The sequence below is a fragment of the Variovorax sp. SPNA7 genome (assembly GCF_033807855.1).
In the GTDB taxonomy this organism is placed as follows: Bacteria; Pseudomonadota; Gammaproteobacteria; order Burkholderiales; family Burkholderiaceae_C; genus Variovorax; species Variovorax beijingensis.
This window is the reverse complement of the sequence record NZ_CP138513.1, coordinates 109,740-221,494: the sequence shown is the minus strand read 5'-3', so window position 1 is coordinate 221,494 and position 111,755 is coordinate 109,740. Positions and strand designations below refer to the sequence as shown.

Genomic DNA, 111,755 nt, shown 5'->3' with positions numbered 1-111,755 from the left:
GCTGGAACAGCATGTCGCCGGCGTCGGTGGGCGAGAGGCGCGTGCCGAGCCAGCTGCCCCAGCCCAGGCGCTGGTCGCTGCCCAGCTGCATGCCGAGGGCTTCCTGCTTCTTGAGCACGAGCCGCAGCTCCCAGGCAAACTCGATGCCCACGTACTGGCGCACCCAGTCGACCACCTGCTGCAGGCGCCTGCTGCCCGGCAGGAAGTCGCGGAACTCGCTTTGCGAGAGCGGTCCGAGCTCGAGCCGGAACTTGCCCTGCGCATCGCGCACCGCCAGGCCGACGGTAGCGCCGGCGCCCAGCCTCTGGTTGCGCCCGGAAGGGCCGATGCGGCTGATCTCGCGCTCGTCGAGCATCACCCAGTCGCTCACGAACTCCTCGACGCGCACGGGCACATCGAAGTACAGCCGCAGGATCTGGATCAGTCCCTCGGGGTTGCGCGTCTGGCGCACGAGGTGCCCGGCCATGAAGGTGCGCGCATGGTCGGCGATGCGGTCGCGCTCCTTGAGGCCCGGCTGCCCCATGTTCATGAGGCTCGCCACGTAGTCGACGAAGCGGTGGCCGTCGGGCCGGTCCAGGCTGTTGACCGACTGCGCATCGGCCCAGGCCCGGTAGAACAGCAGGATGAGCCGGTGGTGGAACAGGTCGGCGAAGGCGCTGAGCGTGTTGTCGCTGTGGTGGCGCTTGCGCTCGCGCGCGTACTCGGTCAGGTGCAGCGGCAGCGGCCCGTTGGGGCCGAACAGGCCGAAGCCGTAGATCGAGATGCGCGGCGGGCCGTCGCCGTCGACATCGACGCCCGAGACGTTCGATGGCGCAAAGGCCATCGACGGTTCCTGGCCCAGCCGCAGCGGCTCATCGAGCGGGCGCGGCGCGCGGCCCAGCAGCGGATGGCTGCCGTGCGCATCGAGCCGGCGCAGCAGCATGAACAGGTCGTGCTCGAAAGGCTGGTCGACGAGGCCGGCCCACAGGACCGGATCGGCTTCGGCCGCGCCGCGGCGCGCGCGTGCCCCGGCATTCTCGGGCGCGGCATGTTCGATCGCAGCCAGCGGCACCTGCTGCGAATCGTCGGTGAGGTCGGCCGTGGTGCTCATGCTCATACGGCGGGACGGCGCCCGATGCGCGGCGTCCAGCGCGCAATCTCGCCGCGCTGCAGGCTGGAGAGCGCGAACTCGGTGAACGCGTTGAGCGACACGTGCCGGCTGAAGAACTGCTCCAGTACGGCACCGAAGAGATAGGGACTCGCGCCCGAGAAGGCGACCTCGTCGATCTTCAGCGCGATTTCCACCCCGCGCCCGAAGACGATCGGCCCCGGCTCGGGCAGGCGGCGGAACACCGGCGCCAGCGCCATCGAGCGCACGCCCTGGATCTGGCGGCGCACCGCCGGGTCGGCCAGGTTGCCGTAGAGGTCGAGCATCTCGCGCAACGCGGCCGCGCCCTGCGTGGCATCGATGTCGGTCAGGCTCAGGTAATTGAGGCCCAGATGGCTGATCAGGCGCCAGGTCAGAGCGCCTTCCGCCAACGCGGGATAGGGCCGCGACGGCCCTCGCAGGATGCGGATGCCGCGCACCGGCGCCGACACGCGCAGCGAGAAGTCCGACTCCAGCCCGGTGGGCAGCAGCAGCGGCAGGTCGCGGTTGGTGCACAGCGCGTCGATCGTGATGTGGCGCAGGCTGTGCGGAAAGGGCGCGTCGTGCTGGTCGACCAGCGACACGTACACCTCGCTGCCGGTGTAGCTGGTGCGCGTGCCTTGTGCGCGTGCGCGGTCGGACACCAGGCGCGGCTCGCGGCGCAGCGAGAAGTACGCGCCGAAGTCGCCGTCGTCGGCAGCGAACGAACCCAGGAAGGGCCTGAATTCGCGCTCTTCCGAGCCGCTCGCCATGTGGCCCGTGACGCGCTCCACCGTGAAGATCTCGAAGTCGCGCGGGCGCGTGCGGTCGATCACCGCATGGTGCTCGTGCTGCCCGGGGCCCACCGGAATGCGGTCGCTGCGGCGCGGCACCAGGTTGATGATGGGCGTGCAGAACAGCGAGAAGTGCTTGGCGTCGACCAGCCGCTCCAGGTCGGCGTCGGCGCGGTCGAGCAGGATCACGATTTCCATCGTGGTGCCGCCCATGGCCGAGGCCGCCGCGCGCAGGTTCTTCACGCTGAAGAACAGGTAGCGGTCGGGGAAGGCGAAGTATTCGTGCAGCAGCCGGTAGCCCTGGAACGAGCGCGCGTCATAAGGCAGCAGCGCCTGCTCGGGATCGAAGCCCTCGTGGCGAATGGCTTCGTCGCCGAGCGGAACGATGCGCGCCTTGCTGCCCGGGCCGCTGCGGCATACGGTGCCGATGCCGTGGTGCACCGCGAGTTCGAGCACGCGCAGCGCGTGCAACTCCGCGCCCGAAAGAAAGAACTCGAGCCGGTCGATCGGCAGCTCGGCGAAGGTGGTGCCACCCACGGCTTCGAGCTTGATGGTGATCGCGCTCTTGGCCCGCTGGGCCACCGCGGGCATCGCATGCGCGATTTCCGCAGGCACGGGGCCGATGCCCGCATCCGCGATCCTGATGGGCCACAGCGTGACCTCATGGCCGGTGCGGAATTCGCAGGCCGTCTGCTCGCCCTTGATCATGCGCCCGCGCATGATCGTGTGGCGCGGCAGTTCGTAGCCGGCCTTCAGCGAGCCTTCGTTGAGGTTGCCGTCGATCTGCACCACGGCCATGGCGGGCAGCGGCGCGAGGAAGTTGGGGTACACCACCTCGAGCAGCCGCTGCGAGAAGCGCGGAAACTCCGCATCCATCTTGAGCTGGATGCGCGCCGTGAGAAAGCTGAAGCCCTCGAGCAGGCGCTCCACGTAGGGGTCGCTGACCTCGATGCCGCGCATGCCCAGCCGGCCGGCGATCTTCGGGTAGCGCTGCGCGAACTCGGCACCGAGCTCGTGCATGTAGGTGAGCTCGCGGTTGTAGTAGTCGAGCAGCCTTGCGTCCATTCAGAGTCCTCCCGTCGGGCGCAGGACCATGTGGCCGCTCTCGAGGTCGAGTTCGGAGCGCAGGATGAATTCGATCGGGTAGGGCACCGACCACAGCGTGCCGCGGATCTCGAGCGCGAGCAGGTTGTGGTGCTCCAGGTCGGTGGCATCGGTGACGCAGCGCACGTCGATGCTGTCTTTCATGATGCGCGGCTCGAAGTCGATGATCGCGGCGCGGATGGCAGCCTCGACGTCCGCGAAGTTGACCTCCGACATGCGTCCGCCGGCCCAGCCGCGCACGCCGTAGTTCACCACCGAGCGCCGCGCGCGCGGCATCGCGTGGATGGTGTGGTCCGCGCCGAAATTGGTGGTGTTGAGCAGCCACTGCAGATCGCGCAGCACCGAGTCGCGCAGCAGCTTGCCGCTCATGAGGAACGCACCCGCGCGCTCCTGGCGGCTTTGCGGCTGCTTGTCGGTCAGGCGGTCGAGCAGCACCGGCTGCAGGCGGTCGCGTGCAACGCTTTCTTGCTGGTCGCCATCGGCCTCCATGGCCGACCGGCTGGCTGGCATGACGGAACTCACTGCGCAGCACTCTCGGCAGGCGCGAACTCGACGAGCCGGATATCGAGCAGCGAATGGTCGCCGGCTTCGCTGATCAGCGTGCGCTGGCCGACGCCGGCGTACTGGTCTTCGCCGGCCAGCGGCAGCCAGTCGGTGCGGCGGCCCAGGGTTGTTTCGTCGTCCAGCGCATCGAGCGCGCCGGGATAGCGCACCGGCACCAGGCCGTTGAGTCCGCGTCCGTCATGCAGCTCGATCTCGGCCGGCGCCCAGAGCAGGTCGACCAGGTGCTGCGGACGGGAGAACTTGAGTCGGCGCACCGCCGGCAGCGGCAGCCACGCATAGCCCGAAGGCGTGAGGAGTTCGAGCACGGCGCCAATGCGCGCGTCGCCATCGCAGAGCCAGGCGAACTCGCTGCTTTGCACCGGCTCGCCGTCGATGGCCTGCACGGCGCGGGAATCCGACCGGTCGACGCAGCTCAGCGTGCCCTGCAATGCGGGCGCGTCCTGCCGCGCGGCTTCGCGCAGGTCGGCCGCTTCGGCGGCGCGTTCGGCCGGCAGCCCGGCGGCGGCAATCAGCGCCGCGACCCAGTCGGCCTGGCCGGCAATGACGGCCGGCGCACGGCCGCCGTTCCAGAATTCGGTTCGATGCCGCTCGGCAGCCAGCGCCATTGCACAGGTGGCACTGGCGGGAGCGAAGGAGGGATCGATCTTCGCGGCCAGCTTGAGCTGGTCCTCAGCCCGCTGCCAGTCGCCCCGCAGCGCAAGAAAGTGGCACAGGGCAAGCCGCAGGCTGGCATTCTGTGGACTCGCGCGAATCTGCCGCTGTACCCATTCGGTGTGTTCGGCCACGGAGCGCTCGCCCAGCACTGCAAACCCATCGCCCATGAAACTTCCTCATTGACTCGCGCACGGCCCGGGGGCCGTCGACAACTATCTGCAGGCGACCGGCCCGCGGCATGCGCGGACCGGTCGGGAACAAGCAAAAGGGGAAATCAGGATTCCCGGTTTTCCTTGATGTTCCAGGCCAGCACGGTCTCGGCGCCCTTGCCGCCCTTGTCGGTCTGCTCCCAGTACTGCTGCTTCACCTTGGCCGCCTGGAACGCGAACTGCACCAGCACCGCATCCCCGCCCTGCTCGGCCGTGTACTGCACCGAGGTGACCAGCACTTCTTCCAGCGTCACGCGCGTGTATTCGATCTGCGAGCCCCCGGCCTTGCACACCGACACTTCCACCTTGCTCAGGTGCTTGCCGCTCGCGCAGTTCTTCATCACCGACGGCGCCGCCTTGTCGATGCGTGCGAGCACCTGCAGGTCGTTGAAGCTTGCCTTGCCCACACCGCCACCGCCGCCGCTGACCATGTTGCCCGGCTGCGTTGCTCCCCATGCGAACGACTTGATATCCGTCCAGTCCTTGTGGTTCGAGTCCTTGGATTCGCCGTTCGCGCCCTCGACGCGCATGAACATGTCTACTGCCATGATTAACCCCCAGAGTTATATATATGCCCGATTGCGGGACACCGTTGAACTAGCTGCTGTCCTTCTTGTTGGATGGCAGCTTCGAAACCAGCCGCAGTGACACCGTCAGCCCTTCGAGCTGATAGTGCGGCCGGAGAAAAAACTTGGCGGCGTAGTAGCCGGGGTTGTCCTCGATGGCTTCCACCTGGACTTCCGCCGCCGCCAGCGGCTTCATTGCCTTCGTGTCCTGGGACGACGTGCCCGGGCTGCCGTCCACGTAGTTCATGATCCAGTCGTTGAGCCAGCGCTCCATGTCCTCGCGCTCGCGGAACGAACCGATCTTGTCGCGCACGATGCACTTCAGGTAGTGCGCGAAGCGGCAGCATGCGAACAGGTAGGGCAGGCGCGCGGCCAGGTTGGCATTGGCCGTGGCGTCGGCGTCGTAGTACTCGGCCGGCTGCTGCAGCGACTGCGCGCCGATGAAGGCCGCGAAATCGGAGTTCTTGCGGTGCACCAGCGGCATGAAGCCGTTCTTGGCGAGTTCGGCCTCGCGCCGGTCGCTGATGGCGATCTCGGTGGGGCACTTCATGTCCACGCCGCCATCGTCCGTCGGGAAGGTGTGGGTGGGCAGGTTCTCGACCGCACCGCCCGACTCCACGCCGCGGATCGACGTGCACCAGCCGTACTGCTTGAACGAGCGGTTGATGTTCACGCCCATCGCGTAGGCCGAGTTGGCCCAGGTGTAGCGGTTGTGCAGGGCCGAGTCGGTTTCTTCCTCGAACTCGAACTCGTCGACCGGATTGGTGCGCGCGCCGTAGGGCAGGCGCGCCAGGAAGCGCGGCATGGCCAAGCCGATGTAGCGTGCGTCCTCCGACTCGCGCAGCGACCGCCAGGCGGTGTGCTCGGTGTTCTGGAAAATCTTGGTCAGGTCGCGCGGGTTCGACAGTTCCTGCCACGAGTCCATCTGCATCACGGTGGGCGATGCGCCGGCAATGAAGGGGCAGTGCGCGGCCGCGGCGATCTTGGCCATTTCGCCGAGCATCTCGACGTCGGGCGGGCTGTGGTCGAAGTGGAAGTCGCCGATCAGCGCGCCGAAGGGCTCGCCGCCGAACTGGCCGTACTCGTGTTCGTAGATCTTCTTGAACAGCGGGCTCTGGTCCCAGCCGATGCCCTTGTGGCGCTTGAGCGAGCGCGCCACTTCGCGCTTGGAGGCGCACATCACGCGGATCTTGAGCTGCTCGTCGGTCTCGGTGTTGTTGACCAGGTAGTGCAGGCCGCGCCATGCACCTTCGAGCTGCTGGAAGTCTTCGTGGTGCAGGATCTGGTTGATCTGCTCGGAGAGCTTGCGGTCGATCTCGGTGATGATCGCCTGCACGGTGCGGTAGGCGTCGTTCGAGATGGTGACGGTGCTTTCAAGCGCCTGCACCGCCAGCGTCTTGACGGCGCTTTGCACCGCCTCGCGCGCCTGGTCGGTCTTGGGCTTGAATTCGCGCTGCAGGAGGTCGGAGAACTCGTTCGGCTCGAGCGCTTCGATGGTGGCGGCCTGTCCGCGCGCTGTCTGTTTGGGTGCAGTGCTCATGATGGAGATCCTGTCGGCTTGCTCGGCTTACTCGGAAGGGGTGCCGGGGTTGCCCGACTTTTCGTTGGCGGCTTCCACCGCCTTGGCAACGGCGGGATTGGGCGCGGATGCGAGCGACTTGAGCAGCTCCGGGTTCTGCAGCGCCTGGGCGATCAGCTGCTCGGCGCCGTTCTTGCCGTCCATGTAGGACAGCAGGTTGGAAAGCTCGGTGCGCGCTTCGAGCAGGTGCTGCAGCGCGCCCACCTGGCGGGCGATGCGCGCGGGCGAGAAGTCGTCCATGCTGTCGAAGGTGATGTCGACGTTCATCTGTCCTTCGCCCGTGAGGGTGTTGGGCACCTGGAAGGCCACGCGCGGCTTGATCGACTTCATGCGGTCGTCGAAGTTGTCGATGTCCACCGCCATGAAGTCGCGGTCCGCGAGGTCGGGCATCGGGTCGACCTGCTTGCCCGCGAGATCGGCGATCACGCCCATCACGAAGGGCAGCTGGATCTTGCGCTCGCTGCCGTAGATCTCGACGTCGTACTCGATCTGCACGCGGGGTGCCCGGTTGCGCGCGATGAACTTCTGACCACTGTTTCTGACACGGTTGTCTGCCATAAAGCTTCCTCTTGAATCTCAATGCCTATCCGTATGGATTGACGTATGGGTCGAGCCCCGGCGGCCTGCTTCCGGGTTCTTGCGCCGGCCGTTCACTCCGCCGCGGCCCCGCCGCTCAGCGAACGGCCGGCCAGGCTTTCGATCTTCTGCAGGCCCTCGGGAACGAGTTCTTCGATGATCTGGAAAAAGTTGAGGTCCAGCAGCCTTTGCGCTCTGCGGATGAGCATGGGTGCCGGATGGCTGGGCTCGGTACGTTCCATGTACTGGCACGCCTTTTCCAACAGGACCTGCACATCATCACGAGTCGATATTTCAATATCTTTAATGCTTGCCGCCCGCGGTCCGGGGGCGCCGCTTGCCACGCCCTCGGCACCCTGCGCCGAGGGGACGGCCTGCGCCGATCCATGGCCTTGCAAGGCCGCCTGCGGTGCCTCGACCGGCTCAGGCTGGGCCTGCTCGGGCAGCAGCTGGACCACGGTGCGAAGCGAACGTTCGAGCCGGGAAAAATCGGGTGCCCAGCTCTGTCCCAGGGCCCGCTCCGAAGTCTCCCGGATGCGCCGCAGCAGTTCCAGCGCCGCATGCAATGCCATCACCGCAGGCGCCGCCTTCTCCTGCGCGCGGCGCGCCACCTCCCGCAGCCGGCCGATGCCGCCCGGGTAATCGATCTGGTCGGCCTTGCTCGAGTCGAGCAGGGCCTCGACCTGCCGCAGGCTCATCGACGCGCCGGCATCCTCGAGCAGGCGCGCATCGCGCACGCTGCGTCCGAGTCCCTCGGCTTCGGCCAATGCAGCCAGCGCATTCATGCGCGGCAGCGGGTCTTCGAAATCGCCATCGACGACGCGCGGATGCACGTCGTTCCAGAACTTTTGCAGGATGCCGTCCACCACGCGCAGGCCGTCGACGTAGCCCGGCAATCCGCGGCTCTCGGTCCACGCCAGCGTCAGCAGAACCAGCACGCGCACGTCGAGCGTGCGCTGGCACAGCTGCTTGGCAATGCGCTCGACACGGGCCCAGTCGGGCGGCTCGGCCGGAATGATGGTCGAGCCGAACTGCTGCTCCCGCTTTCCGGTTGCAGCTTGCTGCAACGCCATGAAGTCGGGGTCGTATTCGAGGTCTTCACCGCACGGAAGCGGGCCTTCAACAGGCGACTGCAGTAGTTCGATCTCGCTCGTCGGCAACCCCATCTCCCGTGTTAACCATTTTCAAGACCGGTTATCTTGAGGGGAACGCGAGACGCGGTCAACAGCAACAGATTGCTACGTGCCGACTATGAATCACAAAGGAGTACAACTCCTTTTAAAGCGTAGAAAGAACGTTTACAGCAGTCCGCGCGCAGACAAATTCCGCATCAGCGCACTTAACCCGAAAGTCCACCGCGGCGCCTGGTCCGAATGGACCACGCGGTTCACGAGGGCGCCGAGTTCCGGCGCGGCGATGCTCACGCGATCGCCGACGACATGGGTGAATCCTTGCCCAGGACCATGACGGTCTTGTGTCGGCGCGAACATAGTGCCCAGGAACAACATGAAGCCATCGGGATAGTCGTGGTGCGCGCCAACGGCCTGCGAGACGAGGTCGAGCGGATCGCGGCTGATCTTGGCGAGCGAGCTCGAGCCTTCGAGCGTGAAGCCTTCGGGCCCCTTCACTTCGAGCGCCACCGTGATGCGGCGCACATCGTCGATGCCGAAGTGCGCATCGAACAGCCGGATGAACGGGCCGATCGCGCAGGAGGCGTTGTTGTCCTTGGCCTTGCCGAGCAGCAGCGCGCTGCGGCCTTCGAAGTCGCGCAGGTTGACGTCGTTGCCGAGCGCGGCGCCCAGCGTTTCGCCGCGGCTGTTGACTGCGAGCACGACCTCGGGCTCGGGGTTGTTCCACACCGAGGCGGCATGGATGCCCACGTCGGCGCCCATGCCCACGGCCGAGAGAACCGGCGCCTTGGTGAAGATCTCGGCATCGGGCCCGATGCCGACCTCGAGGTACTGCGACCACGCGCCCTGCGAGATCAGCACCTCCTTGACCTTCGCGGCCTCGGCCGAGCCCGGCACGATGCCCGCGAGGTTGTCGCCGAGCACGCCGCTGAGCGCCGCGCGCGTGGCCTCGGCGCGCGAGGCATCGCCGCGCGCCTGCTCTTCGATCACGCGCTCCAGCAGGCTTTCGACGAAGGTCACGCCGCTCGCCTTGATGGCCTGCAGGTCGCAGGGTGCGAGCAGCCAGGGCTTCGCTTCGTCGCGCGCGGTGGCGTCGCTGTTGGCGATGGCCTCGGCCAGCGAGGCGACGCGCGGGGCCTGGCCGCTGCGCAGCGCGTGCTGCACCGCGTCGGCGGGCGGTTCCTTCGCCTCGAGCAGGTCGCTCATCGTTGGCGCGAGCCGCGAGAGATCGTGCAGCCCGCCCTCGTGCACCGCCACGAGCACGGGGCCCACGCCGGGCTGCCAGATGCGGCCGACGAGCGTGGCGCGCTCGGCATCACGGGGAAGGCTGGCGGCGGTGGAAAGATTCAGGGGCATGTTGTCTCCGGTGGCACTTCGGCACTTGGGTTGGTTCTTGGAGCGGACATTCTGAATGAATGTGCTCCCTGCCGCTGCGCAAGCGGAAAGCGGGACGGCTATTGAGCGCCGTGGCCACGCGCCGCGCGCACGCGCGCCACTTCGGCCGGCAGGTTCTTCCACGCCGGCTCCTGCGGTGCGAAGCGCGCGCGCATGTAGCCCGCGAGCTCGGCGATCTGCCGGTCGTCGAGCGCGTCGCGGAAGGCCGGCATGAAGCCGATGCCCTGGCTCGCGGGCTCGCGCACGCCGTCGAGGATGGTGCGCAGCAGGTTGTCGGGCCGCGCGCTCGTGAGGTTGCCGTTGAGCGCGAGCGGGGTGTTCACGCCGAGCAGCGTAGGGCCGTCGCCGTCGTGATGGCACGACGCGCAGGCGCTGTCGAACATGCGCTGCGCGGAGCCGAGCAGCCGGCCCTGCGTGCGTGCCGCGTTGTCGACCACCTGCTGCGCCACGGCCTGCGGATCGGCCACGGGCGCCGGATTGAACGAGGCGAGGTAGGTGGCCATGGCGCGCACGTCGGCATCGGGCACCTGCGCGAGTTCGCGCACCACCTCGGCCATCGGCCCGCCCGCGATGCCATGGCGCTGCGTGTGGCCCTGGCGCAGGTAGCGATAGAGCTCGTCGGCATCCCATGGCACGGCGGATTTGGAGCGCTGCGTGAGCGCGGGCGCCTCCCAGCCGTCGACCATCGCGCCCGAGAGGAACGCGCTGCCGCCCTGCTCCGCGCCGAGCGCGTTGCGCGGCGTGTGGCAGGCGCCGCAATGGCCCAGGCCGTTGACGAGGTAGGCGCCGCGGTTCCACTCGGCGCTTTGCGTGGCGACGGGCTGCAGGGGCGCGGGGTCGTGGAAGAGCGCGTTCCATCCAGCCATGAGCGGCCGAATGCTGAACGGAAACTTCAGCTCGGCCCTCGGCGTCTCGGCGCGCACCGCGGGCATCGACATGAAGTAGGCGTAGAGCGCCTGCAGGTCGTCGTCGCTGGTCTTCGCGAAGGCGGTGTACGGGAACGCCGGGTACAGGTGGTGGCCGTCGCGCGAGACGCCTTCGCGCATCGCGCGCTGGAAGGCGCTGAACGACCAACGGCCCAGGCCCGTGTCGGCATCGGGCGTGAGGTTGGTGGTGTAGAGCGTGCCGAAGGGCGTCTGCATCGCGCGGCCACCGGCGTTGGGCGTGCCGCCCGGCGCGGTGTGGCACACGGCGCAGTCGCCGAGCGCGGCGAGCACGCGGCCGCGTTCGATGGTGGCCTCGCTGTACACCGGGGCGCTGAGCGAGACGGGGGCGATGGCGGAACGCCAGCCGAGCAGGCCGGCGATGAGGCCGATGCCGCCGATGAAGAGCGCGGCACTGGTGGCCCAAAGGCCCTTGCGCTGCGGCCATGCGGTATTGCTCCTTCCCCTTCCGGGGGAAGGTTGGGATGGGGGCACGGCAGCGTCACCCTTCGAGCGCCGCTCGCCCCCACCCCCGCCCTCCCCCGGAAGGGGAGGGAGCAAACCCCGATTCAACGCCGCCAGCACCTTCTCCGGCGTGAACGGCGGCTCGCGGAAGCGCACGCCCGTCGCATCGAAGATCGCATTCGCAATTGCCGCCGTTCCCGGCACCGAGGACGACTCGCCCGCGCCGAGCGAGGGTTCGCCGGGCCGCGGCATGTGCATGACCTCGATCACGGGCACGTCGCGGAAGTTGATGATCGGGTAGCTGCCCCACTCGCGGCTCGCGACCACGCCCGAGGGCAGCACGCCGGGCAGCAGCTGCGCGCCACCGGCCGCCGTTGCCGCGTCCTGCTGCGGCGCGAACTGCACCTCTTCCATGAGCGCGCGGCTCGTGGTCTGGATCACGTTGCCGTGCACCTGGTGCTCGACGCCCGCGGGGTTGACCAGCAGCCCCGCGTCGTGCCCCACCACCACGCGGCGCACATGCACCTCGCCGGTCTTGCGGTTGACCTCGACGTCGGCCACCCATGCGGCCCATGCGGCACCGAAGCCGGGCCACTTGCTGTGGATGTAGCGCGCGTACGCAAAGCCCTGGCCGAAGAGGATGTCGCCACCTTCACCGAGCCCGCCGTCGGCGTTCTCCTCTGGCCCCGTGCGCATGCGCCAGCCGGCCTTCTGCGCGGTGGCCTGCACCAGTTCGACCGCGCGCGGATCGTCCAGGTGGCGCAGGCGGAACTGCACCGGATCGACGCCCGCCGCGGTGGCCAGTTCGTCGATGTACGACTCGTGCGCGAAGGAGCTTGGCAGCGCCGACACGCCGCGCAGCCACGAGGCGCGCACGATCGGCGCCATGTCGTTGACCTTCACGCGCAGGTTGTCGACGCTGTAGGGCGGACGCGCCGTGCGGTCGCCCATCTCGAAGGCCTGCGCCACCGGCTCGATGGTGCGCGTGAGCAGCAGCGCAAGCGTGGGCGCGCCGTTCGATGGATAGGAGGTTTCGAAGTCGTAGGCGGCGATGCGGCCATCGGCCATGAGGCCGCCATCCACTTCCATGAGCTGCGCGGCGCCCTTGGGCTCCCAGGCATGCTCCTGCTCGCGCGTGAGTTGCACGCGCACCGGTGCGCCCACGGCGCGCGCGAGCAGCGCCGCATCGGCCGCCACGTCGTCGGCACCGTTGCGGCCGTAGCAGCCCGCCGCTTCCATGCGGACGACGTCGACCTGTACGTCGTCCAGGCCCATGAGCTTTGCGAGGTCGGCGCGCAGCACGTGCGGGTTCTGCGAGCCGGCCCAGACACGGAGGGCAATGCCCCCGTCGGGGCGCCACTCCGCCAGCGCACACGAAGGCCCGATGGACGCGTGCATCTGGTAGGGCCACACATAGGTGCGATGCATCGGCTGCGCAGCCGCGGCGATCGCGCCGTCGACATCGCCCTCGTCGACCAGCAGGCGCTGCGTCGATGGGTTGTCGCGCAGGGCCTGCGCGAGGTTGGAAAGATCGGGCATGCCGGGCCACGGTTTCCACCTGACGCGCAGTTCGCGCAGCGCCTGTTCGGCGTGCTCCTCGCGTTCGGCCACGATGCCGACGAAGTCGCGGATCACGACCACCGCGCGAATGCCGGGGATGTGCGCAATCGACGACTCGTCCACCGACTCGAGCGTGTTGCCGATGAACTCGCCGTGGTCCGCGCCCGCGTACGGCGGGCGCACCACGCGGCCGTGCAGCATGCCGGGCACGCGCATGTCGTGCACGAAGACGAGGTCGCCCGCTAGCTTGGCCGGAATGTCGACGCGGGCCTGGCGCGTGCCGACGATGCGGTAGTCGCTCGGGTCCTTCAGTTGAGCGCCCGGGTCGAGCCGCAGCACGGTGCGCTGCCCCGCCACCAGGTCCGCGTAGTTGATGCGGTGGTCCGGCGCCTCGGCCACGCGCACCACGCCGTTGCGTACCTGCAGCGCGTCGGCCGCCACGCCGAGCCGCTCGGCCGCGCGCGCGAGCAGCCAGGCGCGCGCCTGCGCGGCGGCCAGGCGCAGCGGCTGCGCATGGATCTGGATCGAGGCGCTCGCGATCGTCGCGCCCTGGTTGGGCGCGCGCGCGGTGTCGCCGAGCATCATGCGCACGCAGGGCATGCCGAGCTCGAGCTCCTCGGCCACGATCTGCGCGAGCGCGGTCTGGATGCCGGTGCCCAGGTCGACGTGGCCGTTGAGCGCCGAGGCGCTGCCGTCGTCCCACACGGCGAGCAGGATCTCGTCGCCTTCGATCGGGTTGCCCGCCACGGCCGTGGGCTGGCCCTTGGCAGGCGCCGGTGCGGGCGGGGTCTCGCGCACGACCAGCAGCACGCCGTCGGCCGAGAGAAAGTCCGCGCGGGTCCGCGGCAGATCGGCGCGGCGCGTCATGGAATTTGCCCCCCGCTTTGCTCCCTCTCCCTCCGGGAGAGGGCGGGGGTGAGGGCCGGCGGCGGTGGCAAGGGCCGTGCTTGTGCACGGGCCGATGCCCTCACCCTGACCCTCTCCCGGAGGGAGAGGGAATAAGGCAGGTCGCTCATCGGTTTGCCTCCGCGCGCATGCGCACCGCAGCCCGCTGCACCGCGTCCAGAATTTCGATGTGCGTCCCACACCGGCACAGATTGCCCGAAAGCTCGCTGCGGATGCGCGCCTCGCTCGCCTGCGGATCGCGCGCGAGCAGTGCCGCGGCCTGCATCACCATGCCATTCAGGCAATAGCCGCACTGCGCGGCCTGCGCGTCTTCGAAGGCGGCCTGCACCGGATGCCAGCGGCCACGGGTGCCAAGGCCTTCGAGCGTGGTGATGGCGCGGCCCGCCACGCCATGCGCGGGAATCACGCAGGCTCGCGCCGCCACGCCGTCGACATGCACCGTGCAGGCGCCGCACTGCCCCAGCCCGCAGCCGTACTTGGGGCCGTTCAGGCCGAGGTCGTTGCGCAGCAGGTGCAGCAGCGTGGCCGCGCGCGGCACGTCCGCGATCGAACAGGCCTCGCCGTTGACCTGCAGGTGCAGCGGCGGCTCAGCGCCGCAACTGGCCGTCACGGGTGTACATCTCCAGGTCCACGAAGCTCGAGCCGTTGTGATTCTTCGCGCTGTACTCGACCGGGAAATCGCCGAAGCGCGCATTGCCGATGCTCTCGAGTCCCGCAATGAAGCTGTCGCGCGTGAGCGCCTTGCCCCCGCGGCGCAGGCCTTCGACCATCACGCGCGAGGCAATGTAGCCCTCGAGCGTGGTGTAGCCATCGATCTTCTCGCCGAACTCGGCGCGGTCGCGCTGGTAGTCGGCCACGATGGGCACGCGCAGGGCCTGCGGCGGCGGCACGATGCTGGCCGTGACCAGGCCCGCGAGCTTGCCTTCGAGCCGCTTGGCGGAACCTGCCGCATCGGTGATGCCGACCGACAGCGTGTAGAGCGGCGCCGCCCCGCCGTTCGCACGGTAGTCGCGCATGAACACTTCGACCATGCGCCCCGCCATGATCATCAGGACCGCACCGGGCTTGGCCTCGGCCAGGCTGGCGACCACCTGCTTCGCGTCTTCGGCGGCGATGGCGAGCGGCAGCACCTTCACGACCTGCACCTTGTAGTCGGCGGCCAGTTGCTCGCAGGTGGCGAGGTTCGACTTGCCGAACGCGCTGTCCTGGTAGACCACCGCGATCGACGAGAGGCTGATGGTCGAGAGATGGCTGATGATCTTGCGCAGCTCGAGGTCGTAGCCGGCGCGCACGTGGAACAGCAGGCGGTTGACCCTGGCGCGGAACGAGCTGGTGCCCACCAGCGGTGCGAACATGGGAACGCCGGCCTTCTCGGCCAGCGGCATCGCGGCCGCGAGGTTGCCGGTGGCGACGAAGCCCGCGAGCGCGAAGACCTTGTCCTCATCGATCAGCTTCGCGGTGTTGGCGGCTGTCTTGGCAGGGTCGTAGGCGTCGTCGTAGCTGACGAGCTCGAGCTTGCGGCCGTGGATGCCGCCCGACTTGTTGACGCGGTCGAAGTACAGCTTGATGCCCGCGCGGTAGTCGATGCCGAAGTCCTTGGCCGGGCCGCTGAACACGGCCGACTGGCCGATGCGGATGAGGCCGTCGGTCACGCCGTTGTCGGCGCGTGCCGAACGAAGAAGGCCGGGGCCCAGTGCCAGGGCTGCGCCGCCCGCCACCAAGGCGCGCCTTGAAATCGGAATCGTCATGCGTTGTCGAGCTCGTTGTTGTCGTTGTGGCCGGGCGGGGTGCGATGGATGCGGTGCGGATCTGGTTGGCTTGCTCAGGCCGCCTGGATGTCGGCGGACTGGATGCGCTTGACGCCCTTGGCCGCCATCTGCTTCCATGCCGCGGCGAGCGAGCCGTTGAGGTCGATGGCGCGCGTGGCGTCCTCGATCACGTAGACCTTGAAGCCGGCCTTGCGCGCATCGAGCGCGGTCCAGGCCACGCAGAAGTCGGTGGCCAGGCCGGCCACGTAGACCGTTCTGATGCCGCGCTGCTTGAGGTAGCCGCCCAGGCCGGTGGCGGTCTTGCGGTCGGCCTCCTCGAAGGCCGAGTAGCTGTCGACGCCCTTGTGGAAGCCCTTGCGGATAATGACCTGTGCGGTGGGCAGCTTCAGGTCCTTGTGCAGGGCCGCATCGTCGGTACCCTGCACGCAGTGGTCGGGCCAGAGCACCTGGTTGCCGTACGAGAGCTTGATGCTGCTGAACGGCTTCTGTCCCGCATGCGTGCTCGCGAACGATGCATGGCCCTGCGTGTGCCAGTCCTGCGTGACCACGATGTTCTCGAACGAATCGGCCAGCTTGTTGATCACCGGCACCACCTCGGCGCCGCCCTTGACGGGCAGCGTGCCGCCATCGACGAAGCAGTTCTGCACGTCGATCACGATCAGCGCGGACTTGCCGTCCGGCTTGAGCTTCGGAGCCGCGAACAAGGTTCCGGCCGCGCCCAGCAGGCCCAGCGCGGCCGTGGACTTCAGAAGGGATCTGCGGTGCGTGTCGTGCATGGCGTGTGCTCCGGTGGTTGACGAGAAATGGAGAAGAGGGCCGCGCGGTGCGGCTAGACGCTCAAGTAGGCGCGGCGCACCTCTTCGTTGGCCGCGAGCTCTGCCATGGTGGCGTGGTAGCGGATCTGGCCCTTCTCGAGCACATAGGCGCGGTCGGACACCAGTTCGGCGAAGTGCATGTTCTGCTCCGACAGCAGGATGCTCACGCCCTGCGCCTTGAGCTCCAGGATCATGTTGGCCATCTGCTCGACGATCACCGGGGCCACGCCTTCGGAGGGCTCGTCGAGCAGCACCAGGTAGGGGTTGCCCATGAGCGTGCGCGCCACGGTGAGCATCTGCTGCTCGCCGCCGCTCATGCGGCCGCCCGGGCGGTCGGGCATCTCGCCCAGGTTGGGAAAGAGCTTGAACAGGCGCTCGGGCGTCCACAGCGGTGCCTCGCTGCCGTCGGCCCAGCGGCGCGGCGGCTGCTTGCCGACCTCGAGGTTTTCCATCACGGTGAGATCGGTGAACACGCGGCGGTCCTCGGGCACGAAACCGAGGCCGAGCTTCGCCGCGTGATGAGGCTCGCTCTTCGAGATGTCGTGGCCGAGGAAGCTGACGTTGCCCTTGCGCTTGGCGAGCATGCCGATCAGCGTCTTGAGCGTGGTCGACTTGCCCGCGCCATTGCGGCCCATGAGCGCCACCACTTCGCCGCGCCGCACTTCAAGATCGACGTCGTACAGGATCTGCGCGGCGCCGTACCAGGCGCACAGCGAGTTCGCCTTCAACAGTGTTTCGTGCGTGCTCATGCTGTTGCTGCTCCCACTGCCGCGTTCACTTCGGCGGCTTTCTCTGCAATCTTTTCGAAGGTCTTGCCGCTGCCGAAGTACACCTCCTGCACCTTCGGATGGTCGCGGATCTCGAGCGGCTTGCCCTGCGCGATCAGGCGGCCGCGGGCCAGCACGATCATGCGGTCGGCGTAGGCGAACACCACGTCCATGCTGTGCTCGGTGAACAGCACGGCCAGGCCGCGCTGGACCACGAGCTTCTTGGTCAGCGCCATCAGCGAGTTGCGTTCCTTCGGTGCCATGCCGGCGGTGGGCTCGTCCATCAGCAGCAGCTTGGGCGCATTGGCCATCGCGATCGCGAGCTCGACGCGCTTGACGTCGCCGTAGGCGAGCTCGCTGCAGGGCCGGTCGGCCTGCGCCTTCATGCCGACCTGGTCGAGCAGCGCCAGCGCCTCGTCGCGCTTGTGGTCGGCCGCGCGGCGCCACATCGAGAACAGCTTGCCGTCGTGCGAGAGCATGGCCATCTGCACGTTCTCGGCGACGGTGAGCGAGGCAAAGGTTTCGGCGATCTGGAAAGTGCGGCCCACACCCTTGCGCCAGATCTCGCGCGGCTTCTGGCCCACGAGCTCGTGGCCGTCGAACACGATCGAACCCTGGTCGGCCTTGAGCTGGCCGTTGACCATGTTGAAGGTGGTGGACTTGCCGGCGCCATTCGGGCCGATGAGGGCCAGCAGCTCGCCGGCCTTGAGCTCGAAGCTGATGCCGTCGACGGCTTTGACGCCACCGAAGGATTTGCCTAGGTTGTCTACTTTGAGGAGGGTCATTTGGCTTTACTCCCTCTCCCTCCGGGAGAGGGTTGGGGTGAGGGCTCGCGGCTTTCGATTCGTGCTGGGAGGTTGCTTCCCGAGGCCGGGTCTCGCCCCGGCGGGCGACTTACTTTCTTTTGCTTCGCCAAAAGAACGTAAGCAAAGAAAAGGCGACCCCACTGTCTGCGACCCCTGCGCTTCGCTCCGGGGCAACCTGCGGTGCTCGCGTTTCGCGGGGTCCGCAGAACTCGCTTCGCTCAAACAGCTGCGGCCCTGATCCGCGAAACGCTCCGCTCCTCGGCGCATACAGAGGGGCTTGGATACCGAACGGGCCTTTGCTTCGCTCGGCCACCAAGCCACCGCGGCGCTGCGCGCCGCGGTGGTTGGGATTGGCTGTTGGTATTGGCTGCTGGATATTGGGGCCGAGCGAAGCGAAGGCTGCCCGCTCCCACCCCTTCTGTATGCGCCGAGGAGCGCAGATGGAGGCGGGATCAGGGCCGCAGCTGTTTGAGCGAAGCGAGTTCTGCGGACCCCCGCCGGAATCGAGCACCGCAGGTTGCCCGCAGCGAAGCGGAGGGACGCAGACAGTAGGGTCGCCTTTCTTTTGCCTACTTTTCTTTGGCGAAGCAAAGAAAAGTAGGTCGCCCGCCGGGGCGAGACCCGGCCCCCGGCAAAAAAAGAACCGCGAAAGAACGAAAGACAACCGCCCTTCACGTCCGCCTCTCCTTCAAAGCAACATCCACTTCCGGACGCCGACGACGCCCCCGCAGCAAACGTTCACTGAGCTGCTTCGCAAACCCAGCAATTCCCTGCGGAAACAGCAGCACCAGCAGCAGGATGATCGCCCCCAGCGTCGCCCGCCAATAGTCCGTATTGCGCGCCACCGTGTCATGCAGCCAACTGAAAGTCACAGCCCCCACCACCGGTCCCGCCAGCGTCTGGATACCGCCCAGCAGCACCATCACCAGCCCATCGACCGACTTGTCCACGCTCAGGCTTTCAGGCGAGATGCTGCCCTTCGAAAAAGCATAGAGCGCCCCGGCCAATCCAGCCGCAGCACCCGCAATGACAAAGGCCGTCCATTGCATCCGCTTGACGTCGATGCCGATCGCATCGGCGCGCAGCACCGAATCGCGCCCAGCGCGCAGCGCATAACCGAACGGCGAGAACAGCACGCGGCGCAGCATCAAAATGCCCGCGGCCACCAGCACCAGCGTGAGCCAGTAGTAAGTGCGCTTGTCCGACAGCCACTCCGAAGGCCAGACGCCGGTGAGCCCGTTGCTGCCGCCGGTGAACGAATCCCATTGGTAGACCACGGCCCAGGTGATCTGCGCAAAGGCCAGCGTGAGCATCGCCAGGTACACGCCCGAAAGCCGCACCGCGAACCAGCCGTAGACAAAAGCGCCGATGGCCGCGACCAGCGGCGCGACGATGAGCGCGAGCTCCATCGGCATGCCACTCGCGCGCACCAGCAGGGCGGCGCCATAGGCACCGAGCCCGAAGTAGGCCGCATGGCCGAACGAATGCATGCCGGCCGGGCCCATGATGAAGTGCAGGCTGGCCGCGAACAGCGCCGCGATCAGCAGGTCGATCATCAGCACCGTGGTGTAGGGCGAATCGGCGGTGAGCAGCGGCATCGCCATGAGCGCCATGCCGAGCGCGGCGACGAGCCACAGGTAGCCCTTGCTCGCGCGCCGCAGCGGTTCTTCCTGCATGCCCACGTAGCGGCTGGGCGCCTGCGGGCGGCCGAGCAGGCCCCAGGGGCGCCACACCAGCACGATGGCCATCACGATGAAGTCGACCACCAGCGTGAGCTTGGAGAACGACACGCTGTAGCCGAAGATATCGACCACGCCAAGCCAGATGCAGACCGCCTTGATCTCGGAGAGCAGCAGCGCCGCCACGTATGCGCCGGGAATCGAGCCCATGCCGCCCACCACCACCACCACGAAGGCCGCGCCGATGGTGTTGAGGTCCATCGCAAGCGTGGCCGGCTCGCGTGGCAGCTGCAGCGCACCGCCCAGTGCCGCGAGCGTGGCGCCCAGTGCGAACACGGCGGTGAACAGCCAGGCCTGGTTCACGCCCAGCGCGCTGACCATCTCGCGGTCCTGCGTGGCGGCGCGCACCAGCGTGCCCCAGCGGGTACGCGTGAGCAGCAGCCACATGAGGCCGAGCACCACCGGGCCGACCACGATCAGGAACAGGTCATAGGTCGGAAACTGCCGGCCCAGGATATCGACCGAGCCCGACAGGCCCGGCGCGCGCGGGCCGAGCAACTCGTCCGGCCCCCAGACATAGAGCACCGCGTCCTTGATGACGAGCACCAGCGCAAAGGTGGCCAGCAGCTGGAACAGCTCGGGCGACTTGTAGATGCGGCGCAGCAGCACCATCTCGATCAGCGCGCCGATCACGCCCACCGCCAGCGCGGCAATCAGCACGGCCGGCCAGAAGCCCAGCGTGCCGAGCTTGTCGGCCAGCGTGTAGGCGAGGTAGATGCCCACCATGAAGAAGGAGCCATGCGCAAAGTTGACGATGCGCGTGACGCCGAAGATCAACGAAAGGCCGGCCCCCACGAGGAACAGCGACGAAGCCGACGACAGCCCGGTGAGGAACTGAAGCAGCAGGGACGAGAGGCTCATGGGTGCAAGCGTTCCGGAAAAAGGTCAGTCGGCAGCGCGGGACTTCTTGACGTCGGCAGCGCTCGGCTGGAACTTGGCGCCGTCGAAGTACGTGTAGTCGACCATCACGCCCTTGCCGTTTTCGTTCTTGGTCTTGCCGACGAAGGCGCCCATGGTCGACTGGTGGTCTTCGGCGCGATAGCTGATCTTGCCGAAGGGCGAGTCGACCTGCAGGCCCTTGAAGGCGGCAATGAGCTTGGGCGTCTCGGTGCTCTTGGCTTTTTCGATGCCGGCCGCCACCGACTTGATCATGGTGTAGCCCACCACCGAACCGAGGCGCGGGTAGTCCTTGTACTTGCCGTGGTAGGCGAGGAAGAAGGCCTTGTGCTCGGGCGTCTGGATGCCGTACCAGGGGTAGCCGGTCACGATCCAGCCGTTGGGCGTTTCGTCCTTGAGCGGGTCGAGGTACTCGGGCTCGCCGGTCAACACGCTCACCACCGTGCGGTCCTTGAACAGGCCGCGGGTGTTGCCTTCGCGCACGAACTTGGAAAGGTCAGCGCCGAACAGCACGTTGAAGACCGCATCGGGCTTGGCATCGGCCAGCGCCTGCACCACGGCACCGGCATCGACCTTGCCTAGCGGCGGCGCCTGCTCGGCGACGAACTCGACGTCGGGCTGCGCGGCCTTCAGCAGCGTCTTGAACGCGGCCACGGCCGACTGGCCGTATTCGTAGTTGGGGTAGACGACGGCCCAGCGCTTCTTCTTGAGCTTGGCCGCCTCGGGCACCAGCATCGCTGCCTGCATGTAGGTGCCGGGGCGCAGGCGGAAGGTGTATTCGTTGCCGCCCTGCCAGGTCATCTTGTCGGTCAGCGGCTCGCCGGCCAGGAAGAAGATTTTTTTCTGCTTGGCGAAGTCGGCCACGGCCAGGCCGGTGTTCGAGAGGAAGGTGCCGGTGAGCACGTCGATCTTCTCGCGCGCCACCAGCTCCTCGGCCACGCGCACCGCATCGCCGGGGTTGGCGTTGTCGTCGCGCGTGATGAGCTCGACCTTGCGGCCGTTGACCCCGCCCTTGGCGTTGATCTCTTCCACGGCCAGCTCCATGCCCTTCTTGTAGGGCTCGAGGAAGGCGGGCTGGGCCTTGTAGCTGTTGACCTCGCCGATCTTGATCACGCCCTGGGCATGGGCAGGAACGAGGGCGGTGGCCAGCGTGGCGACGGCCGCGGCGCTGAAGACGTGACGCAATGGGTTCATGGGGAAACTCCTTGGGATCGAGAAAGAGAGAACAAAAAAAGAATCGACGTGGAAGCGGAGGCCCTGGATTCAGCGCAATCCGTCCTCGCCCTTGATTTCGCTGGCTTGCAGCCCGCCGATGCGCGGCAGCGGACGGCCGCTGTCGGTGACGGCCACCGCCACCACGATCTCGTTGGCGCGCGGCGCATCGGACACGCGCGCCTCGACGGCATCGAAGTGGCTGCGCACGAAGGCCGCATCCTTGTGGCCGAGCGGCACGTCGATGGCCGTGCCCAGCGTGCCGCGCTTCTTGGCCGAGGGCACCAGCGCCGCGCCCTTTTCAACGGCCACGCGCAGCGGCGCGCCGAGCTTGGGATGCAGGATGGCGGCGGCATGCTCGAGTTCGCCGTTCTCGCCGACGATCGCGGCCTTGCCGTAGCTCTGCGCCTGGCCGGGCTCGATGCCGAGCGCCTTCACGGCCTTCTGGCCCAAGAGCGCACCAAGCTCTTCGCCGATGGCGATCAGCTCGTCGAGGTTCTCGCTGAAGCGGCCCGCATAAGGGTTCTCGATCACCGCGATGGCCACGGCGCGGCGCGTGGGGGGCGCGATGTCCCGGCCCATTTCCTTGCGGGTTTCGTCGACCTGGATGACGAGCTTGCGGATGTTGGCGGTCATGTCTTGTGTTCCTTCTTCGTGTCTCTTGTTCATCAGGTCAGCGCAGGCCGTCCCATTTGCTGATGTCCTTGGCGAGCAGCCCGCCGACGCGTGCATGCACGCGGTAGCCTGTGCTCATTGCCAGGATGAAGACGATCTCGTCGGCCGCCGGCGCGCCGGGCACGCGCACCTCGATGGCGTCGAACTGGCCGCGCACGTAGCTGGCGTTGATGTTGGTGAGCGGCACATCGAGCGCGGCGCCGGGCGGGCCGACCTTCTTGGTCGAGGGCACGATGGACAGCGCATTGCCGGGCTGGCCGGTTTTCTTTTCTTCCGCCTTGCCCGCGGTGTAGGCCGCGCGGTCGCCCTTCCAGCCGAGCAGCTCGCGCATCGCATAGCCGCCGGGCACATGCCAGAGCGCGCCGTGTTCGAGCTCGCCGGCGGCGCCGACGATGGCGCCCTTGCCGTAGGTGGCGATCTGCTCGAGCGGCACGTCCATGGCGGCGTGCAGCCTGTGCGCCATGTCGACGCCCACCGGGTCGAGCAGCGCCATCATCGGCAGGATGTCGGGCTCGTAGCGGCCCGCGAAAGGGTTGGTCAGCACCGCGCCGATGGCACCGCGCACCAGCGGCGTTGCGGCGCGCGGTCCGAACTCGTGGTGGATGTGCTCGACATGGGTGAAGACGCGGCGTATATCGATCATGGAAAGGAACCTTGCTTTTCGTTAAGCAAATACTGAACCAACTGCATCGGACGGCGCTCTGGGCAGCGCCTTCGAGCATAAGGGCTCGACAAGTCGCCACTGCCCCTGGCAAACGAGCAGAGCGGCCCAGACGAGCCCCTCTTCCTGCAGCACTTTCGCGCACACGGCGCCGGTGTCGAGCGCGCTTTTCACCAGCGCGGGCGAAAGCGGCGGCACGTCGACCGTGACGAGCATCTCGCCCAGGTCGCTATCGTCCTTGCATTCGCTGGCGGGGCGGCGCCCGATGGCCGCATCGTCCACGTCGACGGTATTGGCAATGACGGTGGCGGCGGCATCGGCTTCAGCCGCCGTGGCGGCGAGAACCGTCACGCTGTCGGCAATGCCCAGGGAAAAGCTGCGCCCGCGCCAGCCACTGGTGGCCACGCCGCGCACCGGCTGTGCGGCGCCGACCTCGAACTGGCCGTCGGTGGTGAGGATGCCGCTGTCCTGCCAGTCGAAACGTGCGAGATCGGCGTAGACGCCCACGCGCGCCGACTGGCCCGGCGCGAGGTGCAGCGCGATGTCGCCGCCGTTGTTGATCCAGGCGCGCTCAATGCCGGGGCGGTCGTAGAACGCGATCAGCTCCTGCGCCACCGAGCCGGCCACCGCCGCCATCGGCGTGATGAACATCGGCGAGAACGCCGCGCAGGCATCCCACATGCGCGCACCGACCACGCCGCGCGGCCGCACGCCGTCGGCCACCGGCAGGCGCAGCAGCGGCAGCTCGCGCACCAGCTCGCCCAGCACATGGCCGAAGCGCGCCCATGCCGCGTCGTGCGCGGCGGCCACGGCGTAGGGGTCGCCGTGCGCCTCGGCCACGATGTCGATCGGGCCGTGGTTGAAGTGCCAGCGGTTCTTGTCGAGCGCGGCGCGTTGGGCGGCCATGGTTCAGCCCAGCATGGGTGGGTGGCCGAGCGGCCACGGATTGGCATCGTCGATGACGACCCACTGCCGCGCCAGCGGCGCGCCGTCTTCCTGCCATGCGCCGCGCGCAAGCGCCTGCTCGAGCGGAAAGATGTGTTCCATGTGGCCGCCGAGCGCCTCGTAGTCGTCGCGCCGCATGCTGAACTCGATGGGCGCCACGATGGCCGGCGTGGGCACGGTGCCAAAGCTGTTGTCGGGCATGCGCATGACGTCCGCCATCACGGTGATGCCGCCGCCGGGCCACACATAGGCCGGCGCGCCGCCGCAGGTCACGTTGACCAGCGCACGCTTGATGGCGCGCGTGAGCAGCACCGGGTTTTCGGTGACGCCGGCGCGCAAGGACCCGCCCGCACCACCGAGGAACAGCACGGTGCACAGCGATGGTTCGCAGTTCTCGCCGATGCGCTCGACGATGCGGCGCACCTCGGTCGGCATGGGCTGCTCGACCGGCTTGAGCGCCTCGTCGAGCACGTACCACTGGGCATGCTCGCCGGTGGTCGAGGTCATCAGCAAGCGCAGGCCCGGCCGCGCCACGCCCTCTTCCCAGCCCTCGATGATCGAGAGCGGATCGGCGATGTCGGTGCCGCCCCAGCCGTTGCCCGGGTTCGCCACCTGAAAGTAGCGCCCCGGCGTCGACTTGCGCCCCAGCATCTGGATGCCCGACGGCGCCATGTCGAGGCAGCGCCCGGCCTGGTGCTCCGTGAGCACGCCGGTGATGTGGTCATCGACCACCACCACCTCATCGGCAACGCCCGCGAACTGGCGCGCGAAGATGCCCACGGCCGCCGAGCCGCAGCCCACGCGCATGCGCTGCTCTTCGACGCCATTGACGATGGGCGCCCTGCCCGCCTGGATGACGAGCGTGGAGCCGCCGTCGATGGTGCATTCGACGGCCTTCTTGTTGCCCAGGAGCTGCATCAGCTCGGCCGTCATGCGGCCTTCCTTCTTGCTGCCGCCGGTGAGGTGGTGCACGCCGCCGAGCGACAGCATCTGCGAGCCGTATTCGGCCGTGGTGACGTGGCCGACCACCTCGCCGCGGTAGCGCACGTTGGCCTGCTCGGAGCCGAGGAAGCGGTCGGTGTCGATCTTCACCTTGAAGCTGCAGTAGCTGAAGATTCCTTCGGTGACCACGGTGACCATGTCGACGCCCTGGGCCTTGGAGGCGACGATGAATGGGGCCGGCTTGTAGTCGGGGTAGGTGGTGGACGAGCCCACGCCGGTCACGAAGACTTCGTCGGCGTGCAGCAGGTCGCCGCTCCAGTCGGGCGCGCTGCCCTCGGCCTTCTCGGCGGCGGGCCGGTCGAAGGGCACCAGCACGGGAGCCTCGCTCGCGATCTCGCGGCGCAGCAGCAGCACCGGGTCGACGCGCACCAGCACGCCCTCCTTGTTCGCATAGCGGTCGCAGGCGCCGGTGCGGCCGTCGGAGATCTGGCACAGCACCGGGCAGGCGTTGCATTCGACCTTGGCGCTGCTCATCTTCTCGTTGCGCGGCGGTGCCTTGCCGAAGGCGCCGGCGCCGGCCACCGGCATGTCCATGCCGGGCAGTCCGTCTGTCTTGGTGTGTTCTGTCATCGGGGCGATCTCGTGGGGCGTGATGCGGGTCGGGCGCGGGAAAACTCGGTCAGCGGAGGGTTGCAACAAACGTGCCGCCTGCCCGCTTGTGCGCCGCCTTCCGTTTGTGTAGCATTCCCTACACTTTCATGTTGCGTTCACTACATTAGAGGTCAATGTAGCAAACAGGCCCGATGCTTGCAATGGTGTTTTCTCGCGGTGTTTATCGGGGTTTTTCCGACCAACGACAATGGAGGGTTCGCAGCCGGCCGGCGGCTGCATGCCCCATGGGCGTGCACTCCGGCTCAGCCACCCTCCACTGTTCCAACCAACTCTTGAGTTCCGTATGAGTGCTTTCAGCGAAGAACGCGTCCTGAGCGTCCACCACTGGACCGACCGCCTGTTCACCTTCACCACCACGCGCGACCCGGCGCTGCGCTTCTCCAACGGCCATTTCACGATGATCGGCCTGAAGGTCAACAACAAGCCGCTGCTGCGCGCCTACAGCATCGTGAGCCCGAACTACGAGGAGCATCTCGAGTTCCTGAGCATCAAGGTGGAAGAAGGCCCGCTCACCTCGAAGCTGCAGCACATCCAGGTGGGCGACACCATCATCGTGGGCCGCAAGCCCACCGGCACGCTGCTGATCGACTACACGCTGCCCGGCAAGCGCCTGTACCTGTTCGGCACGGGCACGGGCCTCGCACCGTTCATGAGCATCATCCGCGACCCGGACACCTACGAGAAGTTCGAGCAGGTCATCCTGGTGCACGGCGTGCGCCAGGTCGACGAGCTGGCCTACCACGACCTCGTGACCGACCACCTGCCCAAGCACGAGTTCCTGGGCGAGATGGTCGAGAAGCAGCTGCTCTACTACCCGACGGTCACGCGCGAGGAATTCCGCAACCAGGGCCGCATCACCGACCTGATCGAGACCAACAAGCTCACCGAGGACCTCGGCCTGCCGCCGATCAACCCGGTGGAAGACCGCGTGATGCTGTGCGGCAGCCCGGGCCTCCTGGTGGACCTGAAGCACATCCTGGAGAAGCGCGGCTTCAAGGAAGGCAACACGAGCACGCCCGGCGACTTCGTGGTCGAACGCGCCTTCGCGGAAAAGTAATGTTGGCCCCCCGGCTTTTCACTCGCTTCGCTCGTGTAACTCCACCCCCCGAGGGGGAGGCGCGGTCCGCCTTGGGGCGGCCCGGCGGCGACCGCCGGTAATGGAACGCAAGCCCGCTGCCACCAAGCCCCAGCGCCGCACCGGCGTGCGCGAGGCCGCGGCGCAGGCCACGCGCGACAGCATCCTGAAGTCGGCGACCAAGGTGTTCGCCAAGTACGGCTACGACGGCGGCAGCGTGGAGAAGATCTCCAAGGCCGCCAAGTCGTACGACCGCATGATCTACTACTACTTCGGCAGCAAGGAAGGCCTCTTCATCGCGGTGCTCGAAGGCATCTACAAGCGCATGGACGACGCCGAGGCCGCCATCGCGCTGGACGCCTCGCGGCCCGTGGAGGCACTCACCGAAGTGATCCGCTTCGTGCTCGGCTACTACCGCAGGAACCCCGAGTTCGTGACGCTCCTGAACACCGAGAACCTGCACAAGGGCCGGCACATCTCGAAGTCGCTGCGGGCGCGCGAATATTCGTCGCGGGCGGTGGCGATCATTGCCGAGATCCTGGCCAGCGGCGCGGCCCAGGGCCTGTTCCGCCGCGACCTGATCGCGCGCGACATCTACCTGCTGATCGCGTCCACCGGCTACTTCTACACCTCGAACCGGCACACGCTCACGGCCTTCCTCGGCGAGCCGCTGGAGTCGCCCGAGGCGATCACGCACTGGGAAGACTTCGTGATCGAGACCGTGCTGCGCACCGTGCGCGCAGACGAGGCGCAGGACAACAACATCCCACCCCACGACGAGGACACCACGAAATGGCAGAAATCGCAGCCGGCGCAAAGTCGGGCAAGGTCGTCATCAAGAACATAGGGCTGCTGCTCTCGGGCGACATCGACAAGCCCATCCTGGACGCCGACACCATCGTGGTGAACGACGGCCTGATCGTGGCGGTCGGCAAGGAAAAGGACTGCGACCTCGAAGGCGCGCAGACCGTCATCGACGCGAAGAAGACCTGCGTGGCACCCGGCCTGATCGACAGCCACGTGCACCCGGTGTTCGGCGACTGGACGCCGCGCCAGGGCCAGATCGGCTGGATCGACTCCACCATGCACGGCGGCGTCACCACCATGATCTCGGCCGGCGAGGTGCACCTGCCCGGACGGCCCAAGGACATCGTGGGCCTGAAGGCGCTGGCCATCACCGCGCAGCGCGCCTTCGACAACTTCCGCCCCGGCGGCGTGAAGGTGCTGGCCGGCGCGCCGGTGATCGAGAAGGGCATGGTCGAGAGCGACTTCAAGGAACTCGCCGAAGCCGGCGTGGGCCTGCTCGGCGAAGTGGGCCTGGGCTCGGTGAAGGCCGGCTACGAGGCCAAGGAAATGGTGGCCTGGGCGCGTAAGTACGGCATCCAGAGCACGATCCACACGGGCGGCCCGTCGATCCCGGGCTCGGGCCTGATCGACAAGGACGTGGTGCTCGAGGCCGACGCCGACATCATCGGCCACATCAACGGCGGCCACACCTCGCTGCCCGAGGCGCATGTGTGCGAGCTGTGCGAGAAGAGCTCGCGCGCGATCGAGATCGTGCACAACGGCAACGAGCGCGTCGCCATCGCGGCGGCCAAGGCCGCGCTCGAACTCAAGTGCCCGCACCGCGTGATCCTCGGCACCGATGGGCCCGCGGGCTCGGGCGTGCAGCCGCTGGGCATCCTGCGCATGGTGGCCATGCTGTCGTCGATTGCGAACATTCCGGCCGAGCTGGTGTTCTGCTTTGCCACAGGCAACACGGCGAAGATCCGCAAGCTCAACTGCGGGCTGGTCGAAGTGGGCCGCGACGCCGACTTCGTCTTCATGGACCGCGCGCAGCACTCGCCCGCGCCGGGCCTGCTCGAGAGCGTGCAGCTCGGCGACATCCCGGGCGTGGGCATGGTGATGATCGACGGCATCGTGCGCTGCGGCCGCAGCCGCAACACGCCGCCCGCGACCGAGATTCCGGTGGTGGTGTCGGCGGCGCACTGAGGCGCCTCGGTTCAGGGGCTGCGCCGCGACTTGAAGACGAGGTGCCGCGCGGCCAGGAAGTTGACCGCCAGCCCCGCGCAGCTGCCGGCCGCAACGCCGAGCGCCGGCACCCAGGGGCCTTCGAGCCAGTGCAGCACCAGCACATACGCACCGTAGTTGACGACCGCGCCGCCCAGCATGGTGACCAGATAGCCGAGGTACTCGCGCACGATCGGCGTCGCCGCGCCCGAGGCGCGCCGCGCCGCGAAGGTGTAGCGCCGGTTCAGTGCCCAGGTGGCCGTTGCCGCAGCAAGAAAAGACAGCACCCGCGCGCCGTACCAGCCCAGCAGCGGCGCCGCAAGGTACAGCACGGCCACGTCGACCACGAATCCCGCCGCCCCGACGATGGCAAACGCGAGGAACTCGCGGCCCGCCTTCATGGCTTGCGGCGGAACTGCCCGACGCCGGGTATCGCGAGGTAGCGCAGCCGCTTGGCCTCGCGGCGGGCGAGCCGGATGGCGTGCATCACGACGCCGCACACCATCGACAGCATGGCGGCCAGCATGGCGCCGGTCGCGAGCACCGCCGTGGGGAGCCGGGGCACCAGGCCGGTGTGCAGGTAGGTGAGCAGCAGCGGAATGACCAGCGCGATCGCGCCCGCCGCGAGCACTGCCGCAAGGATCGAGAAGAACTGCAGCGGCCGCTCGCTGATGAACAGCTTGCAGATGGTCTTCAGGATGCGCCAGCCGTCGCGGTAGGTCGAGAGCTTGCTGTGCGAGCCTTCGGGCCGCGTGCTGTAGGCGGTGTCGAATTCGGCATGGGGCATGCGCAGCTCGAGCGCGTGCACCGTGAGCTCGGTCTCGATCTCGAAGCCCTGCGAAAGCGCCGGGAACGACTTGGCATAGCGGCGCGAGAACACGCGGTAGCCCGAGAGCATGTCGGTCAGCCCGCCGCCGAAGAGCTGCGCCACGGCGCCCGTGAGCAGCCGGTTGCCGAAGCGGTGGCCGGCGCGGTAGGTGAGCGCGTTCTGCCCGTCGTCGACGCGGCAGCCCACCACCATGTCGAGGTTGCGCTCCACCAGCGCATCCACCAGCCGCGGTGCGCTGGCCACGTCGTAGGTGGCGTCGCCGTCGACCGTCACGTACACGTCGGCCTCGACGTCGGCGAACATGCGCCGCACGACGTTGCCCTTGCCCGGCGCGGCCACGTGCGTCACCAGGGCACCGCTCGCACGTGCGATGACGGCCGTGTCGTCGGTCGAGTTGTTGTCGAAGACGTGGATCTCGGCCTCCGGCAGCGCCGCGCGGAACTGCGCGACCACCTGCGCGATCGACAGCGCCTCGTTGTAGCAGGGGATCACCGCCGCGATGCGGATCGGGGCGCGGGCGGCGGCGGATGGGTTGTCGTCGGTCATGGTGCGGTCGAGAGAATGCGGTAGACCCGGCCACCGTCTTTTTCGTACAGCAGGGCGAAATGTTCGTCGAAGCCGGGCCGGGTGGCCAGCGTGGGCACCATCGAGGTCGGCATGACGATGGCCGTGAATCCCAGGTCGGCGAGCTTGCGCGCCATGTCGCCGGGAAGCAGCAGCAGGAAGTCGCGGTAGCGCCACGGGCCGAGCGTATCGCCCCAGATCGGATTGGGCCCGTAGTAGATCGCCTCGTTCAGCGCGATCTGGTAGACGCGCCCGTTGGCATGCTGGCGCAGGTAGTCCATGGCGGCATAGCCCGGCACGTGCTGGCGCAAGAAGGCTTCGCGCGTTTCGGGCGTGGGCGAGATCATCGCCACCTTGCCCGCGGTCTGGCCCAGCGACACCGCGGCCAGCGCGGCCAGCAGCAACACGACGATCCAGTCGCCGGCAAGGCCCAGGCGTCCCGCAGGTGCGGATGCGGCAGCGGCAGGCGTGGCCTCCACCGGCCCGCCCCGGGCCCCGAACGCGCGGCGCACGCCCGCGGCCATCCAGCCGAACAGCACCTGCCAGCCGATGGCCGCCATCAGCGCGAGCAGCGGAAACGAGGCCGTGAGATAGCGCGGATAGCGCGAGGTCAGGAGCCACACGGCCACCGAATAGAAGCAGAACCAGCCCGCGGCGCGTAGCGCGGCCGAGCGCTTCCACAGCAGGCTGAACGGCGCCAGGAACACGGCCCAGATCAGCGCGTTGGGCCGCGCTGCATGGTCGCGCACGTCGGCCACCTGCTGCACGTAGTCGGCCGGAATCCAGTCGGTGAAGCCGAACACGCGCGCGCCGATGGGGTTGAACGGATCGCCGGTCATGATGGCGTTGCGCGCGTACCAGTAGATGCACGGGACCAGGAAGCAGAGCAGCGCCAGCGCCCAGGCCTTGGGCCGGCGCTCGTGCCACACCACGAACAGCGCCACCAGCGGCAGGAAGGTGAGCGCCTGGTACTTGGAGCCCGCCGCCACGCCCAGGCAGAACGCCGTCAGCCCGAGCCAGCGCGTGCCGCCCTGCAGCGGCTGCGATTCGCGCCACCACCACAGCGCCACGCAGGCGCTGAGCACGAAGAGCGCCACGCCCATGTCGATCAGCGCGTTGGAATAGTCGCCGATGCCGATCCAGATGGCCGCGCCGATGCAGGCCGTGAGCCGGTTCGCATGCTGGATGCCGAGGCGGTAGACCATCACCGCCGAGATCGCGCCGGCCAGCGCATTGAGAAAGTGCGGCAGCACGTCGTCGCCCAGCTGCAGCGCGGCCGCATACAGCAGGTTGTAGTTGTAGGGGAACCAGGGGTAGCGCAGCCACTCGTGGATGCCCAGCGAGCCCTGCTGCGCCACCTGCCGCGCATAGGGCAGGTGGTACATCAGCTCGTCGAAGGCGGCGGGCGGCGCGAGCGGCGCGACCAGCGCGGGCAGCGCCACCAGCGCCAGCGCGATGGCGGCGATCCTTTCGGCGCGGGTCCACGGCGCGGCGGGAGCACCAGCGACGTGCAGCGCCCGCACTTCGCGCCACCAGGGCCGCAGCTGCAGCGTGGCCGCCAGCACGCCGGCGGCAATCAGCGCCACGGTGGCGCCCGGCTTGAACGCGCCGAAGATCGCGAGCAGCTGGAAGGCGCAGATGAACAGGCCCACGCCCAGGGCCGCCGCCATGGCGGCCTCGAGCCAGGCGTCCCGGCGCGGCGGCGGCGCAAGGCGCGCCAGCAGCGCGCGCCCGAAACCCCAGCAGCCGAGGACAAAGACCGCCAATGCCGCGTAGTGCGCGGCAGCAAACATCAGCTTCTGAATAACAACTCCCGGCGCCGGGCGGCCACGCCGGCCGGCAGGTTCAAAGGTTCGGCGCCAGCAGGCGCTCGAGTTCGGATTCGCTGGTCCGGCGGCGCGCCGCCTGGTCCTGCAACTGGTCGTGCCCGATCTTGCCGACGTTGAAGTAGGTCGACTCGGGATGGCTCAGGTAGAAGCCGCTCACGCTGGCGGCGGGCATCATAGCGAGGCTTTCGGTCAGCGTCATGCCAATGTCCGCGCAACCCAGAAGGTCGAACATCGGGCGCTTCACGCTGTGGTCAGGGCAGGCCGGGTAGCCGGGCGCGGGGCGGATGCCGCGGTATTTCTCGGCGATCATGTCCTCGTTGCTCAGGCCCTCGTCGGGCGCATAGCCCCAGAGGTCGGTGCGCGCGCGGTGGTGCAGCGATTCGGCAAAGGCCTCGGCCAGCCGGTCGGCCAGCGCCTTGAGCATGATGGCGGAGTAGTCGTCGAGGTCGTCGATGAAGTACTTCTCCTTCTTCTCGACGCCCAGGCCCGCGGTGACCGCGAACACGCCCACGTAGTCTTTCAGCCCGCTGTCCTTCGGCGCGACGAAGTCGGCCAGGCAGCGGCTCGGGCGCATCACGCCCTCGATCACCTGCTTCTCGGTCTGCTGTCGCATGCCGTACCAGGTGAGCGCGACTTCGCTGCGCGTCTCGTCGGTGTAGAGCTCGATGTCGTCGTCGTTCACCGTGTTGGCGGGCCAGAAGCCGACCACGCCGCTCGCGCTGAGCCAGCGGCCCTCGATCAGGCGCTTGAGCATGCGCTGGCCGTCGGCATACACGCGCACGGCCTCGGTGCCGACGATCTCGTCCTTCAGGATGGCCGGGAACGGGCCCGCGAGGTCCCAGGTCTGGAAGAACGGGCCCCAGTCGATGTACTTGGCGAGCTCGGTCAGGTCGAAGTTCTTGAACAGGCGCCGGCCGATGAACTTGGGCACCGGCGGCGTGTAGCCGGACCAGTCGACCGACGTCTTGTTGGCGCGCGCCTTGGCCAGCGGCCACATCGGCACCTGCTTCTTGTTGGCGTGCTGCGTGCGCACCTTGTCATAGTCGGCGTTGATCTCGTCGATGTACGCGCTCGCCTGGTCACTGAGCAGCGACTGCGCCACGCTCACGCTGCGCGAGGCATCGGGCACGTAGACCACCGGGCCTTCGTAGTGCGGCGCGATCTTGACTGCGGTGTGCACGCGGCTGGTGGTGGCGCCGCCGATCAGGAGCGGGATCTTCCGGATGCGGAAGTGGTCGTCCTTCTGCATCTCGCCGGCCACGTACTGCATTTCTTCCAGGCTCGGCGTGATGAGGCCGGAGAGGCCCACGATGTCCGCGCCCTCGACCTTCGCCTTGGCAAGAATCTCGTGGCACGGGACCATCACGCCCATGTTCACCACCTCGAAGTTGTTGCACTGGAGCACGACGGTGACGATGTTCTTGCCGATGTCGTGCACGTCGCCCTTCACGGTGGCGATGATGATCTTGCCCTTGGTGCGCACGTCGCGGCCCGCGGCCTCGTCCTGGCGCTTTTCTTCCTCGATGTAGGGAATGAGGTGGGCCACGGCCGACTTCATCACACGCGCCGACTTCACCACCTGCGGCAGGAACATCTTGCCCTGGCCGAACAGGTCGCCCACGATGTTCATGCCGTCCATCAGCGGCCCCTCGATCACGTGCAGCGGACGCCCGCCCTTGGCAAGGATCTGCTGGTAGGCCTCTTCGGTGTCCTCGACGATGAAGTCGGTGATGCCGTGCACCATCGCGTGCGAGAGGCGCTGGTTGACGTGCACCGGATGCTCCGGCGTGCCGCGCCATTCGAGCTTCTTGCTGTCGTCCTTGGCGCCGCTCTTGGCGGTCTCGGCCACTTCGACGAGACGCTCGCCAGCGTCGGGGCGGCGGTTCAGCACCACGTCTTCCACGCGCTCGCGCAGGGTCGGCTCGAGATCGTCGTACACGCCCACCATGCCGGCATTGACGATGCCCATGTCCATGCCCGCCTGGATCGCGTGGTACAGGAACACGGTGTGGATCGCTTCGCGCACCGGGTCGTTGCCGCGGAAGCTGAAGCTCACGTTGCTCACGCCGCCCGACACCTTGGCGCCCGGCAGGTTCTGCTTGATCCAGCGCACCGCGTTGATGAAGTCGACCGCGTAGTTGTCGTGCTCCTCGATGCCGGTGGCAATCGCGAAGATGTTGGGGTCGAAGATGATGTCCTCGGGCGGAAAGCCGACCTCGTCCACCAGGATGCGGTAGGCGCGCTCGCAGATCTCGATCTTGCGCTCGTAGGTGTCGGCCTGGCCCTTCTCGTCGAAGGCCATCACCACCGCGGCGGCGCCGTAGCGCCTCACGAGCTTGGCCTCGTGCTTGAACTTGTCGACGCCCTCCTTCATGGAGATGGAGTTGACGATGCCCTTGCCCTGGATGCAGCGCAGGCCCGCCTCGATCACTTCCCACTTGGAGCTGTCGACCATCACCGGCACGCGCGCGATGTCGGGCTCGCTGGCGATCAGGTTCAAAAAGCGCACCATCGCGGCCTTGCTGTCGAGCATGGCCTCGTCCATGTTGATGTCGATCACCTGCGCGCCGTTCTCCACCTGCTGGCGCGCCACGGCCAGGGCGTCCTCGAACTGGCCGTTCAGGATCATCCGCGCGAAGGCCTTGGAGCCGGTGACGTTGGTGCGCTCGCCGATGTTGACGAACAGCGACCCGGCGTCGATGGCCACCGGCTCGAGGCCGGACAGCTTCATCGGGGGGACGCGGGGCGTGGAAACTTCGCTCATGGGGGCTCACCTGGGCAGGAAAAAACGTCAGGTGAGCGTCGTTTGTTGCGGCTTGCGCCCCGGCCGGCGGGGCGCCTTCCAAGCCTGACGGCGGGCCTCTTGACGTAGGCCGCCGCTGCAACGCTCCTTGGAAGGGAGCGCAATTTTACCGGCTGCGGCAAGGGCCGCGGCCGCCAGGGGCGTTCAGGCCCCCTGCCCGGCCGCCGCTGCCGAGCCGGCCTTGGCGGGCGCGGCCGAGGCCGGCAGCCCGAACACCCGGTCGAAGCCCCAGTTGAAGACGAAGGTGTAGACCAGGAAGAACACCACCAGCCCCAGGTCCATCACCAGCGCCTGCCACAGCGTCACGCCCAGGCCCCAGGCGAACAGTGGCACCAGCACCGCGATCAGCCCGCCCTCGAAGCCGATGGCATGCGCCACGCGCCGGCGCACACTGCGCCCGCGCACCGCCTGGCGCGACTCCCAGCGCTCGAACAGGGCGTTGAAAACCAGGTTCCAGATCACGGCAATGACCGAGGCGGCCACCGCCAACACGCCCGAATGCCCGAGCCCGGCGTCCGTCATCAGCGCCAGCCCGGCACTGGCGGCCACGATGGCGATCCCTTCGTAAAGGCTGATGTAGACGACGCGGCGCTGGAACCCCTGCATGACTGTTTCCTCTGGCAAATGAAGACGATGGCTGGACTTTATTTGCCGTTCGCTGATATAAAAAGTCAACTTATTTCAGTTTTATTGATAGATCGGCGCAGCAGATGGCTTTCTCCAGCGACAACGTCGAGGTCTTCCTGGCCGTGATCGACCACGGCTCCTTCTCGGCCGCGGCGCGCGCGCTGCGCAAGGTGCCCTCGGCCGTCAGCATGGCCATTGCCAACCTCGAGGCCGAACTGGCCCTGCCCCTGTTCGACCGCAGCGGCCGCGAGCCGCAGCCGACCGCCGCGGCCCGTTCGCTGGAGCCGCAGGCGCGCCTCCTGGCGGCCCAGCTGAAGCAGTTGCAGGTGCAGGCCCTGGCGCTCACGCAGGGCCTGGAAAACCGCCTCACGCTGGCCATTGCGCCGGAACTGCTGGCGGCGCCCTGGAGCGGGCCGCTGGCCGCGCTGGCCGAGGAATATCCGCTGCTGCAGGTCGAGGTGCTGGCGGCGCCGCAGGCCGATGCGCTGGCGCTGCTGCACAGCGGCCGCGCACAGCTGGCGCTGGTGTTCGAGCGCCCGAGCCTCGACGGCCGCGAGGGGTTCCAGGAAGTCGGCAGCGACACCATGGTGGCCGTGATGGCGCCCGGCCATCCCGTGCTGCTGGCGGCCGCCGGCGAGCGGCTGCGCGAGGAGCACCTCACGAACACCCGGCAGATCGTGGTGGCGGGGCGCGACCTCGCCACCAGCGATCCGCGCTTCGTGTTCGCACGCCACGTCTGGCGCACCGACAACGCGCTGGCCGCGCTGAGCCTGATCACGGCCGGACTCGGCTGGGGCTGGCTGCCGCGCAATTTCGCCAGGCCGCACGTGGCCGCCGGCGCGCTGGTCGAGATTCCGTTCGAGAACCTCAGCAACGGGCTCGACCTGTGGGTCGACGTGGTGTGGTCGCGCGAGCGGCCGCTGGGGCTGGGGGCGCAGCGCTTCGTGGCGCTGATTGCGCGCGACCGGCAGGCCGCGGCGGGCATTCCTCCAGTCGACGAGCCACGGGGCTGATCAGTCGCGGTGGCCGCCGCCCTTGCCTCCGCCGCCGCCGTGGCCGCCGCCCCTGCCGCCGCCTTCACCGCCGCCGTGCGGGCGCCCGCCCCCACCGCCGCCTCCACCCGCGCCGGGCCGTCCGCCACCCGGATGCATCTGCGGCTGGCCGGGTGGCGGCCCGGGCCGGAAAGCCGGCTGGGGCCGCGGCGGCTTGAAGCCGGGGTCTGCAGGCGGGCGGAAGCCCGGGCCCGGCTGCGGTGGGCGGTAGCCCGGCCCCGGCTGTGGACGGTAGCCCGGCCCGGGATGCGGGCGCACGCCGGGCCCCGGCGCGGGCTTGAACCCCGGGCCCGGCCATGGCTTGGGCTGCCAGGCCGGCCGTACCGGCGGCGGCGGACGCCAGCCGGGCACCGGCGGGGGCGGCGGCCGGCTGCCCCACCAGCGGCGCTCGCCGTACCAGGGCCGGTCGCGGTAGTAGTCGGCCCAGTAGCTGCCGATCACGAACGTGACGATGGGCACGCCGATCACCGCGGCATAGGTGGTCAGCGGCACGCGCTGCTCCTGGTAGGCGTAGTCCAGGCTCCTCGCCCAGACCCAGCCGCGCCCGCCGTCGGGCAGCACCACGTCGCACCAGCTGTAGCCGCCGGTGCAGCCGATCACGTCGAGCGGCTGGCCCGGGCCGAGGCGCGCCACCAGCGGATAGTCGCTGGAAGGCCCGGCCCGCAGGTTGACCGCGCCGCGCGTGAAGGCCTGCTGCGCCGCGGCGGCCAGCGGCAAGGCCAGCGCAACAGCGCCGATGCCGATCCAGCGCATGGAGAGTTGGTTGTTGTTCATGACGAGGCTTCCTTTGCGCCGCCAGCCTAGGCGGCGGCCCGGATGCCGTCAATCAGCCGGGGGCGCGACAGCCCCGGGCGCCGGTCAGGCCGCTTCGCGGTAGAAGCCGTTGTTGTTCAACAGCCGGCCGGTCATCGGGGCCACCGCCCGGCCGATGGCCGCGATGTGGTCCGGCGTGGTGCCGCAGCAGCCGCCCACGATGTTGACCAGCCCCTCGGCCGCGAACTCGTGCAGCAGCCGCGAGGTGACGTCGGGCGTCTCGTCGAAGCCGGTCTCGCTCATCGGATTGGGCAGGCCCGCGTTCGGGTAGCAGCTGATGAAGGTGTCGCCCGCCACCTTTGCCAGTTCCTGGATATAGGGCCGCATCAGCGCCGCGCCCAGTGCGCAGTTGAGGCCGACGGCCAGCGGCTGCGCATGGCGCACGCTGTGCCAGAAGGCGGTGACGGTCTGGCCGCTCAGGATGCGGCCCGAGGCGTCGGTCACGGTGCCGCTGATGATCAGCGGCAGGCGCTGGCCGCTGTTGTCGAAATACTCGTCCACCGCGAACAGCGCGGCCTTGGCGTTGAGCGTGTCGAAGATGGTCTCGACCAGGATCAGGTCCGAACCGCCCTCGACCAGGGCCTCCGTCTGTTCGTAGTAGGCCGCGCGCAATTGCTCGAAGTCGACGTTGCGTGCGCCGGGGTCGTTCACGTCGGGGCTGATGCTCGCGGTCTTGGGCGTCGGGCCGAGGGCGCCGGCCACGAAGCGCGGCTTGTCGGGCGTGCTGAACTTGTCGCAGGCCGCGCGCGCGAGCTTGGCCGATTCGAGGTTCATCTCGCGCGCGAGGTGCGCCATCTTGTAGTCTTCCTGCGCGATGGTGGTCGCGCCGAAGGTGTTGGTCTCGATCAGGTCGGCGCCGGCCGCGAGGTAGCCCTCGTGGATGTCGCGGATCACGTCGGGCCGCGTCAGCGAGAGCAGCTCGTTGTTGCCCTTGACGTCGCGCTCGAAGTCCTTGAAGCGCTCGCCGCGGTACTGTTCCTCGGTGAGCTTGAAGCGCTGGATCATCGTGCCCATCGCGCCGTCGAGGATGGCGATGCGCTTTTCGAGGATGCCGGCAAGTGCCTGGCCGCGGGTGTAAGTGACGGGCTTCATAGTCCCATATTCTCGCTCGCCCCCAGGCTCCGCGCACTTCGTGTCGCTTCTCCTACCCCCTACCGGGGGCAACGCCGATCGACCGGCAAAGCCGGATCGATGGCGTTCCACCTGAACACGCCACAGCGCAACGTCAGCGGCTTTCCACGAATTCCAGCACCGCCTCGATCATGCGCCGCACATGCGGCTGCACGCCGGCCGCGACCTCGGGCAGGTAGTCGAAGGGCAGCTTCTCCTGCATGTAGCTCGACTGCGTCATCTCCAGCTGCACCGCGTGCACGCCGCCAGCGGGGTTGCCGTACTGGCGCGTGATGTAGCCGCCGGTGAAGCGGCCGTTGAGCACGCCGGTGTAGCCGGTGGCCGATTCGGCAATGCCGAGCAGCGTGGCGGCCAGCGCGGGGTCGCAGCTGCTGCCCTTGCCGGTGCCCAGGTTCAGGTCGGGCAGCTTGCCCTCGAAGAAGCGCGGCAGCACCGAGCGGATCGAGTGCGCGTCCCACAGCGCGATGGTGCCGTGCGCGGCCTTCAGGCGGTCGAGCTCGGCCTGCAGTTGCCGGTGGTAGGGCCGCCAGATGGCATCGCGGCGCGCGGCAATTTCCGCGTCGTCCGGCAGGTTGGCGCCGGACGCGTAGACCGGCGTGTCGTCGAAGGTGTCGACCGGGCACAGGCCGGTGACGCTCTGGCCCGGGTAGAGGCTCGCGCCATCCGGCGGACGGTTCAGGTCGACCACATAGCGCGAATGCGTGGCAACGAGCACCGAGGCGCCGAGCGCATCGGCAAAGTCGTAGAGCCGTTCGAGGTGCCAGTCGGTGTCGGGCACCTGGCGCGCCTCGTCGGTCAGGCGGGCGGCGAGCGCGGGCGGCACGTAGGTGCCGACGTGCGGCATCGAGATCAGCAGGGGACGCGTGCCCTGGCGAAAGCGGAAGGCGGGTTCGGTGGTGGTGAAGCTCATGGGACTCTAATTTTCGAGGAGAAGCTGGCTGCGCGCCGCGACGAAGCCGGCGGCGGCCTCGGTGTGCAGGGCATGGCGGCCGGCCGCGACGCGCGGCTGGCCGGACACCCAGACGGTGTCGATGGCCGAGGTGCGGTGGCTCGCAAAGACGTGGGCCGACAGCATGTCGGGCGCTGTCAGGCCCTGCAGCGCAAGCTGTGCGGCATCGAGCACCACGAAGTCGGCCTGCTGCCCCGCGGCCAGGCCGCCGATGGCCCGGCCCGAGGCCTGCGCGCCGCCGCGCACCGCTTCGAGCGTGAGCGCGGTGGCCACGTGCGGCTGCGCCGCGCTGGCGCCGACGTTGCGCTGCCGCCAGGCCAGGCGCTGGCTGTATTCGAGCATCAGCAGCTCTTCCGCGGCGTTGACCGTGGCATGGCTGTCGGAGCCCAGGCCCCAGGCCCCGCCATGGTGGCGCCAGGCGGAAAAATCGAAGATGCCATCGCCCAGGTTGGCCTCGGTGGTCGGGCACAGGCCGGCGACCGCGCCGCTCTTCGCGGCGCGCTCGTATTCGGCCGCGTCCATGTGCGTGGCATGCACCAGGCACCAGCGCGCGTCGACCGGTGCATGGTCGAGCAGCCAGGCCACGGGGCGCTGGCCGCTCCAGGCCACGCAGTCGTCGACTTCCTTGGTCTGCTCGGCGATGTGGATGTGGATCGGTGCGCCCGGGTCGATGGCCTCGAGCCCCGCCACGGCTTCGCGCAGTGCATCGGGCGGCACGGCGCGCAGCGAGTGCGGCGCCAGGCCCAGGCGGGCCGAAGGACCGCCTTGCGGTCCGGGCGCGCCCTGCGCATCGCATGCGGGCTTCAGCGTGTCGAGCAGGCGCAGCATCGAATCGGTCGAGCGGATGAAGCGGCGCTGTCCTTCATTGGGCGGCAGGCCGCCGAAGCCGCTGGCCTGGTAGAGCACGGGCAGCAGCGTGAAGCCGATGCCGGTCTTCTTCGCGGCGCGCAGCAGCGCGAGGCTCAGCGTCGCATCGTCGGCATAGGGGCGGCCGTCGGCATCGTGGTGCACGTACTGGAATTCGCACACGCTGGTGTAGCCCGCTTCGAGCATCTCGGCATAGAGCCAGGTCGCGATGGCCTCCATCTGCTGCGGGCCGAGGCGCGCGGCAAAGCGGTACATCAGCGTGCGCCAGCTCCAGAAGCTGTCCTGCTGCTGGGCACGGTATTCGGTGAGCCCCGCGAAGGCGCGCTGGAAGGCGTGCGAATGCAGGTTGGGCATGCCGGGGATCACGGGGCCCTTCGCCACCTGCGCGCCCGCTGCCGGCTGGGCCGCGGACTGCACCTGCGTGAGCTGGCCGGCGTCGTTCCACGACAGCAGCACGTTCTTTGCCCAGCCGCCGGGCAGCAGCGCATCGGCTGCGAACAGCGTGTTCATCGGGTCGCTCCCACGGCGATGCGGCCTTGCCGCACGACGCTGCGCACCGGGCGCTGGCCGAACCAGTAGGCGAGTTCGGCCGCATCGCGCACGTTCCACAGCACGAAGTTGGCGGGCATGCCTTCGGCAATCGCGCCGTGCGTGTCTTGCAGGCCCAGCGCGCGCGCCGCATGCACGGTGACGCCGGCCAGCGCCTCTGGCACCGTGAGGCGGAACAGCGTGCAGGCCATGTTCATCATCAACAGCAGGCTCAGCGCCGGCGAGGTGCCGGGGTTGTGGTCGGTCGACACGGCCATCGGCACGCCGGCGGCGCGCAGCGCCTCGATGGGCGGCAAGTGCGTGTCGCGCAGCGTGTAGTAGGCGCCGGGCAGCAGCACGGCCACGGTGCCCGACTGGCGCATGGCCTCGATGCCTTCGGCCGACAGGTGCTCGATGTGGTCGCACGAGAGCGCGCCGTAGCGCGCGGCGAGCGCGGCGCCACCCATGTCGGAAAGCTGCTCGGCATGCAGCTTGACCGGCAGGCCCAGCGCCTTCGCGGCCTGGAACACCTGCTCGGTTTCCGCGAGCGTGAAGGCGATGCGTTCGCAGAACACGTCGACCGCATCGACCAGCCCCTCGGCCGCGAGCGCGGGCAACATCTCGCTGCAGACGAGGTCGATGTAGTCGCCGCTGCGGCCCGCGTACTCGGGCGGCAGCGCATGCGCGCCGAGGAAGGTGGTGCGCACTGTGACGCCGTAGGCCTCGCCCAGGCGCCGCGCCACGCGCAGCTGCTTGCGCTCGTGCTCGAGCGCCAGGCCGTAGCCCGACTTGATCTCGATCGCGCACACGCCGTCGGCCAGCAGCTGTTCGAGCCGGGGCGCGGCCTGCGCAAAGAGTGCGTCTTCATCGGCCTCGCGCGTGGCGCGCACCGACGAGACGATGCCGCCGCCGGCCTTCGCCACTTCTTCGTAGCTGGCGCCCGCGAGCCGCATCGCGAACTCGTTGGCGCGCTGGCCGCCGTAGACCAGGTGCGTGTGGCAATCGACCAGGCCTGGCGTGGCGAGCGCGCCGCCGCCATCGTGCAACGGCAGGCCCGCGAATTCGGCCGGCAGGGCGCTGCGTGCGCCGACCCAGCGGATCTTGCCTTCGGCCACCGCGATGGCGGCTTCGGTGTCGGCGTCCAGGGCGGCGGCGGGCGCGGCACCGGGTGCCAGGCGCAGGCCGGTCCAGAGGCCGTCGGCCGATGGGGATGAAGTTGCGGATGTCATGCTTTGTCTGGTGTTTGCACAGCTTACGCCGGCACGATGCGAACCGCAGCCAGCCGCGCGCCTTCCTGTTGCGCGGGCACGGCCTGCCACGCCTGCGCGCTGTCGGTCCAGTACAGGCCTTCGCCCTCGCAGCAGGGCTCGCCGTTCAGGCGCCATGCGCCGCAGAGCGCGAGCAGCACGCCGTGCGGCGCGGCCTCGACGGCCGTTGCGTGGTCCAGCACCCGCACATCGGCGCGCCACTGTCCCTGCCGCGTCATGATGTTGAAGTCGTTCGATGCGCCGCCGAGCAGCGCGCAGTCGATCGCGTCGTCGCCGCTGAACGCGAACGGCCGGTGCGGCACGTCGAGCCGGTGCTCGATGCGCCCGTCATGCGTGAACAGCCGCACGCCGTCGCCTTCGAGCAGCATGATGCTGCGGTCCACGCCCGCGAAAGTCGAGAACGGCCCGGCCGCCGCGATGGTCGCGATGCTCGCGCGCCAGCCAAAGCTGTCGAGGCCCGCGCCCTGCGGCCAGCTCACGATCTCCTGCGTGGTGCCGCCGCCGTTCTTCCAGGGCATGGCCGGGAGAGCGGCGCGTGAAAATCGAAGCACGCTCATCGCATCAACCCGCCCTGCCGCAGCTTCTGCTCGAAGTGCCGCAGGACCAGCGTCATCGTGCCCGTGAGCACGAAGTACACGAGCGCAATCGCCAGGTAGACCTCGAGCGAGCGGTACGACACGCTGATGATCTTCTGCCCTTCGTGCATCACGTCGTGGATCGTCAACAGCGACACCAGCGCCGAGTTCTTGATGAGCGCGATGAACTCGTTGCCCAGCGGCGGAATCATGCGCACCACCGCCTGCGGCAGCACGATCTCGCGCATCGCCGTGCCTGGCGTCATGCCCAGCGACTGCGCCGCCATGGTCTGGCCCTTGTCGATCGACTGGATCGCGCCGCGCACGATCTCCGACACGTACGCACCCGAATACACGCCCAGCCCCAGCACGCCGCACAGGAAGGCCGGCAGCAGGATGCCGAAGTGCGGCAGGCCGAAGAACAAAATGAACAGCTGCACCAGCAGCGGCGTGCCGCGAATCGCCGCCACGTAGGCCGTGCACGCGCCATAGAGCCAGCGCCGCTTCGGATTGAGCCGGCCGATGCCCACCAGCAGGCCCAGCACGCAGCCGAGCGCGAGCGCGCAGGCGGTGATCTCCACGGTGACCAGCGCGCCGCGCAGCAGGTCGGGCCAGCCCTGCCAGACCGGCGAGAAGTCGAAATCCATAGTCCGCTTACTTGGCGCTCGCGCTGAACCACTTCTTCACGATCTGGTCGTAGGTGCCGTCGGCCTTGAGCTTCTCGATGGCGCCGTTCACGGCCTTGGTGAGTTCGGGCGTGTCCTTGCGGATGGCCATGCCGTATTCCTCGGTGGTGATCTGCTCGGGCAGCACCTTGAGGCCGCCGCGCGTGCGCACGTACTGGTAGGCGGCGGGCTTGCCGGTCACCGCGGCATCGGCGCGGCCGATGTCGACGAGGTTGAACATCTCCTGGTTCTTCTCGACTTCCATCAACTGCACCTGCGGGAATTTCTCCTTGGTGTAGGCCACCGACTTGGTGCCCACCTGCACGCTGACCTTCTTGCCGTTGATGTCGGCCGGCGCCTTGATGGCCGTGTTGCCGTCCTTCACCATCACCACCAGGCCGCCCGCGTAGTAGGGCACGGTGAAGTCGACGACCTTCCTGCGCTCGTCGGTGATGTAGATGGCCGACACGGCCATGTCGAAGCGCTTGGAGATAAGCCCCGGCACGAGGCCCTTGAAGTCGATGTCGATCCATTCGATCTTGCGGCCCAGCGTCTTGCCGATGGCCTCGACCAGCTCCACGTCGAAGCCCGTGCGCTTGCCGTTCTCCACGAATTCCATCGGCGGAAAGGTGGCGTCGGTGGCCACGCGCAGCGGCTCGCCCTGCGCTTGCGCGGTGGCGGCAAAGCCGAAGAAGGCGAGGCTGGAGAGTGCGGCGGCAACGAGGGTGCGGCGGGTATTCATGTGAAGGCTTCCGTGGGTTTGAAAAGGAAAGAGGGAAAGAAAGGCAGCGATCGGCTATTGCAGCGCGCGCGAGATGCGCGCCGCCGTGACGGCGGTCAGGGCGGCCCATGCAGCTTCCATGCCCCCGGCGCGCGTGAGCGGCGCCATGAGCGTGATCGCGCCGCGCAGGCGCCGGCCCGGGCCGAGCACCGGTGCGCTCGCGCCCCAGACGCCGGCGTCGACCTCGCCGTGGGTCACGGCATGGCCGGCTTCGCGGATCGCGTCGAGCTCGGCGGCACGCTCGGCGCGCCGCCCCGGGTTGTCGCCAAGGCCGTCGAGCAAGGCGTCGCGCTGATCGGGCGGCAGATGGGCCAGCAGGCACTTGGCGCTGGCGCCGTCGCGCGCCGGCACGCTGCGGCCCCGGTCGAACGAGCAGCGCAGCGACTGCTCGCTGTCGATCATCTCCAGGCACACCACGCGGTCGTTGACCAGCGTGACCAGCGCCACGCTTTCATGGCTTTGCTGCGCGAGCGCGCGCATGTCGGCGCGCGCGGCCATGACGAGGTCGGAGTTGCCGTCGAAGCCGCTCGCGAGCTGCACGCTCACGGGGCCGGGCGAATAGCGTCCGTCGGTCTCCATCACGAAGCCCCAGCGCCGCAGCACCGCGATCTGCCGGTATAGCGTGCTCTTGACGAGGCCCGTGGCTTCGGCGAGTTCGGCCGCGCTCATCGCCGACTTGCTCTGCGCCAGCACCGCCAGCACGCGCAGCGCGCGGTCGTTGTGGGCCGGAGCATCAAGGGGGAGCGTCATGGCAGGGAGCGGGTGCGTGAGTCCGGGGCGGAGACGGCGTGCAGTATCTTGCGCGCCGTCCCAGGCTCCAAGCCCTCATTCCCACCCAGTGGGAATGAGGGCGCCTTTTTGATGCCGGCGCTGCGCGCACCGGCGGGCAGCGCGCTCACTCCGGCTTGATGTTCCTCTTGCGGATCACGGCAGCCCAGCGGGCGCTTTCGCTCTGGATGTTCGCGGCGATGTCCTGCGGCTTGCCGGTGCCGGGCTCGAGGCCCAGGCCCGCGAACTTCTCCTTCATCTCGGGCTTGGCCAGCACGCGCGCCGTTTCTGCGTTGAGACGGTCGACGACGGCCTTCGGCGTGCCGGCCGGCGCCATCAGCGCATACCAGGAGATGGCTTCGAAACCGGGCAGGCCCTGTTCGGCCACGGTGGGCAGCTCCGGCATCGCGGCCGAGCGCTTGAGGCTCGCGAGGCCGATCGCCCGCAGCTTGCCACTCTTGACGAAAGGCAGCACGGCCGAGAGCGAGCCGAACATCATCGTGACCTGTCCGCCCACCACGTCGTTGAGCGCCGGGCCGATGCCCTTGTAGGGCACGTGGATCAGCTGCACGTCGCCGTCGAGCGCCATCAGTTCGCCGGCCAGGTGCGCCTGGCTGCCGGCGCCGGGCGATGCGAAGCTCAGCGTGCCGGGCTTCTGCCGGGCGAGCGCAAGCAGCTCCTTCACCGACCTGGCCGGCACGGACGCATTGACGACCAGCACGTTCTCGACCACGGCGAGCATTGCGACCGGCTGCAGCTCCGACACCTTGTAGGGCAGCGACGGAAAGAGGCTCGGGTTCACCGCGACATTGCCGACCGGCACGATGCCGAGCGTGTAGCCGTCGGGCGCGGCCTTGGCGATCTGCGCCACGCCGATGTTGCCCGCGGCGCCGACCTTGTTGTCGACGATGAAGGGCTGGCCCAGCGTGTCGACCAGCTCCTGGCCGAGGATGCGGGCCACCGCATCGGCCGGACCGCCGGGCGCGAACGGCACGACGACGTGGATGGGTTTCTCGGGATAGGCCTGCGCATGCGCGGGCCATGGCGCGGCGCAAAGCAACAGGGACAACAGGACGGCCGCACGGCGGTTGATCGACATCAGAGTTCCTCGAAAGGGGGAATGGCACGAAGAGAGATCGCCGCAAGAACGTCGTAGTCCGCAGGATCGGGCGAGACGAAACCTGCAAGCAACAACCGTTCCGTCACGGCCGCGAGCTCGGGCGTGCGGGTGGCTTCCTGCAATGCGCTGCGAATGCGCGCGAGTTCGCCGGGCGTGAGCGATGCGGTTGCGACGAGCGGCGGGATCGGCATGGCCCCGGTGCTGTCGACGATGCGCACCTTCTGCGCGAGCGCCGGCTCGTTGCGCCGCAGCAGGTCGTGGTAGTAGCTGTCGAGCGGGCCCACGTCGATGCGGCCCTCGACGAGAGCCTCGATCACCCCGCGCGCATGGATGAGGCCGCCGACGGCGCCGCGGTAAAGACGCGCGCCGCGCGCCGCGCGATATGGCGCGAGATGGTTGCGCAACGCCACGCCGCCCGACATCGAATCGGCCAGCGTGTAGCCCACGATGCCGCCGAAGGTGTCCGCCAGCGTTTCGAAGGCCGAGCCGGTGCGCACCACGATGTCGGTGAAGTACACCGGCCGGCCGCCATAGCGCGCGGGCGAAGGCAGCGGCGCAGCCACCAGCGTGGGGCGCGGCGCGCGCTGCGAGAACGGCAGGCCGCACATCATCGCGAGCCCGAGGTCGCCGCGCGCCCACAGCGCCGAGAGCGGCGCGGGCGCGTCGTAGTCGATCACGTCCCACGCGAGGCCTGCGTGCGCCAGCGCCCACGCGAGAAGCTGCTTCCAGTCGGCGCGCACCGAGGCGGTGGCCGAGTACATGCGCGCGTTGGCGACGGGCGTCATCGCAGGGGTTCCGATGCGCCGGTCAGCGGAAGCGCAGTTGCTGGCCGAGCCCCATCTTCTTCGCCTTCGCGAGCATCGCCGCACCAAGCGCGATGTCCGACAGCGAGAGGCCGCGATGCCAGAACAGGTTGGTCTCTTCGTCGCTCTCGCGCCCGGGCTTCAGGCCCGCGACGATCTGTCCGAGCTCGGCATGCAGCGTCTTTTCCGACAGGCGGCCGCTGTCGACGTGCGCGCGCAGTGCACCGAAGGGGCCGGCCTTGGCCTGGCCCCAGTCGTCCATCACCATCTTGTCCATGATGTCGGTCAGCGACAGCTCGACCGCGCTCATGGTGCCGTATGGAATGATGCAGGCGCCCTTCTTGATCCACTCGGTCTTGAGCACCGGCTCCGGCTTCTCCAGGCGCGAGGCCTCGACCACGATGTCGGCGCCGCGCACGCACGATTCCCAGTCCTCGGTCACGACGATCTTCTTGCCGAGGTCGCGCTCCAGCGTGGCGGCAAAGGCGTTGCGGCTCTCGGGCCGGCGCGAGTGCACGCGGATCTCGTCGAAGTCGAAGATCGAGTCGAGCAGGCGCACGTTCCAGTACGAGGTGCCGCGCGCGCCGATGTGGCCCAGGATCTTCGAATTCTTGCGCGCGAGGTGCTTGGCACCGATGGCCGTGATTGCGCCGGTGCGCATGTCGGTGATGTCGGAGGCATCGACGATGGCCACCGGCACACCGGTCTTCGGGTCGAACAGGTTCAGCAGCGCGAGTTCGGACGGCAGGCCGACCTGGTAGTTGCGATAGAAGTCGCCCACCACCTTCACGCCCGCCACGCCGAGCGGCCGGATGTAGCCGCGCAGCACGTTGAAGTGGCCCGGGTAGTCCTTCTCGGGCACCAGGTGCATGCGCGGCTCGATGGTGGTCTCGCCGCGGCCCTGGGCCACCAGGCCCTCTTCGACGGCCGCGACGATCTCGGCATCGGTCATCGCGAGCGCCTGCACGTCGAGGTGGTTCAGGTAGTGCAGGTAGATGGGTTCGGAATTCGTTTCGGCAGACATCGCATCATCCTTTCTTGATCATCGGCAGATTGAGCCCCTGCTTCTTCGCCGTGGCCACGGCAATGTCGTAGCCCGCATCCGCATGGCGCATCACGCCGGTGGCCGGGTCGTTCCAGAGCACGCGTTCGATGCGCTTGGCGGCGGCATCGGTGCCGTCGCACACGATCACCACGCCCGAGTGCTGCGAATAGCCCATGCCCACGCCGCCGCCGTGGTGCAGGCTGACCCAGGTGGCGCCGCCCGCGGTGTTGAGCAGCGCGTTGAGCAATGGCCAGTCGCTCACCGCATCGGTGCCGTCCTTCATGGCTTCGGTCTCGCGGTTGGGGCTCGCGACCGAGCCGGTGTCGAGGTGGTCGCGGCCGATCACGATGGGCGCCTTGAGCTCGCCGTTCTTCACCATCTCGTTGAAGGCCAGGCCCGCGATGTGGCGCTCGCCCAGGCCCAGCCAGCAGATGCGCGCCGGCAGGCCCTGGAAGGCGATGCGCTCGCGCGCCATGTCGAGCCAGCGGTGCGTGTGGGTGTTCTCGGGGAACAGCTCCTTGATCTTGGCGTCGGTCTTGTAGATGTCTTCGGGGTCGCCCGAGAGCGCCACCCAGCGGAACGGGCCCTTGCCTTCGCAGAACAGCGGGCGGATGTAGGCCGGCACGAAGCCCGGGAAGTCGAAGGCGTTCTGCACGCCTTCGTCGAAGGCGACCTGGCGGATGTTGTTGCCGTAGTCGACCGTGGGGATGCCCATGGCCTGGAAGTCGAGCATGGCCTGCACGTGCACGGCGCACGACTTCGCGGCAGCCTTCTTGAGCGCGTCGTGCTGCGAGTCGTCCTTCATCGCGGCCTGCCATTGCGCAACGGTCCAGCCCGAGGGCAGGTAGCCGTTGATCAGGTCGTGCGCGGAGGTCTGGTCGGTCACGAGGTCGGGCTTGATGCCGCCGGCCTTCGCGCGCTTCACGAGCTCGGGCAGGATGTCGGCCGCATTGCCGAGCAGCGCGATCGACACGGCTTCCTTCGCGTCGCAGTGCTGCTGGATGAGTTCGAGCGCATGGTCGATGTCGCGCGCCTGCTTGTCGACATAGCGCGTGCGCAGGCGGAAGTCGATGCTGGTCTGCTGGCACTCGATGTTGAGCGACACCGCGCCCGCGAGCGTGGCCGCGAGCGGCTGCGCGCCGCCCATGCCGCCGAGGCCGGCCGTGAGGATCCACTTGCCCGCGAGGCTGTTGTTGTAGTGCTGGCGGCCGGCTTCGACGAAAGTCTCGAAGGTGCCCTGCACGATGCCCTGGCTGCCGATGTAGATCCAGCTGCCGGCCGTCATCTGGCCGTACATGAAGAGGCCCTGGCGGTCGAGCTCGTTGAAGTGCTCCCAGTTGGCCCACTTGGGCACGAGGTTGGAGTTGGCGAGCAGCACGCGCGGCGCGTTCTCGTGCGTCTTGAAAACGCCGACCGGCTTGCCCGATTGAATAAGCAAGGTCTCGTCGTCGTTCAGTTCCTTCAGCGAGGCGAGGATCTGGTCGTAGCAGGCCCAGTTGCGCGCGGCGCGGCCGATGCCGCCGTACACCACGAGGTCCTGCGGACGCTCGGCCACCTCGGCGTCGAGGTTGTTCTGCAGCATGCGGAACGGTGCCTCGGTGAGCCAGCTCTTGCAGTTGAGCGTGCTGCCGCGCGGGGCGCGGATCACGCGCGTGGGGTCGTGGCGCGGGTCGGTGTTTTGCAGCGGGAGCTTTTCGGGTGCGTTCATGGCGAGGTTCTCCTTGATCGGTGTTCAGGCGTGGCTGGGCAGGATGTTCAAGAGCGCGGCCGGCAATTCGGCCTTCAGCGCCCACTGGCGCATGGCTTCGATGTCGGGCGCGAGGTAGCGGTCGCGTTCAAGGAAGGCGACCTTCTTGCGGATGGCGGCGAATTCGGCTTCGACCAGCGGGGAGCTCTTGAGCCCGCGTTTCAATTCGATGCCTTGCGCCGCGGCCATCGCCTCGATGCCGACGACCACCGCCGTGTTGTTGACCATGTCGCCGAGCCGGCGCGCCGCGAAGGTGGCCATCGACACATGGTCTTCCTGGTTGGCCGAGGTGGGCAGGCTGTCGACGCTCGCGGGATGCGCGAGCGACTTGTTCTCCGACGCAAGGGCCGCGGCCGTGACCTGCGCGATCATGAAGCCCGAATTCAGGCCGCCATCGCGCACCAGGAACGGCGGCAGGCCCGAGAGGCCGGTGTCGAGCAGCAGCGCGATGCGGCGCTCGGCAATCGCGCCCACTTCGCTCACGGCCAGCGCAATGATGTCGGCCGCAAAGGCCACCGGCTCGGCGTGGAAGTTGCCGCCCGAGATCACTTCGCCGGTGTCGCAGAACACCAGCGGGTTGTCCGAGGCGGCATTGGCCTCGATCACCAGCACGCGCGCGGCATGCGCGAGGTTGTCGAGGCAGGCGCCCATCACCTGGGGAATGCAGCGCACCGAATACGGGTCCTGCACGCGGCCGCAGTCGGCGTGCGACGGCACGATCTCGCTGCCTTCGAGCAGCGTGCGCACCGCGCCCGCCACCGCAATCTGCCCCGGCTGGCCGCGCGCGGCGTGGATGCGCGCGTCGAAAGGCTTGATCGAACCCTGGATGGCTTCGAGCGAGAGCGCGCCCGACATCAGCGCCGAAGCGAACACGTCCTCGGCGCCGAACAGGCCGGCGAGCGCGAGCGCGGTCGACACCTGCGTGCCGTTGAGCAGCGCCAGGCCTTCCTTGGGGCCGAGCACGAAAGGTTCGAGCCCGACGAGGCGCATGGCCTCGGCACCGCTGACCACGGCGCCCTCGGCCGTGGTGGCCTCGCCCTCGCCGATCAGCACGCAGGCCATGTGCGCGAGCGGCGCGAGGTCGCCGGATGCACCGACCGAGCCCTTGCACGGAATGCGCGGCATGACGCCCGCATTGAACAAGGCCAGCAGCGCATCGGCCAGCGCGGGCCGCACGCCCGAATGGCCGCGCGCCAGGCTCACGGCCTTGGTCGCGAGCACCATGCGCACCACCGGCGCGGCCAGCGGCTCGCCCGTGCCCACGCTGTGCGAGAGCACGAGGTTGCGCTGCAGATCGGCCAGGTGGTCGTTGCCGATGCGCGTGCTCGCGAGCTTGCCGAAGCCGGTGTTGATGCCGTAGACCACCTGGTCGTTCTCGACGATGTGGCGCACCGCCGCTTCGGCGCGCGCCATGCCCTCCTGCACCGAAGGATCGAGCGCCAGCCGCACGCCGCCGGCCTGGATGCGGCGCAGCATGGCGAGGTCCACCTTGCCGGGCGTGAGGGTCAGGGTGGTGGCGGTGTGTTTGCTTGTTGGCATGTGAACCTGTCTATACAAGTGGTTGCGAGAGAAAACCTAGTCCTTCGGACATTTAAAAAAGACTCACGGTCCCTTCGTGGAACACCGCGGAACCGGCTTTGCCGGGCCGCTGGTGTTGCCCCCGGTGAGGGGGTTGGCGAAGCGACACGAAGTGCGCGAAGACTGGGGGAGAGCCATAGGTCTAGCCGAAGGACGGGTTGCCGTCCGCTCGGAAGCGGCTGCCCAGGCTGTAGCGCGACGCCGGATGCAGGCAGCGCACCCAGGTGACCGGCGTGTTGCGCGTCCAGGTGCGGCGCGTGAGCAGCAGGCAGGGGTCGGTGGGCTCCATCGCGAGCCGGCCCGCCTGCTCGGCGGTGGGCAGCACGGCATCGACCACGTGCTCGATCTGATCGAAGGGCACGTGGCGCACCAGATATTCGCTGGGCGGCACGGCGGCGAAGTCCTGCTCGAGGAAATCGGGCACGACCAGCGGATTGACGTAGCGCTCCTCCAGCTGCACCGGCGTGTCGTTCTCCAGGTGCAGGCAGACGCTGTGGAACACCGAGGTGCCCGCGCGCATGTCGAGCCAGGCAGCCACGTCGGGCGAGGCGGCGACCCGTTCGACGGCGAGCATCTGGCAGCGGTAGTCGTGCCCGCGCTGGCGGATCTCGCTCGCGATGTTGGCGATCTGCAGCAGCGTGGACTGTGGCTTGTTCTCGGCCACGAAACTGCCGACGCCGGCCACGCGCACGATGCGCCCCTGCTCCATGAGCTCGCGCAGCGCGCGGTTCACCGTCATGCGCGAGATGCCGAACTGCGCGACCAGCTCGCTCTCGGACGGCAGGCGGTGGCCGGCCGGCCAGGTGCCGTCCTGGATCCTGCGGGAGATGTGATCCTTGACTTGCGCATAGAGCGCGAGGGACGGCAGGTCGCGTTTCATGTCAGGTTTCCAACGCGATGTTGCTTTTGTTCGGAGGCTTTTGTTTTTGCCCTTGTTTCGGGGCGCGTGCACAGGCCACCGGGTACTCCCCTCCGCGAATGTCCCCCGCCTTCGGCTCCTCCTTTATTTCGCTGCGGGGAGCACCCGATGCCCTGTGCACCAGGGCACGCCGCTGGTGTACCGCTGATCAACCAGTGCCCTGTCCAACGCTCCCGCTGATGGGGTGCCTTGCGCAGCGAAATAAAGGAGGAGGCCGCAGGCCGGGGGACATTCGCGGAGAAAGGTACCCCGTCGGCGGGAGCGCGCCCCGAATGACCCGCAGCGCGACGAACAAAAGAGCAAGGTTTCATCCTAGTGCTCCGCAGCCGCCATCGACTCCGCACGAATCTCTTCGGTCAGCCGCGCCTTGATTTCCATGAACTCCGGCGAGGTCTTGATGGTGTAGCTGCGCGGATGCGGAAAGTCGACCGCGATCTCGGTCTTGATGCGGCCCGGCCGCGCGCTGAACACCGCCACGCGGTTGGCCATGAAGATCGCCTCGTCGATGTCGTGCGTGACGAACAGCACCGTCTTGCGCGCCGACTCCCAGATGCCGAGCAGCAGTTCCTGCATCAGCACGCGGGTCTGGTTGTCGAGCGCGCCGAAGGGCTCGTCGAGCAGCAGCATCTTGGGGTCGTTGGCGAGCGCGCGCGCAATCGCGGTGCGCTGCTGCATGCCGCCCGAGAGCTGCTTCGGAAAATGGTGCTCGAAGCCGCGCAGCCCCACCTTGGCGATGAAGAACTCGCTGCGCTCCTTCTGGTCGGCCTCGCTCATGCCGCGCTCGCGCAGGCCGAAGCGGATGTTCTGCGCCACCGTGAGCCACGGAAAGAGCGTGTAGCTCTGGAACACCACGCCGCGGTCCGCACCCGGGCCTTCGATGCGCTCGCCGTCGAGCAGCACCTGGCCGGTGGTCGGGAAGTCGAGCCCCGCGACGATGCGCAGCAGCGTCGACTTGCCGCAGCCCGAGGGGCCGAGGATGGTGACGAAGTCGTTCTCCTTCACCTCGAAGTCGATGGGCAGCAGCGCCTGCGTGCGCTGCCCCTTGGTGCCGGTGAAGACGCGCGAGACGCCCTGGATGGAAAGTTGGTCGTTCATCAGAGTGCAGCCCAGGCGAACATGCGGCGGTTGAGCGCCTTGAAAGCGAAGTCGGACACCAGCCCGATGACGCCGATCACGATGATCCCGAAGATGATCTGCCCGGTGTTGAGCAAGGCCTGGCTGTCGGTGATCATGTGGCCGATGCCCGACGAGGAGCCGATGAGTTCCGCCACGATCACGTAGGTCCAGGCCCAGCCGAGCACCAGGCGCAGCGTCTCGGCAATGCCGGGCGCGGCGCCCGGGATGAGCACGCGCGCCACGATGCCGCGGCTCTTGGCGCCCAGCGTGTAGGCCGCCTCGACGAGGTCGCGCCGCGCGCCGCCCACCGTCACGGCCACCATCAGCACGATCTGGAAGAACGAACCGATGAAGATCACCAGCAGCTTCTGCATCTCGCCCAGGCCCGCCCACAGGATGAGCAGCGGAATGAAGGCCGACGCCGGCAGGTAGCGGCAGAACGAGACGAAGGGCTCGAAGAAGGCCTCCACGGCCTTCCAGGTGCCCATGGCAATGCCCAGCGGCACCGCCAGCACGGCCGCCAGCAGGAAGCCGCCGAACACGCGCCACACGGTCATGCCCACGTCGCCGAGGAAGCCGAACTCGGCGAACAGCATCCAGCCTTCCTTCAGCATGGTCACGGGGCTGGCCAGGAAGGTCGGCGGCACGAAGCCGCCGAGCGTGGCAATGGACCACACGAGCACGAAGGCCACGAAGAAGCCGAGCCCGAGCAGCACGCGGGCGCGCCCGCTGATGGGCTCGAGCGGCGCGAGCGAACGGCGCCGCGCGGGCGCGGCGGCCTGGGGGGTTGCGGCCGATGCAGGCGGCGCCGCGCGCGGCGCCACCTGCGGCAGGGCCTTACTTGACGAAGCTTGCATCGAACATGGCCGTGTAGTCTTCAGGCGCCTTGCGGATCACGCCGGCTTCCAGCAGGATGGCCGTGGCTTCCTTCATGAAGCTGGTGAGCTCGCCCGCGAAGAATTTCTGGTTGGCCGCCTTGTCCTGCCAGCGCAGGTAGGCCGACGACTTGGCGAACTGCTCGCCGGTCTGCTTGACGGCCGAGCCCATGAGCTCGTTGGCCTTGGCGGGGTCGGCCTTGATCATGTCGAGCGCCTCGAAGTACGACTTGGTGAGCGCGGCCGCGGCCTTGGCGTTGGCCTTGAGCCAGGTGGGCGCGCAGCCCACGGTGTCCATCACCATCGGGTAGTCGAGCGTGGTGGCCAGGATCTTGCCGGCGGTGGGATTGGCGCGCACGGTCGAAAGATACGGCTCGTAGGTCATGGCGGCGTCGTTCTGGCCGGCCACGAAGGCCTGGGCCGCGGGCTGCGGCTCGAGCGAGACCAGCTTCACATCCTTCAGCGTCATGCCGTTCTTGTTGAGCATCCAGGCCAGGCCGAAGTAGGGCGCGGTGCCCGGCGCGCTCACGCCGATGGTCTTGCCCTTGAGGTCGGCAAAGCCCTTCACGTCGTTGCGCACCGCGAGGCCGTCGGCGCCGTAGGACTTGTCCATCTGGAAGATCTGCACGATGGGCACGCCGTTGGCGTTCCAGGCCACATGCGTTTCCACCGTGGTGGCCGCGCACTGGATCGCGCCGGAGGCCAGCGCAAGGTGCCGGTCCTTCTGCGGAATCATCTTGAGCTCGACGTCCAGGCCGTTCTTCTTGAAGATGCCGGCCTTGTCGGCCAGCGAGAGCGGCGCAAAGCCGGTCCAGCCCGACATGCCGAGCGCGATCTTGGTTTCCTGCGCGGCGGCCGTCTGGGCCATGCCTGCTGCACACGCACCTGCTGCCAGCAGCGAAGCGACTTTCACAACTACCGTCTTGACGACCATGGGTACTCCTGGTTCTGATCTTTAAAAAAACGCAGCGATGCGCTCCCGACCACGGGCTGCGCGCGCCTCGCATTGTTGCCAAGCGCCCCAACTTGTATATACAGGATAACCCGGAAGGACCGTTTCGGTGCATTCCTTCAGCAAAATGCACCAGATTGCTGTCTATACAGGAAGGCGGCAAGGCGGGGTTCACCATTGCAAACCTCGTGCCACGTTCCTGCCGGTGCCGCTGGGGGACAATCGGCGTTTCCCGCTTTTCGCCCACCCCACCCTTCGCATCCGCTGCCTGTGTCCTCGCTCGCTCCCCTTCCCCTCGACGCCCCCGGCAGCAGCAGCGCACCCGCCGACATCCTTCACGAAGTCTTCGGCTATTCGCAGTTCCGCGGACCGCAGCAGGACATCGTCGAGCACGTGGTGGCCGGCGGCGACGCGCTGGTGCTGATGCCCACGGGCGGCGGCAAGTCGCTGTGCTACCAGATCCCGGCCATTGCGCGGCAGCGCGCGGGGCGCGGCGTCTCGGTGGTGGTGTCGCCGCTGATCGCGCTGATGCACGACCAGGTCGGCGCACTGCACGAGGCCGGGGTGAATGCGGCCTTCCTGAACTCCACGCTCGACTGGGAACAGACGCAGGACGTCGAGCGCCGCATGCTGCGCGGCGAGATCACGCTGCTGTATGCCGCGCCCGAGCGCGTGAACACGCCGCGCTTTCTCTCGCAGCTCGATTCGCTGAAGGAGCGCGGCAAGCTCTCGCTGTTCGCGATCGACGAGGCGCATTGCGTGAGCCAGTGGGGCCACGACTTCCGCCCCGAATACCGCGCGCTCACGGTGCTGCACGAGCGCTATCCGGGCGTGCCGCGCATCGCGCTCACCGCCACGGCCGATGCGCTCACGCGCGCCGACATCGTCGAGCGGCTGCAGCTGGAGGAAGCGCGCCAGTTCGTCTCCAGCTTCGACCGGCCGAACATCCGCTACACCATCGTCGAGAAGAAGGACGCCACCACGCAGTTGCTGCGCTTCATCGAGCGCGAGCACGAAGGCGATGCGGGCGTGGTCTATTGCCAGTCGCGCAAGCGCGTGGAAGACGTGGCCGTGATGCTGCAGGGCGCGGGCATCAACGCGCTGCCCTATCACGCGGGCCTGGACGCGGCGATGCGCCAGAAGCACCAGGACCGGTTCCTGCGCGAAGAGGGCGTGGTGATGGTCGCGACCATCGCCTTCGGCATGGGCATCGACAAGCCCGACGTGCGCTTTGTCGGCCACCTCGACATGCCCAAGAACATCGAGGGCTACTACCAGGAAACCGGCCGCGCGGGCCGCGACGGCGCACCGGCCGATGCCTGGATGACCTACGGCCTGCAGGACGTGGTGAACCAGCGCCGCATGATCGACGAGAGCCCCGCGGGCGAGGAGTTCAAGCAGGTGATGCGCGGCAAGCTCGACGCGCTGCTCTCGCTGGCCGAGGCGAGCGACTGCCGGCGCGTGCGCCTGCTCGGCTACTTCGGCGAGAAGAGCACGCCCTGCGGCAACTGCGACAACTGCCTGAACCCGCCGCAGGTGTGGGACGGCACCGATGCCGCGCGCAAGCTGCTCTCCACCATCTACCGCGTGCAGCAGCTCAGCGGCATCAGCTTTGGCGCGGGCCACATCATGGACATCCTGCGCGGCAAGGAAACCGAGAAGGTCAAGCAGTTCGGGCACGAGCGCATCAGCACCTTCGGCATCGGCGCGGAGTTCAGCGAAGTGCAGCTGCGCGGCGTGCTGCGCCAGCTCATCGCCACGGGCGCGCTGGCCGTCGATGCGGAAGCCTTCAACACGCTGAAGCTCACGGAAGGCTCGCGCGCGGTGCTCAAGGGCGAAGCGAACGTGACGCTGCGCGAGTCGGTTTCGTCGCCGGCCGCGCGCGGCGGCAAGCCCCGGCGCGAGAAGGCGGCGCGCGGCGCCCCGTCTCCGGCGGCCGCGGCGCTCGATGCCGACGGCCAGAAGCGCTTCGATGCGCTCAAGGCCTGGCGCGCGGAAGTGGCGCGCGAACACAACCTGCCGGCCTACGTGATCTTCCACGACGCCACGCTGGCGGCCATTTCCGAACGCGCGCCCGCGACGCTCGAAGACCTGCAGGGCATCAGCGGCATAGGCACCAAGAAGCTCGAGGCTTATGGCTCCGAAGTGCTGCGCGTCTGCAGCGCGTTCTAGCCGGGCTCGCCCCCAGCTTCAGGGCCGCAGCGCGACCGGCACGGGCCGCGTGAGCAGGTCGACGTACAGCTCGAAGAAGCGCGCGTTGTCGAACTTCTTCACCACCGTCATCTTCTGCAGCGCCGGGCCCGCGGGTTGCGAGGCGTAGCCGACGGAGCGGCCGTTGTCGGCGGCGCCGGGCTTGGCGACCACGTCGACATAGCGCTCGACGGTTTCGGTGGCATAGGCCGGATCGATCAGGTAGGCGAGCGTGAGCGTGTCCCAGATGTTCTGCGTGTAGGCCGGGTTGTTCTCGAAGCCGTTGGTGCCGCTGAAACCGTAGCCGTTGAGCTGGCGGAATACCTCGGTCACGGCGGTGGGCGTGGCCGTGTGCGCGATGCGGTCGTAGATCGGCTTGGTCAGGAACACGGTGTCGGTCACGTCCAACGGCACCACCACCTGCGGAATCGGCAGCCGCACCACGAACTGCGCGGCCTCGGGGTCGAACCACCAGTTGAACTCGGCATATTTGGTGGTGTTGCCCGGCACGTCGACCGCGCCGCCCATGTAGATGATCTTCTTGATCAGCGGCACGATCTCGGGGTTCTGCTTGACCGCCAGCGCGATGTTGGTGAGCGGGCCGATGGCCAGAATGGTGATCTCGTTCGGGTTGGCCTTCACGGTGTCGACGATGAAGTCGACCGCGCTGCTGCGCTGGAGCACCGTGTGGGTGGCAAAGCCGTCGGGCGAGGGCTTCAGGTCGGCATCGCTCCTGGGTTCGGGCGAACTCCAGGCGCCCAGGTAGCCGTCGCCGCCGGAGCCGGCCGCCATCTCGGCCTCGATGGTCGCGTAGTCGTGGTTGAAGGCGTAGTTCGCGCCCGCATAGATGCCGATGCGGTTGCCCACGCCCAGCCGCTCGACCGACTTCAGCGCGTCGGCCACGCCCTGCCTGAGCCACTGGTTGCCCGACACCACGCTGATGCCCATGACCTGCACCTTGCCCTGGGCCTGCAGCTGCGCAGCCATCACGCCGAGCTGGCCGTCGTCGCTCATGGTGTTGTAGTCGCTGTCGATGATGATCTTCTGCGCCGGAGGCGGCGCGGCGCCGAAGCCCGGTGCGAGCCCGATGCCGTCATTGCCGCTGCTGCCGCCGCCGCAGGCCGAGAGCGCCGTGGCGAGCAAGGCCGCCGCCATCCACCTGCGTCGCTGAATCCGAATCGTCATCCCGGGCTCCTTTTCGAGTGGTTTTGCCATGTAGAACTAAATGCCAAACGTTTGCGCAAACGTTTGCTTGAACTCTAAAGCGCATGCCACGGGCGTGGCAAAGCGCAAGGTTTCAAGGGGTAACCGAGGCCGGCGCCGACGCGGTTCAGCCCGGCGATGGCGCGGCTTCGATCAGGCGCATTTCGCGCAGCGGCGAGCGATGGAGCAGATAGGGCTGCTCGTCGGCCGTCCCGGATTTCTCGAGTTCCGGCTCGGACTTGGCGGAGGCCGAAACGGGGCAGGCGCCGCCGTTGCGCATCGCCAGCGCAGCCGCCAGCCGCGCCTCGGCCGGGTCGCCGAGCTGGTGGCCGAAGTCGTCGGCAACGGCGCAGTCGGGCGCGAATCCGTCGCCGTAGTCGCCGAAGTTCTTGTGGTTGACGCCCTGGAACTGGATCGCGAAATAGCTGGTGCCGCAGTTGTCCTGCGGAGAGAAGCCATAGGGCTTGCCGCAGGTGGTGCCGCCCACGAGATTGACCTTGACGTCGATGCCGCGCAGGCCGTTGACGACCGCTTCGCTGGCCGAGCAGGTGTCGCGGCTGACCAGCACCGTGACCTGCGAAAGGCCGAGCGTCGGCAGCGGGGCGCCGGCGCGGCTGGTGCCGAGGAACGGGTAGATGGTCTGCGCCGGCGTCAGGTGGAACGGGTTCTTGTCGTTGAACGCCAGGCGCTCGAAAACCTTGCCCGAGGTGGTGGCCGGCGAAGACACCATGGCGGCGAGGCGGTTGGCGATATCGAGCTGGCCGCCGCCGTTGTAGCGCATGTCGAGCACGAGGTCCTGCACGCCGTCCTGCTTGAACTGGTTGAAGGCATTGATGAGCTGCGGCTCGGACGTCCTGATGTGATCGTTGAAGAGCAGGTAGCCCACGCGGCCGCTGCCGGTGTCGATGGTCTTCACGTTCTGCACCGGCGTGCGCGTGATCTTTGCGGCCGCCAGCGTGATGGGCGCCTGCCGGACGCCGCCCACCTCGAACACGAAGGTGTGCGATTCGCCCACGGTCTGCGGCGAGATCGCGCGGTTGATCGCGTCGACGTTCTCGGTGCCGGTGCTGCTGACGGCATTGATGCCATCGACTTCGACGATCTTCGCGCCCCGCTGGAGGTTTGCGTTCGCGGCGGGCGAGTTCGGCTCGACGTAGGCGATGCGCATGTTGCGCGGCGGAGAACTGCGCACGATGGCGATCTCCATGCCGTAGCCCGGCGCCACGCCGTTCACCGAGAGCTGCCGGTAGCGCTCGGTGTCGTACACGTAGTGGAAGCGGTCCTTGGCCCGGCCCGAGGCCGTGAGGGCCGGGGTCTTGAGCACGCTGAAGTAGGCCACCGGCGTCGCGTAGTCGGCCGCCTTGAGGGTGGTCGGCACCTCGCCGTACCAGAGGTAGGTTTCGTCGATCCAGCCGCGCACCCAGCGCTTCTCGTCGGTCAGCGTGCCGGGCTTGTCGGGATACGGTGCCCCCGTTGCGGGATTGACGCCGGCGCGCGGCGCGGCGCACAGGCCGGCCACGGTGGCCGAGGCAAGGATGGCATCGTCGTCGCCGCCATCGCCGCCGCTGGTGGGAGGCGGCGTGCTGCCGGGCGGCGCGATGATCGGAAACCCGCCGCCTCCGCCCCCTCCTCCGCCGCCGCCGCCGCCACAGCCCGCCAGCACGCAGACGATGCCGGCCAATGCGAATGCGGCCGCAGCCGATGCGGTGAAGCGCGGCGTCGCCCGCGCGTGTCCATTGCCCAAGCTCATCGAGCCCTCCTGGTGCCCGCCGCGGCGGACGGTTTTTTTCTTTCTTGTCTGCCGCGCTCCCGCGGCCCTCTTGCTTGCTATTGCATGAAGCCGATGCCGCGCGACTCGCGCACTTCGGGCTTGATGCGGTGCTCGGCCTCGAGCTGGTCCAGGAATTCGGCGGCCGAGAACTCGACCGCAAGAATATCCGTCTGCCGCTTCACGGCCGCGAAATCCCCCGGGCACAGCTGGTGCAATGGCGCCAGCCGCGCCTTGATGTCTGCGGTGAGCAGCGCGGCGTCGCCCGCCAGCGCCTCGGTCACGAACATGCGCTCGCGCTGCGGCGCGGTGAGCGGCATGAACTTGATCTTGAAGGTGAAGCGCCGGAGCGCCGCCTGGTCGAGCCGGTCGAGCAGGTTGGTGGTGCAGATGAAGACGCCGTTGAAGCGCTCCATGCCCTGCAGCATCTCGTTGACCTCGGTCACTTCGTAGGTGCGCTGCGCGCCGCGCCGGTCCTGCAGGAAGCTGTCGGCCTCGTCGAGCAGCAGCACGGCCTTCTCGGCTTCGGCTTCCTTGAACATGGCCGCCATGTTCTGCTCGGTCTCGCCGACGTACTTGCTCATGAGGTCGCTGGCCTGCTTGATGATCAGCGGCCGCCCGATGGCCTTGGCGATGTGCTCGGCCAGCGCGGTCTTTCCGGTGCCGGGCGCGCCGTAGAAGCACAGCGTGCCGTGGCCGCGTGCCTTGATCGCCGCCACGATGCGCGGGATCTCGAAGCGGGTCTCGACGTTGAGCATGTCGAGGTCGTAGGTGGTGACGCTGCGCCGTTCGCCCGGGCCGGTGTCGAGCGTGCCGAGCGCGAGGTCGGCGTTCTTGAGCTGGCGCTCGATCAGCGCCTCCATCGAGGCGCCGTCCTCTGTCTGTGCCAGCCCCGCAAAGCGCACCGCGGTGCGGATCTGCGCGGGCGTGAGGCCCTTGCGCTCGGCCAGCTTGGCGGTGAAGGCCTCGGACACGACGATGCCTTCGAGCGTCTTCTTCACGAGCTGCTCGCGCGCACCGGGCGGCGGCGACTTGAGTTCCAGGTGGTAGGCGAATCGGCGCCGGAACGCGGGGTCGATCTGCTCGATGCGGTTGGTGACCCACAGCGTGGGCACCGGGTTGGCCTCGAGGATCTGGTTGACCCAGGCCTTGCCGCTCACGCTGCCGCTGGTGGGCGCGGGAATCTGCTCGGCGCGCGCCATGAACTGCGCGGCCTCGGTGCTGATGGGCGGGAACACGTCCTCGACCTCGTCGAACAGCAGCGCGGCCTGCGCGCTGCCCTTGAGGAACACCTGCGCGATCTGCAGCGAGCGGTAGCGGTCGCGGCCGCTCAGCGAGTTGCCGTCGCGGTCGGCATATTCGACCTCGAACAGCTCCAGCCCCGCCGCCTGCGCCACCACCTTGGCGAGCTCGGTCTTGCCGGTGCCGGGCGGCCCGTAGAGCAGCACGTTGACGCCGGGCTCCTTGCGCGCCACCGCCGCGCGCAGCAGCGTGACGAGCATCTGCGCGTCTTCCTCGACGAAGGAGAAGTCGTGCGTGGTGAGCGCGCTCTTGGCCGAGGGCCGCGTGAACACGGCCATCAGTTCGTTGTGGTCGCGGTACTCGCGCATCAGCACCGGCGGCAGCTTCTCGCTGACCTTCATGAGGTCGGCCAGGTCGGTGATGTTGTGCTCGGAGATCAGGTTCTCGACCAGGCCGATGCGCTCCAGCCGCGAGCCCGCGCGCAGGGCCTCGCCCACTTCGGTGGCGTTGACGCCCGCGATGTCGGCAATGGCGGCATAGGCCTCGGGCGCGTTGTTGACCTTGAACTCGACCAGCAGCGAGCGCAGGTCGCGCTGGTAGCGCGCGAGCGTGCCGTAGAGCAGCAGCGCGCGCTCGGCCTTGTTGAGCTGCAGGAGGCCCGCGAGCGCATCGATGTTCTTCTCGACCAGCGTCGACTGCTTGCGCAGCGCATGCGTGAGCCAGTCGCGCGTGACGGCCAGCACCGAGAGCAGGTCCTTGGGGTAGTCCTTGGCGTATTCGTCGAGGTAGAAGAACAGCGTGCCTTCCTCGTAGGGCCCGCGCCACACGCCATGCCGCTCGAGCAGCGTGCGGCCGTCGAAATTCTCCACGCCCTTCCAGGCCTCGTTGCCGGCGCAGCGCCGGCCCAGGAATTCGCGCAGCCGCTGCAGCACCGGCGCCGGCCACACCAGGTGGCGGCCGGTGAGCGAGAGCAGGCCGTTGATGTCGCGGCGCACATTGAAGCGCGGGCCCTGCTTGGCGGCCAGCGTGAGCACGAAGTGCGAGCACATGAGCTCGAGCACCGGCGCACCCTTGAGCCCAGGCGACGGCAATGCCTGCCCGCGTACCGCAGCAGCCACTACATCGACACCCGCACGCTTGACCATCGGACAACCTCCAGACGAGGAACTTCTTGGGGCGACCATAACGCAGACTTTTGGCTTCGGGAAGACGCGGAAGCGGTAAAAACCCTGATGACGCGATTCCAGCCACAATGCCCGCCATGGTCGGAATCGAAGAAATCCGGCGCGCCGCGGCGCGTCTCGAGGGTCAGGTGCTCAATACGCCCTGCGTCGAATCGCGCACGCTCTCCGAGATCGTGGGCGCGCAGGTCTACCTGAAATTCGAGAATCTGCAGTTCACATCCTCGTTCAAGGAGCGGGGGGCGTGCAACAAGCTGGTCGATCTCCTGGAAGCCGATACGCGCGGCGGCAGCGGCAAGGAAGCAACGCGGGGCGTGGTGGCCATGTCGGCCGGCAACCACGCCCAGGGCGTGGCCTACCACGCGCAACGGCTCGGCCTGCGTGCGCTCATCGTGATGCCGCGCTTCACGCCCGGCGTGAAGATCGAGCGCACGCGCGGCTTCGGCGCCGAGGTGGTGCTGCACGGCGACACGCTCGACGCGGCGCGCGCGCACGCGCTGGAGCTGGCCGAACGCGAAAGGCTGACCTTCGTCCACCCCTATGACGACGAGGCCATCATCGCGGGCCAGGGCACCGTGGCGCTCGAAATGCTCGATGCGGTGCCGGACCTCGACACGCTGGTGGTGTCGGTCGGCGGCGGCGGGCTGATCGCGGGCATGGCGATCGCGGCGCGCGAGCGCAAGCCCGGCATCGAGATCGTCGGCGTGCAGACCACGCGCTTTCCGGGCATGGTGAATGCCGTCAAGGGCACCCAGCACCTGCAGGGCAAGAGCACCATCGCCGAAGGCATCGCGGTCGGAACGCCCGGCGTGCTGACGCGGGAAATCATCGCCCAGCATGTCGACGACCTGCTGCTGGTCGACGAAGGCGACATCGAGCAGGGCGTGCTGATGCTGCTCGAAATCGAGAAAACCCTGGTCGAGGGCGCGGGCGCGGCCGGCCTGGCGGCGCTGATCCGCCATCCGGGGCGCTTCAAGGGCAAGCGCGTGGGCCTGGTGCTGTCGGGCGGCAACATCGACCCGCTGCTGCTGGCGGCCATCATCGAGCGCGGCATGGTGCGGGCCGGCCGGCTGGCGCGCGTGCGCGTGAGTGCGCGCGATGTGCCGGGCTCGCTGGCCCAGATCACGGCCACTGTGGCGGAAGCGGGCGCTAACGTCGATGAGGTTCATCACCAAAGAGCGTTTACCATGCTGGCAGCCCAGAACGTCGACATCGAGCTGGTGCTGCAGACCCGCGGGCGGGCGCACCTGGCCAGCGTGCTGGGCGCGCTGCACGACGCCGGTTTCGAGGCCGAGGAGCAGCACTGAAGGGGGCTCGCAACCCCCTAGACCGTGCTGCCGGGGGCCGCCGGTAAAATGGCCGCAGTTTTTGTATTTGCGTATTCGAGGTAATTCAATGTCCAACCCCACTCCCGTCGAGCCCGGCCACGCCGCCGCCGTTGAAGAAGACGCCGTCGAATCGATCGTGCACCTGATGCCGATCGTGCTCCCGTTGGCTGGCGGCGTGCTGATGCTGCTGCTGGCATCCATCGCTGTCTACTTGGCCTGACAGCCGTTTGCGTCTTCGTCCGCGGGCCGTGCGGCCCGCGTTGACGCAGTCTCCCGAAGCGAAAACGTTTTCTCAAACGGACCTCCGCGCCATCGCAGACGCGGCGTCCCGTTCGGAAAGACGATTTTTTCAACTTAGGAGATTTCCGATGAACGCACCCACGATGCAGGGCCTCGCCATCCAGGCACCCTCATACGTCAAGAACGCAAAACTGATTGCCTGGGTGGCCGACATGGCCGCGCTTTGCAAACCCGAGGCCATTCACTGGTGCGACGGGAGCAAGGAAGAGTACGACCGCCTCTGCCAGCAACTGGTCGACGCGGGCACCTTCAAGAAGCTCAATCCGGCCAAGCGCCCCAACTCCTTCCTCGCGGCGTCCGACCCGAGCGACGTGGCGCGCGTCGAGGACCGCACCTTCATCTGCTCCGAAAAGAAGGAACACGCCGGCCCCACCAACAACTGGATGGCCCCGGCCGAAATGCGCGCCACGCTGCAGCCGCTGTTCGACGGCTGCATGAAGGGCCGCACGATGTACGTGGTGCCGTTCAGCATGGGCCCGCTGGGCTCGCCCATTGCCCACATCGGCATCGAGCTTTCCGACAGCCCTTACGTGGCGGTGAACATGCGCATCATGACGCGCATGGGCAAGGCCGTGTACGAAGTGCTCGGCGCCGACGGCGAGTTCGTGCCCTGCGTGCACACCGTGGGCGCCCCGCTCGAGGCCGGCCAGAAGGACGTGACCTGGCCCTGCAACAAGACCAAGTACATCGTCCACTACCCGGAAACGCGCGAGATCTGGAGCTACGGTTCGGGCTACGGCGGCAATGCGCTGCTGGGCAAGAAGTGCTTCGCGCTGCGCATCGCCTCCACCATGGGCCGCGACGAGGGCTGGCTGGCCGAGCACATGCTGATCCTGGGTGTGACCTCGCCCGAGGGCAAGAAGTACCACGTGGCCGCCGCGTTCCCCTCGGCCTGCGGCAAGACCAACTTCTCGATGCTGGTGCCCCCGGCCGGCTTCGACGGCTGGGAAGTAACGACCATCGGCGACGACATCGCCTGGATCAAGCCCGGCAAGGATGGCCGCATGTACGCCATCAACCCCGAGGCGGGCTACTTCGGCGTGGCCCCCGGCACCAACCTCAAGACCAACCCCAACTGCCTCAAGAGCCTGGACCGCGACGTGATCTTCACCAACGTGGCGCTCACCGACGATGGCGACGTCTGGTGGGAAGGCCTCGAAGACGACGTGCCCGGCAAGAAGCTGCCCGAGCACCTGATCGACTGGCAGGGCAAGGACTGGACGCCTCAGATCGCCAAGGAAACCGGCGCCAAGGCCGCGCACCCCAACTCGCGCTTCACCGTGGCCGCCACCAACAACCCGGCGCTGGATCCGGCCTGGGACGACCCCGCCGGCGTGCCGATCGACGCCTTCATCTTCGGCGGCCGCCGCTCGACCACGGTGCCGCTGGTCACCGAAGGCCGCAACTGGACAGAAGGCGTCTACATGGCCGCCACCATGGGTTCGGAAACCACCGCCGCCATCGTCGGCCAGGTGGGCGTGGTGCGCCGCGACCCGTTCGCCATGCTCGCTTTCATGGGCTACAACATGAGCGACTACTTCCAGCACTGGCTCGACCTGGGCAAGAAAGTCGAGGCTTCGGGCGCCCGGCAGCCGCGCATCTACACGACCAACTGGTTCCGCAAGGGGCCGGATGGCAAGTTCGTCTGGCCCGGCTACGGCGAGAACATGCGCGTGCTGAAGTGGATCATCGATCGCATCGAAGGCAAGGCCCAGGGCGTGGACCATGTCTTCGGCGTGAGCCCGCGCTACGAAGACCTGAACTGGACCGGCCTGGAATTCAGCGCCGAGCAGTTCGCCACCGTCACCAGCATCGACAAGGCCGCTTGGGAAGCCGAACTGAAGCTGCATGCCGAGCTGTTCCAGCAGCTGGCGCACCACCTGCCGAAGGAGCTGCCGGAAACCAAGGCGGCCATCGAGCAGCGCTTGGCGGCCTGACGCCGGTCCTCGGCTCTTGTGCGGCCTGTCCGCACACGCAAAAAAAGCCGCCCGGGTGGGCGGCTTTTTCATTGAACGGCCGGCGGCTCGCGCCGATCGATCAGTAGTAGCGCGAGCTGTTCATGCGGCGCATGGCTTCGTAGAGCGTCGGCATGCGCGCTTCGCTGGAGCGTGCGGCCACGCGGGCCACGGCGTCCACCTTGGCGGCAGTAGCGACGGAAACCTTGCCTTCGGACTGCTGGCGCCACGTGGCGGCCTGCAGTTCCTGCATCACGCGCGGGTCGTTCTGGGCGGTTTCCAGGAAGCGGGCGTCGGCGCGGGCCGAGGCACGGCGCGCGGCGGCTGCGTTCCAGGCACCGGCCACGCGGGCCAGGGGAGCGCGCAGCGAGCCGGCAAACAGCGCGGCAATACCGAAAGCGGCGCCGCAAAGCACGGTCCAGGCGGCGAGCAGCGCGCCTTCGTCCCAGTTGGAAACGAGCTTGTCGGCCACCACCATCACCGCCGCGACGACGGCGACGATCAGCAGGGCGATCAACGGACGCGAACCGTTCGCGCCGGCGCGTGCGGCCTTGATCTGGCCGAACAGGATCTCGGCGCGCTGGACGCCGGGATGGACAGTGGGTTGGTCTACGTGGACAAAGCTGGTCATGATGAATCCCTCCGTGGGACGAATGGCTGGTGCCGATGGGGAGATATTAGGGTTTGCCCTGATGTTTTGCCACTTTATCTTTCTGATGTTTATCATTCACATCACTGATGGACGTCAACTTTCGCACACTCGACCTCAACCTGCTTCGCGTCTTCGACGAGGTGATGGCGGAGCGCAACCTCACGCGCGCCGCGCGCAACCTGTCGATCACCCAGCCCGCCGTGAGCAATGCGCTGCGCCGCCTGCGCGAAGTGCTCGGCGACGAACTGGTGCGCCGCTCCGGCGCGGGCGTCGAGCCCACGCCGCGCGCGCTGGCGCTCTGGCCCACGGTGCGCGACGCGCTGCGCCAGCTGCAGCACACGCTGGCGCCGGGCGAGTTCGACGCAGCGACCGCGGACACCACCTTCCTCCTGGCCATGGCCGACGCCACCGCCGCCGAGCTCATTCCCGGGCTGGTCCGGATCGTGGAGAAGGAAGCGCCCGCTATCTCGCTGCGCGTGCTGCCGCTGACCACCCGCGATCCGCGGCGGATGCTGGAGCAGGAAGAAGTCGACATGGCGATCGGCTACTTTCCGGCCGTGATCGCGAGCCTGGCGGCGCGCGGGCAGTCGGGCGTGGGGGTGGCGTTCGAGACCCAGCGGCTCTACCTGGGGCAGTACGTCTGCGTGATGCGGCGCGGCCATCCGCTGGCGAATGCGCCGCTCACGCTGGACGACTATTGCGCCGCGCGGCACCTGCTCGTGAGCTTTTCGGGGCGTCCCTACGGCTTCATCGACCAGACGCTGGGCGCGCTGGGGCGCGAGCGGCGCATCGTGGTGACCGTGAACCAGTTCTTCACGGCCGGCCGGGTGGTCGCCAATTCGGACCTGCTGACGGTGCTGCCGCGCCATTTCGTGACCGTGACCGGCATTGACGAGCAGCTGGTGCTGCGCGACCTGCCGTTCGACCAGCCGATGGTGCACGTCGACGCCATCTGGCATCGGCGCGCCCAGCACGGGCATGCGCACGAGTGGCTGCGCACCGCGCTGCTGCGCTCCGCCGCGGCGGCCTTTGCGGATTCGGTCCTCGGGCAGAAGGTGCCCGGATGACCGGAGGTTTTCAGCGGATGACCGAGAGCCAGGCGCTGGCGGCCGCGCGCAGTTCCTGCGCGTGATGCGCGCCGCGGCCGGCGCGGACATCGGCGCTTTCCATCAGCGCGGCGGCGTGGCTGGCCGGGACGTTGGCGGTGGAAGAACGGAAGAAACGGGCCACTTGGGCAATGAGGCTGAACATGACAGTGCGCTGCTTTTGGCTGCGCTGGAGTGGTTGATGTCCCAAGAATAGGGGTTATCCCTAATATTGAAAGCCCGACTTCATGCGCTTTGTGCATGGGCTGATTCCCCTAGACTGGCTGCACGATGAGCAAGATGAAGCTGCAACTGCTGTCCGACCTGCACCTGGAGTCCCACCCCCGCTTCCAGGCCGAGCCCGCGCCCGGCGCGGACATGCTGGTGCTGGCGGGCGACATCGGCTCCTACCAGGAAGGCTCGCGCCTGACGGACACCGACTTCGGCCTGGGGCGCTTTTCGCCCCGCAACGGCTGGCCCGTGCCCGTGATGTACGTGCCGGGCAATCACGAATACGACAACGCCGATTTCGACCAGACCCACGAGCGCCTGCGCGCGCTGTGCCAGGAGCTCGACATCCTTTGGCTGGAGCGGGAGACCCTGGTGATCGACGGCATCCGCTTCATCGGCACGACGCTCTGGGCCGACTTCGATGCGCTGGTGGAGCCCACCGACGGCCTGGCCGACGCGCTCAAGAAGCGCGGCAAGGCGATGCGCGCGGCCGACTTCTACCTGGAGAAAGCCGCCACGGTGCGCCACGGCCAGCCCTTCATGGCCGGCGCCATGCGGGAACAGGCACTGGCCTGCCAGGCCTGGCTCGAACAGGCGCTGGCCGAGCCTTTCGACGGCACCACGGTCGCCATCACGCATTTCGCGCCCAGCCTTGCGAGCGCCGATCCGCGCTACGGCCTCACGCCCGGCACGGCCGGCTTCTGCAATTCGCTCGATGCGCTGCTGCCGCGCGCCCGGCTGTGGCTGCACGGCCACCTGCACTGCCCCTTCGACTACGTGAAGGACGGCTGCCGCGTGGTGGCCAACCCGCTCGGCTACAAGGGCAAGGGCGAACAGGAAGGCTTTCGCCCGGACCTGCTGATCGAAGTGCCCTGAGCGCGCGCTACAGCAGCCCTACAGCAGCTCTTCGCCCACGATCGGCAGCAGCAGCCAGTTCTTGAAGCGCAGCCAGAGAAACTCGCCGGGCTCGTCCTCGTGGACGATGTCGCCGCCGTCGTCGTCGTATTCCAGCCATTGCACCCGGCGGCCGTTGGGTGCCAGCCGCAGCCGGTAGCCCAGGCTCACGCGCCCTGCGCTCAAGAGCTTTTCGTAGTCGGCCACCAATTCCGGGCTGTCGATCACCAGGCCCATCTCGGTGTTGACCGCGGCGGAGCGGCGATCGAGGTTCATCGAGCCGATGAAGAAACGGTCGTCGTCGATCACCGCGAGCTTGGCGTGCAGGCGGCTGATCGACTGGCCGAAGTCGCCGAAGTGCCCCGAGCGCCTGGTGAGCATCGGCGCGATCTCGTAGATGGTGACGCCGATCTTCAGCATGTCGGCGCGGTAGCGTTCGTAGCCCGCGTAGGCCAGCGGCTCGTCGGTGGCGCCGAGCGAATTGGTCACCACCGTGATGCGGCCGCCGCGCTCGATCGCGGCCTTCATCATGGCCATGCCGGGCGGACCAGGAATGAAGTACGGCGAGGCGATCTTGACCTCGCGCTTGCCCGAATTGATGACGCCCAGCGCACCCTCGTTCACGCTGCCCGCATAGGCGGCCCCGGGCGTGCGCGTGATCTTTGCGGGATCGTCCACGAACAGCGTGAACGGCGCCCAGCGCAGCTCGACCTTGCCGGTGGTCAGCTGCTCGCCCACGGGCGACCTGTCCATCACGTCGCGCTGGCGAATCCGCACGTCGGGCTGCGCGGTGCTGGCGATGGCGTCGAAGCGGTTCTGCGCCTCGTCCACCGCCATGCGCAGCGGCGCGATGCGCTCGATCGGCCACGCATGCTCGCTGTTCCAGTAGCGGTCGAAGCCTTCAGACATCTGGCGCACCACCGGCCCGCCGGAAAGCACGTCCATGTCGATGAAGTTCGCCGCCGTGCTGCGCATGAAGTATTCGTTGGCGATGTTGCGGCCGCCCGAGATGGCAAAGCTGTTGTCGGCCACCAGCAGCTTGTTGTGCATGCGGTGGTTGATGCGGCCGAAATCGGCCAGCGAGAACAGGATCCGCAGCGCGAGCGAGTCGGCCCGCGAAGGCAGCGGATTGAACAGCCGCACCTCGACGTTCGGAAAGGCCGAGAGCGTGCTGAACACCTCGTCCTCCCCGGCCGTGTAGAGGTCGTCCACCAAGAGGCGCACCCGAACGCCGCGTGCCGCCGCGTCGCGCAGTTCGCGCAGCAGCAGCAGGCCGACGTCGTCGTTCTGGATCAGGTAGTACTGCACGTCGAGCGACTTCTCGGCATGCCGCGCAAGCGAGATACGGGCGTCGAAGGCAAAGGCCGCCTCCGGCAGCAACCGAAAGCCCGACAGCGATGCGGCCCCCTGCGGCGCGTCCTGCCGTGCCATCTGGCCGAGCGCCGTGTCGGCGACGTCGGTGATGGCCGCCGCGGGCGCGCGCGGCGAGGGCGGCGGCAGGCCCGCGCAGCCCGCCAGCCACGCCAGGGCCACGGCGGCCCACACCAGGGCCGCGAGCCTGCGGATCGAGGAAGAGGCTGCCATGGCCCGCACTGTAGCCCGCGGCGGGCGCGGGCGCAGCCCTATGATCGCCCTCACAAAAAAGGAAAAGGACACGCGTGCTCAACGGCTTGTGGCTGGGTTTCTTCGGGGTGGCGATGCTGGCGGCGCTCGGGCGCTGGCTCGTGGGCGGCGATCCGGCGGTCTTCGCGGCCATCGTCGAAAGCCTGTTCGCGATGGCGCGGCTCGCGGTCGAGGTGATGGTTCTGCTGTTCGGCACGCTCACGCTGTGGCTCGGCTTCCTGCGCATCGCGGAGGCCGCGGGGCTGGTGGGCTGGCTTGCGCGCCTGCTCGGTCCGCTCTTCAGGCGGCTCATGCCGGGCGTGCCCGCGGGGCATCCGGCGCTCGGCCTCATCACGATGAACTTCGCGGCCAATGCGCTCGGGCTGGACAACGCGGCCACGCCCATCGGCCTCAAGGCCATGCGCGAACTGCAGCGGCTCAACCCCGACCCGGTCACGGCCACCAACGCGCAGATCCTGTTCCTGGTGCTCAACGCGTCTTCGCTCACGCTGCTGCCCGTGACGATCTTCATGTACCGCGCGCAGCAGGGCGCGAGCGATCCGACGATGGTGTTCCTGCCGATCCTGCTGGCCACCAGCGCATCGACGCTCGTGGGCCTGCTCGCGGTGGCGGTGGCGCAGCGCCTGCGGCTGTGGGACCCGGTGGTGCTGGCCTACCTGGTGCCGGGCGCGCTGCTGCTGGGCGGCTTCATGGCGCTTTTGGGCACGCTCTCGGCGGCGGCCATTGCGTCGCTCTCGTCTCTCATGGGCAATCTCGTGCTGTTCGGCGTGATCATCGTGTTCCTGCTGGCCGGCGCGATCCGCCGCATCAAGGTCTACGAATGCTTTGTCGAGGGCGCGAAGGAAGGCTTCGACATTGCGAAGAACCTGCTGCCTTACCTGGTGGCAATGCTGTGCGCGGTCGGCGTGCTGCGCGCCTCAGGCGCGCTGGACTTCGTGCTCGGCGGGCTGCGCTGGCTGGTGAGCGCGGGCGGCTGGGATGCGCGTTTTGTCGACGCCATGCCCACCGCACTGGTCAAGCCCTTCTCGGGCAGCGCGGCGCGCGCGATGCTGATCGAGACCATGAAGACCCAGGGGGTGGACAGTTTTCCCGCGCTGGTGGCGGCCACCATCCAGGGCAGCACCGAAACCACCTTCTACGTGCTGGCGGTGTACTTCGGCGCGGTCGGCATCCAGCGCGCGCGGCATGCGGTGGCCTGCGCGCTCACGGCCGAGCTGGCGGGCGTGGTCGCGGCCGTCGCGGTGTGCTACTGGTTCTTCGGCTGAGCGCCGCGAAACCGGCCCTCGCGAGCGGGGCGATGCGGCCCGGCCGAGCAGCCCGCCGTGCGCTGAGCCAAAATGGTCCTCCGCCGCCCAACGCACAGCCTCTTCCGTGACCACCTCCCGCCGAGCCAAGCCGCCCACCTTTTCGCCCAGCGAGTTCCGCGAAGCGCTCGGCATGTTCGCCACCGGCGTGACCATCGTCACCGCGCGCTCGGCCGAGGGTGCGCTGGTCGGCCTCACGGCCAACTCGTTCAATTCGGTGTCGCTCGCGCCGCCGCTGGTGCTGTGGAGCCTGGCGCGCGCGGCCGGCTCGATGCCGGCGCTCAGCGCCGGCTCGCACTACGCCATCAACATCCTGGCAGCCAACCAGAAGGGGCTGGCCGAGCGCTTCGCCACCAAGAACATCGACCGCTGGGCCGACGTGGCGTTTACCGAAGGCCTGGGCGGCGCACCGGTGCTGGCCGGCGCGGCCGCGAGCTTCGAATGCTTCAACCGCAGCCGCTACGACGAAGGCGACCACGTGATCTTCGTGGGCGAGGTGGAGCGCTGCACCCACAACGCCGGCGCCTCGCCGCTGCTGTTCCACGGCGGGCGCTTCTACACGGAACATCCCTTGTGAGCCGCGGCGCCGCGTTCATGTGCATGTCGCTGCTGCTGCTGGCTGCGCAGAACGTGGCGGCGCAGGAGCCGGCAGCACCGCTCAAGCAGAACTGGTTCGACGATCCGTTCTTCCAGGTTTCCGCCGGCCTGCCCGCCTGCGCCATGCCCGAAGGCCCGTTCTACACCGCCGAGGAGCGCCGCGCCCAGACCCATTCGCGGCTGGAGCGCGGCACCAGCTGCTGGCTCGCGGGCCAATGCACCGACAGCAACGCATACCGCTACGACAAGCCGCTCGCACCCAAGGTGCGCGCCGCGCTCTCGGCCGTGCCGGGCGTGCAGAAGGCGAGCGTGTGGGTGATGATCCAGCGCCGCTGGGTCTACCTGCAGGGCTGCGTGCCCTCGGCCGCGGTGGCCAGGAAGCTCGAACGCGCCGCGCGCGCGGTGCCCGATGTCGAGACCGTGGTGGCCGACCTGATGGTCGGCACGCGGGGCAAGCCGCCGTATCCGGTGGCCGGCCGGTGAGATCCGCCCCTGAAACGCGGCGCATTCGCCCGCGCAGCCGCGTCGCGTTCGGCATGCATCAGGACGGGTGCGTTTCGAGGTTGAGCACAACAACGCCGATGACGATCATGGCCACTCCGGCAAGCCGCGGGAGCGTCGTCGATTCGCCGAACCAGAGAATGCCGAGTGCCGCCGTCAATGCGGTGCCGCTGCCCGCCCACACCGCGTAGGCCAACCCGACTTCCAGGTGCCTGACGGCGATCGACATGAGCCAGATTGCCGCCGCATAGCAGACCCCGACCACCAGCGACGGCGTGAGGCGCGTGAATCCATCTGCATGGCGAAGCGCGATCGTTCCTGCAACCTCCGCCGCGATGCTGGCTGCAAGCAGCAGCCAGGAGAAGGCCTGTGGGGCCATGGGATACCTCTCGGACTCCGCACCTGTACCGGGTGCGGAGCAACGAGACGAAGGAGCGGTACCCGAAACGAAAGCCGAATGCTAACGGAGGCTCACACGCTACGATCATCGGTCCTGGGCTTTGTTGCCGCATGCAAGACCGAAGCCCATCGACGAGACACGAATGATCCAGCGCAAGACCCATCTCGACTCCCTCGCCATCGGCCTTCTGATCGCATGCTGCGCGTTCTGGGGCCTGCAGCAGATCCTCATCAAGACCACTGTCGCCGAAGTGCCGCCGCTCTGGCAGGCCTCGGTGCGCATGGCGGGCGCCGTGGTGCTGCTGTGGCTCTGGTGCCTGTGGCGCCGCGTGCCGCTGTTCGAGCGCGACGGCACGCTGCCGGGCGGGCTGCTGGTGGGCCTCTTGTTCGCGGGCGAGTTCGCCTGCATCTACCTGGGGCTGCAGCACACCTCGGCCTCCAGGCTCACGGTGTTTCTCTACACCGCGCCGTTCTGGGTCTCGCTGCTGCTGCCGCGCTGGGTGCCCGCCGAGCGCCTGCGCGGCCTGCAGTGGCTGGGCCTGGGCATCGCCTTTGCGGCGGTGTTGTTCGCGTTCAGCGAAGGCTTCGGGCATTCGAGCTCGGGCCAGCTGCTCGGCGATGCGATGGCGATCGTCGGCGGCATGCTCTGGGGCCTGACCACGCTGGCGCTGCGCACCACGCGGCTCGCCACCGCGAGCGCCGAAAAGGCCCTGTTCTACCAGGTGGCGGTGACCGCGGCCGTGTGCCCGCTGCTGTCGCTGGCGCTCGGCGAAAGCTGGGGCTTCTCGTATTCGGCCTGGGCATGGACCTCGATCGGCCTGCAGACCGTGATCGGCGCCTTCGCGAGCTATCTCACCTGGATGTGGCTGCTGCGGCACTACCCCGCCACGCAGATGTCGTCGTTCAGCTTTCTCACGCCGCTGTTCGCGCTGGTGTTCGGCGTGGTGCTGCTCGGCGAGCCGCTCACGCTGCAATTGATGCTGGCACTGGCGGGCGTGGGCCTGGGCATCGTGATGGTCAACCGGCGAAAGGCGCGGACATGAAAGACTCAGGCTTCCAGCCGGTGCTCGACGACATCGTCGCCGCCCTGAGGCCGCTGCTGGGCACGGCCGGCACGGTGGCCAGCTACATTCCGGCGCTGGCCTGCATCGATGCGCGCCAACTCGGCATTGCGCTGCGCACCTGCGACGGCAACGAGGCCTTCGCGGGCGATGCCGAAACGCCGTTCTCGATCCAGAGCGTGTCCAAGCTCTTCACGCTGACGCTGGCCATGCAGCGCATGGGCGACGCGCTGTGGGAGCGCATCGGCCGCGAGCCTTCGGGCAACCCGTTCAACTCGCTGGTGCAGCTGGAGAACGAGCACGGCAAGCCGCGCAATCCGTTCATCAATGCAGGCGCCATCGCCGTGGCCGACCGGCTCGTGAGCCAGGCGCTGCAAGCCGGCGGCAGCGCCAAGGCCGACATCCTTGCGCTGATGGGCAGCCTGTGCGGCGAGCCGATCTCTTTCGACGACGAAGTGGCACGCTCCGAGGCCGCGACCGGCTTTCGCAACATCGCGCTCGCCAACTTCATGAAGAGCTTCGGCAAGATCGACAACGACGTGGCTGTGGTGCTCGACACCTACTTCCACCAGTGCGCGCTGCGCATGAGCTGCCGCCAGCTGGCGCGCGCGGCGGCCTTCCTGTGCCGCGACGGAGCGCATCCGATCGACGGCCGGGCCGAGGTGACCGGCGAGCGCCAGACGCGGCGCATCAACGCGCTGATGCTCACCTGCGGAACCTACGACGCCGCGGGCGACGTGGCGTTCTCGATCGGCCTGCCCTGCAAGAGCGGCGTGGGCGGCGGCATCGTGGCCGTGGTGCCCGACCGGCTCACGCTGTGCGTGTGGTCGCCGGCGCTGGACGCCACCGGCAACTCGCTGCTCGGGATGAAGGCGCTGGAACTGTTCGTGGCGCGGACCGGGCTGTCGGTCTTCTGAGCGGCGCGTGCGGCTCGGGGCGCAGGCCCGGGCGAAAATGGGCCACACACGAACCCGAGCATCCGAATGACCGAAGCCACAGACTCCACCGACTCCGACTCCCTCGCCCTGCACGAACCCCGCCTCTGGCGCGACGGCCAATGGACCGCCCGCGTCATCAAGAACGAGGAAGACGACGGCTGGGCCGTCGAGATGACGCGCCACGGCGACCCCGAGCCGGCGCTGGTCGGCCCCTGGACCATGGGCCGCGACAAGAAGAATCCGAAGCCGCTCGACGGACCCGCCTTCTCCACGCTGGTGAAGACCGCCGCCGAGGTGATCCGCCGCCACGAGCAGCAGCTGCACGCCACGCTCAACAAGAGCGTGACGGTCACGGCGCAGGGCGGCCGGCGCATTCGCGTGTCGCTCGCCATCGTGCCCGACGAGGACAACCCCTCGGCCACGCTGAGCGCACATGACGACGAAGACGACAGCGAACTCGCGAGCGTCAACGTCTCGCCTGCCTTCAAGCTCTCGTCCGGCAGCGCCGCCGGCTGGATCGAAGCCGACTTCGCCCGCCCGCGTTAATCGGCAGCGTTAACCGGCCGCGCTCACGGCAGCGCCGCGCCGGTGTGCGCGCGAGTACCACACGTCCTGCGTATCCGCCAATAAGCGAAAGAACGTATGTTCACGCAGGGGTGAGTTGAGAAGAATCCGCCCCAACGAGCAATCGTTTTCAGTCCTTCATTCATACGACCCCCGCTGCCAGTGCTGCCGGCGAGGGGTCGGGCAACAAAGCCCGAACCGGTTTCAACACCGGTTCGGGCTTTTTTGTTTTTCGGTCGCAACGAAGCCTTTTCAGAACGGATGCGCGCCATCCGGTGGCGCAGCTTTGGCCGCCCGAGTGAGGAAGTTTCCTTCTTTCCCTTCAACCACCCCTACCAGGAGCAGCGTCATGAGACATGGTGATATTTCGAGCAGCAACGATTGCGTCGGCGTCGCGGTCGTCAACTACAAGATGCCCCGCCTGCACACCAAGGCCGAGGTGCTCGACAACGCACGCAAGATCGGCGAGATGCTGGTCGGCATGAAGAAGGGCCTGCCGGGCATGGACCTGGTGATCTTTCCCGAGTACTCGACGCACGGGATCATGTACGACGCCAAGGAGATGTACGACACCGCGTCCGCGATCCCCGGCGAGGAGACCGCGATCTTCGCGGACGCCTGCCGCCGCGCCAACGTGTGGGGCGTGTTCTCTCTGACCGGCGAGCGCCACGAGGAGCACCCAAACAAGGCGCCCTACAACACGCTGATCCTCATGAACAACCAGGGCGAGATCGTCCAGAAGTACCGCAAGATCATGCCGTGGGTGCCCATCGAGGGCTGGTACCCGGGCGACTGCACCTACGTGAGCGACGGCCCCAAGGGCATGAAGATGAGCCTGATCATCTGCGACGACGGCAACTATCCCGAGATCTGGCGCGACTGCGCGATGCGCGGCGCCGAACTCATCATCCGCTGCCAGGGCTACATGTACCCGGCCAAGGAACAGCAGATCCTGGTGTCCAAGGCCATGGCCTTCATGAACAACACCTACGTGGCGGTGGCCAACGCGGCGGGCTTCGACGGCGTGTACTCGTACTTCGGCCACTCGGCGCTCATCGGCTTCGACGGCCGCACGCTCGGCGAATGCGGCGAGGAAGAGATGGGCATCAACTACGCCGAACTCTCGATGGGCCTGATCCGCGACGCGCGCAAGAACGGCCAGTCGCAGAACCATCTGTTCAAGCTGGTGCACCGCGGCTACACCGGCACCATCAACTCGGGCGACGGCGACAAGGGCGTAGCGGCCTGCCCCTACAACTTCTACACGCAGTGGATCAACGACCCCGAGGGCACCAGAGAGATGGTGGAGTCGTTCACGCGCAGCACGGTCGGCACGCCCGAATGCCCGATCGATGGCATTCCGAACGAGCCGGCCAAGCATCGCTGACCGGGCGACCGGCCCTTCCACTTCAAACCACAAAAGGTACGCCATGACACAGACGCATGTCGACGACAAGGTACTCGGCGAAGAGTACGAGCACGACCCGGTTCCGCTCTCGAAGCGGCGCAGCACCTTCTCGGTCTCGATGGTGTGGCTCGGGTTTCCGATGATCATCACCGGCGCAATGACCGGCTCCATCCTGGTGGCGGGCATGGGCTTCCAGTCCGCGCTGCTCGCGATGATCGTGGGCAACCTGCTGATGTTCGCGTACGTGGGGTCGCTGGGCGTGCTGGGCACGGCACGCGGCCACAACTTCGCGCTGCTCGCCAGCGCGAGCTTCGGCAGGAAGGGCTACGTTTTCGCCTCGGGCCTGCTGTCGACCTTGCTGCTGGGCTGGTACGCGGTGCAGACCGGCATCACGGGCAACCTGATGCACACCGCGTTCAAGTTCGACTACCTGACGATGACGATCGCCGCGGGCGTGCTGTACGTCGGCATCACATTCGTCGGCATCCGCGGCCTGCATTGGATCGGCATGGTGTCGGTGCCGCTGTTCGTGGTGCTGGGCGGCTGGGTGGCGCTGCATTCGGCCGGCGCGGCGGGATGGGGCAAGGTGCTGTCGTATGCCGGCACGCAGCCCGCATTGCCGATGTCCTTCGGTGTCGGGTTGACCATCGTGGTGGCGCTGTTCATCGACGCGGGCACGGTCACCGCCGACTTCAACCGCTGGGCCGTCGACCGAAAAAGTTCGCTGATCGCCACGGCCTGCGCCTTTCCCGTGGCCAACCTGGTCGCCATGCTGGTCGGCGGCGTCATGACGGCCGCCCTGGCGTTGCCGCAACCGCAGCCCTTCGGACTGGACAACATGTTCGGCTACCTGCTCGCGCAGAACGCGCCCTGGCTGGCCGTGGTTGCCTTCGTGTTTTTGCTGTGCAACCTGGGCTCGGTGTGCGCGCACTGCCTCTACAACTCGGCCGTGGGCTGGTCGCGCATCGGCAACGGCCGCATGCGCGTGTTCGCAGTGGTGCTCGCGGCCGCGGGCATAGCGATTGCGGCGGCCAATGTGTGGGCGCTGTTCATTCCGTGGTTGTCGCTGCTGGGCATCCTGGTGCCGCCGATCGGCGCCATCCTGATCGCCGACCTGTACTTCGTGCGGCCCGGTGCCGCCATCGGCGCCGACTGGCGCCCGCGCGCCTTCATCGCCTGGGGCGTGGGCTCGCTGGTGGCCTATGCCACCGAGACGATGGCACCGCAGCTGTCGACCGCCGTGGCAGCCTTCATTGCGGCGGGCATCTGCTACGTCGCGCTCCACCTCGGCAGCGCCGCGCCGGTGGCGGCAGCCGCACCTTCCATCAAGAACTGATCACTCCCTTCGAAAGCGACAACGACCATGGACTACGAAATCTTCGACCTCGGCGACGTGCCCCTGCAACGCGGCGCGACGCTGCGCAATGCCAGGCTCGCCTACAAGACCTACGGCAAGCTCGACGCCGACAAAGGCAACGTGATCGTCTACCCGACCTGGTACTCGGGCCAACACTACGACAACGAATGGCTGATCGGCCCGGGCATGGCGCTCGACCCCGAGAAGTACTTCATCATCGTGCCGAACATGCTGGGCAACGGCCTCTCTTCGTCGCCCAGCAACACGCCCGAACCGTACAACCTGTCGCGCTTTCCGGACATCACGCTCTATGACAACGTCCGGCTGCAGCACCGCCTGGTCACGGAGAAGTTCGGCATCGAGCGCATCGCGCTGGTCACAGGCTGGTCGATGGGCGCGCAGCAGACCAACCAGTGGGGCTGCCTGTACCCGGACATGGTGCAGCGCATCGCGCCCTTCTGCGGCTCGGCGAAGACGGCGCCGCACAACATCGTGTTTCTCGAGGGCGTGAAGGCCGCGCTCACGGCCGACACGGCGTGGAACGGCGGCTGGTACGCCACGCCGCCGAGCAAGGGCTTGCGGGCGGTGGGCCGCGTGTACGCAGGCTGGGGCCTGTCGCAGCCCTTCTACATGCAGGAGCTGTGGCGCGAGCTGGGCTTCAGTTCGCTCGAAGACTTCCTGGTCGGCTTCTGGGAAGGCTTCTTCTTGCAGAAGGACGCGAACAACCTGCTCGCGATGCTGTGGTCGTGGCAGCACGGCGACATCAGCGACAACCCGGTGTTCAAGGGCGACTTCAAGAAGGCGCTGGGCGCCATCAAGGCGCGCGCCATCGTGATGCCGGCCGAGCGGGACCTGTACTTTCCCGTGGCCGACAACGAGTGGGAGGTGTCGCACATGCCGAACGCCGAGTGCCGTCCGATCCCGGGCGTGTGGGGCCATTTCGCAGGCGGCGGCAGCAGCCCCGCAGACACCCGTTTCATCGACACCGCCCTCAAGGAACTGCTCGCCACGCCATGAATGCCGCCGTCCCCGATCCGCTCGCCGGCTACCGCATCGAGACCGAGCCCTTCTACCGGCCCGCGGGCAACGAAGTGGCGCTCTACAGGCAAGCCTACCGCCACCGCATGCCGCTGATCCTCAAGGGACCGACCGGCTGCGGAAAGACGCGCTTCGTGGAGCACATGGCGTGGTCGCTCGGGCGGCCGCTGGTCACGCTGGCGTGCAACGAGGACATGACGGCGTCGGACCTCGTGGGGCGCTACCTGCTCGACGCCAACGGCACAGCCTGGCACGACGGACCGCTGACGCTCGCGGTGCGCCACGGCGGCATCTGCTACCTCGACGAAGTGGTGGAGGCGCGGCAGGACACCACGGTGGTGATCCACCCGCTGACGGACGCGCGCCGCATCCTGCCGCTCGACAAGAAGGGCGAGCTGGTGCACGCGCACCCTGATTTCCAGCTGGTGGTCTCGTACAACCCCGGCTACCAGAGCAGCGCAAAGGACATGAAGCCTTCGACCCGGCAACGCTTCGCGGCGCTGGAGTTCGACTACCCCGGCAGCGGCCTCGAAGCGGAAATCGTCGAGCACGAGGCGGCGGTCGGGCTCGACCTGGCCGCGAAGCTGGTGGCCATTGCGCGCTGCTCGCGCGAGCTCAAGCACCGTGGGCTCGACGAGGGCGTGTCGACGCGCATGCTGATCTACGCGGGCGTGCTGATCCGCGACGGCGTGTCGCCGCGCGACAGCTGCGAGATGACGATGACGCGCGCCCTCACCGATGACCCCGACATGGCGAGTGCGCTGCAGGGCTTCGTCGAAGCGCAGTTCGGATGAAGGACAGTTTCGCCGCACTGGCCCTGCTCGCCCGTGGGCTGGCAGGTGTCGACATCGAGGTGCAGCCGCTCGAAGGCCATGCAGGCACGCGCGCGGTGCTGGCCGGCAAGCGGCTGCTGCTGCCCGCGAGCGCCGACAGGCGATGGCATCGCGCCATGGTGGCCCATGCGGTCGCGCACCTGCGCCACTCCCCGCCCTCCAGGCCCGCGCGCACGCTCAAGCCCATGGGCATCGCCATCGTCTCCGCCATCGAGGACGCACGCGTCGAGCGGCTGCTGTGCCGCGACTTCCCCGGGGTGCACGGCTGGTTCGCCGGATCGCTCGCGCCCGCGCCCGACCCGCTCGACCTGGGCTTTGCGGCGCTCGTCTCGCGCATGGACCGCATGCTGATGCTGCCCGCCTGGCAGGACGACAACCACTGGGTCAACAAGGCGCGCCGCCTGTTCGACGAGACCGTCGCCTCTGCGGGGCTGGAAGACTGCGACGCCTTCCGTACGATCGCGTCGATCCTGGCCAACGATCTCGGCCAGATGCGCGTGCGCTTCGAGCCGCAGCACTACGCAGTGCCGGCGCCGTACCGCGACGACAACAGCTGTTTGTGGGATTTCGGCGAGGCCGAAACGTCGCCCGACGAAGCCATCGCGCTGCAGCAGCCGGCTGTCCGGCCGCCACCGCCGACCGATGCCGATGCTGCGAATCGAAGCGATGGCCCGTTGCCCGAAGGCGCCGCCGAACTGGAACTGGGCCGCTACATCTACCCCGAATGGGACCGCAAGCTCGAACGCCTGCGGCCCGACTGGTGCACGGTGATCGAGAAGCTTCCCGCATGGCAGGGTCTCTGGCCGGTGCGCGAACAACAAACGGCCGCCAGCAACGCCACCGAGCGCCTGGCCCCGCCCGCGCTGCCCCGCGCCCGCCAGCTCGACCGCACCCACCGCCTGCGCCGCCAATGGGAGGGAGACGACATCGACCTGAACGCCGCCATCGAAGTGCTGGTCGACCGCCGCCTGCGGCTGCGCCCCGATCCGCGGCTCTTCATGCGCCCCGGCAGGGCGCCGCGCCCGAGCAGCGTGCTGGTGCTGCTCGACCTGTCGGAATCGGCGAACGACCCTGTCCATGGCGGTGCGCGTTCGCTGCTCGACATCGAAAAGCAAGCCGCGCTGCTGCTGGCCGGCTCCGGCGCACGCGGCGCCGACCGGTTCGCGATCCACGGCTTCTCGTCCAACACACGCGCAGAGGTCTACTACTACCGCCTGCTCGAATTCGGCAGGCCGCTCGAGGCGCCGTCGCGCGCCGTGATCGGCGCGGTGCGCGGCCGCTACTCCACACGCATCGGCGCCGCGCTGCGCCATGCCGCATCGCACCTGCGCACCGAGCCTTCAGGCCAGCGCGCGATATTGCTCGTGACCGACGGCGCCCCTTCCGACATCGACGTGCACGACCCCAAGTACCTGGTCGAAGACGCCCGCATGGCCGTCGCCGAGGCGCGCGAAGCCGGCGTGCGCACCGCGTGCATCGCGGTAGACAGCACAGCCGACGCGTACGTGCGCCGCATCTTCGGCTGGCGCAACTATTGCATCGCCGACGACGCACGCAGCCTGCCCGCGCGGCTCGCGCGCATGAGCGCGCGGCTGGCCGCAAACTGAGGAGAATGATGGTTCACACAACCAGGAGACACCCCCGTGGCTGACAAGGACCCCATCCGGGTCGGCATCCTTTACTCGGAAACCGGCGTCACCTCGACCATCGGGCTGTCGCAGCTGCAGGGCGCGCTGCTCGCCATCGAGGAGATCAACGGAGCCGGCGGCGTCGACGGCCGCGAGATCGTGGCGATGCGCCACGACCCGCAATCGAACCCCGCGCGCTATGCACAGCTGGCCGAGCAGCTGATCGTGCAGGACCGCGTCAACGTGATCTTCGGCTGCTACATGTCGAGCAGCCGCAAGGCCGTGATCCCGGTGATCGAGAAGTGGAACAAGCTGCTGTTCTACCCCACGCTCTACGAGGGCTTCGAGTACTCGGGGAACGTCATCTACACCGGCGCCGCACCCAATCAGAACAGCGTGCAGCTGGCCGAGTTCATGACCACGAACTTCGGTTCGCGCGTGTACCTGATCGGCTCCGACTACATCTATCCCTACGAGTCGAACCGCATCATGGGCGAGCTGGTGATGCAGCGTCCCGGCAGCGAGAAACTCGGCGAGCGCTACGTGGCGCTCGACGCCACCGAGAAGGACTACCGCGCGATCATGGAAGACATCCGCCACAAGCGGCCCGACTTCATCTTCTCGACCGTGGTGGGCGACTCCACCGCGAGCCTCTACCGCGCGTATGCGGAAGCGGGCTTCGATCCGAAGACGATGCCGATCTCGAGCCTCACCACGTCGGAGGCCGAGATCTCGCAGATGGGGCCCGGCGTGGCCACGGGGCACTTCACCGCGGCGCCGTATTTCCAGTCCATCGACTCGGCCGCCAACCGGCGCTGCCTCGCGCGGCTGCGCGAACGCTTCGGCGACGGCTGCGTGCCCAACCTGTGCTGGGAGGCCTCGTATTTCCAGATGCACATCTTCGCCAATGCGTTCCGCCAATCGGGCAGCGACGGCATTGCGGAGATCCTGCCGCACATCCTGGGCAGCGAGTTCGATGCGCCGCAGGGGCGCGTGAAGATCGATCCGGCGAACCATCACACCTGCCTCTACCCGCGCATCGGGCGGGTCGATGCGCACGGGCAGTTCACCATCGTGCGGCAGGCGACGCGCGCGGTGTACCCCGATCCCTATCTGGTCACTCATTCGCTGGGCGACTGGACGGCCAGGCTCGATACGCTGGAGCTCTAGGATGGACGGCGCCGCCCCCAAGCGACACACCCTGCGGGTGACGCCGCCGCAGCTGAAGGAGCTGCGCCTGCTGAAGATCGCGGTGATCCACCCGGACGACGCCGACGGCCGGCAGCTCACGCAGCAGCTGCAGCGCATCGGCTGCCAGGTGCAGGCCTTCTGGCCGCCGGTGCAGGTGCTTCCCGAGGGCATCGACGTGGCCTTCATGGCGGTGCAGCCCGACTTCATCCACCTGCGCTTCGAGTGGACCCAGAGCGAAGATGCGCCCGCCATCATCGCGGTGGTCAGCTACGAGAATCCGACCATCGTCGAGGCCGTGCTGGAGATCGGCGCCAAGGCGGTGCTGCCCTCGCCGGTGCGCTCCTTCGGCTTGCTCTCTGCATTGGTGGTGGCGCGCGAGGCGCACAAGGAAAGCCGTTCGCTCGCGCGGCGCCTGCGCAAGGTCGAGGCCAAGCTGCTCGGCGTGCGGCAGCTCGCCGAGGCCAAGAGCATTCTCATGAAGACGCACAGCGTTTCCGAAGGGCAGGCACACGACCTGATCCGCGACCAGGCGATGAGCAAGCGCACGACCATGGAAGAGATCGCCGGGGCCATCGTCAACGCCAACGAAATCCTTTCGCTCGGCGCACGCAGACCCGGCCAGAGCTGAAGAATCAGAGCTGGCGAAAGGCCGTCAGCACCTGCAGCACGCTTTGCGTGGCGCCGTCGAGCAGGGCGCGCTGGCGGTGCGCAATGCCCAAGCGGCGCGTGAGCCTGGGCGTGATCGGCAGGATCTGCATGCGCTCGTTCAGCGCCGCATCGGTGGTCTGCTGCAGCGGCAGCAGCGCGGCGCCGTAGCCGGCCGCCACCAGGCTGCGGATCGCGGCGTCGTAGTTGAGCTCGATGCGCGCACGCGGCGCGAAGCCGGCCGCGGCGAACCACTCCATCGAGAGCCGGTACATGTGGGTGGTGGCGTCGTTGAAGATCAGCGGCTGCGCGGCCAGCCAGGCCGGCGTGGCGCGCCTGGGCGCCTTCCAGCGCTGCGGCACGAAGGCCATCATGGCCTGGTCGCGCCAGGGCGTGACGACCAGCTCGCGCAGCGGCGGCTGCGGCATGGCCACCAGCCCGATGTCGAGCGTGCCGGCGGCCAGCCGCGCCATCGCCTCGTACGAGCCGAGGATGCTGACCTCCACGTCGATGCCCGCATGCCGGGCGCCCAGCGCTTCGAGCACCTGCGGCAGCAGGTCGACCACCACGCCGGTGGAAGTGCCGAGCCGCACGCGGCCGGTGCGGCCCTCGGCCTGGCGCTTGACGGCCTCGACGGCATCGTCGGTGTCGCGCAGCAGCTTGCGCCCGCGCTCGACCAGCGCCGCGCCGGCCGCCGTGGGCGTGACGCGGCGGTTGCCGCGCACCACCAGCTGCGCATCGAGGCGCGATTCGAGTTCGCTGATGTGCAGGCTCACCGTGGGCTGCGCCAGATGCAGCGCCTTGGCCGCCGCCGAGAAGGTGCCGAGATCGGCGATGGCGATGAGCGTTCGGAGTTGGTCGAGGTTGAGTTGTCGCATCAGGAATGCTGATTGAAGGTGTCAGAAATCTCAACTTCCACAATAGCATGCCCCGCCGCAAGATGAGCGCTCCCAACAAGGAGCCCATCGTGACCGCGCCGACGCACTCGCCCTTTCATCAACGCCTGATGCATGCCCTGCGCAGCTGGCGCCGCCGTGCCGCGGAGCGCCGCCGCGCCCACGTGGACGCGCGGCACCTGGCCGGCATGAGCGAACACGAGTTGCGCGACCTGGGCATCGGTCGCAGCGAGGTGGCCGGATTGCTCGACCGGCATCGCTGACCACCGGATTTGAGGTTCAATCCGGGGCGTGCCCCAAACCGCCGCCCCCACCCCGCTTTCCATCGAACTCACCTCGCCGCAATCGGTCAACGGCCAGCGCGCGGCGTTCCAGTCGCTCTGGCTGCTCGCACGCATGAAGCATGCGCACGATGCCGAAGGCGGCCTCGTGCGGCTGGCCGACCTGCGCGGCGAAGTCTCCGATGCGAGCACGCTGCGCATGGTCGTGAGCCGCGCGTTCCGCGACTTCAAGGCCTGGCACATCGAGGTCGGCTGGGGCGAGGACACGCAGCGCGAGCCGCGCTTCCTGAACGCCGAGCGGCGCAGCCAGGGGCCCTTCTGGCTGCCGCCCGCCGAGGCGAAGCGCGTGCGCATGCTGGTGGGCGGCCGCGCCGCGACGGCCGCCGAGGTGGCTTCTTTCCTGGGGCTGCGCCCGCGCAAGGCCCGCGCGGCCGCGCCCGGCTCGGCGCCGCCCGATGCGGTGCACCTGCAGGACGCGGCGTTCTGGAAGCAGCTGGTGGCCTCGCAGCAGGCGGCGCGGCAAGGCCGGCTGATGGCGCCGGTGGCGGGCGGCGGCGCGGCCGGGTCGCCGGCCAGTGCGCTGGAGTCGATCCGCCTCGCCGGCACGCTGGCCGCCACCGATTTCCAGCGCGCGCTGGTCACGCTCAACGAGGCGATGCTGTGGCGCCGCCTCGGCGACAACGAGCAGGCGCGCCGCCGCCTGCAGGCGCTCAAGAAGCAGCGCCTCGCCCACCATGTGGCGGGCAACGACTACCTGGGCGCGATGGAATGCATCGTCTCGGCCTGGTGCGCCTACACCGCGCGCGACCTGCCGCTCGCGCAATCGCTGCTCAGCGGCATGGCGAACGATGCGGCGCGCAGCCTGGTGCTGCGGCACCACCCCGACGTGCGCTTCGAATGGTGCAACCTGTGGGCGCTGGTGTGCCGCTCGCGCGCGCTGGGACTTTCCGCCGATGACAAGCCAACGGCCGCTGCGCTCGCCGAAGAGTCGCTGCAGCGTTTCGGCGAGGCGTTGGCGGCCGCCTTCGAGTCGCATTCCTTCGACGCCGCGCAGCACGTGGCCGCCAACATGGGCATGGCTGCTTGGCTGTTCGACCGCGTGGGCCTGTCGGACCTGCCGGCGCTCGCACACGACGGCCATGCCGACACCACGCGCCGCGCGGTGCAGTGGATCGCCTTCAGCGAATGGCTCTGCGGCCACACCGACGGCCAGGGCCGCTCGGCCTGGAACGCGATCTACCTGATGCGCATCGCGCGCGGCCACTGCCGGCCCGAGCCGCAGTCCACGCTCGCACAGTTCCGCGCGCAGAAGCCGTTGGACCCGGCCGCGATCTCGCAGCTCGCCGGGCCGCTCGCGGATGCCTTCGATGCCGCGCATTGGCCCGCGCGCTGGGTCGAGGTGGCGCAGGCGCGGCTGGCCGACCACCAGGCCGGCCGGCGGCGCTACCCGGGCCTGCAGCATTGCAGCCTGCTGTTCGAGCACGCCTGGTATGCGGCGCATGCGGGCGACCTGAAGGCGGCCGAGCAGTCGCTGGCGTCATTGCGCGAAGCCTTGCCGCAGCTGGTGCTCGAAGCCAGGCCGCCGCGGCGGCCGGCGGCGCGCAAGAAAACCCTGCCCCGCTGATCAGCGCACGGCCGGCGCGCCGGTCGACTTGCGCACCACGAGCTCGGGCCGCAGCACCACGGTCGATGCCGACATGGCGCGGCCGTCGATTTCCTCGAACAGCATCTCGGCCGCGCGCCAGCCGAGCTCGCGGTGCGGCAGCCGGATGGTGGTGAGCGGCGGGTCGACCATGTCGACCAGCGGCATGTCGTTGTGGCCGGTGACCGAGATGTCCTTCGGCACGCGCAGGCCGGCCTCGCGCAGTGCGTCGTAGGCACCCAGCGCCACGAGGTCATTGCAGCACACCACGGCCTGCGGGGCTGGACCGGCCTCCAGCATCTGCCGCATGGCGGCCGCGCCGGCCTCGCGGCTGTAGCTCTCGCACTCGACCACGCGCAGCGGCTTCATGCGGTGGTCGCGCAGCGCCTGCTCCAGGCCCAGGCGCCGGCCCACGCCGGTGGGAATGTTCTGCGGCCCGGCCAGGTGCGCGATGCGCTTGTGGCCCAGGCCCACGAGGTGGTCGACCGCGAGCTTCATCGCAAGCCGGTCGTCGCTCACCACGGCCGGCAGGCGGCCGGTCTCGTCGGCGCGGTTGACCAGCACCGCCGTCATGCCGGCCTTGGCGACGAAGTCGACCAGCGGATCGTCGCGCGTGGCGGTGGCCAGGATCACGCCGTCGACGCGCTGCGCGAGCATGCGCTCGAGCACCGGTCGCGCGAGCGCAGGGTCGACCACGTTGGTCACGAACACGAAGTAGCCGCGCGCCGCCGCGCTGGCCTCGATGCCCTGCAGGATCGGCGGGAACACCGCGTTGGTGATGTCGGGCACCAGCACGCCGATGGTGTGGGTGCGGCCCGTGCGCAGGGCCGAGGCCGCGCGGTTGGGCCGGTAGCCCAGGCGCTGCGCGGCCTCCTCCACCACGCGCAGCACCTCGTCGCTGATCAGCGATCGCTTCTCGGGGCTGAGCGCGCGCGACACGGTCGACACATGCACGCCGGCCGCGCGGGCGACGTCGCGGATGGTCACGGGGGAAGAAGGCGGGCTGGTGCTCATGGGCTGGTTGGTGCAAACGATTGTCACCGGGCTGGCTGCCAAGAATGGCTTTCCGGTATTCCCGGGTCGGGTAACAGGGTCATTTTACTTTCTGGCGGTTTGGACTAAGATCGTGCAAACGATTGCACAAACCAACGAGACTCCCATGAACATCGCCACTTCCCCCGACTCGGTGCTGGGCTTCGCGCTCCAGGCCATGGAGCGCACGCCCGATGCGCGCCTTCGCACCGTGATGAACGCGCTCACGCACCACCTGCATGCCTTCGTCCAGGAGGTGAAGCTGACCGAGGTCGAGTTCGAGCAGGCGCTCGAATTCATCGTCGCCATCGGCCAGGCCACGGGCGAGAAGAAGAACGAAGTGGTGCTGGCGGCCGACATCCTCGGCATCTCCACCGTGGTGGCGCTGCAGAACAACCAGGACCCGCACGGCGAATCGCCGGCCGCACTGCTCGGCCCGTTCTGGCGCGCGAACTCGCCGGCCTGCGCGCTGGGCGACAGCATCGCGCGCTCGGGCACGCCGGGCCTGCCGCTCGCGGTGGCAGGCACGGTGCGCAATGCGCGGGGCGAGCCGATCGCAGGCGCCACGGTCGACGTGTGGCAGGCCTCGCCCATCGGCCTCTACGAAAACCAGGACCCGGCGCAGGAAGACATGAACCTGCGCGGCCGCTTCAGCACCGACGCGCAAGGGCGCTTCCACTTCCGCAGCGTGCGGCCGGCCGGCTATCCGGTGCCGACCGACGGGCCCTGCGGCGTGCTGCTGCGCGCGCAGCAGCGCCACCCCAACCGGCCCGCGCACCTGCACTTCATGGTGAGCAAGCCGGGCCACAAGGTGCTTGTCACGCAGGTGTTCGCCGATGACGACCAGAACCTCGAGAGCGACCCGACCTTCGGCGTGACGCAGCGGCTGATCGGCTGCTTCGCGCTGGCGCCCGACGGCCAGAGCGCCACGCTGCAGTACGACTTCCAGCTCGAACCGGGCGAGATGAAGTTTCCGCGTCCACCCATTCCCTGAACCCACCACGCTTGCATCCCATGAGCTTCGATCCTGTTTCCCGACTCGACGGCAAGGTCGCCGTCATCACCGGCGGCCTTGGCGCCATCGGCTACGCGACAGCCCTGCGCCTTGCAACGCTCGGCGCCACCTGCGTGCTCCTGCATCGCAAGGGCGACGATGCGGCTGCCCGCGCGGCCGCCCTGCCCTCCGCCAGCGGACAGCGCCACGCGGCGATCCGCGCCGACATCGTCGACACGCCGAGCCTGCAGGCCGCGGCCGCCGAGGTGAAGGCCACGCATGGGCGCTGCGACATCCTGGTCAACAGCGCAGGCCACACGCAGCCCGTCCCCGCGGGCGACCTCGATGCGCTGACCGACGAGCTCATCGACGACATCGTGCGCGCCAACTTCCGTGGCGTGTTCGCGACCATCCGCGCCTTCGCGCCGATGCTGAAGGACAGCGGCGACGGGCTCGTCGCCAACATCTCGTCGATCGCGGGCTTCACGGGTGTGGGCAGCAACCTCGCGTACGTGGCGGCCAAGGCGGGGCTCGACGTGGTGGGCGATGCGCTCGCCAAGGCGCTGGCGCCGGCGGTGCGCGTGGTGTCCGTCTCGCCGGGCGCGGTCGAATCGGGCTTCGTGCCGGGCCGCGGCGCGGAGTTCGCCAGCAAGATGGCGAGCACCACGCCGCTCGGACGCATCGGCAAGCCCGACGACGTGGCCGCCGCGGTGGAGGCGCTTGCAACGACGATGCGCTTCGTCACCGGCACGCGCATCGTGGTCGATGGAGGGCGCCACCTGTGAGCACCGCCAAGACCCTCATCACCTGCGCGGTCACGGGCAACCTCGTGAAGCCCGAGCAGACGCCGCACCTGCCGATCACGCCGGTGCAGATCGCCGACGAATGCCTGGCCGCGGCCGAGGCCGGCGCGGCGCAGGTGCACATCCACGTGCGCCATCCCGAGACCGGCAAGCCGTCGATGGAGGTGGAACTGTACCGCGAGGTGGTCGACCGCATCCGGCGCAGCAATCGCGAGCTGGTCATCAACCTCACGACCGGCCCCGGCGGGCGCTTCATTCCGAGCGAGGACGATCCGAAGATCGCCGCGCCCGGCACCACGCTGCTGCCGCCCGAGAAGCGCGTGGAGCACATCGCGCTGATCAGGCCCGACGTGTGCTCGCTCGATCTCAACACCATGAACTCGGGCCCCGACGTGGTGATGAACACGCCGAAGAACGTGCGCCGCATGGCCAGGGTGATCCGCGAGGCCGGCGTGAAGCCCGAGCTGGAGATCTTCGATTCGGGCGACATCAACCTCGCGCTCGACCTGATTGCCGACGGCACGCTCGACGGCCCTGCAATGTGGACCTTCGTCCTCGGCGTGAAATACGGCTTCGCGCCCACGCCCGAGACGCTGCTCTACGCCCGCAACATGCTGCCGCGCGGCGCGTTCTGGAGCGCCTTCGGCATCGGGCGCATGGAGTTCCCGATCGTTGCGCAGGCATGGCTGCTCGGCGGCCATGTGCGTGTCGGCATGGAGGACAACATCTACCTCGAGAAAGGCGTGTTGGCGGAGAGCAATGCGCAGCTGGTGGCGAAGGCGCGCGACATCCTGCTGAGCCTTGGGGGCGAGATTGCGAATCCGCGGGAGGCGCGCGACATGCTGGGCTTGCCCTTGGCGGGGAGCTAGGAGATGGGAACTTGCTTGTCTGCTGTGTTCGAGGTGCGTTGTTCAGGGCGCGCTCCCGCCGACGGGGTACCTTGCTCCGCGAATGTCCTCCGGCCTGCGGCCTCCCCCTTGATTTCGCTGCGCAAGGCACCCCATCGACGGGAGCGTTATGCGGAGCGGTCGTTGATCAGCGATGCACTGGCAGCGCGTCCAAGTGCACAGGGCATCGGGTGCTCCCCGCAGCGAAATCAAGGAGGAGGCCGAAGGCCGGGGGACATTCGCGGAGGGGAGTACCCGGTGGCCTGTGCACACGCCCTGAACAGCAGCGCCAAGAACAAGAGCTTCAACAAAACAAGCACCACGCGACACGCAGTGGAACAACCGAGATGAGCACCGCCGCAATGCACACCAGCCACAACTCCCGCGCACTGCGCGTGAACGAAAAGGCCGCCAACCTCGACGCACTGCAGCTCGAAGCCGCGCCGCAGCCCGAACCCACAGCGCCCACCGGCCACGCCGTGGTGCAAGTCGCCGCCGCCGCGGTCAACCCCAGCGATGTGAAAGCCACGCTGGGCCTCATGCCGCAAGCCGTGTGGCCGCGCACGCCGGGCCGCGACTTTGCGGGCACCGTGGTCAGCGGTCCGGCCGAATGGATCGGCCGCGAGGTCTATGGCTCGGGCGGCGACATCGGCATCACGCGCGACGGCTCGCATGCGCGCTATCTCGTGCTGCCCGAAGCCGCATTGCGCGCCAAGCCCCAGGGCATCTCGATGGACGAGGCCGGCGCCGTGGGCGTGCCCTTCGTCACCGCCTACGAGGGCTTCAGGCGCAGCGGCATGCCGCAGGCCGGACAGACCGTGCTGGTGCTCGGCGCCAACGGCAAGGTCGGCCAGGCCGCGGTGCAGCTGGCCTCGCAGGCCGGTGCGCGCGTGATCGCGGTGCAGCGCCGCGCCGGTCCGTTCGAGGGCTTCGCGTGCGGGCCGGTCGACGTGATCGATGCGCGCCACCATGCCGACGTGGGCGCGCAGGTGCGCGAGCTCACCGGCGGACGCGGCGCAAACATCGTCTACAACACCGTAGGCAGCGCCTACTTCGAGGCCGCCAACAAGGCCATGGCCAAGGGCGCGACGCAGATCTTCATCGCCACGCACGAACGCGCCGTGCCCTTCGACATCTTCGCGTTCTACCGCGGCATGCACACCTTCGTGGGCATCGACTCGCTCGCGATGGACTGCGTGGCCTCCACAGCCCAGCTCGATGCGATGCGCGAAGGCTTCGAGCGCGGCACGCTCAAGCCCTTTCCCGTGGCGCGGCACTTCAGGCTCGACGAAGCGATGGATGCCTACCGGCTCGTGCTCTCGGGCAGCACCGACCGCGTCGTGCTGCGCCCCTGAATCGAACAACCCGAGGAACACCGCCATGCATGTGACCCGTTTCAGCGAAGCGCCGCACTACGAGGCGCCCAACCATTTCGACATGCGCTGCCTGCGCCTGCAGGGCAAGGAGGCCGGGCCTTCGACGCAGATGTGGATGGGCATGAGCCAGATCCTTCCCGGCGGCCATACCGGGCTCGACGGTTCGCCGATGGAGAAGCTCTACCTCGTGCTCGAAGGCCAGCTCCATGTGGTCGGCGAGCTCGACGGCGCGCACCAGGAAGAAGTGCTCGGCCCCTACGACAGCTGCCGCTTCGCACCCGGCGAAAAGCGCCAGCTCGAAAACCGCAGCAACCGGCCCGTGCTGGTGGCGCTGGTGATGCCGAACAGCACGCCGCCGCCCGCATAGGCCCGCTTCAGTCATTCATCGCTCACCCAAACAAATCAACGGAGACAAGACGCATGAAGAAGACATTCAATACCTGGAGCCGCCGGCAGGCGCTCACCGCAGCCGCGGCACTCGCGGCCATCGGCACGCTCGGCGTCGCGCAGGCGCAGAACGCCTGGCCCGGCACGCAGCCGATCAAGCTCGTGGTTCCCTTCACGGCAGGCAGCGGCACCGACATCGTCGCGCGGCTCGTGGCCGAGAAGCTCGGGCCCGCGCTGGGCACCAGCGTGGTGGTGGACAACAAGCCCGGCGCGGGCGGCACGCTGGGCGCGGCCATCACGGCCAAGGCGCCGGCCGACGGCTACACGCTGCTGGTGCATTCGGCCGGGCACCTGGTGAATCCGTGGATCTACAAGGGCCTGTCGTACGACACGATCAAGGACTTCACCGGCATCACGCCAATGGCGAGCCTGCCCAACGTGCTGGTCACCGCGCCTTCGCACTTCGCGAACGTGCAGGACCTGGTCGCGAAAGCCAAGGCCAAGCCGGGCGGACTCAACTACGGCTCCGCGGGCAACGGCTCGGCCACGCACATGAACGCCGAGGTGTTCCGCCTCGCGGCCGGGCTCGATGCGCAGCACGTGCCCTTCCGCGGCACGCCCGAGGCCATGACCGAGGTGATGGCCGGGCGCGTGGATTGGTTCTTCGCGCCGATGGTGTCGGCCCTGCCGCTCATCAAGAGCGGCAAGCTGCAGGCGCTGGCCGTGGGCACCGCCAAGCGCTCGCCCGCGCTGCCCGAGGCGCCCACCACGGTGGAAGCCGGCGTGCCGGGTTCCGAGTACCTGTTCTGGGTCGGGCTTTTCGCACCCGCGAAGACGCCGCAGCCGGTGGTGGACCGGCTGCAGGCGGAGGTCGCGAAGATCATGGCCTCGCCCGAGCTCAAGGAACGGCTCGACAAGCTCGGCGCCGAGCCCTTCACGATGCCATCGGCGCAGTTCAACAAGTTCATTGCCGATGAGACGGCCAAGGCGCAGCAGGTGGTCAAGGCAGCCAGCATCAAGGTCGACTGACCATGCTGCGCACACTGCTCACGGCGGCCGCGACGGCCGCACTGCTGCTGCTGCCGCCTGCAACGCAGGCCCAGCCGGCCGACCTGATCGTCACCAACGCGAAGATCGCCACGCTCGACGCGGCCGCCACCACCGCGCAGGCGCTGGCCGTGCGCGATGGCCGCATCGTGGCGGTCGGCAATGCCGCGCAGGTGCGCGCGCTCTCGGGCCCGATCACGCGCACCGTGGATGCGGGCGGCCGCACCGTGATCCCCGGCCTCATCGACTCGCACATGCATGCGGTGCGCGCAGCGCTGAGCTATTCGACCGAGGTCAACTGGATCGGTGCCGGCAGCATCGGCGAAGCCATGGAGCGCATCCGCGCCGCGGCCGCGCGTGCACGGCCCGGCGGCTGGCTGATCGTGGCCGGGGGCTGGACCGAGCAGCAGTTCGCCGAGCGCCGCCGTCCCACCGCGGCCGAACTGCAGGAGGCCGCGCCCAACCATCCGGTGTACGTGCAGCTGTTCTACGAAGCCGTGGTGATGACGCCCAAGGCGCTCGAAGCGCTGGGCGTTCCGGCGGGCACGCTGCCGGCCGGCATGAAGCCCGCGGCGGATGGTGCGCCGGGCTGGATGACGGGCGACATCGTCGGCATCTCGGCGCTGTTCGACAAGCTGCCCAAGCCGACCTACGACGACAACCTGGCCGGCACGCGCGCCTTCTTCCGCGAGCTGAACCGCCTGGGCGTCACAGGCCTCGTGGACCCGGGCGGCTTCAGCATTGCGCCGTCGCAGTACGCGGCGCTGTTCGAGCTGTGGCGCGAGAAGGCGCTGACGCTGCGCGTGGCCTACAGTGTGTTCGCGCAGAAACCCGGCGCCGAGCTGCAGGAGTTCCGCGAGCTCACGCAGATGCTGCCGATGGGCTTTGGCGACGACATGCTCAAGTTCAACGGCCTCGGCGAGCGCGTGACGCTCGCGATGTACAACAACAATTTTCCCGATGCGGCCGCGAAGGAGAAGTTCTACGAGCTCATCAAGTGGGCGGCGATGCGCAAGCTCGCGGTCACGATCCATTGGCAGGAAAACGGCTCGGTCGACCACCTGCTCGGGCTCTACGAGAAGCTCAACGCCGAGGTGCCGATCAAGGACCTGCGCTGGTCGATCGCGCACCTGGACGACGCCTCGCCCGAGACGCTCGCGCGCATGAAGGCGCTGGGCATCGGCTGGACGATGCAGGACGCGATGTACTTCCAGGGCGACCGTGCGCTCGCCACGCGCGGCGATGCAGCGCGCCGCATGCCGCCCATCGGCAGTGCGCTGCGCAGCGGCGTGAACGTGGGCGCCGGCACCGATGCGCACCGCGTGGCTTCGTACAACCCCTTCGTCGCGCTGCAATGGATGCTCGACGGCAAAACGGTGAGCGGCAAGGCCATGCGCGGCGCCGACGAGACGCCCACGCGTGAACAGGCGCTGCGGCTCTACACGGTGGGCAGCGCGTGGTTCAGCTTCGACGAGGCAAGGCGCGGCACGCTCGAAGTAGGCAAGCTCGCGGATTTCGCGATCCTCGACCAGGACTTCTTCTCGGTGCCGCTGGAGCGCATCGGCAAGACGGTGTCGCTGATGACGGTGGTGGGCGGGCGCGTGGTCTATGCCGCGCGGCCCTTCGATACGTCGGGCACCTCGGTGGCCGCAGCCCCCTAGGGTTGTGCGAGCGCCTGCCGCACGCGTTCGCGCAGCACCGGCAGCACCTCGCTCTCGAACCACGGGTGGTGCTTGAACCAGCCGGTGTTGCGCGGCGACGGATGCGGCAGCGGGATGAAGCGCGGTGCAAATTCCGCAAAGGCCGCGACGGTTTCGGTGACGCCGGCCTTGCGCGCCGCACCCAGGAAGTGGCGCTGCGCGTACTGGCCGATCAACAGCGTGAGCTCGACCCGGCTCATCTGCGCGAGCAGGCGCGCATGCCAGAGCTCGGCGCATTCGCGCCGCGGCGGCAGGTCGCCGCTGCTGCCGCGGCCGGGGTAGCAGTAACCCATCGGCATGATCGCGATGCGCGCAGCGTCGTAGAACAGCTTTCGGTCGATACCGAGCCAGCGGCGCAGTTGCTCGCCGCTCTTGTCGTCCCATGGCAGGCCGGTGGCATGCACCGTCAGGCTCGGCGCCTGGCCGACGATCAAGAGGCGCGCGCTGGCGCTGGCCTGCACCACGGGCCGCGGGCCCAGCGGCAAGTGCGCGGCGCAGGCGGTGCAGCCGCGAATTTCGGCGAGCAGCGCATCCATGGCGCCGGCACGCGTGCTATTCGGAGAACCGGCCGAAGAATCCATCGAGATCGGCCCCGGAGGCCGCGCCTTCGAAGCCATCGAAACGTCCCTGCTCGGCCAGCGTCCGCGCGGCGCGGTCGAAGCCGCCCCAGGCCGCGCGCGCAAGCGCACCGCCCACGCTGACCCGCCGCACGCCGAGCGCGGCGACGTCCTGCATGCCGAGCTCGCTGGGCCAGCCGATCAGCAGGTTGACCGGCTTGGGCGCCACCGCGGCAACCACCGCCGCGATCTGCTCGCGCGTGCGGATGCCCGGCGCGTAGAGGCAGTCGGCGCCGGCCTCGGCGTAGGCCTTGAGGCGGGCGATGGCGTCGTCCAGATCAGGGCGGCCGACGAAGAAATTCTCGGCCCGGCCCACCAGCAGCGTGTCGCCGCCGGCCGCGTCGATGGCACGGCGCGCCGCGCGCAGCCGTTCGACCGCAACGCCGATCTCGAACAGCGGATTCGCCGGATCGCCGGTCGAATCCTCGATCGACAGGCCCGCCACGCCGGTCTCGACGGCCAGGCGCACGCTTTCGGCCACGCCCCGGGCATCGGCCGCAAAGCCGTTCTCGAAGTCCGCATTCACGGGCAGGTCGGTGGCATCGACGATGTCGCGCAGGTGGGCCAGCATGGTGTCGCGCGATTGCCCTCCGTCGGCCAGGCCCTGCGACCAGGCATGGCCCGAGCTCGTGGTGGCGAGCGCCTTGAAGCCCAGGCCCTGCAGGTAGCGCGCGCTGCCCTTGTCCCAGGGGTTCGGAATGGCGAAGCAGCCCTGTTCGTGCAGCGCGCGGAACTCGGCGCGCTTCTGGGCGACGGTGCGGGTCATGGAAGCCTCATCTTTCTTTGTTGCGTGCGAAGGATGGGGTTTTAACGCAACGAGACGGACATTGCGCGAGCACCGCTTTCGGTGTTCTGATCGGGCCCCATGTCCTACGTCATCCTGCTCTTCATCCATCTTCTCGCCGCCGCCTTCTGGGTCGGCGGCATGGCCACCCTGCACTTCGCGGTGCGCCCCGCCGCGGTCGCCACGCTGGAGCCGCCGCTTCGGCTGCGCACCATGGCGGCGGCGCTGCGGCGCTTCTTCGTGGGCGTGGACGCGGCCGTCACGCTGCTGTTCGCGACCGGCGTGGCGATGATCCTGCTCGCGGGCGGCTTCCGCGCGGTGCACTGGCGCATCGAAGCGATGATGGGCATCGCCATCGTGATGACCGGCATCTACGTGTACATCCGCGCCTCGGTGTTCAAGACGCTGCGGCGCGCGGTGGAGGAAAGCGCGTGGCCGGTGGCGGCCGGGCGGCTCGACATGGTCCGCAAGCTGGTGAGCCTGAACCTCGCGCTCGGCGTCGCGGTGTTCGGCGTGGCGATCCTGGGACGCGCCGGCTAGGGGCCGCTGCCTCCCGGCCCTTTCAGCTCGACGCCGTTGCCGTCGGGATCGGTGATGTAGATCGACGGGCCGTTGCCCTCGGCGCCGAAGTTGTTCTGCACCTCGCCGTGCACCGGCACGCCGTGCCGCGCCATCAATGCGCGGATCGCCGCTTCGTCGAAGGGCTCGATGCGCAGGCAGATGTGGTCGACGTTGCGGCCTTCCTTGCCGGCCAGGGCGCCGCCCTGCTTGCCGAGCGGGCCATCGGGCGTGACGAGGTCGATGAGGTTGGTGCCGGCGCGCAGATGCACGAGCCCCAGGTTGTCGCGGCGCCTCTCGACCTGGCAGCCGAGCACGTCGCGGTAGAAGGCAATGGCGCGCTCCGCGTCCTTCACGCGCAGCACGACATGATCGATGCGCAGCACCGAGAACGGTGGGCTGTGTATCGGGTCCGTCATGGTTTGCTCTCCTTGCTCTACACCACGCCGGCCGCGCGCAGCGCGTCGAAGCGCGCGGCGTCGATGCCGAACTCGGCCAGCACCTCGCGCGTGTGCTGCCCGAGCGCCGGCGGCGCATGGCGCAGCACGGGCGGCGTGGCTGTCAGGCGCAGCGGACTCGCCACGCCGGTGATGCTGGCGATACCGTCGCCCGCATCGCGCGGCAGCGTGACGGCCAGGCCGCGCGACTTGACCTGCGCGTCGTCGAAAGCCTGCGCGATGTCGTTGATCGGGCCGCAGGGCACGGCCTTGTCTTCGAGCAGCGCGACCCAGTCGGCGGTGCTGCGGGTGCGCGTAAGCTCTTCCATCATCGGAATGAGCACACCGCGGTGCTTCACGCGCAGCGTGTTGCTCGCAAAGCGCGCATCGGCGGCCCACTCGGCATGGCCGGCCGCTTCGCAGAAGCGCGCGAACTGGCCGTTGTTGCCGATGGCCAGCAGCATCGAGCCGTCCAATGTCGGAAAGTCCTGGTACGGCGCGAGGCTCGGGTGCGTGTTGCCCTGGCGCTGCGGCGGCTTGCCGGTGTTGAGGAAGGCGCTGGCCTGGTTGGCGAGGATGGCCATGCCCACGTCGAGCAGCGCCATGTCGATGTGCTGGCCTTCGCCCGTGCGGTCGCGCACCTGCAGCGCCGCGAGGATGGCGGTGCTTGCATAGACGCCGGTGAACAGGTCGGTGAGCGCCACGCCCACGCGCAGCGGGCCGCCGCCGGGCACGTCGTCGGGGCGCCCGGTGATGCTCATCATGCCGGTCATGGCCTGGATCATCAGGTCGTAGCCCGCGCGCTCGGCGTAGGGGCCGTCATGGCCGAAGCCGGTCACGCTGCAGTAGACGAGGCGCGGGTTGGCCGCGCGCAGGCTCTCGTGGTCGAGGCCGTACTGCTTCAGGCCCCCCGTCTTGAAGTTCTCCACCACGATGTCGGCCTGCGCCGCCATCTGCTTCAGGAGCGCCTGCCCGTCGGGCGTGGCCATGTCGACCGTGACCGAGCGCTTGTTGCGGTTGCAGGCCGTGAAGTAGCTGGCCTGGTCGGTGTCGTTGCCGTCCGCGTCCTTGATGAAGGGCGGACCCCAGGTGCGCGTGTCGTCGCCGACGCCGGGGCGTTCGATCTTGATGACGTCGGCCCCCAGGTCCGCGAGGATCTGCGTGCACCACGGGCCCGCGAGCACGCGGGACAGATCGAGGACCTTGATGCCGTCCAGGGCTGCGGGCTTGGTGGCCGTCATGCGCTCTTCGTTCAGTTGGCGAAGGCGGCGATGCCGGTGATGGCACGGCCGAGGATGAGCGCGTGGATGTCGTGCGTGCCTTCGTAGGTGTTGACCACCTCGAGGTTCACCAGGTGGCGCGCCACGCCGAACTCGTCGCTGATGCCGTTGCCGCCCATCATGTCGCGCGCCAGGCGGGCGATGTCCAGGGCCTTGCCGCAGTTGTTGCGCTTCATGATCGATGTGATCTCGACCGAGGCCGTGCCCTCGTCCTTCATGCGGCCCAGGCGCAGGCTGCCCTGCAGGCCCAGCGTGATCTCGGTCTGCATGTCGGCCAGCTTCTTCTGGATCAGCTGGTTGGCGGCGAGCGGGCGGCCGAACTGCTTGCGGTCCAGCGTGTACTGGCGGGCGCGGTGCCAGCAGTCTTCGGCGGCACCCAGGGCGCCCCACGAGATGCCGTAGCGTGCGCTGTTGAGGCAGGTGAAGGGACCCTTCAGGCCCTGCACTTCGGGGAACGCGTTTTCCTCGGGGCAGAACACGCCGTCCATCACGATCTCGCCGGTGATGCTGGCGCGCAGGCCGACCTTGCCGTGGATCGCGGGGGCGCTCAGGCCCTTCATGCCCTTCTCGAGCACGAAGCCGCGGATCGGGCCGACCGTGCCGCTTTCGCTGACTTCCTTGGCCCAGACCACGAACACGTCGGCGATCGGCGAGTTGCTGATCCACATCTTGGCACCGCTGAGCGAGTAGCCGCCCGGCACCTTCTTGGCGCGCGTGACCATGCTGCCGGGGTCGGAGCCGTGGTCGGGTTCGGTCAGGCCGAAGCAGCCGATCCATTCGCCGGTGGCGAGCTTGGGCAGGAATTTCTGCTTCTGCGCCTCGGTGCCGAATTCGAAGATCGGCACCATCACGAGCGAGCTCTGCACGCTGGCCATCGAGCGGTAGCCCGAATCGACGCGCTCGACTTCGCGGGCGATCAGGCCATAGGCCACGTAGTTGAGGCCGGGGCCGCCGTACTGCTCGGGGATCGTCGGGCCGAGCAGGCCGAGCGCGCCCATTTCGCGGAAGATGGCGGGGTCGGTCTCGCCGCTGCGGAAGCCCTCGATGACACGGGGCGCGAGGCGCTCCTGGCAGTAGGCATTGGCCGCGTCGCGGATCATGCGTTCTTCGTCGGTCAGCTGCTGGTCGAGAAGAAGGGGGTCGTCCCAGTGGAATTGCGCTTTGGCGGCCATGTGCTTGTCTCCGGAAGAGGAAAAAGAGGGGGAATGGGCCGATCCTAGCCATGCGGGGGCCCGGGCGCAAACGATGAATCCTCACCCAGATATGCGTCTTTCGCACATCTGGCACCCGCCTGGCAAGACGTTTCCATAGGTGACGGCGCCTGCCCAGTCATACACTAGCGGCATACATGCGCCGCAAGATCCCGCCCCTGCAGACCCTCGTGTGCTTCGACGCCGCCGCGCGCCACGAGAGCTACACGCGCGCCGCGCAGGAACTCGCGCTCACGCAGAGCGCGGTGTCGCGCCAGATCGGCACGCTCGAAGCCTTCCTGGGCGTGGCGCTGTTCCGCCGCACCCGCCACGGCGTGGCGCTCACCGCGAGCGGCGCGGCCTATGCGCGGCAGATCACCAAGCGGCTCGAGGCGATGGAGCGCGACACGCTCGACGCCATGGCGCACCAGGGCGAAGGCGGCTCGCTCTCGTTGGCGGCGGTGCCCACCTTTGCCACGCGCTGGCTGATGCCGCGGCTGAAAGGCTTTGCGGCGCTGCAGCCCGACGTGGTGGTGCACATCGAGACGCGCACCCGGCCTTTCCTGTTTGCCGACGCGGAGTTCGATGCCGCGCTGTACGCCGGCACGCCCGCGCAGGTCGAGAACTGGGCCGGCACGCGCGCGCTCATGCTGATGCACGAGGACGTGGTGCCGGTGTGCAGCCCCTCGCTGTTGCAGTCACCCGGACGCAAGGGCAAGCCCGTGGCACCCGCGGCCATCGCGCAGATGCCGCTGTTGCAGCAGAGCACGCGGCCCGACGGCTGGCGCCAGTGGTTCGATGCGCAGCAGATCGATGCACCCAATGCGCGCGGCGGGCCGCGCTACGAGCTGTTTTCCATATTGGCCGCGGCCGCCTCGCACGGCCTGGGCGTGGCGCTGATGCCCACCATGCTGGTGGCCGACGAACTCGCGCGCGGCGAACTGGTGGTGGCCTGCGCGCGGCCGCTGTCGGGCGAGCGCAACTACTACCTCGTGACGCCCGAGCGCGCCGACCAGCGGCCGCTGCTGAAGTTCTTCAGCGACTGGCTGCTGGCGGAGGCGCAGCGCAGCGCAGCGCCGCCTAAGACAGTGCCGATATGATGGTCCGCATCATCGCGCGCCATTGCGCCCCGCCTTGCGCCCCTCACACCATGCTGAACAACCTCGCTCCCTTTCTCGTGCACTGGGCCATCACCGCGCTGTCGCTGTGGGTGGCCAGCCTGATCTTTCGCGGCATCAAGTTCGAGAGCACTTCCGCGCTCGTGATCTCGGCCCTGCTGCTCGGCCTGGCCAATGCCATCGTCAAGCCGCTCCTGATCGTGCTCACGCTGCCGCTGACGCTGTTGACGCTCGGCCTCTTCCTGCTGGTGATCAACGCGCTGATGATCATGCTGGTGGCCGCGCTGGTGCGCGGATTCAAGCTTTCGGGCTTCTGGACCGCGTTCTTCGCGAGCATCTTCATCTCGCTGCTGAGCATTGCGATCGATTCGCTGGTGAGCAGCGGCGACCCCGCCACCACCATCCAGATGCCGACGGGCAGCGGCAAGTGGCTGTAGCTGCAGGCCGCGCAGCCCGGGCCTGAGCCGGGCCCCTTACCGCCAGCCGAACAGCGCGCCCCAGCCGCGCACCTGCGCCGGGTCGGCCCCCACGGCGCGCAGCTGGCCCCAGACCGTGGTGCTCACGGTGTCGAGCAGCGCAATGCCGGTTTCGGCCTCGAACGCCTCGGCCAGGGGCGCGGCGTGCAGGTTGGTGCAGAAGGTGGTGATGGCCTCGGGCCGCGCGGCCGCCACCTCGCGCATCGACGCCATCAGCTGCGCGGGCTCCACCAGCGCGAAATCGTGGTTCACGCGGATGCCCAGGTGGCGCTCGGCCACCACCTCGATGCCGAGCGCGCGGTAGTTGTCGACGATGCGCTGCTGCACGTCGGCGGTGTAGGGCGTCACCAGCCCGAGCCGGTTCACCCCACGCAGCGCCAGCAGTTCGTTGAGCGCCAGCACGGCGGTGGTGGCGGCAATGCCGGTGCGCTCGCGGATGCGCTCGACCAGGCGCAGGTCGGCATCGAAGCCCAGCCAGCCCGACGAGGTGCCGCTCCAGCCGATCACGTCGACCTTCGCATCGGCCAGCAGCTCGGCGGCGGCAAGGATCTTGCTGTCGTCGAACTGGCCCAGGCCCGCGGCCGAGAGCGAGATCTCCGTCACCCTGAAGCGCGAGAAATGGGCGCTGCAGCCCGGCACGCAGGCCGCCAGGGTGCCGGTCAGCGGCTCCAGCGCGGTGTTGGACGAGGGCGTGAGCACGCCAAGGCGAAGGGGGCGCGTCATGGGTTTCCTTTGGTGTACGGATGGCCGGCATCAGCGTAATCACTGCTTCCGGGCCGCTCGATTGTTGATGATTATGTCGACAATACTCAATACCTTTTGTTGACAAAAAATGAGGTGTGCCCTTCCATGAGCTCCCACTCGGCCTTCGACCTGGTGATCCGCAACGCGCAGGCCGTCACGGCCAGCGACACCTTCCAGTGCGACATCGGGGTGCGCGAGGGGCGCATCGTGCAGCTCGGCCTCGCGCTGGACAGCGGCGCGCGCGAGATCGACGCGGCCGGCCGGCCGGTGACGCCCGGCGGCGTCGATGCCCACTGCCACCTCGACCAGCCGATGCCCGCGCCCCTGCGCATGGCCGACGGCTTTGCCAGCGGCACGCGCAGCGCGGCCTGCGGCGGCACCACCACGGTGATTCCGTTCGCGGCGCAGGCCAAGGGGCAGTCGCTGCGTGCGGCGGTGGACGACTACCACCGCCGCGCCGAAGGCCAGGCGCATGTCGACTACGCCTTCCACCTGATCGTGAGCGACCCGACGCCCACGGTGCTGCGCGAGGAGCTGCCGGCGCTGATCCGCGAGGGCTACAGCTCGTTCAAGATCTACATGACCTACGACGACCTCAAGCTCGACGACGGCCAGGTGCTGGACGTGCTCGACGTCGCGCGCGAGCACGGTGCCATGGCCATGATCCATGCCGAGAACGCCGACTGCATCGAGTGGCTCACGCGCCGCCTCGAAGCGGCCGGGCGCACCGCGCCGCGCTACCACGCGCATGCGCGGCCGATGCTGGTGGAGCGCGAGGCCACGCACCGCGCGATCGCGCTGGCCGAACTGGTCGACGTGCCGATCCTGATCGTGCACGTGTCGGGCCGCGAGGCGGTGGAACAGATCCGCTGGGCGCGCGCGCACGGGCTCAGCGTGTTCGCCGAGACCTGCCCGCAATACCTCTTCCTCACGGCCGAGGACTTGGGGCTGGACGACAGCTACCAGGGCGCCAAGTGCGTGTGCAGCCCGCCGCCGCGCGACAAGGCCAACCAGCAGGTGATCTGGGACGGCCTCAACGATGGCCTCTTCACCGTGTTCTCGTCCGACCACGCGCCGTTCCGCTTCGACGACCCCGAGGGCAAGAAGCCGGGCGGACAGGAGGTCGGGTTTCGCCATATTCCCAACGGCATTCCGGGCCTGGAAACTCGCATGGCGCTGCTGTGGTCCGAAGGGGTGATGGCCGGGCGCATCACGGCGCAGAAGTTCGTCGAGCTCACGGCCACCAACCCGGCCAGGGCCTACGGGCTGCATCCGCGCAAGGGGAGCATCGCGGTCGGCGGCGATGCCGACCTGGTGATCTGGGAGGAACGCGAGTTCGTGCTCGGCAATGCACGGCTGCACCACGATGTGGACTACACGCCCTACGAAGGCATGCGCCTGTCGGCCTGGCCGGCCATGACGCTGGCGCGCGGCGAGGTGGTGTGGGACGGCGCGGCCTTCACCGGGCGCGCCGGGCACGGGCGCTTCCTGCCATGCGGCGCGCCCACGCTGCAGCCCCGGCGGCGCGGCTGAGCGGGTGCGATGGGCGTGCCGGCGGCCGCGGGGTGGCGTGCAACTTGCAAGGATTTCGTCATGACGGACAGCAGCTCCCCCCGCTCCTCCTCCACCAAGGCCGCCGGCAAGGTCATGCGCATCGACCGCGACGGCGACGGCACCGTGCAATCGCTCACGCGGGCCATGCAGCTGCTCGAACTGCTGGCCGACGACGACGAGGGCTACCGCCTGGTCGACATCGCGGCGCGCAGCGGCCTGTCGTCGTCCACCGCGCACCGCCTGCTCACCACGCTGGAGCAGCGCCAGTTCGTCCAGTTCGACCGCGAAACCAGCCTCTGGTATGTGGGCGTGCGCTGCTTCTCGGTGGGCGCGGCCTTCGGGCGCCGGCGCCGCATCGCGCACCTGGCGCTGCCGGTGATGCGGCGGCTGCGCGACAGCTCGGGCGAAAGCATCAACCTGGGCATTGCCGACCTGGGCGACATCGTGTTCGTCACGCAGGTGGAAAGCCGCGAGCTGATGCGCGCCATCGGCAAGCCGGGTTTCCGTGCACCGCTGCACGGCACCGCCATGGGGCAGGCCATCCTGGCCGCCATGGCCGAGGACGACGTGCTGCAGTACCTGCGCACCTACGGCCTGCCCAAGCTCACGCCCAACACCATTGCGCGCGCATCGCGGCTGCACGAAACGCTGGGCGAGGTGCGCCGCGCCGGCTATGCGGTGGACGACGAGCAGAACGCCGTGGGCCTGCGCTGCATTGCCGCCGCCATCCGCGACGAGCACGGCCAGCCCTTCGGCGCGATCTCGCTCGTGGGCCCGACGCAGCGCATCAAGGCGGCCGACTTCGCGCAGCTCGGCGCCACGGTGCGCGCCGCTGCCGACGAGATCACCGCGGCCTACGGCGGGCGCCCGAAGTAGCCGCCGGCCGCCCGTCTTCCACCGGCGCGCGGCGCCAAGTGCTTGATCTGGAACGATTTTTTCTGCCGTTCCCGGTGCGCGGAAAACTCTGCGCGCCTGCCTTGCGGCGCGGTTCAATGGCCTCCTCCATTGCCGCCTTGCCGATCCGCCCACCTTTGCCCTCCCAGGAGAAATCATGCCGATGCGCCCTCTTGCCAAGCCTTCTTTCCCAAAGCCGCTTGCCGCGGCCTTCGTGCTCGCGCTGGCCACGCTGCTCGCCCCCCCCGCCGCCCGGGCGCAGGACCGGATCAAGCTGAAAGCCATCGGCCAGCCGCTGGCCACCGGGCTGATCCAGAAAAACAAGGAACAGCCCTTCTTCGAGAACTTCGCGGCCCGCACCGGCCTGCCGATCGACGTCGACTACAAGCCGATCGACACGCTCGGCATCAAGGACACGGAGCAGCTGCGCGTGATGAAGGCGGGCCTGTTCGACATCGTCTCGCTGCGCGTGTCGCAGAACTCGCGCGACGAGCCGACGATCCTGGGCCTCGACCTGGTCGGGGCCGCGCCTGACTACGCCACCGGCCGCAAGGTGGCCAAGGCCTACTTCGACACGGTCGATGCGCGGCTGCAGCAGCAGTTCAACGTGAAGCTGCTCGGCGTGTGGCCCTTCGGCCCGCAGATTTTGTTCTGCAAGAAGCCGATCGCCTCGCTGGCCGACATCAAGGGCATGAAGGTGCGCGTGTACGACCAGAACCTGGCCAAGTTCATCGAGATGGTGGGCGGCACACCGGTGCCGGTGTCGTTTGCCGACACGCACCAATCGCTGTCGCTCGGCGTGGTCGACTGCGCCATCACCGGGCCGAGTTCGGCCAACTCGGCCGGCTGGCCCGAGGTCACGACCCACCAGCTGGCCATCGGCTTCCAGATGGCGCTCAACGGCTACGGCATGACGATGAAGTCGTGGAACGCGCTCAAGCCCGACCAGCAGGCCAAGCTCAAGGCGGCCTTCGACGGCCTGACCGAAGAGGTGTGGAAGTACTCCGAGGAGCTGTTCCGCGACGCGCTGAACTGCAACGCCGGCAAGGACCCGTGCACCACCGGCAAGAAGTTCAAGCTGGTCGACGTGCCGGTCACGCCGGCCGACCTCGAGCTGGTGCGCGGCGCGGTCGGCAAGGTCTCGCTGCCGGTGTGGGCCGAGGTCTGCGACAAGTCGAACCCGGGCTGTTCCAAGGGCTGGCAGGCCACGGTGGCGCCGGTGCTGGGGCTCAGCAAGTGAGCAGCGCGGCCATGAGCGAGCGGCCGCAGCAGCCCGGCGCCGCCTCGCCTGAAGAAGCGTCGGCCGCGCCGCGGCGCATCGACTTCAAGACGCGCGTGGAGACGGTGCTGGCCACCCTCTTCGGCGCGATCTTCCTCGGCCTGTCGGTCATCGTGACCATCGAGACCGCCGCGCGCAAGCTGTTCAACATCTCGCTGCAGGGCGCGGACGAGCTCGGCGGCTATGCGCTCGCGGTGGGCTCGACCATTGCCTTCAGCCTCGCGCTCATGGGCCGCAACCACATCCGCGTCGACGTGTTCCACGAGAAGTTTCCGGTCCGCGTGCAGGCGCTGCTGAACTGGATCTCGGCGGTGTCGCTGGCGGCGCTCGCGGTGTTCATCGGCTGGGTCGCGTTCAAGGTGATCGGCGACACCATGGCCTACCGCAGCACCGCGCAGACGCCGTGGGCCACGCCGCTGATCATTCCGCAGGGCGTCTGGTATGCGGGGCTGGTGATCTTCGCGCTGGTGGCCTGCGGGCTCGCGCTGCGCGCCACCCGGCTGCTGCTCAGCGGCAACATCGCGGCGCTGAACACCGACTTCCATCCCAAGAGCGCGAAGGAAGAACTGAAGGAAGAGCTCGACGACCTCGCGGTGCGCCAGGCCCCGCAGCCGGGCGAAGGAGGCAAGCCATGAACATGCTCGTCATCGGCTTCGCGTTCTTCGCGATGCTCGGCATGATGCTGGTTGGCCTGCCGATTGCCGTGTCGATGGCGCTGGTGGGCATCGTCGGCGGCATCGCGGCCTACGGCACGCCCTTCCTGGACTCGATTGCGCCCGTGGTCTGGGGCGTGCAGAACGAGAACCTGCTGACCTCGGTGCCGCTGTTCGTGCTGCTCGGCGAACTGCTGCTGCGCTCGGGCATTGCCGACCGCATGTACATCGCGCTGTCGGCCTGGCTCGGCCGCCTGCCCGGCGGGCTGCTGCACACCAACATCGGCAGCTGCGCGCTGTTCGCGGCCACCTCGGGTTCGTCGGTGGCCACTGCGGCCACGGTGGGCACGGTGGCGCTGCCTTCGCTGCAGCGGCGCGGCTACTCGATGCGCGCCTCGCTCGGCAGCCTGGCCGCCGGCGGTACGCTGGGCATCCTGATTCCCCCCAGCGTGAACATGATCGTGTATGGCTCGCTCACCAACAACTCGATCGGCAAGCTGTTCATCGCGGGCATCATCCCGGGCCTGCTCTTGACCGGCCTCTTCATGCTCTGGATCGCGGGCTCCAGCCTGGCGAGCGGCAACGCGATGCGCGAGGCCAAGGTGCCGCTGGACCAGCGCATCCGCGCGCTGGTGCACCTGGTGCCGCCGGCGGTGGTGTTCGGCATCGTCATGGGCAGCCTCTACTTCGGCATTGCCACCGCAGCCGAAAGCGCCGCGCTGGGCGTGATTGCGGCGCTGGGCTTCGTGCTGCATTCGGGCAAGCTGAGCTGGGAGCTGATGCGCAACTGCTTCGTCTCGACCGCCCGCGTGAGCGGCATGATCCTGCTGATCGTGGTGGCGGCCTTCGTGCTGAACCTGACGGTGAGCCTCACCGGCGTGGCCGAGGCCATGACCAAGTGGGTTTCGGGCCTGGGCCTGTCGGCCACGGGGCTGATCCTCGCGCTGATGGTGTTCTACCTGGTGCTGGGCATGTTCATGGACGTGCTGTCGATGCAGGTGGCGACCATTCCGATCACCTATCCGATCGCCACCGCGCTGGGGGTCGATCCGATCTGGTTCGGCATCTTCATCGTGCTGATGTGCGAGCTCGGGCTCATCACGCCGCCGGTGGGCATGAACCTGTTCGTGGTGCACGGCATCCGGCCCGACAAGGGCGGCATCGAGGACGCGATCTGGGGCGCGCTGCCCTATGCGCTGATCATGATCCTGTTCACCCTGCTGCTGCTGGCCGTGCCGCAGCTGGTGACCTGGCTGCCGGGACGCATGTGATGGTGAAGAAACTCAAGCTCGTATTCGTTGCCGCGGCCGCCCTCGCCCTGGCGCTGCCCGCGCCGGCCCAGAACACGCGGCTGCGCGTGGCGGGCAGCCTGGTGTCCGGCGGCCAGATCCAGCAGCACAAGGAGCAGCCCTTCTTCGAGAACTTCGCGAAGAACACCGGACTGCCGATCGATGCCGACTACAAGCCGCTCGACGTGCTCGGCATGAAGGACGCCGACAGCCTGCGCGTGCTCAAGTCGGGGCTGTTCGACATCGTGGCGCTGCGGCTCGCGCAGGTCTCGCGCGACGATCCGTTCTTGCTCGGCCCCGACATCGTCGGCCTCTCGACCGACTACGACACCGCGCGCAAGGTGGTCGATGCCTACCGCGCGCCGCTCGACACGCGGCTGCAGGAGCGCCACGGCGCCAAGCTGCTGGGCACCTATCCGTTCGGCCCGCAGATCATGTTCTGCAAGACCCCGATTGCGGGCCTTGCCGACCTCAAGGGCAAGAAGGTGCGCGTGAGCGACCAGTCGCTCGCGCGCTTCATCGAGCGGCTCGACGGCATTCCGGTGGCGCTGGCCTTCACCGAGACGCAGCAGGCGCTGGAGCGCGGCGTGGTCGACTGCGCGATCACCGGGCCGAGCTCCGCCAACTCGGCCGGCTGGCCCGAGGTGACCACGCATGTCATGCCGATCGGCTTCCAGATCCACTTCGTCGCCTATGCCATCAACCTGAAGAAGTGGAATGCGCTGCCGCCCGCGCAGCAGGCCAGGATGGCGGCCGCCTTCCAGCAGCTGGAGACCGACACCTGGGCCTATTCGCGCGAGCTGTGGGACGACGCCTCGCGCTGCAACGTGGGGCGCGATCCCTGCAAGCTCGGCAAGCGCTACGCCATGAAGGAAGTGCCGGTGAAGCCGGCCGACCAGAAGCTGGTGCGCGACGCGGTCGGCGCGGTCTCGCTGCCGCTGTGGGCCGAGGTTTGCGACAAGTCCTACGACAAGTGCTCGGCCACCTGGAAGCAGGTCGTCGCGCCGGTGGTGGGCCTCCGGTAAGCGCACGATGAAAGCACTCTGGCAACTCACGGCGGCCCAGCTCGCCGAAGGCTTTGGCGCCGGCGCCTTCACGCCGGACCAGGCGCTCGCCGCCTGCCTGGAACGCACGGCCGAAGTGAACCCGCGGCTCAATGCGCTGGTGGTGCTCGATGCCGAAGGCGCGGCCGAGGCCGCCGCGCAAAGCACCGCGCGCTGGCGCTCGGGCCGCGCGCTCGGCGCGCTCGACGGCGTGCCGGCCACCATCAAGGACAACCTGCAGGTGCGCGGCCTGCCCACGCACTGGGGCAGCCGCGCGCTGGCCGGCCTCGTCGCCGAGCGCGACGAGCTGCCGGTGGCGCGGCTGCGCGAAGCCGGCGCGGTGATCTTCGGCAAGACCAACGTGCCCGAGTTCACGATGCAGGGCTACACGGGCAACCCGGTGTTCGGGCCCACCGGCAATCCGTGGAATCCGGCGCTCACGCCCGGCGGCTCCTCGGGCGGCGCGGTGGCGCTGGTGGCCGCGGGCGGCTGCCCGATCGCGCTGGGCACCGATGGCGGCGGCTCCATCCGCCGGCCCGCCTCGCACACCAACCTTGTCGGGCTCAAGCCCTCGCGCGGCCGCGTGCGGCGCGGCAACGGGCTGCCGCCGATCTTCCTGGACTTCGAGGTGGTGGGGCCGATGGCGCGCTGCGTGGACGACGTGGCCGCGGTCATGCGGGCAATCGCGCCGCGCGCGGCGGCCGATGCACCGCACGAAGCCAAGCCCGCGCGCATCCTCTACCTGCCGCGCTTCGCGGACCATCCGGTGGACCCGCGCATCGCGCGGCTGGTGGATGCCGCCGCCGAGAACCTGGCCGCGCTCGGGCACGAGGTCACGACGCTGCCGCGCTTCGCGCTGGCCGAGGCGGTGAACCAGCGCTGGCCGCTGCTCGCGCAGGTGGGGCTGGCCTGGCTGGTGGACCATCCGCACGAACTCTGGCCGCGCCCCTTCGATCCCGCGCTGTTCGGCCCCGCGATGCAGGCCAACACCGAGACCGGCCGCGCCGCCTCGGCGCGCGAGTTGTTCGAGCTGCTGTTCGAGGCCGAGCGCCTGCGCGGCGAACTCGCGGGCCTGTTCGAGCAGCACGACTTCCTGCTGACCCCCGCGACCGCGGCATTGCCCTGGCCCGCCGCCGACACGCATCCGCCGCGCATCGACGGCCGCGAGGTCGGCCCGCGCGGCCATGCGGTGTTCGCGGGTTTCGTCAACGCCGTGGGCCTGCCCGCGATCGCGCTGCCCTGCGGCTTTGCCGAAGGCCTGCCGGTGGGACTGCAGCTGGTCGCGCGCGAAGGCGGCGACGACGCGCTGCTGGCGCTGGCCCGCGAATTCGAACGCGCCCATCCGTGGCAGCGCTTTCCCGCCCTGTGAGCGCGGCGCTGGCCGGCGGCCTTGCGCCGGCCAGCGCCGCGCACGCGCTTCACCTCGCGCGGCGCGAGGGGCGGCGCGTGCCCTCGGCGCTGCTGCAGACGGCCAGCCGCGCCGAGGCCTATGCCATCCAGGACGCCACGCTGGCGGCGATCGGCCCGGTCGGCGGCTGGAAGGTCGGCGCGCGCGCGCCCGGCCAGGAACCCACCTGCGCGCCGCTGCCGGCCGAGGGGCTGCTGCCCGGCGGCGTGCGGCTGCAGGGCCCGGCATGGCGGCTGCGCGGCATCGAGGCCGAGGTCGGCTTCCAGCTGGGCGCCGACCTGCCGCCGCGCGCCGCGCCCTACACGCTGGCCGACGTGGCAGGCGCCGTCGAATCGGTGCTGCCGGTGATCGAGATCGTCGAGACCCGGCTGGCCGACTGGTTCGGCGCCCATGCCAACGCCCTGCTGGCCGACCTGCTGAGCCATGGTGCGCTGGTGCTGGGGCAGCGCCAGCCCTTCGCGCCGGCCTGGTTCGACCTGCGGCATGCCGAGGCCACGCTGCATTTCGACGGGCAGACCGTCGCGCACACCGTGGGCGAGCATCCGAGCCCCGATGCGGGCGCGCTGCTGGTGTGGCTGGCCAACCATTGCGCCGCGCGCGGCGCCGGGCTCAAGGCCGGGCAGATCGTCACGAGCGGTTCGTGCACCGGCATGCTGTTCGCGTCGGCGGGCACGGCGGTGCGCGTGCAGATCGGCGAGCTGGCGCCCGTGGCCCTTTCGTTCTGACATTCGTTCGCGGGCATCGCTGCGCGGCCGGAACCCATGTCCGGAAACAGCGAGCGTGGCGGTCGCGCCGGACGCACACTTTCTGCATGCCGACCTCTCCTGCCCACATCGTCCGCGCCCTCGACTGGCCCCGCATCGAAACCGACCTCGCCACGCGCGGCTGCGCGACCACCGGCGTCCTGTTCAGCCCGAAGGAATGCGTCGCGCTGGCCGCGCTCTATGACGAGCCCGGCCATTTCCGCAGCCGCGTGGTGATGCAGCGCCACGGCTTCGGGCAAGGCGAGTACCAGTACTTCGACAACCCGCTGCCCGCTTCGATCGCGGCCTGGCGCAGCGCGCTGTACGAGCGCCTCGCGCCGCTCGCGAACGCATGGGCTGCCGCCATGGGCCAGCCGGCCGACTACCCGGCGGACCACGCGGCCTACCTCGCGCGCTGCCATGCGGCGGGCCAGCTGCGCCCCACGCCGCTGCTGCTGCGCTACGGCGAAGGAGACTACAACTGCCTGCACCAGGACCTGTACGGCGACCTGCAGTTTCCGATGCAGCTCACGGTGCTGCTGAGCCGGCCGGGCGACGACTTCACAGGCGGCGAATTCGTGCTCACCGAGCAGCGCCCGCGCATGCAGTCGCGCGCCGAGGTGGTGGCGCTCGCGCAGGGCGAGGCGGTGATCTTCGCGGTCAACCAGCGGCCGGTGGCGGGCACGCGCGGCACTTACCGCGTCACCATGCGGCACGGCGTGAGCCACGTGCGCGCGGGGCGGCGGCATACGCTGGGAATCATCTTCCACGACGCGCGCTAGCAAGCGCCCGCGTCTTGCGCACGACC

At 68.6% G+C, this 111,755-nt stretch carries 103 protein-coding genes and 1 riboswitch (1 of these 104 only partly in view); of the genes, 44 read left to right on the top strand and 59 right to left on the bottom strand.

Going from position 1 to position 111,755, the window contains the following annotated elements; all coding sequences use genetic code 11:
• The 21 genes from tssG to RZE77_RS00955 all read right to left on the bottom strand — a co-directional run.
• Positions 1-1,096: the 5' portion of a type VI secretion system baseplate subunit TssG gene (tssG, locus tag RZE77_RS01055; protein ID WP_405546789.1), read on the bottom strand. 71 nt of this gene lie to the left of the window's left edge; the window shows 1,096 of its 1,167 coding nt (coding positions 1-1,096); its start codon is at positions 1,094-1,096; its stop codon lies beyond the left edge, outside the window.
• Positions 1,093-2,964, bottom strand: coding sequence for a type VI secretion system baseplate subunit TssF (tssF, locus tag RZE77_RS01050; RefSeq protein ID WP_319440305.1), 1,872 nt, complete (start codon positions 2,962-2,964; stop codon positions 1,093-1,095). The genes tssG and tssF overlap by 4 nt, the downstream gene beginning before the upstream one ends.
• Positions 2,965-3,492: a type VI secretion system baseplate subunit TssE gene (gene tssE, locus RZE77_RS01045; protein ID WP_319442285.1), complete on the bottom strand. Its 528-nt coding sequence runs from the start codon at positions 3,490-3,492 to the stop codon at positions 2,965-2,967.
• A 29-nt stretch (positions 3,493-3,521) separates the two neighbouring features.
• Complete coding sequence (locus tag RZE77_RS01040; protein WP_319440304.1) at positions 3,522-4,388, bottom strand: type VI secretion system accessory protein TagJ; 867 nt, start codon at positions 4,386-4,388, stop codon at positions 3,522-3,524.
• 107 nt (positions 4,389-4,495) lie between these two features.
• Complete coding sequence (locus RZE77_RS01035; protein WP_319427133.1) at positions 4,496-4,978, bottom strand: Hcp family type VI secretion system effector; 483 nt, start codon at positions 4,976-4,978, stop codon at positions 4,496-4,498.
• 49 nt (positions 4,979-5,027) lie between these two features.
• Entirely contained in the window at positions 5,028-6,536 is a 1,509-nt protein-coding gene (tssC, locus tag RZE77_RS01030) for a type VI secretion system contractile sheath large subunit (protein WP_319428501.1), read from the bottom strand.
• A 27-nt stretch (positions 6,537-6,563) separates the two neighbouring features.
• The gene (gene tssB / locus RZE77_RS01025) at positions 6,564-7,133 is read right to left on the bottom strand and encodes a type VI secretion system contractile sheath small subunit (RefSeq protein ID WP_047783373.1); all 570 of its coding nucleotides are present in this window, start codon (positions 7,131-7,133) and stop codon (positions 6,564-6,566) included.
• Positions 7,134-7,225: 92 nt separating this feature from the next.
• Positions 7,226-8,317 (bottom strand): type VI secretion system protein TssA, encoded by a 1,092-nt coding sequence (tssA, locus tag RZE77_RS01020; protein ID WP_319440303.1) that lies wholly within the window; start codon positions 8,315-8,317, stop codon positions 7,226-7,228.
• A gap of 132 nt (positions 8,318-8,449) precedes the next feature.
• Positions 8,450-9,637 carry a fumarylacetoacetate hydrolase family protein gene (locus RZE77_RS01015; RefSeq protein ID WP_319440302.1) on the bottom strand — a complete coding sequence of 396 codons (1,188 nt, stop codon included), beginning with the start codon at positions 9,635-9,637 and terminating at the stop codon, positions 8,450-8,452.
• Positions 9,638-9,735: 98 nt separating this feature from the next.
• Entirely contained in the window at positions 9,736-13,491 is a 3,756-nt protein-coding gene (locus tag RZE77_RS01010) for a molybdopterin cofactor-binding domain-containing protein (protein ID WP_319440301.1), read from the bottom strand.
• A gap of 145 nt (positions 13,492-13,636) precedes the next feature.
• Complete coding sequence (locus RZE77_RS01005; RefSeq protein ID WP_319440300.1) at positions 13,637-14,140, bottom strand: (2Fe-2S)-binding protein; 504 nt, start codon at positions 14,138-14,140, stop codon at positions 13,637-13,639.
• Positions 14,118-15,278 carry an ABC transporter substrate-binding protein gene (locus RZE77_RS01000; protein WP_319440299.1) on the bottom strand — a complete coding sequence of 387 codons (1,161 nt, stop codon included), beginning with the start codon at positions 15,276-15,278 and terminating at the stop codon, positions 14,118-14,120. The genes RZE77_RS01005 and RZE77_RS01000 overlap by 23 nt, the downstream gene beginning before the upstream one ends.
• 74 nt (positions 15,279-15,352) lie before the next feature.
• Positions 15,353-16,075 (bottom strand): bifunctional nicotinamidase/pyrazinamidase, encoded by a 723-nt coding sequence (gene pncA, locus RZE77_RS00995; protein WP_319440298.1) that lies wholly within the window; start codon positions 16,073-16,075, stop codon positions 15,353-15,355.
• A 53-nt stretch (positions 16,076-16,128) separates the two neighbouring features.
• The gene (locus RZE77_RS00990; protein ID WP_047783366.1) at positions 16,129-16,863 is read right to left on the bottom strand and encodes an ABC transporter ATP-binding protein; all 735 of its coding nucleotides are present in this window, start codon (positions 16,861-16,863) and stop codon (positions 16,129-16,131) included.
• Positions 16,860-17,666: an ABC transporter ATP-binding protein gene (locus RZE77_RS00985; protein ID WP_319440297.1), complete on the bottom strand. Its 807-nt coding sequence runs from the start codon at positions 17,664-17,666 to the stop codon at positions 16,860-16,862. Before RZE77_RS00985 ends, RZE77_RS00990 begins: the two co-directional genes overlap by 4 nt.
• A 692-nt stretch (positions 17,667-18,358) precedes the next feature.
• Positions 18,359-20,287, bottom strand: a complete 1,929-nt coding sequence (locus RZE77_RS00980; protein ID WP_319440296.1) for an ABC transporter permease — start codon at positions 20,285-20,287, stop codon at positions 18,359-18,361.
• Between the two features lie 24 nt (positions 20,288-20,311).
• On the bottom strand, positions 20,312-21,517 hold the full coding sequence (locus RZE77_RS00975) for an ABC transporter substrate-binding protein (RefSeq protein ID WP_319440295.1): 1,206 nt from the start codon (positions 21,515-21,517) through the stop codon (positions 20,312-20,314).
• A 69-nt stretch (positions 21,518-21,586) separates the two neighbouring features.
• Positions 21,587-22,171, bottom strand: coding sequence for an amino acid synthesis family protein (locus RZE77_RS00970; RefSeq protein WP_319440294.1), 585 nt, complete (start codon positions 22,169-22,171; stop codon positions 21,587-21,589).
• Between the two features lie 37 nt (positions 22,172-22,208).
• Positions 22,209-22,853: an amino acid synthesis family protein gene (locus tag RZE77_RS00965; RefSeq protein ID WP_319428489.1), complete on the bottom strand. Its 645-nt coding sequence runs from the start codon at positions 22,851-22,853 to the stop codon at positions 22,209-22,211.
• Positions 22,854-22,874: 21 nt separating this feature from the next.
• Positions 22,875-23,777 carry a UPF0280 family protein gene (locus RZE77_RS00960; protein ID WP_319440293.1) on the bottom strand — a complete coding sequence of 301 codons (903 nt, stop codon included), beginning with the start codon at positions 23,775-23,777 and terminating at the stop codon, positions 22,875-22,877.
• A gap of 3 nt (positions 23,778-23,780) precedes the next feature.
• Complete coding sequence (locus tag RZE77_RS00955) at positions 23,781-25,388, bottom strand: 6-hydroxynicotinate reductase (protein WP_319440292.1); 1,608 nt, start codon at positions 25,386-25,388, stop codon at positions 23,781-23,783.
• Positions 25,389-25,713: 325 nt separating this feature from the next.
• Here RZE77_RS00955 and RZE77_RS00950 point away from each other — a divergent pair, with 325 nt between their 5' ends.
• The 3 genes from RZE77_RS00950 to RZE77_RS00940 all read left to right on the top strand — a co-directional run bounded on the left by RZE77_RS00950 (position 25,714) and on the right by RZE77_RS00940 (position 28,497).
• On the top strand, positions 25,714-26,487 hold the full coding sequence (locus RZE77_RS00950; RefSeq protein ID WP_319428486.1) for a ferredoxin--NADP reductase: 774 nt from the start codon (positions 25,714-25,716) through the stop codon (positions 26,485-26,487).
• Positions 26,488-26,587: 100 nt separating this feature from the next.
• On the top strand, positions 26,588-27,352 hold the full coding sequence (locus RZE77_RS00945; protein ID WP_319440291.1) for a TetR/AcrR family transcriptional regulator: 765 nt from the start codon (positions 26,588-26,590) through the stop codon (positions 27,350-27,352).
• Positions 27,298-28,497, top strand: coding sequence for an amidohydrolase family protein (locus tag RZE77_RS00940; protein ID WP_319440290.1), 1,200 nt, complete (start codon positions 27,298-27,300; stop codon positions 28,495-28,497). The genes RZE77_RS00945 and RZE77_RS00940 overlap by 55 nt, the downstream gene beginning before the upstream one ends.
• Positions 28,498-28,508: 11 nt before the next feature.
• On the opposite strand, the gene RZE77_RS00935 is transcribed toward RZE77_RS00940, so the two are convergent.
• The 5 genes from RZE77_RS00935 to RZE77_RS00915 form a co-directional block, all read right to left on the bottom strand.
• Complete coding sequence (locus tag RZE77_RS00935) at positions 28,509-28,916, bottom strand: GtrA family protein (protein WP_319440289.1); 408 nt, start codon at positions 28,914-28,916, stop codon at positions 28,509-28,511.
• On the bottom strand, positions 28,913-29,890 hold the full coding sequence (locus tag RZE77_RS00930; RefSeq protein ID WP_319440288.1) for a glycosyltransferase family 2 protein: 978 nt from the start codon (positions 29,888-29,890) through the stop codon (positions 28,913-28,915). Before RZE77_RS00930 ends, RZE77_RS00935 begins: the two co-directional genes overlap by 4 nt.
• The gene (locus tag RZE77_RS00925; protein ID WP_319440287.1) at positions 29,887-31,701 is read right to left on the bottom strand and encodes an ArnT family glycosyltransferase; all 1,815 of its coding nucleotides are present in this window, start codon (positions 31,699-31,701) and stop codon (positions 29,887-29,889) included. Before RZE77_RS00925 ends, RZE77_RS00930 begins: the two co-directional genes overlap by 4 nt.
• Positions 31,702-31,753: 52 nt before the next feature.
• The gene (metH, locus tag RZE77_RS00920) at positions 31,754-34,468 is read right to left on the bottom strand and encodes a methionine synthase (RefSeq protein ID WP_405547569.1); all 2,715 of its coding nucleotides are present in this window, start codon (positions 34,466-34,468) and stop codon (positions 31,754-31,756) included.
• Between the two features lie 59 nt (positions 34,469-34,527).
• A riboswitch (S-adenosyl-L-homocysteine riboswitch) is annotated at positions 34,528-34,636 on the bottom strand.
• 48 nt (positions 34,637-34,684) lie between these two features.
• On the bottom strand, positions 34,685-35,146 hold the full coding sequence (locus tag RZE77_RS00915; RefSeq protein WP_062363828.1) for a PACE efflux transporter: 462 nt from the start codon (positions 35,144-35,146) through the stop codon (positions 34,685-34,687).
• Positions 35,147-35,250: 104 nt separating this feature from the next.
• On the opposite strand from RZE77_RS00915, the gene RZE77_RS00910 reads away from it, so the two are divergent.
• Complete coding sequence (locus tag RZE77_RS00910; RefSeq protein WP_288253377.1) at positions 35,251-36,180, top strand: LysR family transcriptional regulator; 930 nt, start codon at positions 35,251-35,253, stop codon at positions 36,178-36,180.
• Here RZE77_RS00910 and RZE77_RS00905 read toward each other — a convergent pair whose 3' ends face one another.
• The 18 genes from RZE77_RS00905 to RZE77_RS00820 all read right to left on the bottom strand — a co-directional run bounded on the left by RZE77_RS00905 (position 36,181) and on the right by RZE77_RS00820 (position 54,701).
• Positions 36,181-36,993, bottom strand: a complete 813-nt coding sequence (locus RZE77_RS00905; RefSeq protein WP_319440285.1) for an SH3 domain-containing protein — start codon at positions 36,991-36,993, stop codon at positions 36,181-36,183. It lies immediately after the preceding gene.
• Positions 36,994-37,077: 84 nt separating this feature from the next.
• A complete protein-coding gene (locus tag RZE77_RS00900) occupies positions 37,078-38,124 on the bottom strand; it encodes a homocysteine S-methyltransferase family protein (protein ID WP_319440284.1) in 1,047 nt (348 codons plus the stop codon).
• Positions 38,125-38,257: 133 nt separating this feature from the next.
• A complete protein-coding gene (gene hutG / locus RZE77_RS00895; protein WP_319440283.1) occupies positions 38,258-39,073 on the bottom strand; it encodes an N-formylglutamate deformylase in 816 nt (271 codons plus the stop codon).
• Between the two features lie 6 nt (positions 39,074-39,079).
• A complete protein-coding gene (locus tag RZE77_RS00890) occupies positions 39,080-40,489 on the bottom strand; it encodes a formimidoylglutamate deiminase (protein WP_319440282.1) in 1,410 nt (469 codons plus the stop codon).
• Positions 40,486-41,736, bottom strand: coding sequence for an imidazolonepropionase (hutI, locus tag RZE77_RS00885; protein WP_319440281.1), 1,251 nt, complete (start codon positions 41,734-41,736; stop codon positions 40,486-40,488). Before hutI ends, RZE77_RS00890 begins: the two co-directional genes overlap by 4 nt.
• Before the next feature lie 23 nt (positions 41,737-41,759).
• The gene (locus RZE77_RS00880; protein ID WP_319440280.1) at positions 41,760-42,332 is read right to left on the bottom strand and encodes a HutD/Ves family protein; all 573 of its coding nucleotides are present in this window, start codon (positions 42,330-42,332) and stop codon (positions 41,760-41,762) included.
• Positions 42,329-42,997, bottom strand: a complete 669-nt coding sequence (locus tag RZE77_RS00875) for an amino acid ABC transporter permease (RefSeq protein WP_012745327.1) — start codon at positions 42,995-42,997, stop codon at positions 42,329-42,331. The genes RZE77_RS00880 and RZE77_RS00875 overlap by 4 nt, the downstream gene beginning before the upstream one ends.
• Before the next feature lie 7 nt (positions 42,998-43,004).
• Positions 43,005-43,757 carry a transporter substrate-binding domain-containing protein gene (locus RZE77_RS00870; RefSeq protein ID WP_319440279.1) on the bottom strand — a complete coding sequence of 251 codons (753 nt, stop codon included), beginning with the start codon at positions 43,755-43,757 and terminating at the stop codon, positions 43,005-43,007.
• A gap of 54 nt (positions 43,758-43,811) precedes the next feature.
• A complete protein-coding gene (locus tag RZE77_RS00865) occupies positions 43,812-44,546 on the bottom strand; it encodes an IclR family transcriptional regulator (protein ID WP_319440278.1) in 735 nt (244 codons plus the stop codon).
• A 145-nt stretch (positions 44,547-44,691) separates the two neighbouring features.
• Positions 44,692-45,663, bottom strand: a complete 972-nt coding sequence (locus tag RZE77_RS00860; protein ID WP_319440277.1) for a Bug family tripartite tricarboxylate transporter substrate binding protein — start codon at positions 45,661-45,663, stop codon at positions 44,692-44,694.
• Positions 45,663-46,469 carry a phosphate/phosphite/phosphonate ABC transporter substrate-binding protein gene (locus RZE77_RS00855; RefSeq protein ID WP_319440276.1) on the bottom strand — a complete coding sequence of 269 codons (807 nt, stop codon included), beginning with the start codon at positions 46,467-46,469 and terminating at the stop codon, positions 45,663-45,665. The genes RZE77_RS00860 and RZE77_RS00855 overlap by 1 nt, the downstream gene beginning before the upstream one ends.
• Positions 46,470-46,491: 22 nt before the next feature.
• On the bottom strand, positions 46,492-47,511 hold the full coding sequence (locus tag RZE77_RS00850; RefSeq protein ID WP_021004895.1) for an ornithine cyclodeaminase family protein: 1,020 nt from the start codon (positions 47,509-47,511) through the stop codon (positions 46,492-46,494).
• A 4-nt stretch (positions 47,512-47,515) separates the two neighbouring features.
• The gene (gene hutU, locus RZE77_RS00845; RefSeq protein WP_319440275.1) at positions 47,516-49,240 is read right to left on the bottom strand and encodes a urocanate hydratase; all 1,725 of its coding nucleotides are present in this window, start codon (positions 49,238-49,240) and stop codon (positions 47,516-47,518) included.
• 24 nt (positions 49,241-49,264) lie between these two features.
• Positions 49,265-50,818 (bottom strand): histidine ammonia-lyase, encoded by a 1,554-nt coding sequence (gene hutH / locus RZE77_RS00840; RefSeq protein ID WP_319440274.1) that lies wholly within the window; start codon positions 50,816-50,818, stop codon positions 49,265-49,267.
• A 181-nt stretch (positions 50,819-50,999) separates the two neighbouring features.
• Positions 51,000-51,737: a histidine utilization repressor gene (hutC, locus tag RZE77_RS00835; RefSeq protein WP_319440273.1), complete on the bottom strand. Its 738-nt coding sequence runs from the start codon at positions 51,735-51,737 to the stop codon at positions 51,000-51,002.
• A 351-nt stretch (positions 51,738-52,088) separates the two neighbouring features.
• Positions 52,089-52,871, bottom strand: a complete 783-nt coding sequence (locus tag RZE77_RS00830; protein ID WP_319440272.1) for an ABC transporter ATP-binding protein — start codon at positions 52,869-52,871, stop codon at positions 52,089-52,091.
• A complete protein-coding gene (locus RZE77_RS00825) occupies positions 52,871-53,749 on the bottom strand; it encodes an ABC transporter permease (RefSeq protein WP_319440271.1) in 879 nt (292 codons plus the stop codon). Before RZE77_RS00825 ends, RZE77_RS00830 begins: the two co-directional genes overlap by 1 nt.
• Positions 53,730-54,701 carry an ABC transporter substrate-binding protein gene (locus RZE77_RS00820; protein WP_319440270.1) on the bottom strand — a complete coding sequence of 324 codons (972 nt, stop codon included), beginning with the start codon at positions 54,699-54,701 and terminating at the stop codon, positions 53,730-53,732. The genes RZE77_RS00825 and RZE77_RS00820 overlap by 20 nt, the downstream gene beginning before the upstream one ends.
• 288 nt (positions 54,702-54,989) lie before the next feature.
• Here RZE77_RS00820 and recQ point away from each other — a divergent pair, with 288 nt between their 5' ends.
• A complete protein-coding gene (recQ, locus tag RZE77_RS00815) occupies positions 54,990-56,891 on the top strand; it encodes a DNA helicase RecQ (RefSeq protein WP_319440269.1) in 1,902 nt (633 codons plus the stop codon).
• Positions 56,892-56,909: 18 nt separating this feature from the next.
• Here the strand turns inward: recQ and RZE77_RS00810 are convergent, their stop codons facing one another.
• The 3 genes from RZE77_RS00810 to RZE77_RS00800 form a co-directional block, all read right to left on the bottom strand.
• A complete protein-coding gene (locus RZE77_RS00810) occupies positions 56,910-58,094 on the bottom strand; it encodes a nucleoside hydrolase (protein WP_319440268.1) in 1,185 nt (394 codons plus the stop codon).
• Between the two features lie 145 nt (positions 58,095-58,239).
• On the bottom strand, positions 58,240-59,862 hold the full coding sequence (locus tag RZE77_RS00805; RefSeq protein WP_319440267.1) for a S41 family peptidase: 1,623 nt from the start codon (positions 59,860-59,862) through the stop codon (positions 58,240-58,242).
• A 77-nt stretch (positions 59,863-59,939) separates the two neighbouring features.
• A complete protein-coding gene (locus RZE77_RS00800; RefSeq protein ID WP_319440266.1) occupies positions 59,940-62,267 on the bottom strand; it encodes an ATP-binding protein in 2,328 nt (775 codons plus the stop codon).
• Between the two features lie 116 nt (positions 62,268-62,383).
• On the opposite strand from RZE77_RS00800, the gene RZE77_RS00795 reads away from it, so the two are divergent.
• From RZE77_RS00795 to RZE77_RS00785, 3 genes are all read left to right on the top strand, one after another.
• The gene (locus RZE77_RS00795) at positions 62,384-63,610 is read left to right on the top strand and encodes a threonine ammonia-lyase (RefSeq protein ID WP_319440265.1); all 1,227 of its coding nucleotides are present in this window, start codon (positions 62,384-62,386) and stop codon (positions 63,608-63,610) included.
• Between the two features lie 88 nt (positions 63,611-63,698).
• A complete protein-coding gene (locus RZE77_RS00790; RefSeq protein ID WP_164547926.1) occupies positions 63,699-63,851 on the top strand; it encodes a hypothetical protein in 153 nt (50 codons plus the stop codon).
• Positions 63,852-63,999: 148 nt separating this feature from the next.
• A complete protein-coding gene (locus RZE77_RS00785; RefSeq protein ID WP_319440264.1) occupies positions 64,000-65,868 on the top strand; it encodes a phosphoenolpyruvate carboxykinase (GTP) in 1,869 nt (622 codons plus the stop codon).
• A 100-nt stretch (positions 65,869-65,968) separates the two neighbouring features.
• Here the strand turns inward: RZE77_RS00785 and RZE77_RS00780 are convergent, their stop codons facing one another.
• The gene (locus tag RZE77_RS00780; RefSeq protein WP_319440263.1) at positions 65,969-66,517 is read right to left on the bottom strand and encodes a hypothetical protein; all 549 of its coding nucleotides are present in this window, start codon (positions 66,515-66,517) and stop codon (positions 65,969-65,971) included.
• Between the two features lie 107 nt (positions 66,518-66,624).
• On the opposite strand from RZE77_RS00780, the gene RZE77_RS00775 reads away from it, so the two are divergent.
• Positions 66,625-67,605, top strand: coding sequence for a LysR family transcriptional regulator (locus RZE77_RS00775; RefSeq protein WP_192326723.1), 981 nt, complete (start codon positions 66,625-66,627; stop codon positions 67,603-67,605).
• A 10-nt stretch (positions 67,606-67,615) separates the two neighbouring features.
• Here the strand turns inward: RZE77_RS00775 and RZE77_RS00770 are convergent, their stop codons facing one another.
• Positions 67,616-67,789, bottom strand: a complete 174-nt coding sequence (locus RZE77_RS00770) for a hypothetical protein (RefSeq protein WP_319440262.1) — start codon at positions 67,787-67,789, stop codon at positions 67,616-67,618.
• 134 nt (positions 67,790-67,923) lie between these two features.
• On the opposite strand from RZE77_RS00770, the gene RZE77_RS00765 reads away from it, so the two are divergent.
• Positions 67,924-68,730: a metallophosphoesterase gene (locus RZE77_RS00765; protein ID WP_319442427.1), complete on the top strand. Its 807-nt coding sequence runs from the start codon at positions 67,924-67,926 to the stop codon at positions 68,728-68,730.
• 18 nt (positions 68,731-68,748) lie between these two features.
• On the opposite strand, the gene RZE77_RS00760 is transcribed toward RZE77_RS00765, so the two are convergent.
• A complete protein-coding gene (locus tag RZE77_RS00760; RefSeq protein WP_319440261.1) occupies positions 68,749-70,332 on the bottom strand; it encodes a phospholipase D family protein in 1,584 nt (527 codons plus the stop codon).
• A gap of 74 nt (positions 70,333-70,406) precedes the next feature.
• Here RZE77_RS00760 and RZE77_RS00755 point away from each other — a divergent pair, with 74 nt between their 5' ends.
• The 3 genes from RZE77_RS00755 to RZE77_RS00745 all read left to right on the top strand — a co-directional run bounded on the left by RZE77_RS00755 (position 70,407) and on the right by RZE77_RS00745 (position 72,755).
• Positions 70,407-71,636: a nucleoside recognition domain-containing protein gene (locus RZE77_RS00755; protein WP_319440260.1), complete on the top strand. Its 1,230-nt coding sequence runs from the start codon at positions 70,407-70,409 to the stop codon at positions 71,634-71,636.
• A 106-nt stretch (positions 71,637-71,742) separates the two neighbouring features.
• The gene (locus tag RZE77_RS00750) at positions 71,743-72,252 is read left to right on the top strand and encodes a flavin reductase family protein (protein ID WP_319440259.1); all 510 of its coding nucleotides are present in this window, start codon (positions 71,743-71,745) and stop codon (positions 72,250-72,252) included.
• Positions 72,249-72,755 (top strand): BON domain-containing protein, encoded by a 507-nt coding sequence (locus RZE77_RS00745; RefSeq protein WP_319440258.1) that lies wholly within the window; start codon positions 72,249-72,251, stop codon positions 72,753-72,755. Before RZE77_RS00750 ends, RZE77_RS00745 begins: the two co-directional genes overlap by 4 nt.
• Before the next feature lie 58 nt (positions 72,756-72,813).
• Here the strand turns inward: RZE77_RS00745 and RZE77_RS00740 are convergent, their stop codons facing one another.
• Positions 72,814-73,152 carry a DMT family transporter gene (locus RZE77_RS00740; RefSeq protein WP_319428442.1) on the bottom strand — a complete coding sequence of 113 codons (339 nt, stop codon included), beginning with the start codon at positions 73,150-73,152 and terminating at the stop codon, positions 72,814-72,816.
• 163 nt (positions 73,153-73,315) lie between these two features.
• Between RZE77_RS00740 and RZE77_RS00735 the strand changes: the two genes are divergently transcribed.
• The 10 genes from RZE77_RS00735 (at position 73,316) to RZE77_RS00690 (ending at position 83,818) form a co-directional block, all read left to right on the top strand.
• Positions 73,316-74,215: a DMT family transporter gene (locus tag RZE77_RS00735; protein ID WP_319428441.1), complete on the top strand. Its 900-nt coding sequence runs from the start codon at positions 73,316-73,318 to the stop codon at positions 74,213-74,215.
• Entirely contained in the window at positions 74,212-75,150 is a 939-nt protein-coding gene (locus tag RZE77_RS00730; protein ID WP_319440257.1) for a glutaminase, read from the top strand. Before RZE77_RS00735 ends, RZE77_RS00730 begins: the two co-directional genes overlap by 4 nt.
• Before the next feature lie 66 nt (positions 75,151-75,216).
• Positions 75,217-75,717, top strand: coding sequence for a hypothetical protein (locus RZE77_RS00725; RefSeq protein WP_319440256.1), 501 nt, complete (start codon positions 75,217-75,219; stop codon positions 75,715-75,717).
• Between the two features lie 367 nt (positions 75,718-76,084).
• A complete protein-coding gene (locus RZE77_RS00720; protein ID WP_319440255.1) occupies positions 76,085-77,122 on the top strand; it encodes an aliphatic amidase in 1,038 nt (345 codons plus the stop codon).
• Positions 77,123-77,165: 43 nt separating this feature from the next.
• Positions 77,166-78,479, top strand: coding sequence for a purine-cytosine permease family protein (locus tag RZE77_RS00715; RefSeq protein ID WP_319440254.1), 1,314 nt, complete (start codon positions 77,166-77,168; stop codon positions 78,477-78,479).
• Positions 78,480-78,506: 27 nt separating this feature from the next.
• Positions 78,507-79,517, top strand: coding sequence for an alpha/beta fold hydrolase (locus RZE77_RS00710; RefSeq protein ID WP_319440253.1), 1,011 nt, complete (start codon positions 78,507-78,509; stop codon positions 79,515-79,517).
• Complete coding sequence (locus tag RZE77_RS00705; RefSeq protein WP_319440252.1) at positions 79,514-80,332, top strand: CbbQ/NirQ/NorQ/GpvN family protein; 819 nt, start codon at positions 79,514-79,516, stop codon at positions 80,330-80,332. The genes RZE77_RS00710 and RZE77_RS00705 overlap by 4 nt, the downstream gene beginning before the upstream one ends.
• On the top strand, positions 80,329-81,978 hold the full coding sequence (locus RZE77_RS00700; protein ID WP_319440251.1) for a nitric oxide reductase activation protein NorD: 1,650 nt from the start codon (positions 80,329-80,331) through the stop codon (positions 81,976-81,978). Before RZE77_RS00705 ends, RZE77_RS00700 begins: the two co-directional genes overlap by 4 nt.
• Positions 81,979-82,014: 36 nt before the next feature.
• Complete coding sequence (locus RZE77_RS00695) at positions 82,015-83,169, top strand: transporter substrate-binding domain-containing protein (protein ID WP_319440250.1); 1,155 nt, start codon at positions 82,015-82,017, stop codon at positions 83,167-83,169.
• 1 nt (position 83,170) lies between these two features.
• Positions 83,171-83,818 (top strand): ANTAR domain-containing response regulator, encoded by a 648-nt coding sequence (locus RZE77_RS00690; protein ID WP_319428431.1) that lies wholly within the window; start codon positions 83,171-83,173, stop codon positions 83,816-83,818.
• A gap of 4 nt (positions 83,819-83,822) precedes the next feature.
• On the opposite strand, the gene RZE77_RS00685 is transcribed toward RZE77_RS00690, so the two are convergent.
• Positions 83,823-84,713 carry a LysR family transcriptional regulator gene (locus RZE77_RS00685; RefSeq protein WP_319440249.1) on the bottom strand — a complete coding sequence of 297 codons (891 nt, stop codon included), beginning with the start codon at positions 84,711-84,713 and terminating at the stop codon, positions 83,823-83,825.
• A gap of 62 nt (positions 84,714-84,775) precedes the next feature.
• Here RZE77_RS00685 and RZE77_RS00680 point away from each other — a divergent pair, with 62 nt between their 5' ends.
• The gene (locus RZE77_RS00680) at positions 84,776-84,994 is read left to right on the top strand and encodes a DUF1127 domain-containing protein (protein WP_319428429.1); all 219 of its coding nucleotides are present in this window, start codon (positions 84,776-84,778) and stop codon (positions 84,992-84,994) included.
• Positions 84,995-85,022: 28 nt separating this feature from the next.
• Positions 85,023-86,636 carry a hypothetical protein gene (locus tag RZE77_RS00675; RefSeq protein ID WP_319440248.1) on the top strand — a complete coding sequence of 538 codons (1,614 nt, stop codon included), beginning with the start codon at positions 85,023-85,025 and terminating at the stop codon, positions 86,634-86,636.
• Here RZE77_RS00675 and RZE77_RS00670 read toward each other — a convergent pair whose 3' ends face one another.
• Positions 86,637-87,668, bottom strand: coding sequence for a LacI family DNA-binding transcriptional regulator (locus tag RZE77_RS00670; RefSeq protein ID WP_319440247.1), 1,032 nt, complete (start codon positions 87,666-87,668; stop codon positions 86,637-86,639).
• A gap of 145 nt (positions 87,669-87,813) precedes the next feature.
• Here RZE77_RS00670 and RZE77_RS00665 point away from each other — a divergent pair, with 145 nt between their 5' ends.
• The 7 genes from RZE77_RS00665 to RZE77_RS00635 all read left to right on the top strand — a co-directional run bounded on the left by RZE77_RS00665 (position 87,814) and on the right by RZE77_RS00635 (position 94,841).
• A complete protein-coding gene (locus RZE77_RS00665) occupies positions 87,814-88,680 on the top strand; it encodes a dioxygenase family protein (RefSeq protein WP_319440246.1) in 867 nt (288 codons plus the stop codon).
• A 20-nt stretch (positions 88,681-88,700) separates the two neighbouring features.
• Positions 88,701-89,465, top strand: coding sequence for an SDR family NAD(P)-dependent oxidoreductase (locus RZE77_RS00660; protein ID WP_319440245.1), 765 nt, complete (start codon positions 88,701-88,703; stop codon positions 89,463-89,465).
• Positions 89,462-90,352, top strand: a complete 891-nt coding sequence (locus RZE77_RS00655; protein WP_319440244.1) for a beta-keto acid cleavage family enzyme — start codon at positions 89,462-89,464, stop codon at positions 90,350-90,352. The genes RZE77_RS00660 and RZE77_RS00655 overlap by 4 nt, the downstream gene beginning before the upstream one ends.
• A 365-nt stretch (positions 90,353-90,717) precedes the next feature.
• On the top strand, positions 90,718-91,725 hold the full coding sequence (locus tag RZE77_RS00650) for a quinone oxidoreductase family protein (RefSeq protein ID WP_319440243.1): 1,008 nt from the start codon (positions 90,718-90,720) through the stop codon (positions 91,723-91,725).
• A 25-nt stretch (positions 91,726-91,750) separates the two neighbouring features.
• Entirely contained in the window at positions 91,751-92,113 is a 363-nt protein-coding gene (locus RZE77_RS00645) for a cupin domain-containing protein (RefSeq protein WP_319440242.1), read from the top strand.
• Between the two features lie 53 nt (positions 92,114-92,166).
• Positions 92,167-93,162 carry a tripartite tricarboxylate transporter substrate binding protein gene (locus tag RZE77_RS00640; protein WP_319440241.1) on the top strand — a complete coding sequence of 332 codons (996 nt, stop codon included), beginning with the start codon at positions 92,167-92,169 and terminating at the stop codon, positions 93,160-93,162.
• A 2-nt stretch (positions 93,163-93,164) separates the two neighbouring features.
• Positions 93,165-94,841 carry an amidohydrolase gene (locus RZE77_RS00635; RefSeq protein WP_319440240.1) on the top strand — a complete coding sequence of 559 codons (1,677 nt, stop codon included), beginning with the start codon at positions 93,165-93,167 and terminating at the stop codon, positions 94,839-94,841.
• Here the strand turns inward: RZE77_RS00635 and RZE77_RS00630 are convergent.
• A complete protein-coding gene (locus RZE77_RS00630; RefSeq protein ID WP_319440239.1) occupies positions 94,838-95,416 on the bottom strand; it encodes a uracil-DNA glycosylase family protein in 579 nt (192 codons plus the stop codon). The genes RZE77_RS00635 and RZE77_RS00630 overlap by 4 nt on opposite strands.
• A 16-nt stretch (positions 95,417-95,432) precedes the next feature.
• Positions 95,433-96,263 carry an isocitrate lyase/PEP mutase family protein gene (locus RZE77_RS00625; protein WP_319440238.1) on the bottom strand — a complete coding sequence of 277 codons (831 nt, stop codon included), beginning with the start codon at positions 96,261-96,263 and terminating at the stop codon, positions 95,433-95,435.
• 99 nt (positions 96,264-96,362) lie between these two features.
• On the opposite strand from RZE77_RS00625, the gene RZE77_RS00620 reads away from it, so the two are divergent.
• Positions 96,363-96,821 carry a CopD family protein gene (locus RZE77_RS00620; RefSeq protein WP_319440237.1) on the top strand — a complete coding sequence of 153 codons (459 nt, stop codon included), beginning with the start codon at positions 96,363-96,365 and terminating at the stop codon, positions 96,819-96,821.
• Here RZE77_RS00620 and RZE77_RS00615 read toward each other — a convergent pair.
• From RZE77_RS00615 to RZE77_RS00605, 3 genes are read right to left on the bottom strand one after another with little or no spacing between them, the layout of a single operon-like run.
• Positions 96,818-97,258 carry a VOC family protein gene (locus tag RZE77_RS00615; RefSeq protein ID WP_319440236.1) on the bottom strand — a complete coding sequence of 147 codons (441 nt, stop codon included), beginning with the start codon at positions 97,256-97,258 and terminating at the stop codon, positions 96,818-96,820. The genes RZE77_RS00620 and RZE77_RS00615 overlap by 4 nt on opposite strands.
• A gap of 17 nt (positions 97,259-97,275) precedes the next feature.
• Positions 97,276-98,517, bottom strand: a complete 1,242-nt coding sequence (locus RZE77_RS00610) for a CaiB/BaiF CoA transferase family protein (protein ID WP_319440235.1) — start codon at positions 98,515-98,517, stop codon at positions 97,276-97,278.
• Positions 98,518-98,528: 11 nt separating this feature from the next.
• The gene (locus RZE77_RS00605) at positions 98,529-99,728 is read right to left on the bottom strand and encodes an acyl-CoA dehydrogenase (protein WP_093435448.1); all 1,200 of its coding nucleotides are present in this window, start codon (positions 99,726-99,728) and stop codon (positions 98,529-98,531) included.
• A 176-nt stretch (positions 99,729-99,904) separates the two neighbouring features.
• Between RZE77_RS00605 and RZE77_RS00600 the strand changes: the two genes are divergently transcribed.
• A complete protein-coding gene (locus RZE77_RS00600) occupies positions 99,905-100,846 on the top strand; it encodes a LysR substrate-binding domain-containing protein (protein ID WP_319440234.1) in 942 nt (313 codons plus the stop codon).
• A 50-nt stretch (positions 100,847-100,896) separates the two neighbouring features.
• The gene (locus RZE77_RS00595) at positions 100,897-101,301 is read left to right on the top strand and encodes a phage holin family protein (protein WP_018903329.1); all 405 of its coding nucleotides are present in this window, start codon (positions 100,897-100,899) and stop codon (positions 101,299-101,301) included.
• Between the two features lie 36 nt (positions 101,302-101,337).
• Here the strand turns inward: RZE77_RS00595 and RZE77_RS00590 are convergent, their stop codons facing one another.
• Entirely contained in the window at positions 101,338-102,063 is a 726-nt protein-coding gene (locus RZE77_RS00590; protein WP_319440233.1) for a maleate cis-trans isomerase family protein, read from the bottom strand.
• Positions 102,064-102,189: 126 nt separating this feature from the next.
• On the opposite strand from RZE77_RS00590, the gene hydA reads away from it, so the two are divergent.
• The 9 genes from hydA (at position 102,190) to RZE77_RS00545 (ending at position 111,729) form a co-directional block, all read left to right on the top strand.
• Positions 102,190-103,617, top strand: coding sequence for a dihydropyrimidinase (hydA, locus tag RZE77_RS00585; RefSeq protein WP_319440232.1), 1,428 nt, complete (start codon positions 102,190-102,192; stop codon positions 103,615-103,617).
• 60 nt (positions 103,618-103,677) lie between these two features.
• Positions 103,678-104,514: an IclR family transcriptional regulator gene (locus RZE77_RS00580; RefSeq protein ID WP_319440231.1), complete on the top strand. Its 837-nt coding sequence runs from the start codon at positions 103,678-103,680 to the stop codon at positions 104,512-104,514.
• Positions 104,515-104,689: 175 nt separating this feature from the next.
• On the top strand, positions 104,690-105,772 hold the full coding sequence (locus RZE77_RS00575) for a TRAP transporter substrate-binding protein (RefSeq protein ID WP_319440230.1): 1,083 nt from the start codon (positions 104,690-104,692) through the stop codon (positions 105,770-105,772).
• A gap of 11 nt (positions 105,773-105,783) precedes the next feature.
• A complete protein-coding gene (locus tag RZE77_RS00570) occupies positions 105,784-106,446 on the top strand; it encodes a TRAP transporter small permease subunit (RefSeq protein WP_319440229.1) in 663 nt (220 codons plus the stop codon).
• Positions 106,443-107,735, top strand: coding sequence for a TRAP transporter large permease (locus RZE77_RS00565; RefSeq protein ID WP_319440228.1), 1,293 nt, complete (start codon positions 106,443-106,445; stop codon positions 107,733-107,735). Before RZE77_RS00570 ends, RZE77_RS00565 begins: the two co-directional genes overlap by 4 nt.
• Positions 107,735-108,778: a TRAP transporter substrate-binding protein gene (locus tag RZE77_RS00560; RefSeq protein WP_319440227.1), complete on the top strand. Its 1,044-nt coding sequence runs from the start codon at positions 107,735-107,737 to the stop codon at positions 108,776-108,778. The genes RZE77_RS00565 and RZE77_RS00560 overlap by 1 nt, the downstream gene beginning before the upstream one ends.
• Before the next feature lie 7 nt (positions 108,779-108,785).
• Positions 108,786-110,165, top strand: coding sequence for an amidase (locus tag RZE77_RS00555; protein WP_319440226.1), 1,380 nt, complete (start codon positions 108,786-108,788; stop codon positions 110,163-110,165).
• A complete protein-coding gene (locus RZE77_RS00550) occupies positions 110,141-110,929 on the top strand; it encodes a 2-keto-4-pentenoate hydratase (protein ID WP_319440225.1) in 789 nt (262 codons plus the stop codon). Before RZE77_RS00555 ends, RZE77_RS00550 begins: the two co-directional genes overlap by 25 nt.
• An 86-nt stretch (positions 110,930-111,015) precedes the next feature.
• Entirely contained in the window at positions 111,016-111,729 is a 714-nt protein-coding gene (locus RZE77_RS00545; RefSeq protein ID WP_319440224.1) for a 2OG-Fe(II) oxygenase, read from the top strand.
• Positions 111,730-111,755 lie beyond the last annotated feature (26 nt).

Excerpts from the sequence above, each read along its gene's own strand:
- RZE77_RS00780 (WP_319440263.1), bottom strand. The coding sequence starts at position 66,517 with ATGACCAGCTTTGTCCACGTAGACCAACCCACTGTCCATCCCGGCGTC.
- RZE77_RS00970 (WP_319440294.1), bottom strand. The coding sequence starts at position 22,171 with ATGACCGCCAACATCCGCAAGCTCGTCATCCAGGTCGACGAAACCCGC.
- hutI (WP_319440281.1), bottom strand. The coding sequence starts at position 41,736 with ATGACATCCGCAACTTCATCCCCATCGGCCGACGGCCTCTGGACCGGC.
- RZE77_RS00855 (WP_319440276.1), bottom strand. The coding sequence starts at position 46,469 with ATGACGCCCGTCGCCAACGCGCGCATGTACTCGGCCACCGCCTCGGTG.
- RZE77_RS00645 (WP_319440242.1), top strand. The coding sequence starts at position 91,751 with ATGCATGTGACCCGTTTCAGCGAAGCGCCGCACTACGAGGCGCCCAAC.
- RZE77_RS00555 (WP_319440226.1), top strand. The coding sequence starts at position 108,786 with ATGAAAGCACTCTGGCAACTCACGGCGGCCCAGCTCGCCGAAGGCTTT.
- RZE77_RS00915 (WP_062363828.1), bottom strand. The coding sequence starts at position 35,146 with ATGCAGGGGTTCCAGCGCCGCGTCGTCTACATCAGCCTTTACGAAGGG.
- RZE77_RS00590 (WP_319440233.1), bottom strand. The coding sequence starts at position 102,063 with ATGACGCGCCCCCTTCGCCTTGGCGTGCTCACGCCCTCGTCCAACACC.
- RZE77_RS00545 (WP_319440224.1), top strand. The coding sequence starts at position 111,016 with ATGCCGACCTCTCCTGCCCACATCGTCCGCGCCCTCGACTGGCCCCGC.
- RZE77_RS00910 (WP_288253377.1), top strand. The coding sequence starts at position 35,251 with ATGGCTTTCTCCAGCGACAACGTCGAGGTCTTCCTGGCCGTGATCGAC.
- RZE77_RS00950 (WP_319428486.1), top strand. The coding sequence starts at position 25,714 with ATGAGTGCTTTCAGCGAAGAACGCGTCCTGAGCGTCCACCACTGGACC.
- RZE77_RS00720 (WP_319440255.1), top strand. The coding sequence starts at position 76,085 with ATGAGACATGGTGATATTTCGAGCAGCAACGATTGCGTCGGCGTCGCG.
- hutH (WP_319440274.1), bottom strand. The coding sequence starts at position 50,818 with ATGCCAACAAGCAAACACACCGCCACCACCCTGACCCTCACGCCCGGC.
- tssE (WP_319442285.1), bottom strand. The coding sequence starts at position 3,492 with ATGGAGGCCGATGGCGACCAGCAAGAAAGCGTTGCACGCGACCGCCTG.
- RZE77_RS00975 (WP_319440295.1), bottom strand. The coding sequence starts at position 21,517 with ATGAACCCATTGCGTCACGTCTTCAGCGCCGCGGCCGTCGCCACGCTG.
- RZE77_RS00705 (WP_319440252.1), top strand. The coding sequence starts at position 79,514 with ATGAATGCCGCCGTCCCCGATCCGCTCGCCGGCTACCGCATCGAGACC.
- RZE77_RS00680 (WP_319428429.1), top strand. The coding sequence starts at position 84,776 with ATGAGCGCTCCCAACAAGGAGCCCATCGTGACCGCGCCGACGCACTCG.
- RZE77_RS00560 (WP_319440227.1), top strand. The coding sequence starts at position 107,735 with ATGGTGAAGAAACTCAAGCTCGTATTCGTTGCCGCGGCCGCCCTCGCC.
- RZE77_RS00625 (WP_319440238.1), bottom strand. The coding sequence starts at position 96,263 with ATGACCCGCACCGTCGCCCAGAAGCGCGCCGAGTTCCGCGCGCTGCAC.
- RZE77_RS00805 (WP_319440267.1), bottom strand. The coding sequence starts at position 59,862 with ATGAGCTTGGGCAATGGACACGCGCGGGCGACGCCGCGCTTCACCGCA.
- RZE77_RS00605 (WP_093435448.1), bottom strand. The coding sequence starts at position 99,728 with ATGGCCGCCAAAGCGCAATTCCACTGGGACGACCCCCTTCTTCTCGAC.
- RZE77_RS00850 (WP_021004895.1), bottom strand. The coding sequence starts at position 47,511 with ATGTCTGCCGAAACGAATTCCGAACCCATCTACCTGCACTACCTGAAC.
- RZE77_RS00575 (WP_319440230.1), top strand. The coding sequence starts at position 104,690 with ATGCCGATGCGCCCTCTTGCCAAGCCTTCTTTCCCAAAGCCGCTTGCC.
- RZE77_RS00630 (WP_319440239.1), bottom strand. The coding sequence starts at position 95,416 with ATGGATGCGCTGCTCGCCGAAATTCGCGGCTGCACCGCCTGCGCCGCG.
- RZE77_RS00935 (WP_319440289.1), bottom strand. The coding sequence starts at position 28,916 with ATGAAGGCGGGCCGCGAGTTCCTCGCGTTTGCCATCGTCGGGGCGGCG.
- RZE77_RS01015 (WP_319440302.1), bottom strand. The coding sequence starts at position 9,637 with ATGCCCCTGAATCTTTCCACCGCCGCCAGCCTTCCCCGTGATGCCGAG.
- RZE77_RS00635 (WP_319440240.1), top strand. The coding sequence starts at position 93,165 with ATGCTGCGCACACTGCTCACGGCGGCCGCGACGGCCGCACTGCTGCTG.
- RZE77_RS00980 (WP_319440296.1), bottom strand. The coding sequence starts at position 20,287 with ATGAGCCTCTCGTCCCTGCTGCTTCAGTTCCTCACCGGGCTGTCGTCG.
- pncA (WP_319440298.1), bottom strand. The coding sequence starts at position 16,075 with ATGCACGACACGCACCGCAGATCCCTTCTGAAGTCCACGGCCGCGCTG.
- RZE77_RS00825 (WP_319440271.1), bottom strand. The coding sequence starts at position 53,749 with ATGCAAGCTTCGTCAAGTAAGGCCCTGCCGCAGGTGGCGCCGCGCGCG.
- RZE77_RS00930 (WP_319440288.1), bottom strand. The coding sequence starts at position 29,890 with ATGACCGACGACAACCCATCCGCCGCCGCCCGCGCCCCGATCCGCATC.
- RZE77_RS00615 (WP_319440236.1), bottom strand. The coding sequence starts at position 97,258 with ATGACGGACCCGATACACAGCCCACCGTTCTCGGTGCTGCGCATCGAT.
- RZE77_RS00620 (WP_319440237.1), top strand. The coding sequence starts at position 96,363 with ATGTCCTACGTCATCCTGCTCTTCATCCATCTTCTCGCCGCCGCCTTC.
- RZE77_RS00960 (WP_319440293.1), bottom strand. The coding sequence starts at position 23,777 with ATGGCCGCCCAACGCGCCGCGCTCGACAAGAACCGCTGGCACTTCAAC.
- RZE77_RS00640 (WP_319440241.1), top strand. The coding sequence starts at position 92,167 with ATGAAGAAGACATTCAATACCTGGAGCCGCCGGCAGGCGCTCACCGCA.
- RZE77_RS00595 (WP_018903329.1), top strand. The coding sequence starts at position 100,897 with ATGCTGAACAACCTCGCTCCCTTTCTCGTGCACTGGGCCATCACCGCG.
- RZE77_RS00730 (WP_319440257.1), top strand. The coding sequence starts at position 74,212 with ATGAAAGACTCAGGCTTCCAGCCGGTGCTCGACGACATCGTCGCCGCC.
- RZE77_RS00890 (WP_319440282.1), bottom strand. The coding sequence starts at position 40,489 with ATGAACACGCTGTTCGCAGCCGATGCGCTGCTGCCCGGCGGCTGGGCA.
- RZE77_RS01040 (WP_319440304.1), bottom strand. The coding sequence starts at position 4,388 with ATGGGCGATGGGTTTGCAGTGCTGGGCGAGCGCTCCGTGGCCGAACAC.
- RZE77_RS00685 (WP_319440249.1), bottom strand. The coding sequence starts at position 84,713 with ATGCGACAACTCAACCTCGACCAACTCCGAACGCTCATCGCCATCGCC.
- tssB (WP_047783373.1), bottom strand. The coding sequence starts at position 7,133 with ATGGCAGACAACCGTGTCAGAAACAGTGGTCAGAAGTTCATCGCGCGC.
- RZE77_RS00700 (WP_319440251.1), top strand. The coding sequence starts at position 80,329 with ATGAAGGACAGTTTCGCCGCACTGGCCCTGCTCGCCCGTGGGCTGGCA.
- RZE77_RS01035 (WP_319427133.1), bottom strand. The coding sequence starts at position 4,978 with ATGGCAGTAGACATGTTCATGCGCGTCGAGGGCGCGAACGGCGAATCC.
- RZE77_RS00790 (WP_164547926.1), top strand. The coding sequence starts at position 63,699 with ATGTCCAACCCCACTCCCGTCGAGCCCGGCCACGCCGCCGCCGTTGAA.
- RZE77_RS00955 (WP_319440292.1), bottom strand. The coding sequence starts at position 25,388 with ATGACAGAACACACCAAGACAGACGGACTGCCCGGCATGGACATGCCG.
- RZE77_RS00860 (WP_319440277.1), bottom strand. The coding sequence starts at position 45,663 with ATGTCGATCAACCGCCGTGCGGCCGTCCTGTTGTCCCTGTTGCTTTGC.
- RZE77_RS00985 (WP_319440297.1), bottom strand. The coding sequence starts at position 17,666 with ATGACCCTCCTCAAAGTAGACAACCTAGGCAAATCCTTCGGTGGCGTC.
- RZE77_RS00660 (WP_319440245.1), top strand. The coding sequence starts at position 88,701 with ATGAGCTTCGATCCTGTTTCCCGACTCGACGGCAAGGTCGCCGTCATC.
- tssC (WP_319428501.1), bottom strand. The coding sequence starts at position 6,536 with ATGAGCACTGCACCCAAACAGACAGCGCGCGGACAGGCCGCCACCATC.
- RZE77_RS00670 (WP_319440247.1), bottom strand. The coding sequence starts at position 87,668 with ATGAGCACCAGCCCGCCTTCTTCCCCCGTGACCATCCGCGACGTCGCC.
- RZE77_RS00665 (WP_319440246.1), top strand. The coding sequence starts at position 87,814 with ATGAACATCGCCACTTCCCCCGACTCGGTGCTGGGCTTCGCGCTCCAG.
- RZE77_RS00945 (WP_319440291.1), top strand. The coding sequence starts at position 26,588 with ATGGAACGCAAGCCCGCTGCCACCAAGCCCCAGCGCCGCACCGGCGTG.
- tssF (WP_319440305.1), bottom strand. The coding sequence starts at position 2,964 with ATGGACGCAAGGCTGCTCGACTACTACAACCGCGAGCTCACCTACATG.
- RZE77_RS00690 (WP_319428431.1), top strand. The coding sequence starts at position 83,171 with ATGGACGGCGCCGCCCCCAAGCGACACACCCTGCGGGTGACGCCGCCG.
- RZE77_RS00965 (WP_319428489.1), bottom strand. The coding sequence starts at position 22,853 with ATGATCGATATACGCCGCGTCTTCACCCATGTCGAGCACATCCACCAC.
- hydA (WP_319440232.1), top strand. The coding sequence starts at position 102,190 with ATGAGCTCCCACTCGGCCTTCGACCTGGTGATCCGCAACGCGCAGGCC.
- RZE77_RS00990 (WP_047783366.1), bottom strand. The coding sequence starts at position 16,863 with ATGAGCACGCACGAAACACTGTTGAAGGCGAACTCGCTGTGCGCCTGG.
- tssA (WP_319440303.1), bottom strand. The coding sequence starts at position 8,317 with ATGGGGTTGCCGACGAGCGAGATCGAACTACTGCAGTCGCCTGTTGAA.
- RZE77_RS00565 (WP_319440228.1), top strand. The coding sequence starts at position 106,443 with ATGAACATGCTCGTCATCGGCTTCGCGTTCTTCGCGATGCTCGGCATG.
- RZE77_RS01010 (WP_319440301.1), bottom strand. The coding sequence starts at position 13,491 with ATGACGCGCCGCGCCGATCTGCCGCGGACCCGCGCGGACTTTCTCTCG.
- RZE77_RS00800 (WP_319440266.1), bottom strand. The coding sequence starts at position 62,267 with ATGGTCAAGCGTGCGGGTGTCGATGTAGTGGCTGCTGCGGTACGCGGG.
- RZE77_RS00925 (WP_319440287.1), bottom strand. The coding sequence starts at position 31,701 with ATGTTTGCTGCCGCGCACTACGCGGCATTGGCGGTCTTTGTCCTCGGC.
- RZE77_RS00865 (WP_319440278.1), bottom strand. The coding sequence starts at position 44,546 with ATGACGCTCCCCCTTGATGCTCCGGCCCACAACGACCGCGCGCTGCGC.
- RZE77_RS00820 (WP_319440270.1), bottom strand. The coding sequence starts at position 54,701 with ATGGTCGTCAAGACGGTAGTTGTGAAAGTCGCTTCGCTGCTGGCAGCA.
- RZE77_RS00740 (WP_319428442.1), bottom strand. The coding sequence starts at position 73,152 with ATGGCCCCACAGGCCTTCTCCTGGCTGCTGCTTGCAGCCAGCATCGCG.
- RZE77_RS00875 (WP_012745327.1), bottom strand. The coding sequence starts at position 42,997 with ATGGATTTCGACTTCTCGCCGGTCTGGCAGGGCTGGCCCGACCTGCTG.
- hutC (WP_319440273.1), bottom strand. The coding sequence starts at position 51,737 with ATGAAACGCGACCTGCCGTCCCTCGCGCTCTATGCGCAAGTCAAGGAT.
- RZE77_RS00770 (WP_319440262.1), bottom strand. The coding sequence starts at position 67,789 with ATGTTCAGCCTCATTGCCCAAGTGGCCCGTTTCTTCCGTTCTTCCACC.
- RZE77_RS00735 (WP_319428441.1), top strand. The coding sequence starts at position 73,316 with ATGATCCAGCGCAAGACCCATCTCGACTCCCTCGCCATCGGCCTTCTG.
- RZE77_RS00775 (WP_192326723.1), top strand. The coding sequence starts at position 66,625 with ATGGACGTCAACTTTCGCACACTCGACCTCAACCTGCTTCGCGTCTTC.
- hutG (WP_319440283.1), bottom strand. The coding sequence starts at position 39,073 with ATGAGCTTCACCACCACCGAACCCGCCTTCCGCTTTCGCCAGGGCACG.
- RZE77_RS00650 (WP_319440243.1), top strand. The coding sequence starts at position 90,718 with ATGAGCACCGCCGCAATGCACACCAGCCACAACTCCCGCGCACTGCGC.
- RZE77_RS00830 (WP_319440272.1), bottom strand. The coding sequence starts at position 52,871 with ATGAACGACCAACTTTCCATCCAGGGCGTCTCGCGCGTCTTCACCGGC.
- RZE77_RS00600 (WP_319440234.1), top strand. The coding sequence starts at position 99,905 with ATGCGCCGCAAGATCCCGCCCCTGCAGACCCTCGTGTGCTTCGACGCC.
- RZE77_RS00785 (WP_319440264.1), top strand. The coding sequence starts at position 64,000 with ATGAACGCACCCACGATGCAGGGCCTCGCCATCCAGGCACCCTCATAC.
- RZE77_RS00710 (WP_319440253.1), top strand. The coding sequence starts at position 78,507 with ATGGACTACGAAATCTTCGACCTCGGCGACGTGCCCCTGCAACGCGGC.
- RZE77_RS00765 (WP_319442427.1), top strand. The coding sequence starts at position 67,924 with ATGAAGCTGCAACTGCTGTCCGACCTGCACCTGGAGTCCCACCCCCGC.
- RZE77_RS00905 (WP_319440285.1), bottom strand. The coding sequence starts at position 36,993 with ATGAACAACAACCAACTCTCCATGCGCTGGATCGGCATCGGCGCTGTT.
- RZE77_RS00715 (WP_319440254.1), top strand. The coding sequence starts at position 77,166 with ATGACACAGACGCATGTCGACGACAAGGTACTCGGCGAAGAGTACGAG.
- RZE77_RS00810 (WP_319440268.1), bottom strand. The coding sequence starts at position 58,094 with ATGACGATTCGGATTCAGCGACGCAGGTGGATGGCGGCGGCCTTGCTC.
- RZE77_RS00795 (WP_319440265.1), top strand. The coding sequence starts at position 62,384 with ATGGTCGGAATCGAAGAAATCCGGCGCGCCGCGGCGCGTCTCGAGGGT.
- RZE77_RS01000 (WP_319440299.1), bottom strand. The coding sequence starts at position 15,278 with ATGACGATTCCGATTTCAAGGCGCGCCTTGGTGGCGGGCGGCGCAGCC.
- RZE77_RS00760 (WP_319440261.1), bottom strand. The coding sequence starts at position 70,332 with ATGGCAGCCTCTTCCTCGATCCGCAGGCTCGCGGCCCTGGTGTGGGCC.
- hutU (WP_319440275.1), bottom strand. The coding sequence starts at position 49,240 with ATGAACGCACCCGAAAAGCTCCCGCTGCAAAACACCGACCCGCGCCAC.
- RZE77_RS00570 (WP_319440229.1), top strand. The coding sequence starts at position 105,784 with ATGAGCGAGCGGCCGCAGCAGCCCGGCGCCGCCTCGCCTGAAGAAGCG.
- RZE77_RS00880 (WP_319440280.1), bottom strand. The coding sequence starts at position 42,332 with ATGAGCGTGCTTCGATTTTCACGCGCCGCTCTCCCGGCCATGCCCTGG.
- RZE77_RS00725 (WP_319440256.1), top strand. The coding sequence starts at position 75,217 with ATGACCGAAGCCACAGACTCCACCGACTCCGACTCCCTCGCCCTGCAC.
- RZE77_RS00580 (WP_319440231.1), top strand. The coding sequence starts at position 103,678 with ATGACGGACAGCAGCTCCCCCCGCTCCTCCTCCACCAAGGCCGCCGGC.
- RZE77_RS00900 (WP_319440284.1), bottom strand. The coding sequence starts at position 38,124 with ATGAAGCCCGTCACTTACACCCGCGGCCAGGCACTTGCCGGCATCCTC.
- metH (WP_405547569.1), bottom strand. The coding sequence starts at position 34,468 with ATGAAGCTGTCCGGCCTCGAGCCGGTGGCCATCGACGCCGGGTCGCTG.
- RZE77_RS00610 (WP_319440235.1), bottom strand. The coding sequence starts at position 98,517 with ATGACGGCCACCAAGCCCGCAGCCCTGGACGGCATCAAGGTCCTCGAT.
- RZE77_RS00940 (WP_319440290.1), top strand. The coding sequence starts at position 27,298 with ATGGCAGAAATCGCAGCCGGCGCAAAGTCGGGCAAGGTCGTCATCAAG.
- RZE77_RS00870 (WP_319440279.1), bottom strand. The coding sequence starts at position 43,757 with ATGAATACCCGCCGCACCCTCGTTGCCGCCGCACTCTCCAGCCTCGCC.